Origin of the sequence: Dellaglioa algida (assembly GCF_030127605.1) — a bacterium.
In the GTDB taxonomy this organism is placed as follows: domain Bacteria; phylum Bacillota; class Bacilli; order Lactobacillales; family Lactobacillaceae; genus Dellaglioa; species Dellaglioa algida.
Genome location: NZ_JANXLE010000005.1, coordinates 1 through 115,343, shown reverse-complemented (window position 1 = coordinate 115,343; position 115,343 = coordinate 1). Strand labels below are relative to the sequence as shown.

The window sequence follows — 115,343 nt, the reverse complement described above, 5'->3', positions numbered from 1 at the left end:
CATTGTAATTTTATTTACTCGACGTTTATTTGGTACATCAACTGCGCCAATCTTAAGTGAGAACAATCTGACAACTGGCGTTAACAACGCGGAGATAAGCGCTGTTGCGAAAAATGCTACGATAATTGGAAACATTATAGTCCCTCTCCTCATGGTATTGTGTTGTAATATCCTTATAACTATACCACGTTGTTACCTGAATTCAAAAAAAACATCAATTAAAATTAATTGATGTTTTTCGGTCATTATTTTTTCAAATGGTAGTTATAAGTTGCGACAATAATATTTTCACGAGAATTTAAAACTGATCTTAATCTTAAACTCGTTTGGTTATGCAAAATATTTTGCCATGGTTTTTTAGGTAAGAATTGTGGCACCAGAACTGTTGTCGTAAAGTTACGAGCAGCAGCATTTTTAGCAATGACATCCGTAAATTTCACAACGGGCGATGCAATTGAACGATATGACGAATGTAAATCAACGAAGCGAACACCTGGGAATCGTTCTTTAAATTCGCGTTCTGTTTCGTGTTCCTTTTCAGGATTCGTATCAAATGACACGTGCATTGCAATAACATAATCACCGATTGAACGCGCATAATTAATTGCCCCGGTTGTAACATGGGTCACAGAACTAACTAAAACGATAACCGTCGAGCCATCAAAATCGTGAATTTCTGCTTCTTCTGTTAAACGTAATTGTTCGGCAACTTTATTGTAGTGATCATTAATTTTATAGAAAATAATGTACATGACCGGCATAATAATAAAGAATGGCCATACAGTTGATAAACGATATCTAAAGAGAATTAACAAGATACTTAGTGAAATAAAAGCACCTAAGAAATTGTAAAAGGCCTTCATAATCCAACCTTTTGGACGATCGTGGTACCATTTTACAATCATACCCGTTTGAGATAACGTAAACGGAATGAAAACACCAACTGCATACAATGGGATTAACAACGATGTTGTCCCATTAAAGATAAACGTTAAAATAATTGATCCGGCAGCTAACGTGATAATACCGTTAGAATAACCTAAGCGATCACCTTTATCCATGTATAAATGAGGCATAAATTTATCTTTAGCTAAATTAAAAGCTAAAATTGGAAAAGCCGAAAAACCTGTATTTGCTGCTAATACCAAAATCAAAACTGTTGAAAATTGGAAAATATAGTATAAAATACCTTGTCCAAATGTTGTTTGTGCAATTTGAGAAAGGACAGTCACTTTTTCAGTAGGTACAATTCCATACCAGTAATTCAAGAAAGTAATTCCACCAAAGAAGATTGCTAAAAGTGTTGCCATAATTGTTAACGTAGCTGCCGCATTTTTAGCATGTGGTTTTTTAAAGAAAGGTACCGCATTACTAATTGCTTCAACACCAGTTAATGAAGAAGAACCTGATGAGAATGCTTTTAATAGTAACGCCATTGTGATACCAGGAACAGCAGTACCAACGGCGGCCGTCGCATGATATGGTACCTGACCTGTCATAATATTATAACCACCAACAAGTAACATTAAAATGATCATAACCACGAAAAGGTAAACCGGAACTGTTAGAAATGATGCGGATTCACGTAAACCACGTAGATTCATCGCCATTACTAAAATAATGATAACTACCGAAATACCAACCTGATGCCCATAAAGTGATGGGACAGCGGAAATCAGCGCTTCAGTTCCGGCGGACACACTAACCGCAACGGTTAACATGTAATCAATTAGAAGTGACCCACCGGAAATCAAACCTGCATTTTTTCCCAAGTTCTTACTCGAGACGACATATGCGCCCCCACCTTTAGGATAAGCATGAATGATTTGACGATATGAAATTGTAATTGATGCCAATAAAACTAGGACTAGCAAGGCAATAGGTAATGAGTACCAAATTGCCATCGCAGAAAAACCAACCAAAACAGTAACAATCTGTTCAGTCCCATATGCCACGGATGACAATGCATCTGATGATAAGAGAGCCAATGCCTTAAATTTTGATAATTGTTGATTTCCCTCTTCAGAAGATTTTAATGGTTTCCCTATTAAAAGTCTCTTTAAATAACGCCGCATTTCATTTTTACCCCTTATGTTCTATATTTTTTTAATCGTTATACATGCTGCCAAAATGACACATGTATCTTGCCAGATAATTATTTTAAACAATATTAACTATCCACCGAATGCAGTCTATTTTACTCGTTTATATTTAAATATACAACACCATGAACGAACTTTATTTAAGAACAAAAAAAAGAGCCATCAGCCCCATAATAGCAGCGATTAATAGCTCTTCAAAATTTATTATTTTTTATGACAATTGGGTCTACATCATGCCGCCCATGCCACCAGGCATTTGTTGTGGGTCAGCTGCAGATATTGGTTCTGGTTTATCAGCAACAACTGCTTCAGTCGTTAATAATAATGCTGAGACACTAGCTGCATTTTGTAATGCTGAACGTGTCACTTTTGTTGGATCAACAATTCCAACTGCAATCATATCTTGCCATTCATTTGTTGCGGCATTGAATCCAATACCAGGTTTCTCTGATTTTAATTTTTCAACAATCACAGAACCTTCAAGACCAGCATTCTTTGCAATTTGACGTACTGGTTCTTCTAGAGCACGTTGCACAATCTTAATACCTGTTAATTCATCACCAACTGCTTCAAGTGAAGCAACTTTACCGATTACATTAACAAATGCAGTACCACCACCAGCTACGAAACCTTCTTCAACAGCGGCACGTGTTGCATTTAAAGCATCTTCGATACGGTACTTACGTTCTTTTAATTCTGTTTCAGTTGCGGCACCAACTTTAATGACGGCAACCCCACCTGACAATTTAGCTAAACGTTCTTGTAGTTTTTCACGATCAAATTCAGAAGTTGTTTCATCGATTTGTTTTTTAATTAAACCAACACGTTCGATAATTTTTTCTTTATTACCTGAACCTTCAACAATCACTGTGTTTTCTTTTGTGATATTGACTTTTCCGGCTGAACCTAATTGTTCAATTGTTGTATCCTTCAATTGCAAACCAAGTTCATCTGTAATAACTGTTGCGCCAGTTACGATGGCGATATCTTCAAGCATTGCTTTACGACGATCACCAAAACCAGGTGCTTTAACAGCAACAACATTGAATGTACCACGAATTTTATTCAAGACCAATGTTGGTAAGGCTTCACCATCAACATCATCAGCAATGATTAATAATGGACGACCTTGCTCAACGATTGATTGTAGTAATGGTAATACTTCTTGAATATTAGAAATCTTTTTATCTGTCACCAAGATGTATGGTGTTTCCAAGTTAGCTTCCATTTTATCGTTATCAGTTACCATATATTGTGATAAGTAACCACGATCAAATTGCATCCCTTCAACAACATCTAATGATGTATCAATACTTTTTGATTCTTCAATTGTAATAACGCCATCGTTACCAACTTTTTCCATAGCATCAGCAATTAAAGCACCAATTTCATCATTAGCTGAAGAAACGGAAGCAATTTGTGCAATATCTTCTTTAGTTTCAACTTTATGTGATAGTTCGTGCAATTCAGCAACAGCCGCTTTAGTTGCTGCTTCAATTCCGCGACGAATACCAACTGGGTTAGCACCGGCAGTCACATTTTTCATACCTTCGGTAACAATTGCTTGCGTTAAAACAGTAGCCGTTGTTGTTCCATCGCCAGCAATATCATTAGTTTTAGATGCAACTTCTGAAACTAATTTAGCGCCCATATTTTCGAAATGATCTTCTAATTCAATTGCGCGAGCAATTGTCACACCATCATTTGTAATGATTGGGGAACCATATGATTCTTCCAAAACAACGTTACGGCCTTTTGGTCCTAAAGTTGATTTAACGGTATTGGCTAATTGGTCAACACCTCTAAGCATTGCTGAACGAGCATCTTCAGAAAACTTTAATTCCTTTGACATAATTAATCCACCTCATCTTTAAAATTTATATTAATCTACTGTTGCAATGATATCTTTCTCATGAACAATCAAGTAGTCTTTACCTTCAAATGAAACTTCTGATCCAGCATATTTATCAAATAAAACGGTTTGTCCGACACTGACAGCAACGGCGATTTTTTCACCATTACGCATTGTACGACCATCACCCACCGCAATAATCTTACCTGTTTGTGGTTTCTCTTGCACATTACTTGCTAAGACAATTCCACCTACTGTTGTTTCTTCTTCTTTAGTTACTTCTAAAATAACACGATCTGCTAATGGTTTTAACACGTTCTATCCCTCCAACTATATTATTTAGCACTCTATCTATGTAAGTGCTAATCACAAAATTAACTATAATCAATTTTCGGGATAATTGCAAGTGTTTAAGCTCTTATTTATATGGAAATTTTGATATGAATTAAATTCGTTATTCGGTCAATTATGCTATACTTATCATACGAATTTGTTCAACAAAAACAGTCGTAACTAATTAATAGTCGTTAAAGGAGTTTTCATGTCAAAATCAACTAGTAAAAACTCAATAGCCATTTTATTGGGTTATCTTATTATTTTCATTTTACCAACAATTCTAAATCAAATCTTTTCTTTAAAATCAGTTATTTATCCCGTTATGACGGCCGATTACGTTTTAGGCGCCCTACTACTAATCTGGTTAAACCATCATTTTAGTAATAAAAATTCAATAGATGGCCAATCCAAATGGTCGCAAATTATTTTATGGGGAATTCTTGGATTTGTTTTAACCCTAGTCATCCAGATGGGAATCCAATTAATCTCATACGCCATTTTAAAAACAACCGTGGCCTCACAAAATACGAGCGAGATCATGACTATTTTTTCAAAATATCCTTATTACATGCTGGCCGTCTCACTCGGTGCCCCAATTATGGAAGAACTCGTTTTTAGAAAGGTTTTCTTTGGCAATTTAGCAAGTTTTATTCCGCCGGCCTTTGCCGCAATTACGTCTAGTCTCTTATTTAGTTTGGCACATAACGATGGCCATTTAGCTATCTACTTCTTAATTGGATTACTCTTTTGCTATCTTTACAAACGAACGGGTGATATTAAAACGTCCATGGTCGCACATATTCTCATGAACAGTTTAGTGTTAACGATTCAAGCACTACTCTAAAAGAAAGGTGGAATTATTTTGATTTTGTTACAAGTACAACAAGCAGCTCGATATTTTGGTGCAGATGTTTTATTTGAAAATGCCAATATGGATATCAAGGATGACGCCAGGATTGCCTTAGTTGGTCGAAACGGCGCCGGAAAATCTACGTTAATTAAAATGATTATTGATCAAGAAGTGACTGATGCCGGTCAAATCATTAAACATAAAGGGATGACTATTGGTTACTTGGCCCAAACAACAACTGTTTCTTCAGAACGCTCAGTCTGGGAAGAAATGAGTCACGTTTTTGACTACTTAAAGAAAATGGAAGTTCAAATTCATACACTTGAAGCTCAAATTGCCGACCCGGAAAATACAGAAGATTCTGAAAAATTCGAAAAACTATTAACAACGTACGACCAACTTTCACATGATTTTAGTGAACAAAATGGTTACGGTTATGAATCTGAAATCCGTTCCGTTTTACATGGTTTTAGATTTTTTGAAGAGGATTTTGGACGCGACATCAGAACCCTTTCCGGTGGTCAAAAAACACGTCTTGCCTTAGCCAAACTACTTCTAGAAAAACGCGATTTACTTATTTTAGATGAACCCACTAACCACTTGGATATCGAAACGTTAACTTGGTTAGAAGGTTATTTAAAAACCTATACAGGCGCCCTTCTCATTGTTTCTCATGATCGCTATTTCCTAGATAAAATTGTGACAGAGGTTTACGATATGAGCCACAATGAAACCACACATTACAACGGTAACTACTCACAGTTCATTATTAAAAAAGAAGCAAATTTGAAACAAGAATGGAAAGTTTTTGAAAAACAACAAGATAAGATTGAAAAACTTGAAGACTTTGTTAATAAAAATATTGTGCGTGCTTCAACAACTAAGCGAGCACAAAGTCGCCGTAAACAACTTGAAAAAATGGATAAAGTAGGCCGTCCTGAAGGTGATGAAAAGGCGCCGCGTTTCAGTTTCAAATCCGCAGATGAGAGTGGCAATATTGTTTTAACCGTCTCTAATGCAGCCGTTGGTTATGATAATCAAGTGTTATCCGAGCCCGTTTCGATCGACTTACATAAACATCAGGTTCAAGCTATTGTTGGACCAAATGGTGTTGGTAAATCTACCCTACTTAAGAGCGTCTTAGGCCAAATTCCCTTTATTCGTGGTGAAGCTTTTCTTGGTACTAACGTTCATATCGGTTACTATGATCAGGAACAAAACCAATTAACGGATAAAAATACTGTTTTAGACGAATTGTGGAATGACCATCCCTCAACTCCCGAAACAGATATTCGTTCATTACTAGGCAGTTTCTTGTTTTCCGGGGATGACGTTTTGAAACGTGTTTCTAACCTGAGTGGTGGTGAAAAAGCACGTTTAGCCTTAACTAAGCTTGCGATGAACAAAGATAATTTCTTAATTTTTGATGAACCAACTAACCATTTGGATATTGATAGTAAAGAAGTTCTCGAAAAAGCGATTAATAACTTTGACGGAACAGTCTTACTCGTTTCACATGATCGTTATTTTATTAATAAAGTAGCTGAAAGTATTATTGAAGTCTCTAGAGAGGGTTCAACTTACTACATGGGCGATTACGATTACTTCGTGGATAAAAAAGAAGAACTGGAAGCAATTGAAGCTGAAAAACTAGCCCTTGAACTTGCTTCAACGACCACACTTCCTGAAGCCAAAGTTACAACTAATTACCAACAAAATAAAGAGACTCAAAAAGAACAACGTAAGTTAACACGTGAAATTGATCGTTTAGAGACTGAACTGACCGCTTTGGAAACTCAGAAAACGAAACTTGAAGAAAAAATGTCACAGCCTGATATTTTCAGTAATGCTGATAAACTTCAAGAACTTCAAACTGATTTACAAACCGTTCAAATTGCAATTGAAACTGCAGAAAGCAATTGGGAAGAAGCAAGTCTAGCTCTTGAATAGACTCGCTTCTTTTTTGTTATTTGTTGACATTCAAGCAATGAAAGCCTATTCTTTTCTTGTAAACTAAAAATTTAATATAAGTACACTAGGGGTGTTCTTTAGAAGAACTGAGATAAGCTTTTGCGGCTTAATCCCTTCGAACCTGTAAGTCAAAACTTGCGTAGGAAAGTGTGAAGAAGGACCCCACTCTACGATTTTTTTGTTAAGGAGTGGGGTTTTTGTGTACTTAAGAGGAGAAACCATGCAATTAGAATTACTCGATAGAATCCGTTCAGAAAATCCGGTTATATTTAATATTTCAAATTACATCACTGTTCAAGACGTTGCCAACGGGCTTAACTCAATTGGTGCTTCGCCCATTATGCCCAGCGCAATTGAAGAAGCGAGCGAAATGCTTCAGATTTCTTCCGGTGCCGCAATTAATATGGGCTCATTCAGAAGTGATGAGCTCCCCTACATTGAAAAAGTCGGTCAACTTGCCAATGACTTAAATATCCCACTTGTACTAGATCCCGTTGCCGTGGCAATGCCTTACCGCCAAAAAGTGGTCACTAATTTATTAGACCATATCCATTTTGACTTTATTCGTGGTAATGCTGGTGAGATAGCCGCACTTGCCGGTATCAAATGGCAGGCCAAAGGAATTGATGCTGGTGATGGGTCCGCTGATTTGGCAGAAGTCGCAAAAAAAGTCGCGCAACGTTACAACTGTACGGTTGTTTTGAGCGGTCCAACCGATTATATCTCTGATGGAACGCATGACACAACGGTGACTCACGGCACGCCCCTTTTCCAGATTCACGTAGGTTCAGGTGACATGCTTTCAAGTTTAATTGCCGCATTTGCAGCAGTTTCTAAAGATAATTACTTTGAAGCAGCAAGAATGGCTTGTCTTATTTTTGCGACAACTGGTGAAATCGTCGCAAATGAATTGGTAGATGAAAAACCAGGTAGCTTTATTGTCGCCTTACTAGACAAATTACATTTGGTGACAACAAAAGAAATTGCCGACCAAATAACTATGGAGGACTAAATATAATGACTGATTTTCCACAAGCACTTTCAATTGCTGGATCAGATAGCAGCGGTGGTGCTGGTATGCAAGCTGATTTGAAAACAATGCAAGAACGCCACGTGTACGCTGCCACTGTTCTTGTCGCAATTACGGCACAAAATACAATAGGCGTTCAAGATAGCCTTCCACTACCCGCTAAGATTATTAATGAACAATTCACATCAATCGCAGATGATTTAGCTATTAAAGCGTGCAAAACAGGAATGCTAGCCGATTCAGAGCACGTTTCTATTGTCGTAGAAAACCTAAAGAAATACGACTTTGGTCCGTTAATTGTTGATCCCGTCATGGTCGCAAAAGGTGGAGCAACGCTTCTGACCGAAGATGCCGTCATCACAATTAAAGAAAATTTGGTTCCACTGGCTACAGTGGTGACGCCAAATATTCCTGAAGCTGAAGTACTCACAGGTCTAACGATTAACTCCAAGGAAGATATGATTATGGCCGGTAAAAAAATGAAGGCTTTAGGTGCAAAAAATGTCATTATTAAAGGTGGTCATCAGAATTCTGCAAACACTGCGAGTGACTTTGTCTTACTAGAAAATGGCCATTCATTTTGGTTATCTTCAAAACGCATTGATACAATCCGAACTCATGGTACCGGAGATACGCTATCAGCATGTATCGCCGCTGAGTTAGCCAAGGGAGCGGACGTTGAAACGGCTATTATAACAGCCAAAAAATATGTTGAAGCGACAATTGCCGATGGTATTATTGTTGGCCACGGTCATGGTCCCCTAAACCATTGGGCATATCGAGAGGTCGCAAAAAATGCAAAACTTTAACCAAACGTGGTTAGCAAGTTACTTTATTGCAGGAACACAAGACGTTCCCGACAATCAATTACTACCTGTATTAGAAAAAGCGTTAAAAGCCGGTATTTCTTGCTTTCAATTCAGAGAAAAAAATCCATTAAATCCGTTAAATAAAACGCAGAAAAAGGCACTTGCAATCAGCTGTCAAAATTTATGTGCAGCATACAATGTCCCATTTTTCATTGACGATGACCTTTCTCTAGCACTCGACATTCACGCAGACGGTATTCACGTTGGTCAAACAGATCAACGAATTACAGATGTCATTCAACAAGCAGCAGGTCAATTAAGTATTGGACTCTCTTGCCAGACGCTTGATCAAATTAATGTAGCAAATCAATTATCAGCTGTTGATTATATTGGCAGTGGCCCAATTTTTCCTACAAGTTCTAAACCGGATGCCACCGCCCCACTCGGAATTGCCGGACTTTCTCAATTACTGGCTATCAGTGATCACCCGATTGTTGCCATTGGCGGTATTTCAGAGACTAATTTAGCCGATTTAGCCAAGACAACTGTTTCAGGCGTTGCCGTTATCTCATTAATTTCCCAAAGTACCAATATTAAACAAACGGTGCAATCCATTAATCGTTATTTCCAATTGGGGGACGCCTAAGATGTCTGAATCTAAAGCACTACATGGCCAATTTTTAATTTGGCTGGGTGCAGCTATTTCAATCGCTGAAATTATGACTGGAATGTTGCTAGTACCACTCGGGTTTTCCAAAGGACTCCTTGCTATTTTAATGGGGCATTTAATTGGGTGCGGTCTCTTTTTATTACCTGCCGGTTATATTGGCGCTAAGAAACATCAGACGGCTATTCAATCAACAAAATCTACTTTCGGTTCAACCGGCGTTATTTTATTCTCACTGATCAACTTAGTTCAATTAATTGGTTGGACGGCAGTTATGATTGTTAACGCTATTTCCGCAATGAATGGTGTGTCAAGTTCCTTATTTAATTTTAAAAATTCAATTATTATGGGCATCATTATGGCAATTTTAATTATCATTTGGCTTTTAGTTGACATATCTCACTTATATCAGATTAATTTAGTTATTGTTAGTCTGTTAGTTATTGGCTCAATCATCATGATTTTTTTAATTTTTAAAACGCCCATTTCACATACGCCAAATCTTACTACGATGACGTTTGGTTCAGCCGTTGAACTAAATATTACTATGGCATTGTCTTGGTTACCACTGATTGGTGATTACACAAAATCAACAACTCGTCCAATCGCGATGTCCGCAATCAGTTCCATGGGCTACTTTATCGGTAGTTTTATCATGTTTACAATTGGCTTATTTTTAACAACTAGAACTGGCTATACTGATTTCACATCATTCTTAGTCACTTCTGGTTTAGGTATTATTGCCTTATTCATCATTATTTTTTCAACTGTAACGACAACTTTTTTAGATGTCCTCTCAGCCACAATTAATATTCAAAATATTCATCCATTCAAAAATATGAAATTAATTAGTCCTGTTATCGTGGTACTTGGTTTAATCATCGCATGGATAGTCCCAATTGATAACTATCAAACATTCTTATATTTTATCGCATCCGTCTTCACACCACTGTATGCAATTGTATTTGTTAGTTATTTCGTTATGAAGCAATCGTTACCTTATTGGTTAAATATTTTTTGGTGGCTAGTTGGTATTTTCGCTTACTACCAACTGCAACCATTCGATTTCATCCTGGGGACAACAATTGTACTCTTAATCGGATTGAGTTTATTTGTTTACTTGTCACAATTTATTTTACCTAAGCGATACCTTAAAAAAATACGTTAAACTGAAAGTAAAAAAATAGAGTTCTAGAATGACCCTCGATGTTAACCTCACATCAAATATCATTCTAGAACTCTATTTTCATATTGATAGTTAAGCAATCCAATCAAATTCTAAACTAGGATCCGCATTCAAATCTAAACCAGCACGTTGCCCTTTTAGAAATTCAACATAACCTGCGGCACCAATCATAGCAGCGTTATCACCACATAATTTAATGGGTGCTTTAATAAATTCAACAGTATCCATTTTTTCCATGTCAGCTTCAAGTCTAGCGCGTAGCCCTTTATTTGCGGCTACACCACCAGCTAGAATTAATTGCTTAATATCATATTCATGACATGCGCGAAGCGTCTTTTCAGCAAGCACGTCAACTACACTTTGTTGGAAACTCGTTGCTAAATCGGCACGATCCAACGTTTCACCTAGTTGATCTGCATGATGAACGGTATTGATAAAGGCACTCTTCAAGCCACTAAAGCTAAAGTCATAGTTATCATCCTTAATCATTGCACGAGGGAAATTAAAAGTATCCTTCCCTGTATGCGCAAGTTCATCAATTTCTTTTCCTGATGGATAAGTCATCCCAAGAACACGTCCTACTTTATCGTAAGCTTCACCGGCAGCGTCATCACGCGTCTCACCGATAATTTCAAATTGACCTTCTTCTGGCATATAAACGAGTTCTGTATGTCCACCCGAAACAAGTAGCGCCATTGAAGGGTAGCTTATCTCTGATTCATAACGCGCCGCAAAGATATGTCCGGCCATATGATTAACTGGTATTAATGGTAATTCATGGGCAAAAGCAATTGCCTTTGCTGCAGATACACCAACTAATAATGCACCCACTAATCCAGGTCCATAAGTAACTGCAACTGCATCTAGATCGTCATAGCTAACGTTGGCTTCCGTCATTGCATCTTGAACGCAACTCGTAATTTGCTCAATATGGTGGCGACTAGCGACTTCAGGTACCACACCGCCAAATCGTTTATGACTATTAACCTGTGTAGCAACAATGTTCGACAGTATAATATGTCCATCTTCAACCACCGCAACGCTAGTTTCATCACAACTTGATTCAAATGCTAAAATTAAATTTTTTTTCTCTGCGCTCATCGGGACTCCTTCCTACTGACTTTATATTTACTATCTTAATTTAAGTAACATATCAACGGCATCTTGGCCATCTTCAACATAATAATTCTCTTGAATACCAACTTTGTTAAATCCCAGTTGGTGATACAAGTTCAATGCGGCCTGATTATCACGACGGACTTCTAGACTAACTGTTTTAAATTTCATTAATCGAGCTCGCTTCGTGATTGCCGTAACTAGAAAATTACCCATCCCTCTACCCTGACATTCTGGCAGAACGGCAATGTTCGTAATGTGAACATCCCCAGTTAATGCATCCGTTGAGCAGCCAATAAACCCTAACATTTTATCTTCTTTACGTAGGACAAGATACAAGGTTCTCCCTTTTTGACAAATCTCGCCTTCGAATATTTTAGCACTCCATGGTGATTTACCATCATAAACTGCCTTCTCAATTTCAAGTAGTTCAGGAATATCAGGAACAACAGCACGTGTCATAAAATAAGTTTCATTTCTAATTTGAATACGATGATTTTGAAAAACTAATGTTCTCGCGGGTTCATCTATCCTAAAATCTGGGATGATTTGTTTCACTCGTGCTTTAAATTTTTTCAACATAGGTATTATGATCCTTATCTGAATGAGTTTCTAGCCACTGGGATTCTGCCTGCGTTAAACGTAGGTAATTTGGAATAAACGTTTCCTGTTCAACAGGCTCTTTATCTTTACCAATTAGCCCCAAAATAAAGGCCTGTGGGACGTTTAAAAAGGGAGCCGGGAAATGTGCCTGTTCGCCCAAAATATCGATAATTTGGGGCTTAAATAAATCAACATCAGTTCCAACAAAAATTTGTGATTGGTTACGTTCTTTTAATTCAGTAAGCCATGCCACAAGGTCTCGGTGTTGATCTGGCAACTCATTTATCAGTTCATTACTATTTCTATATAAGCCGGAAAAAACATGATTTCTGCGGGCATCAAATAACGGTACGATATCGGTTTTGTCATCTGAAATACCTGCAGCCAATAGTTCCAAACTAGAAACACCGACTAATTCACAATCTAATGTAAACGCGAGTGTTTTGGCAGTTGCAACGCCAATTCTAAGGCCTGTAAAAGACCCTGGTCCCTGCGCAACAATAATTCTATCTAATTCAGCAGGTTTTACGCCGGCTAATTTCATGACATCAGCGATTGCTGGCATCAGTGTAATGCTATGATTTTTTTTAATATTTGTTGTCATAGTTGCCAATAGCGTCTTGTCTTCTAGAACAGCGACACTGAGTGGTATGTTCGATGTATCAATTGCTAAAATTTTCATTCATATCTTCCTTTATTTCTGCTTTGTTCATATTTTAGCACAAAAATAGCTTAACACATTTTTTCTAAGAAAAAATTAACAAAAAAATAGAGCAAGTCTCTTGCTCTATCGTCGCTATATATTTATTTTGAGAAACCATTTGGATGTGACTGTTCAAAAGTCCATGCCGTTTTAATAATGTCTTCCATATTTTCATACTTAGGTGTCCAACCAAGAACTTCACGTGCTTTACCACTAGCGGCAATTAATGTTGAAGGATCACCTGCACGTCTTGGTGCAATTTCAGCAGGAATTTCTTTACCTGTTGCACGACGAGCTGCTTCTAAGATTTCTTTGTTTGAGAATCCGTTAGATGAACCTAAGTTAAAGGCGTTACTTTCGTTTCCTTCAAGCAAGTAATCTAAAGCAAGAATATGTGCATCTGCTAAATCGATAACGTGGACATAATCACGGATATTTGTACCATCTTTTGTATCGTAATCGTCACCAAAAATTTGTAATTTTTCACGTTCACCATTGGCAACTTGTAAAATAATTGGAATTAAATGTGTTTCAGGATTATGATCTTCACCGATACTACCATCTGGTTTTGAGCCTGCAACATTAAAGTAGCGTAAGGCAACAAATTTAACGCCATCTGCAACGTCAGTCCAATGCATAATTTTCTCCATGGCTAATTTGCTTTCACCATATGGATTCGTTGGAATTTGAGGATCGTCTTCATGAATTGGCACAACTTTAGGTTCTCCATACGTTGCTGCCGTTGAAGAAAAGACAATCTTCTTCACACCAACCTCAGTCATGACTTCAAGTAAATGAACCGTTCCTGCTGTATTGTTGTCAAAATATTTTAATGGTTTTTCCATTGATTCGCCAACAAGAGATGAGGCAGCAAAATGGATAACCGCTTCAATATCTTCATTTTTGAAAACATCGCGCATAAAATCTTTATCTGCAATATCGCCTTGATAAAATTTTGCTGCTTTATTAACAGCTTCTACATGTCCCGTTACTAAGTTATCAACAACAACCACATCGCGGTTATTTTCTACCAACTGATCAACAGTATGTGAACCAATGTAGCCTGCGCCACCTAAAACTAAAATTGACATTTAACATTCCTCCAAGGGGTTTTTGATAATTTCATTATAGCTTACTTCATTGAGTATATCACGAATTAAAGCCTTTTCAATAAATAAATAGATGGCAATAAACTCGCCGTCTTGTAATTTTTTTATAAGTCACCTGTTAAGAATTGCGCTTTCCCCATACCAAAGCTCCAATCTTCATCAGTGTTAATTGTTAGATTAATCACTAAATCTTCCGGTCTCAAGCCAACTTTTTGTTGTAACTGATTCATTAACCGATGATAAAAATCTTCTTTTTGCTCAGTCGTTCTTGGTCGTGTTGTTAAACTGAAAACGAGGACATCTTCGGTTCTCGTAAATCCTAGTCCGGTATCCAGAACTTGCATCTCGTTTGCCGCGTGTTGCGTAACAATTTGATACCTATCACCGACTGGCGCACCAAATGATTGAAGCATAACATCATACGCAATGTCCAAAATCTCTTTTATCTGACTTTCAGAACGGCCTTTAATCATATCAACTCTCATTACTGGCATAATCCATCCCCCCCTATAATCGTTTACCTAATCTTTGAATCTGTTTATTATTACCAACAATATACAACAACATAATTTGAATAGGAATTAAAAATAAATCTTTAATCCCACGCGCATAGATAATTGTCCAAGGCGATTGATACATGAGTACCAACCAAAATGTATTTAATAATAAATCAATCACAATGACATTGATTAATACGGCGATGATAATCCGTGGTAATGTAAATGGCTTTTTATAAAACACAAGCCCATAGAAAAACGCACCCAGAAAAGCGGATAATGTGAATCCCCAGAAAAAGGTTCCCCCTTTACTGAATAATATGGTCCCAACCAAATCGGATAAAACAGAACCGATACCACCCAGTAACGGGCCAAACCAAGCTGCCAGAAGATAAGTCACAATAAACGTAAAACTAATCCTCAACGTTAATACTTGATACGATAAAAAATTGGTTAGAATAATTTGACCGGCTATTAATAAGCCCATCACTGCTATATTCCTTGCAGTCAATCTCTTTGTTAAATTTTCCATGATTCAGACATCTCCTCGTTGGAGTTGCCACATTATAATATGCGGCGAATGCGAGAATACAACCGCAGCTATTGCTAGCCTTCGTCCAAAAGACACATTCCGTCCTTTTGGCACTTAACGCTGTACTCTCTACCCCGAAATTTTGTAGTTTACTACTTGGACAGTATAGCACGAAACTTAATTAACACTGAATGTTTCATTTTAATTTACCTTATTTTTCCGGATCATAAAAATAAAGCCCATAATTAAGCCAACCGCAGCAGGTAGCATCCAACTCAAGCCAATATTGAATAAAGGTAGATAATGATTTGCAAAATTTAACATATTTTTCGTAAATGCTAGATTTTTTACTGACATTGGCATTGCGTTTAACCCATCAAAAATAGCGCTAAAAAAGGTCAGCACGGTTAACCACTTGTATAAAATACCAACTTTTAAGTTATAGCTCTCCAAAACGGGTTCCAAACATGCTGCAATCATCAAGACAATTGCAAGCGGATAAAGCAACATTAAGACCGGCGTTGATAACGAGATTAATTGATCTAACCCAACGTTTGCAATCAAGAAACTAACCACGCAACCCAATGTAAGATACAATTCATAACTACCCCGGCCAATAATTTCAGCGCATGTTTTAGCAAAGGCGCTAGTTACGCCAATTGCCGTCTTAATGCAGGCCACTACAATAATTGCAGCGAGAAAGAGACTCCCCAAGCTTCCAAAATAACGTTCTGCTACCTGAGCCAAAACAGCTCCACCATTATCAGAACGCGCAAATGAACCTAAGCTAGTTGCCCCTAAATAGGCCAAACAGGTATAGATAATACCCATTAAAATAACGCTGATACTACCAGAATAAATAATCCCTTTTGTAATTGATTTGGAATTTGTGACGCCTAAATCTTTAATTGTATCCACAATAATAATACCAAAAGCTAGACCAGCCAGTGCATCCATTGTGTAATAACCCTGCCCAAAAGCTGACATAAATGTATTTTTTTGATAAATACTTGTTGCAGCAAAATCTGCATAGTTACCCATTGGTTGGATAAATACGAATAATAATAAAATAGCTAACGCGCATAAAAATATTGGGTTTAAATACTTACCCACATAAACTAAGATCTTAGTTGGCTTAATTGCCAACAACCAAACTACCGTAAAAAATAAAAACGAAAATAATAAAAGCCAACCAGCTTGTTGACCGGGTTTAATATGCGGCGCAATCCCAATTTCAAACGGGATTGTTGCTGATCTTGGCCCAGCAAATAACGGCCCAATCGTTAAATAAAGTAACATTGTAAAAATGATACCGTATGGTTTACTAACCTTGGATGCTAACTCAAAGACACCTCGGCTTTTGGATAATCCAATCGCAATGACGCCTAAAAAGGGTAACCCGACACCGGCGACTAAGAAGCCTAAGTTACCTAACCAAAGATTTTGTCCTGATTGCTGACCAACAAAAACAGGAAAAATTAAATTTCCTGCGCCAAAAAATAACCCAAATAACATTGAACTAATAAATAAATAATCGTTCCTACTTAATCGCTTTTCTTCCATCTTCATGACCACCTTATCTGTCATATACCGTAACAAATTCATAGTCAAAGTACAATATAATCTGTATAATCTAATTGTCAGCAAGGAGGAAACTATGAAAAAAATATTAATTTTACATACTGGTGGCACTATTGCCATGTCCGAAAATCAAGAAACGGGAGCTATTGCGCCCGGTGCAGAGAACCCTTTAAATCAAGCCGTAAACCCATTTGGTGATCGTTTTGATTTAATTACTGAGAATGTCTTTAATCTACCCTCTCCACATATCGGCCCTAAAGAAATGTTAATTATCCAAAAAAGAATTATGCTCGCTTTCAATGAAAACATTGATGGTGTCGTTATTACTCATGGCACAGATACATTGGAAGAGACCGCTTATTTCTTAGATTTAACCTTACCTAATCACTTACCAGTTGTCCTAACAGGTGCCATGCGCTCAGCAAATGAAATCGGCTCAGATGGTTTACACAATTTCCAAACAGCCATTTTAACTGCCGCAAGTGATGACGCCGTGGATAAAGGTGTTTTAGTCGTCATGAATGATGAAATTCATACTGCTCGTTATGTCACAAAAACACATACAACTAATGTCGCAACATTTAGAACGCCAACATTTGGTCCTATTGGTAGTATTGCTAAAGACAGTGTTAATTTTTTTGCCGAGTTACTTAGTCAAACTTGCCTAGCAATTGATGAAGTTGTTGATCACGTTTATCTCGTTAAGGCTTACGCCGGAATGGACGCTGAGTTACTTGGTTTTCTTGATAACGACCAAACAAACGGTGTTGTCATCGAGGCTCTTGGCGCTGGCAATTTGCCACCACAAGTTCTAGAAAATCTTCAAAAATTAATCGACCGAGATATCCCAGTCGTCATTGTTTCACGCTGTTTTAATGGTGTGGCACAAGATGTTTATGACTATGAAGGTGGTGGCGTCCAATTAAAGAAAATGGGTGGCATCTTCTGCCGTGGCTTAAACGGGCAAAAAGCACGCATTAAGTTATTAGTTGGTTTGAGTACCGGACTTCAAAAAGATGAACTCGCAATTTACGTCGCAGATGCATTGTCATAAAATCGAAAAAAGTCTCAACTTCAAATAATGAAGTTGAGACTTTTTTAATTTTAACGTTCTGTCCATTCACAATCTGCTTCACAATACACGTCATCACCAATCTTAATTTGATGATGAGTTAATAATCCCTCGTTCTTTATAACAACGATGCTATCGATTTTGTGACCATAATGAATTTCTTTTTCATACTTAATATTCATATGTTTTAAGTTATGTGACATCAGAAATTCTTCTGTCAGTGAATCCAATAACCAGTCAAAATACCTAGAATTATTAACATGTTGATTTGGATCAATATCAAAAAATCGAACATCATATGATTTTTTAAAATCTACCGTATCCTCATCTGAAATACCAACTGGATTTTCTAAGCGTTCAATTCTACGCGTATATTCGGCCCCAAAAGGTTCAATAACTTCGGGTAATACCCGAACCATTTTACGCGTTTCATGATCCATTAAGACGAGTACAGCATGAACACGTGCACACTCATTACCCTCTTCATCATGAACCCAAAAGTCTCGATAACAGAAAAAGCGATTATATGAAACTGCCTCTGTTGTTAACGTTAATTTTTCATCAATATGAGGCATTCTCTCAACATCAATCAGATATTGCGTAATAACCCAACCGAAACCCAAATCGGATAGATGCTTTTCGGTGAGACCCAGATGATCACTTTGATCCGTTGAGACCAAAATAATCATATTAATTAGCATGGCCATTGTTACACGACCACTTTTATCGCCTTCGTAATAGACGGCGCGATGCGTTTCACTAAACTTATTATCTTCCACTATGTCCGCCCCTTAAATATGATGATAGAGATTATAGATTTCCTGTTTTTTCATTTCTTGTTTTTTGGCGATTTCTTTAATTGCGTCATTCGTTTTCATACCGGTTTCAATTAAATAATCAACTTGTTCTTCAATGGTCATACCTGCCAAATGGTCAACTTCTGTTGCCTCGGGTGAATCGTTTCCTTCAACAATCACACAAAATTCTCCCCGAACCTGATCTGAACCGGCCCATTCAATAGCGTCATCTAATGTACCACGTAAAAATTCTTCATAACGTTTAGTTAATTCGCGACAAAGAACCACTTTACGTTGACCGCCAAAACTAATAGCAAGTTGTGTTAATGTCTTTTTCAAACGATGTGGTGCCTCATAGAAGATAATGGTCATTGTTTGATTTTTTAACTCTGCTAGTTCTTCTTTTTGATCCTTTGGCTTACGCGATAAAAATCCATAAAATAAGAATGGTTGTGGCGCCAATCCCGATGCGATTAACGCTGTAATTCCAGCATTTGCTCCGGGAAGTGGAACCACTGGAATTTTAGCTTCAATACATGCTTTAACCAGATCATGACCTGGATCACTGATTGAAGGCATTCCAGCATCACTTACCTGCGCAATTGACTGACCTGCTAATATTTTCTCAATGAATTGTGGTATACGTTCTTGCGTATTATGTTCATGAAAGCTCAATTGACTTGTTTCAATATCAAAGTGGTTTAATAATTTTTGTGTATTTCGTGTATCTTCAGCTGCTATGTAATCGACCTCTTTTAAAATGTCGATTGCCCTAAATGTCATATCAGATAAATTACCAATCGGTGTTGGTACTAAATATAATGACCCGGTTGTTCCTTTACCTTGGAAGCTACTCTGTGCGGCTATTTCACTCATATTTCGCGCTCCCCATAGATTAAGTCTAGGCAGAATGCACAAGGCTCATCGTCGACCCGACGTGAACCGTACATCCCTTCAATATTACAAACATGAAATCCTTGATCATATAATTTTTCTAAATTTTGGCGTGATTTTGATAGATTAGCATCAGAAGATTCGTTAAAATCTTTAGACGTTTGTCGCTCTATTTCACTTAGTCTCTCTCTTAGATGTTGGTTTTCAATCTCTAATTCAGCGTTATTTTCAAGAACGCCGGTCATATCAGATTTTATTGTTTCAAAACTCGATAACATCCGTTTCATTTCCTCTTCGATAGCTATAAAATTATCATATAGTTGACGCTTATCCACAAAATCACCTTCATTTCATATTCTATAAGTCTATTAATTTTAATGTTGTTGATTCAAGTACACTTTGAAATGCAATATTCGTTTGAAGTAAATTTTTAATTTGCAAGCAATTATCTAATATCTCAACTAATTTTTCATTACTAATTAATTGAATGACTTTATCAATTTCAGCTAGTCGGTCAGAAAAGCTAATTTGTTCTTTTCGATTATAGCGAACAAGTAAACAATCTCGCGCTAACAATATAATTAAATCAGCCATCAATAGCTGTTGGTTTTTTTCTTTTACGAGTGGTACTAATTTAGTTTGAACCAAAATAAAACTTTCAGTATCATTTTTCAATAACTTATTGAACCAATTCCAAACCTGTTTAGTCATCTCAATAAAATTCTCATCTTGCGACAATTCTTCCGCACGGCTGATGCTCTCAGTTACATGAACGAGTAAATTTGCTTGATCTTTTAAGACGCCCTTATTCAATAGACTTTGAATTAATTTATCCTGAGATAACGCCGCAAAATTGACTAGCTGGCAACGTGATTGAATCGTTGGCAGAATTTGATTTTTGTTTTCCGTTAACAAGAACGCCGTCACAGTCCCGACGGGTTCTTCCAAAAATTTCAGTAAACTATTAGCAGCGCTTGCGGTCATACTTTCAGCCTTTTCAATAATAAAGACCTTTTGATTACCCTCAACACCACTTTTAGAAAATTCTGACTTCAAAAACCGAATTTGATCAACTTTGATTGACTGCCCATCAGGTTTAACGACGACGACATCTGGATGATTACCCGATAGAATTCGGCGACATTCCGCACAAACACCACATGGCTTTAGATCCTCATCAGCGGTACAAAAAAGTCTCATTGCAATCCATTGTGACAGTTCAATCTTACCAACGCCTTCTTGTCCCGCGAATAGATACGCATGAGCCAATTGATTCATTGTTGTTAACTTTTTAAAATGTTCAATTAAGGCCGGTTGTAATTCTTGAATCGTTATATTACTGGTTTCAGTAACCATTTCCGTCATTACTATTTACCCCTAAAATTGGTGAAATTGTTCTACTGGCAAGACGAATACCGTTGCGCCACCAACTTGAACTTCTAAAGGGAATGGCACTTGCGCATCCATTGAGACATCCAAATTAACAGGAGGAGCCATGAATTGTTCACGACTCGAAGATGTTTCCTTAATAATCTGTAAAACCTCATCCACACGTTCGTCTTCAATCCCAATTAAAAAAGTTGTATTCCCAGATTTTAAAAACCCACCTGTTGACGATAACTTTGTCGCACGGACATTTGCATCAATAAATACATTACTTAATCGGTTACTATCTTTATCTTGAACAATCGCTGTAATTAATTTCATTTGAATTCCCTCATTTCATTTATTTAAAAGACTCGGGTAATTTCTTCATTAAAACCTTGATACAATCTTCAATAACTTTATCCAAAGGTTGCGCCGCATCAATAGTAACTATGCGTTCAGGATTTTCCACCGCTAGCTGTTGGTAAGCTTTACGCACCTTTTGATGAAAAGCTAATTTCTCATCATCCAATCGATTCACTTCATTTTGACGGTGTTCAAAAATACGTTTTAAGCCAATTTCGGATGGCACATCAAAATACAAAGTTAAGTCAGGTTCTGTTCCATTTGTTGCAAATAAATTCATATCAGCAACTGCCTGCCTGCCAATGTCTCTACCAGCTCCCTGATAGGCGATTGAGCTATCTACATAACGATCACACATGACTAATTTATTCGCCTCAAGCGCCGGTAAAATGGTTTCCACAATATGCTGACGTCTTGATGCCGCAAATAGCAATGCTTCTGTTCGTTTATCCATTTCGGGATAGTCTTGATTTAAGACGACATCGCGAATGGCTTCGGATATTGGATTTCCACCTGGCTCCCGCGTTACGACCAATTCTGTTGCTAAAAGCACTTTTATTTTTTCTATAATACCTTTTAAAGCACTTGTTTTACCGGACCCATCTGGTCCTTCAATCGTTACAAATTTTCCAGTCACATTAACGACCCCAATGCTTATTATTATTGTACTTGAATCTTAAAAACCTGTCTATAAGATAAACCTGTTAACAGTATACTATCTCTCGTTTAATAAATCTAATCACTCATTTACAAAAAAACGTCAAGACAAGTTATTCAACCGTCTCAACGTTCGCTCTAATTAATGTGTAATTACCGAGGCCTGCATGTGTCCCTTAACGGAACGAACACGAGCTTCATTGTAGAGGAAGAAATATCTTGCTCTCGCCATTTTTGTTTCATTGATTAATTCTGCATCAACTTCATAAATAGCCTCTTCGGTTTGTTTGGCTTGATCCCACGCTAACTTAGCACGGTCAATTGAATTTAATAATTCTGTATCATATTCTTTACGTAATTTAAGTTTTGCTTTTTTATTAAACATGTTATCAACCCATTTCTATATTTCAGTCCGTCCCTCAATAGCTTTAAATAAAGTCATTTCATCAGCGTATTCAATATCACTACCCACCGCCAATCCATGAGCTAACCTTGTGACTTTGATACCTGCAGGTTTAATCAATCGAGATAAGTACATTGACGTTGCTTCACCCTCTGGTGTTGCATTCGTCGCAATGATGACTTCCTGCATATCGGGATGTGTTTGAAGCCTTGTTAATAAACTCGTGATATTAATATCTTCGGGTCCCTTGCCTTCGATTGGTGATAGAACACCATGTAAAACATGGTATAACCCGTGATATTCCTTCATTTTTTCTAATGACATGACATCTTTAGGTTCTTCTACTACGATAACTTTCGTTTGATCGCGTGATGGATCAGAACAAATCTGACAAGGATCTTCTTCCGTGATATTACCGCAAATACTACAATAATGCAGATCACGCTTAGCAGATATCAATGATTTAGCAAAATCCGTGACATCATCTTCATCCATATCAATTGTAAAAAAAGCTAATCTTGTAGCCGTTTTGCCACCAATACCCGGTAATTTCATATAACTTTCAATCAACTTTGCGATAGGTTCAGGATATTGCATTTTCTTTAGACCTCTTTAACTTTAAGTTTATAGTCCAGGCATTCCTTGAGAGTATTTGCCTAATTTATCAGCCGTTGTTGTTTCAATTTTAGTCATTGCGTCATTAACAGCCATGATAACCAAATCTTGTAGCATATCAACATCGTCAGGATCAACTACTTCTTCTTTAATTGAAATATCAGTCATTTTTTTGTCTCCCGTAAAGGTTACTTTGACTAATCCATTTGAAGCTTCACCGACAAATTCAGTTTGATTCAAAGCATCTTGATCCTTTGTCATTTCTTTTTGTAATTTTTGCATTTGTTTCATCATACCTTGCATGTTGCCATTTCCTCGCATCATTATTAATTACACCCTTTCTAATCTTGTTTAATTTCTATATTTTCAGTTCCAAAAATTTCTTCGGCTTTTGAAACGACTTGCTCAACCACCTCGGGAACTGGTTCAATCGTTGTTTCATTTCCTTCATGACCATTTTGTTCGATATATGATTTACGTACTTCTGGCCATTGCTCAGCCGTAATACAAACCAACTTAGGCGTATTATGCAACAATCGATCTAGCCCATTACCTAAAGCATCGAGCAGTTCTGTATCACCTGATGCCTTAGCAGCTAAGAAATCGTAGTTAAAACTAACAAGTACACTATCTGGACTAGCCGCAACCGGCTCACTCGCCTGCATAATAGCTCGTTGTGTCACTGAAAGTTGTTGCAATAGTTCTGGCCAAACCTGTTTTAATTGTACCAAACTTTCTTTTGTAGCGTTATCTAAAATAGGATAAATTTGACTTAAATTTAATGTTGCCTTTTTTTGTGTAGTAACATTTTTTTTTGGTTTCGCCACCGACACAGTCTGATGTTGATTGTCATGCTTGTTTAGATTAAGTAATTGTTTTTTTAACGTATCCACCGTTTTAGTTAAGTCATTAATTTGTTTAGCAGCTTCTTGATTAAGTCCAGGCTGACTATTATCACTGGCCACTTCTATCGTACTAAACTGTGATAACCGAATCGTCAAAACTTCTAAATACACGTCTGGATGTGTTGTAAATCGCATTTGCTGTTGAACTTCATTTAAAATATTAATCATTTGGTATAAGAATTCAGCAGAAATAGTTTGTGATAACGTCTTAAATGTATCATCAACCATCCCTAATTCAAGTTGGTTAATGAGTGCTGGTGCTTGTTGATATAGCAATAAATCACGACCATATGCAATTAAATCTTCTATTAATCTAGTTGAGTCCTTACCCTCATCAATAATTTCTTGAATCGTTTCTAGTGCCTGTGTGGTTTCTTTTTGACTAACTTCTGTCACATAAGTTTGAATTTTGTCTTGTGTCACACTACCCGTTACTAATAGCGCATTATCTAGTGTCACTTTATTATCGCCAAATGAGATAACCTGATCTAAAATACTTAACGCATCTCGCATGCCACCTTCAGCTGCTTTTGCGACAACTTTAAGTGCCGGTTCTTCATATTCAATTTCTTTTTCCGTTAAAATGTACACCATTCGAGCATAACTATCAGCTGGCGTAATTCGTTTGAAATCAAACTTCTGTGTTCGAGAAATAATTGTTGCCGGAATCTTATGGGGCTCAGTTGTTGCAAGAATAAAAATAACATTTTCGGGAGGTTCTTCAAGTGTCTTCAATAACGCATTGAAAGCACCCGTAGATAACATATGAACTTCATCAATAATATAGATTTTAAAATCAGCTTGTGTGGGTGCATATTTAACTTTATCACGAATATCACGGATTTCTTCAACACCATTATTAGATGCGGCATCGATTTCAATGACATCATTTAATTGGCCATTCGTAATGGCGACACATGTTTCACATTTATTACACGGTTCACCATTTTCTTGAAAGTGGCAGTTAACCGCTTTGGCAAAAATTTTAGCCGCGGATGTTTTACCAGTTCCGCGTGGGCCGTTAAAAATGTATGCGTGACTCGTTTGATGTGTCATAATGGCATTTTTTAACGTTCGCGTAATCATGTCTTGACCCACTAAATCGCTAAACTTTTGTGGCCGCCAGACACGGTACAAAGCTTGATAACTCATCACAATCTCCCCTTTCAAAATCTATAAATAGTTTTTTAAATAAAAAAATCTCTCAGCCATTTCTGACTAAGAGTCTTAAATAATCATAATTACTTAAGGCACAAAGTGAATCAAACTTAGTGCTGCTTCCTTCCGGACCTGACACAATTCGTAAGCACACTATTGCCTTAAGGCCTTGCGGCAATTATTATAATACCTTAAATCGAACAAAAAAGCTACCCTTGTGATCGCTTTTTTTCTTTTCTTTTACGGCGAACTTCTCTAAAGAATGATTGGAGTAGATCTTTGGCTTCATCTAATAATAATCCAGATTCAACTTTTGCTTGGTGGTTAAATCGTTCGTCCGTTAATAAGTTACCAATACTACCTACAGTTCCTGCCTTAGGGTCAAACGCACCAAAATAAACTTCTGGTATTCTCGAGTTAATAATTGCACCACTACACATTGGACAAGGTTCCAAAGTAACGAACAATTGCGCGTCAACTAGACGCCAACTATGAACGGCAGCGCAAGCTTCTTGAATTGCTAAAATTTCGGCATGTAATGTTGCATCTTGAATGTGCTCACGAATATTGTGTCCACGCCCAATAATTTCGCCATTTTGTACGACGACGCAACCGATTGGGACTTCACCAATAATTTTTGCATTCCTTGCCTCATACAAAGCTTCACGCATAAAAAATTCTTTTTGTTCTTCTGTTAATTTTTCTGGCATCTACTTCACACTCATCAAGATATAGTATCCTTTATCTTTTAAAATAATCTCACAATTACCAAAAACATCAGTCATTTTCTTTTGAGCAGATCCGGCACCTTGTTTCTTTTGTAGCACGGCAAATAACTGACCACCCACTTTTAAATGATCAAATGCACCACTTAAAATATCATGGACAACATTTTTACCTGCCCTAATAGGAGGATTTGTCACAATTGTAGCGTAATCCGTCTTCGTGACATTATCATATGCAGCGGATTCAAAAATCGAGACATTAGTTATTTTATTAATTTCAGCATTTTTCTTTGCTAATTCTAATGCCAATTCATTCACATCGGTCATATCAATTTGACGTTCGGGTTGATCCTTGGCAATAGCAAGTCCTATTGGGCCGTACCCGCATCCCACATCTAAAATATTTCCCGCAATAATTTCTTGTTGAGCAAATGCATTTAATAAAACTCTTGATCCAAAATCGACCGTTTTTTTTGAAAATACACCGTTATCTGTGGTAAACTTAAATTCGTTGTTCAGCAATTCAAATGTCCATTCTTTTTCGTCGTGAATGACATCTGGATTTTTCGTAAAATAATAGTTAGTCATGTTTTTCCCTACTTTCTCAATAGTTTCTATAATACGGAGAAAATTCGATTTTCGCAATCTAAATTTAATATAAACGAGTCAAGACCTTGAACACTACATCTTGTGTGATGCAACTTAAAATCATACTAAATGTGGTGTTTTTTTAATTGATTTTTGAGTTGCGTGATGTATACTTAGCTTATTAACAAAATATTAAAGGGGGATTTATATAATGAAAAAAGTAACTGTATTTACAAAAAATAACTGTATCCAATGCAAAATGACAAAACGCTTCTTAGAGGAAAATAACGTAGACTTTGACGAACGTAACATTTCTGAAGATGACAACGCCATTGACTACTTGAAAGACCAAGGATTCCAAGCTGTTCCTGTTGTCGAAGCTACTGGATTTGATACAATTGCTGGATTCCGTCCAGATATGCTTAAAAAGTTGGCAGTCTAATGAAAATTGTTTTCTTTAGTATTACGGGTCAGACACGTCGCTTCATTAACAAGATTGGCCATCCTTCATTCGAAATTGACCCAACGAACCCATTCGTTGAATTAAATGAACCCTACATATTGGTTGTTCCAACCTATGAAATCGGGCTCACTGAATCGGTTAATGACTTCATTGAATACAAATCAAATAGAGAAAACATACTGGGTGTTGTTGGCGGTGGGAACCGAAACTTCGCCCAACTTTTTATTTTTACGGCTAAAGATATCGCGACTGACTATAAAGTTCCTTTATTGTACGAATTCGAATTCAATGGAACCGAAGAAGATGTCCTCAATATGAAGAAAGTAGTTGATGAAATTGACATTAAAAACGTTAGATAGTGATAAGGTCACTTATTATGATTTAAATAATGAAATTAATATTCCTGTAGACGGTCAAATTCCGCTTCAAAAAGATCAAGAAGCCTTGACCGCCTTCTTAAAAGAAAATGTTGCTGAAAACACAATGAAATTCGATTCGTTACAGGCTCGTTTTGATTACTTAATTGATAACAATTATATTGAAACCGGTTTTTATAATAAATATGAATTTTCATTTATTGAAGAATTGTACGCTTATTTAGCGGCTCAAAAATTCCATTTTGGAACATTTATGGCGGCCTACAAATTCTACGCTCAGTATGCACTTAAAACAGATAACAATGCTTATTACCTTGAAAATTATATTGATCGAGTTGCAATGAACGTTCTTTACTTTGCCGATGGTGATACAGATTTAGCCATGAACTTAGCTAATGAAATGATTCATCAACGTTACCAACCCGCGACACCTAGTTTCTTAAATGCGGGTCGTAAACGTCGTGGGGAATTAGTTTCTTGTTTCTTAATTCAAATTACGGATGATATGAACGGAATCGGCCGTGGTATTAACTCAGCGCTTCAATTATCTCGTATTGGTGGCGGAGTTGGAATCACGCTTAGCAATTTACGAGGTGCTGGTGCACCAATTAAGGGGATTGAAGGTGCCGCTTCTGGTGTCTTACCCGTTATGAAATTGTTAGAAGATAGTTTTTCATACTCAAACCAATTGGGTCAACGTCAAGGTGCCGGTGTTGTTTATTTAGATGTATTCCATCCAGATATCGTAGCGTTCCTATCAGCTAAGAAAGAAAATGCTGATGAAAAAATTCGTGTTAAAACTTTATCATTGGGCGTTACTGTCCCTGATAAATTTTATGAACTCATTAAAGATAATGCAACAATGTACCTCTTTGATCCATATAGCGTTGAAAGAGAATACGGCGTTCCTTACTCATATGTTGATATCACAAAAGAATATGACAATATGGTTGCCAACGAAAATATTATTAAGAAAACGATTCTTGCTCGTGAATTAGAAACTGAAATTTCTAAATTACAACAAGAGTCTGGTTATCCTTATATCGTTAACGTTGACACTGCCAATCGTGCAAACCCGATTGATGGTAAGATTATCATGAGTAATCTTTGTTCAGAAATCATGCAAGTTCAAACGCCCTCAGTTATCAATAACGAACAGGGTTTTGATGTCATGGGAACTGATATTTCATGTAACTTAGGTTCAACAAATATCGTTAATATGATGGCTTCTCCAGACTTTGGTCGTTCAGTTGATTCAATGGTTCGCGCTTTAACTTTTGTGACTGATAGCTCAGATATCAACGTTGTACCTACTATTCAAAAAGGAAACAGTTTAGCACATACGATTGGTTTAGGCGCAATGGGTCTACATGCCTACTTTGCCAAGAACCATATGCATTATGGTTCAGATGATTCAATCAATTTCACAAGTGTATACTTCATGATGCTTAACTACCATTCATTGAAAGCTTCAAATGCAATTGCGCAAGAAAAAAACGAAACATTCCATAACTTTGAAAAAAGTACTTATGCAACAGGCACTTATTTCGACAAATACATTAATGAAGATTGGGGTCCAGATTCCGATAAAGTCGCTGCTTTATTTGATGGTATCGACATTCCTAACCAAGAAGATTGGGCTGCTTTGAAGGCTGATATTCAAGCCACTGGCCTCTATCATCAAAACAGACTCGCCGTTGCACCAAATGGCTCTATTTCATACATTAACGATACGACTGCTAGTCTTCACCCAATCATTAACAGAATTGAAGAACGTCAAGAAAAGAAAATCGGTAAGATTTACTATCCAGCGCCTTACCTTTCAAATGACACTATTCCTTACTACACATCAGCCTACGATATGGATATGCGTAAAGTAATCGATGTCTATGCTGCTGCTCAAGAACATATTGACCAATCACTTAGTTTAACTTTATTCATGCGTTCAACTATTCCTGCAGGTCTCTATGAATGGAAGAATGGCCGTACAGATAAAATGACAACACGTGACTTAAACATTTTGCGTAATTATGCGTATAATAAAGGTATTAAGTCAATTTACTACATCAGAACTTTTACTGATGATCAAGAAGAAGTTGGCGCAAATGCTTGTGAGAGTTGTGTTATCTAAACTGTAACGGAGGAAAGTTAAATGAATAATGATATTTATAAAGCAATTAATTGGAATGAAATTGAAGATCAAGTTGATAAAGCAACTTGGGAAAAACTAACTGAGCAGTTTTGGTTGGATACACGTATCCCCCTTTCAAATGATTTAGACGATTGGCGGACATTAAGTCCCGCAGAGAAAACATTAGTTGGCCATGATTTCGGTGGTTTAACCTTGTTGGATACCGTTCAATCACAAGATGGGATGGAATCATTACGCCATGATACACGTACGGCTCATGAAGAAGCTGTTTTAAACAATATCCAATTCATGGAATCTGTTCATGCAAAAAGTTATTCATCAATCTTTTCGACTTTAAATACTGCTTCAGAAATTACTGAAATTTTCGAATGGACTGATAAAAACGAATTTCTACAAAAAAAGGCCCAACGAATTAATGGTATTTATCAAAATGGAACACCCTTAGAAAAGAAAGTTGCTTCTGTTTTCCTTGAAACATTCTTATTCTATTCTGGTTTCTATACGCCCCTTTATTACCTGGGCCATAATAAGTTAGCCAACGTTGCTGAAATTATTAAATTAATTTTACGTGATGAATCTGTTCATGGAACCTTTATCGGTTATAAATTCCAACTAGGCTTTAATGAACTTTCTGAAGAAGAACAAGGAAAAATGAAGACATGGATGTACGATCTTCTTTTTGAATTATATGAAAATGAAGAGAAATACACTCACGAACTTTACGATGAAGTTGGTTGGACTGAAGAAGTCTTAACTTTCCTTCGTTACAATGCAAATAAAGCATTAATGAATTTGGGTCAAGACCCTTTGTTCCCTGATACGGCTTCTGATGTTAATCCCGTTGTAATGAACGGGATTTCAACGTCAACATCTAATCATGATTTCTTCTCTCAAGTTGGTAATGGTTACCTACTTGGTAGTGTTGAGTCAATGGATGATTCAGATTATGAAATTGGCGAAAGCGGCCAAATGAAACGTCGTCCTAAACGCTAGAAAAGATATCCCATACACCTGTATGGGATTTTTTTATACCTCATAAAAAAATTGTTGTCTTCCACTGACCATATTAATTTAATCGGATATGGTTTCATTATTATAGAATTACCAATAATAACTACACATAAAAAGGCACACCCATAAATTAACTTATGGGTGTGCCTTTAGTTTCACAGTACAAAATCGTGAAGGCTAGTTTTGTTCACTTAATTCATTATGATGAGTTTTTTCACTTACTGGCAAAACGGTCACTTCAAATTCAGAAATATAAGCATTTTCATAATCTAATGCCTTTATTTTAAAGTTAGCAATCGTCATTTCATCGTTAGCGCGGAATTTAGAGTCTTTATTAAGAACAAGACCCGTCAGCGTCACCGCTTCACTTTCTTCCGTCTCTTTGAGCGTTGTATCAAAGTAACGTTCAAAATCATACAGGGTAACTTTTCCTGAGACCTTATAAATATTATTACCCATATCTACAATATTATCGTCATTGGTATCATCAAATTCTTCTCTAACAACACCAAATAACTCTTCGTAAATATCTTTATCAGTAATAATTCCTGAGGTACCACCGTACTCATTAACTACAATGACAATTGGTGTTCGTCTCGATACCATAACGTCCATAATACCATGAACTTCAGCATTTTCTTGAACAGCCGGAATATCACGCATGATAGTTGATATCAAACTTGTCTTATTAATTCTTTCCTGTCGCAATAAATCATAACTATAAACGTACCCGATAACTTTATCTTTATCATTATTAGCAATAACCGGGAATCTAGAATATCTTGTTTTCCAATACAGATTAACAACATTTTTAATTGTCGCGTCTATATCGACCGCAACCATAGATGTCCGATCAATCATGATATCAACCGCAACTTTATCATTCATATCAAATGCACGTCGCATGAAGGTTAAATCTTCTTCATCTAGTTCACCGGCGTTCGCAGATAAACGTGATAATGACAATATTTCAGTTTGCGAATAAATATCTTCTTCATTTTCTACTTCATAACCTAATAAGTGTGTAATCCAATTTGCTGATCGATCCAGTATCCATATCAAAGGATACAAAACGATATGGAAAAACAAGATAGGTCGAACAATAAATAGTAATACCGGTAACGGATCCGCAATTGCAATATTTTTAGGAACCAAATCAGTAAATACAGCATGGATAACCGTAAAAATCAGAATTGCAGCTACCGATGCAACAGCATTTGCCATGGCCGCGGGTAATATATGCGATTGAATAATCGCATCCGCAATCGTTTTTTCACCAATCCAACCAAGAATCAAACTGGTTGAGGTTATTCCGACTTGGGCCGTCGACAGGTATTCCGTTAGGTTCTCCGTCATATGGATAGCCCGTTTAACATTTTTATTAAACGGCTTTTTTTCTTGCATATCTTTTAACGCACTAACACGCACACGAACCAGCGCATACTCAGTAAGCGTAAATAACACAGACAAGAGTAATATCGCAATGATAACAATGATATTCAATAAGTAACTTTCCGGACCAGAATCCAAGGTAACACCCTACTTTCAATTTATAATAATTTTTTATTAACCCCCATTATACCAAAAATACCTCTCATAAACTAGTAAGTAGCGAGTATCATTTTTAAATATCAGATCAATGATTCAATTAATCATTGATCATCTATACGCCCTCTTTTATTAGATAATAGTTCTAGTAATAATGGATTTTTCTTATATTTCTTTGACATCCAATTTTGGTTGATCTATGATGAAAGCGTAAAAACATTATTAACCTAGGAGATGTTTCACTTTGGAAAATGATAACCTATTTAATTTAATAGACGCTGCGTACGCCGAGGATCTTTCTGATCAACCAAAACAGTATCAAGAAGGACTTTTAACCGTCGCCAAAAATCTGTCAAACGGTACAGATGAGGTTAACATTTGCGTTGCAATATACGCGCTTTACCATGATAACTACATGGTTCCGATGAGTTTTCCAAAAGATAATCGGCTTTTGTATCAATACGTTCAAGATAAATTAAAAAAACTTAATCAAGAAGACTTGCGCAACGTAAATCTTGGTTATGGATTAGTTGCGACACACTTTACTTTCAGTCCGTTTAATTAATGAAAATTATCCATTTTATATAAATTATTCAATTAAAGTTATTCATAAAATTCAGGAGGTTATTTACCATGACAAAAGATATTATTGTAGAGGCAAAAACAGATATCCAAGATTTACGTGCCCTCCTAGATGAGCACCAAGCCAAATCAACAGGAATACTTGACATTGATGATGTATTAGCTCAAGTGTACAAAAAATTAGAGTCGTCTCATAATCCTGAGGCGCTCATCAACAGACTGGTTAATTATATCCGTAGTATAGCGATAGCAGACCACCTTCATTTTCCAGAAAATCAGGAAAAATTGATTATCGGTTTAAGCGCCATTGGTCAAAAGGCTGGATTAAACGGTTTGTACATGGCTGATTTTTCCGATAAATCACAATTCTACAGTTATATTGAAGAAATGCCTCGTCGAAATTAATAACATTTAAATCATTAACATATATCCCTTAGTTTCATCCCCTATCAAACTCATACATTAGCTATCATAAATCTCAATATCCAAGGGCTTTTAAAAGACAATTATCGCCTGCTTAGGGTAAAATAACTAGTGCAGTATAATAGTCAGATGGGGGAATTCATAATGACATTTTTAAAGAAATATGGTTTTTATTTCATGGCAATTGCAGTTATCAGCGAATGGGTTTTACCATTAGTACTCGCTTCATTTGTACCAGGTTATCTACAATTCACCAACTTGATTAGTGATTTTGGGGAGGTTGAAAGTCCAACTCACATGGCATTTAAAGTTTGGGAGGTCGTAAATGGACTTCTTTTCTTACTTTCGGCACCCGCTTTTTACGCCTATTTTAAAAATACCTCAAAAAAATTATCTGGTTGGTTCACAACGATGCTTATCATCTTCAGTCTTACGGATTGCGTTTTTACTGGATTATTTGATCGTGCAACTTCATCAAATACACAAGACATCACGGGCATGATCCATAATTATTCATCTGGAATTGGCGACACCGCCCTTTTAATCAGTATGTTCGTCTTATTAAAACTATATCGTATGCAAGGAAAAACCGCGATTGCAACACTTTTGCTGGGTGCATTCATTATATCGTTAGGCATTCAGTTCTTGTTCGTTTACCCGAGGATTATGCCCGACTCCCAATTTAAAATTCCATATCGTGGTTTATGGCAGCGATTAAATTTATGGCTACTCTATATGCCATTCTTGCTCATTTCGGTTAAAGAAATATTTAAAAAAAAGCGCATTTAACAGCTACATAATTCCCTATGATATGTCATCATTTATTTTTCTAATAATCTTCTCGTTAAAAAAGCACCGAATCATGTAAATATGATTCGGTGCTTTTATTATTTACCTAGAATTTCTTAAGAAGTTTTTTAAAATGAAGATAGGTGTTTTCGCTTTTTTACTTGAAACACGCTTCTGATTAACAACCGCCAAAATTTGTAGTAACGTAAATGCAATTGAACTACGCTTTCTAAATGAAATGTATTTCGGATGCCATTCAGTTACGTACTTATCTTTGTATTTCTTTAATCCTTGGAATCCATAGAATCGGTATCCATATTCATAAATTAAATGAGCCGTTTTTTCTTCAACAAAACTAAATTTCGATGCACCAACATTTGATAATGGTGCCATACCCATATCAAAGAATTCATAACCGTCTTCCTTTGCCTGTTGGAATAAACTAATGAAAATTTTATCCATGATACCAGAAGGAGCTGTTTCCCTGTCGTATCGCATTAAATCAATCGATAAGACCTCATGATTTCCGGTTGGCATCATTGTTGCAAAAGCAACTTTTCGACCCTCAGCATCGTTAATAACAGCGATTGGTGCTTGATTAAGATAATATTCATCAAAGAATCCTAGAGAGAACCCTTTTTCGGATTGACCTTTAAGCCAACTATCTGAAATTTCTTTTAATTCCTGAATCGTTTCTTTTGAATAAGGTGGTTCAATCATCGCGAACGTGTAATGTTCTCGCTCAAATTTGTTCATTAATGCACGCTCAGAACGTCGTTTTTTACCAGCTAACTCTATCTCGGCAACTCTCACGAAACCTTCTTCACCCGTTTTAATAAAATCAAATCCAACTTCATGTAACATCATTGTCAATTGAGCATCAACTTCATAAAAGACTAATTCCATTCCTTCAACATCTGCATCAACAATAAATTTATCAATTGCAGCACGAATAAATTCAGGGTTACCGACTGGTTCACCCATAACAACTAATTTATTAGATTTTTTTTGATAAAGGAAAAAGACCTCGTCTTGACCTTCATTCTGATAGAAATACACATTTTTATCCCTTAAGTAAGCAAGGTGACTAACTTCATTACCGCCATAAGCATCAATCACATTTTTAACGCGATCAGCTGGGAATTCTTGTTCACAAAAACGTTTATCCTTACGAGATAGATAGGTAAACGTAACCCATAAGATGACTACTGCTAAAAGTAGGCCCAAGAATCCAGATAACCATATTTTCTCTGATGGAAATAAGAATACATCTGGCACCTTACCCGTGTAGTGAAATTCAGGCATATTAAAGAATCCAACAATCGTGTATAAAATAAACGTTCCGGCAAAAATACTACCATCAATTAGTAAACGACCCCATGAATATTCGAATCTTTCACGATAGAATATTTGCTTGGATAAGAGTGCACAAATTAAAATGATAGATAAGAAGATAAGTAAACTAATCGAAAAATCATGCCAAAGGGTATTAATAATTCCCATTACCACAAAAATAACCATCGGCCAGTAAGCACGTTTCACTTTAGACTCGATTCCACGCCCAATTCCAATCATTAGGAAGGCCAAGAATATATTACTCATTTGATGAATAAAATAGAACGTGTATGGATATAATTGTCTGATAATAGGATTAGCATACGTGAACTCTGGAACTGTTGAGGCCAATAAAAGAACAACTCCCGTCACATAGAAAAATAACACAAGAATAAGATGTGCAACTCGACTAAGTAGCATAACAGGTAAACCTTTTAGATATTCATTAATTCGGCTTCCCGAATCCTTAATAAATAAAGCAACTCCAACCAAGAATGGGAAAATATAGTAAAACAATCGATAGAATAACAACCAGATAACGGCAGTTCCATCATTTACTCCCAAAGTCTGAAGTCCTAATATCATAAAGACATCAAATGAACCTAATCCACCTGGAATCATTGATACGACACCAATAATTGATGCGATAATAAATAACGGAAAAACGGCAACTAAACTGGATGTATCCACATTCATCATAAATCCAATATATATGAAAAATAATCCGGCAGATCCCCACTCTAAAGATGACCCAAGGATTAAGGTTAATTCGCGTCCGAGTGTTAAGTCAGCAAAAAATTCTGAATCTTTTGTTTTGGTAATAATAAAGACAATTGGGAAATATAATCCACCTAACAATAACCATACCCAATATTGACCAAACTGAGGTCCAATATTTAGGCCAAAAATCATTCCTAAGGAAACCCAACAATACAGTGATAACCCGGCGACTAAAAATAATGCAATCTTAGATATGGCAAACAAAACTTGTTTTTTAGATGCATTCTTGCTATAAAAATTCGCTCTAAGTGATGCACCTAATAGACCACCAAATCCTGCAATGTTGGTTATCGTATTGGTTATCCAACCGCTTTGCAGAATATATCGCCACGAATATTTCTCTGGTAAAAATTTAACCATAACAAAATCGTAAACCATCATGGGAAGAACAGCGATAAATCCTATTACTAACATTAATATAATTGATTCAGTCGATTGAGATTCCAGACTTTGTCGAACCTGATTACCATTAATATCTTTAAAGATTCGACCAACTTCAATAATAACAAAAATTAAAACTGATAAAATAAATAGGAGCTTAATAGCCGTTAATCTTTTTTTTATAAATTCGTTACTTGTACTAATTATTTTCTTCATTCTTTAAATCCCCCGACTTATTATTGGTTTCGTATGCTCCCCCCGAAGTATACAAATCTATGATCCTGGTTCTTTTACATAACCTCTGTTAAAAAATACTGTCCATATCGTCAGTAAAATCAATGCGATCCATGTAAAGATAGGTATAAAGAAACTAATGATGAACCCCGATATTAAGGTACCTTCAAATATAATGAGATCCCTACCATTAAGAAACCCAATTTGCCTTAATTGGCTCGTGATTTCAGGATTAATTCTTATAAGTGTCTTAGACAATATAATATAGCTAATTGTCCACATGAATAAAATACCTAGATATAGCAATGAGGCACCTCGATAATTTGGAAATTTACCCGAAAACGATGTAGCATACGGTATAATTGATAACCAAAATAACCAGAACGCATTAGCCCAATAGGCTCGTTTATCTACACGCTTAGCTATTTTGAATAGACCATGATGATCATACCAGACTGTGAATATCAGCAAAAAACTGATTGTATAGATGGCAAAACTTTGCCACTCTTCTAGAACCAATCGAATATCTGGTTTTGAAGGTGCCTTAAATTCTAATATTAAAATAGTCACGACAATAGCGACTATCGCATCCGTAAATGCTTCTAATCTTTTTTTGTCCATAGCTTGTCTCCTTCACCTTCATTATATTTTAATCAGTTTCTTTTTTCCAGTTATAAGGTTATTTTTTTATCTATCTTACTCAAATGACCATTTAAATACTGTATCATGCTTTATTAAGATAACCAAATTATTTTACTCTACAATGATTGTCGTTAATACGTACTTTTATCGTATGTCTCTACTTTTTGATTTTAACCAAAAAGAAAAAGCCATTATTTAATAACGGCTTTTTCACTTGTAAGAGACTAAGAAACAATAAATAGTTCTTAGTCTCTTTCGATACCCTCTGAAAGATTACCTTTATGATAGACACTTTGAATATACCCATTTTTCAAACTGGTTTGAATCGGAACTAATTCAAGCCACTTCTCTTGTACCTGAAATAGTGGAATACCCCTGCCCAATATAACCGGGATGGTTGTTAAAATATATTCATCAATCAAATTGGCCGCGATGAGTGGTGTCACTACACTAGATCCACCCACAATCCAAATTGATTGTCCCGGTGCTTCACGAAGACGTTTCACTAATGCGTCAATTGGCTCATTCACAAGGTGAACATTTTCTTCCTGAACTTTTATACTTTGTGAGGTTAATACATATGATATTACATTCGAATAAGGATAGTCTTCCGGTGATAATTCCGTTACGACCTGTTGATATGTTTTATTACCCATTACAACGGTATCCACTTCGGCGTAAAAATCTTCAAAATCACTTTGTGATGTCCCATTTAACTCTGAATCGTGTAGATTCAAAAAATCAATTGACCCATCTTCATCCGCAATATAACCATCTAAACTCATTGCAATGTATAAAATAACCTTTCTCTTATTCATTATAAAGTCCTCCCCCTGAAATACTAATCAATTCCTTAATGCTTTTTACCGTACCACATTTGTACCACTTTAGGCTATTTTTTTGTGAAAAAAATAGCCTAAAGCTAACCCAAAATGGGGTAGCCTTAGGCTAAAATCTATTCAAAAATAATTAAATTATTTAAGAGTAACTACAGCATACGCTATTATCATTGCGATTAGACAACCATCTACCACAAAACTACCACTAAAATGATTTTTACTCTATTTTTGGATACTAAATATGTTTCCTAAAAAATAAACTATAATATATGCCCTATATAATAGAAGGAAAAAATATTTTAGTTTAATTAGGAAAAAAGGGACCCGCTGGTATGACAGAGTTTCTGGATATTTTAGTTTAATTGAGAAAATAAGATTTTTGATTAATGTTAACAATTATATATTATTTTAAAATGATGCTCTCTGCTATATAATGGGTCTATTAATTAAGTAAAAAGAAAGGTGGCATCCCTATGCCTAGTATAAATGATTTAACGGGAAAAATATTTGGTGAATTGACCGTTGTTAAACGGGGTAATAATATCGGTAGTCATTCCGGTTGGTTCTGCCAATGCTCATGCGGAGATACTACTGTTGTGGCCAGCAATAAATTAATTAGTGGCAATACAGTTAGTTGTGGCCACCTAAAACGTGATGTGAACCATACAGGTCTGCACAAGGGTTATGAAGATAAGCGAAAAAATGGGACTGCAGTCTTCCTATTGGATTCGAATCGAAAAATACGAAGTGATAATACTACTGGATTTACCGGTGTTAAACAAATAAAATATCGTGACGGGGCAATCCATTATGCTGCTCAAATTACAGTTAACGGTAACCGAACAAGAATCGGTACCTTTAATACTATTCAAGAAGCAGCAGCTGCGCGTGAAAAAGTAGCCGATAAATTATTAAATAATCTAAATGATCAATAGTAGTCTAACTCCCCCTTTTTGGAGCTAGACTTTTTTATTTGAAATAAATTAAATATTATTATAAAAAACGTTGACTACTACGTTATAACGTTGTATTATATGTTTATAGAAGAAAAGCAAATAAAAAGGAGATTATATATTATGAAAATTCAAAGCGAAGCAAAAAACGGTGTTATCACATTAGCATACAAAAACTACAACGAACTTACTGAAACAGAACGTGCAGTACTAATCATTCCTTCAGATTCATCACTCGGTGACTACGCTGATTTCGCGGTTCACTATAACAAGAAAAACGAACTAATCCGTGTCGTCACTCATTCATTTTCACAAGAAAAAAATGATTCAATTGATAACATTACTACAAAACCAAACCTGATTGATAGCATGAAATTGCTCTACGGTAACGCGAGTCAAAAGAGTGCAGCGCGCAAAGTTTATAGAAATGACGGTATCTCATTACCTTCTAACAAGCAAATCGCTTCAGCAATGAAAGGCTCAAAATAATGGCCGATAAACAAGCGTTAGAATTATTTTTAGAAAAGCATGAATTAACCCGTTACCGCGTCTCAAAAGTGGCCGGCATTCAACAATCAACCTTGAATGATGCTGTTTCTAGGTCTATTAATACATTTAGTGTTAAAACGATCCAGGCTTTAGCAATAGCAACTGGTCAATCTGCCGGTCAAGCACTAGATGAGTTGCTTAAATTAGAAGGTAATCCTATTATTAACTTCATTCAAGCACATCCCTGGTTGAATAAAAAACTAATTGAAGATTTTGAAGACCTGCTAATTAATGCGCATGAATCTGGCTTAAATTTAAAAACAGTCACATTTAATCGTTATTATGATGAGGGTCCAGATACAAATGAGCGCGCTGCAGTAGCTTTAGATAACTTAAAAACCCAACTAATCGATATGATTGACGATTTAAAATAGACACAAAAATAAAGCCTACCTCGATTAAGAGATAGGCTTTTAATTTACTCTATTTAAATTTTCCTAACGCTTCCCCATTATCACGACAGGCGACGTAATAGGTTAATCTTTCATTGAATGCTGGATGGTACGCAACATATAAATAACCGCCATTTCTCACGTAACCAACATATTTAACCGATTCACCCTTATAGTATTTAACGCCAGTATTACTAATACCAGGGTATTCATAAATTGATAAGGCTCTATCTGGATAGAATGTCCCAGTTTCTTTCGTGATAGTATATTGGCCATCTTTAAACGTACCATTCGTGCTTGGTTTCACAGGTGCTACCGGATTAGTAATTTCTGGTTTACTTGGTTTTTCGATTGACCCAGTACCATTCCTGATATCATTCGCGAACTTAGTTTTTGATACGCCCATACTTGCTAAATAATCGTACGGATCCATGTGGTCACCCCAAATGTTGGCAGTAACCCACGCATGTGTTTTAACGCCGGCGTACAGGTTTGAGCTATCTAGCGTTAAATCAATCCTATACTTCTTGGCCATATCACGGATTAACTCGATGTACGTTTTGTAACTCTTCGCAAAATGAGCAGGATCATATGAGTTATCAATCTCAATCTGTGCCGGACTATTTTCATTTGCCCATGAACCCGCACCCCAAGCGACATAACCAGGGGTCCCAACTTGATAAGCAGTATCGCCATCAATCACGAAATGCGTATAGGCTGAATTGAATGTTCGATTCATGTAAATTGCGTTATTTAGTCCAAGTGTGGTTGGATTACCTACGTCATGCGCAATAATAACGTTTCGCTTAGCAACACGCATATCCCCTTGATTACCTGCTAACTGATACGTTTTATTAATTTCGTATGCTTCTACCTTGTTCGTGTAAATTAGGGCAAAAGAAAAGGCCACCGCGATGGTAGCCATGATTTTTGCGTATTTAGTTTTAATCTTCATTTATAATCTCCTTTTTATTTGTGTCATATACAATCCCAAATAATCCGCCAATCGTTAACAGTGTATTAATTAAACCACCTACTTGGCTTTCAAATCCTTCTGGCAACGTTAAGCCAAATAAAGCGAATATTTGCTGGATCAATACAATGAATAGACTAGTTAATGATACCCATAGCGCCTTTGAATGCCAATTGACGTTGATATTTTCCATGTGTTTCCTCCTAATTTTTCGTAAAAAAATAAACACCTCATTGAGCTGCTCTACTTGTGATACATATCCATATGTCCATCTAATTTCTCTCCTAAAGCTTCAGTCTTATCTTCCACTTTAATGACTTTTATACTTAACGAATTAAGATCATCACGCAATGCCTTTCTATCCCTTTTACTGGCATTTAATTCTTCAGTTAAAGAATCAATTGAATTAGTTAGCGGCATAACCACAACTCGTTTGAACAATAATGTAATGCCACCGAATCCAAAACCTAGGATAGTTGTGATTGCCGCTAAGTCTCCAACATTAATCCCCCATACTTTCAATCTCATCACCTCATTTCGTTTTTAACATAAGGTAACACGATTATTTAGTTACTTCCTTTTCATCAATCAAAGCATCTTGAATTTCATACATCTTCTTTTCAAACTCATCTTTATCTTTTCGACATTCGACTCGATTAGCTGCATACAATTCTTGATTTAACACATTGGACGAAAACGTTGACCCATTTCCTTCTTGTCCAATATTTGCGTTAAATGACATGACCATATCATTACCAATTATTGATTGACCCGTTAAGCTCGTTGTTTTATCTGTTTTTAACATTAGTTATTCCCCTTTTCTAGTTCATTCATTAATAGGTCATAGACGTCTGCATCTGTTCCAGAGAGTTCTTCATCATATGCTTCTAGTGATTTTTTTACATTCTCAACATATTCAGCGTAATCAGTCGTTGTAATGGTTACTTCTTCATTAAGTAACACCACATGTTCTTTACCGAATTCTGGCTTATTTTCTTTAGCAATATCATATTGATTTTCATCAATCATCACAGCTTTACCGTCTTCGTCCTTAACCGCGTATTCTTCTAATAATGCTTTTTCATCTGTTTGTAATTCCTTTAATTTTTCGGATAACAGTTTGACTAATTTACTCCGCGACCGTGATTCCGCTGCCTTTAATTTCATGTTTTGTAAAAAATTGATTGTGAGTACTAAATGTTGATTTCTAATTTTCATTTATTTCTACCTCTTCCTTTTTTAGTGTTTTAACCTGTTTACTCAATTCTTGCACTGCAGATACTAATAATCCAACGAAATTATTTAAATCGACAGATTTATCATCGTCAGATAATACCGGGCTTGGCGTCTCTAATTTATTTTTTAAAGAACGTACTTCAGTTAAATCATCAATAACCAATCCGATATGTTTCTTTTTCAAATCAGATTCACCTTTATAGTTCCATTTCTGAATATTCATACCGTCCAGTATTTCCAATGAATCTTTTGAGAATGTTGCTTCAAAATTCTTTTTAATACTTTTCAAAGAACCCTGATGAAACGCAGCGGCGTGTATGCCAAGCGGACTTTCATTTTTTTTCAAAAAGTAAACCTCACCATCATCCATGGTTCCAAAAGTATGTCCTTTTGTCCCAAGTCTAAATTTTCCCGCGTACATACCTTGGCTAGCATTTATTGACCCACTTGCGTTAATATCACCATTCGCGTACATCATGACGCCATTAGCATGCGCACTAGCTCCCGATGCTATTTGGAAATATTCGGCTTTCATGTCTACTCGGCCAATCATGTCCGTATTTGAACTATTTGTGTATTTCCTAATTTTAAAATAATCAGGTCCAATAAAGGTTTGAACACTACCTAAATAAGCCCCCGGTTTACCACCAGCGGCCCCAACGTATTCTTGCGCATAGTATCCCAGGTAGTTTTTTGTGAATTTAACATCACCCTTCCACCACCTTGGATCAAGTGCCTGTCCGATTGTTTCACCATAGTCAAAATCTGAAAAAATACCACCGTTCGTTCCGATTGTTAGTTTATTTTCAAGGAACATATCCGTTCCCCTAAAGGTCACACCAGAAATATTTATCCCACTGATAGTCCCCGATGAAATGTTATTCGCATTCATATTAATAATGTTAACGTTAGCCGCATTAATCGTTCCAGCTGTGATTTTATCGGCTTTAATAGTCGCAATCATTGCGTCTTTTATGACCGCATTGTCGATTGTGGTTTGACCAGTTATGTGCGTCTTTTTGCCGTCGATTAAGATACCTTTTGGGCTGATGTTAATTTGATTGATGACATCGCCTTTTTGAACACGGAGATTAATGTCACTTTTGAGCAGTGTTATCTGTCCCTGCGTTGCGCTATTTCTTCGCATTACTAAATCAGTTACCATTACATATCTATCAGCTGGGTTCTTACCGTTCCAACTAACCCACGGGCGTGCGTATGCTGTATTTGCAGGCATTGTTAAAGTGCCCGATAATTTTTTCCAATCATGCGCTGATGAAGAAGAGGCAACGAACGCCGTTTGTATTATTTTTTTATCAGAATCGTATAGGATAAATCCTAGTACAATACTTCCGGTCGTTGCAGCCGACTGCCACCTAGCTTTCATTTCTCCGTAAAACTCATCACCAGCTTTGACGGGCATCATGGATGCGTATGTATCCGCATTTCCTATTACATGGCCTATTATCTGCATTACCGGTGTTCCTTTTTGGACAATAGCGTTATCGGTAGGACTTTCCACTACTGTGATGTAGTCTCTTTTACCCCACCATTCAGGCTGAGTACCTAGTTTGGTTTGAGAGAACGATCCGTCATAAATCATGTTATCTCCGCCCAAATCACCAACTACTGCCGTCCACTGACTTGCTAATTGAGTGACTTGGGACTGGTCAGCTTTACCGGCTACGGTGCTTTGTATCCCGTTTACTTTAATTTCCAAATTTGAAAACTCAATTTCCGAAGCCAGTTCTTCGGGTGCTGGTGTCCAGTCCATTCCTTTGTTTCCTAAACTCACCATTATTTTTTCATAAACTACATTTACATTTTGAGATTCTGGATAACTTGCATCTGAGTATATTATCAGTTGCGTATACTCGCTATTTTCATCTGTTTTAATCGTTGCTGAAATTCTACCTTTATTAATTGATGCAATAACTGATGCGACTATTTTATTTTCTGCTGTACTCATTCCGACAAGCACTTTTCCAGAACCACCAATTTGATTTACTTCTGCAGTGATTGTAAACTCGCTATTTTTTGGAACGGCCGATAGTTTTAGGTTTTTATATGATTTAAAACTAAATTTTGTAGAAGTTCCAAGCGCATAATTACGACCACCGATTTGAACGTTATCTAAATTATTTTGAACTTTAGAAACTGATAATTGAATATTTTCAGCCGTTGTTTTAATCTGCCCCTGCGTCCATGTTTGAGTGGCATAACTTCCAAGTGTATTAGTCAATTCATTCTTACTAACCGTTTGAGAAATCTGACCGGCTTGGACAATTAATTTACCTTCGGCCGAGGTTACTCTGCCGGTTAACGTATTAACGGTACTTTGACTGGCTTTTAAAGCAATTGATTTCGTGTTGACGTCAATGGCGCTGCCCTGTTTGTCAACAGTCCCTTTTAAAGTGTCAACTGAACTCTGATCAGCTTTCAACTTAATCGAATTAGTGTTAAGCGTTATTCCGGAACCTTGTTTGTCAACAGTCCCTTTTAAAGTGTCAACTGAACTCTGATCAGCTTTCAACTTAATCGAATTAGTGTTAAGCGTTATTCCGGAACCTTGTTTGTCAACAGTCCCTTTTAAAGTATTGAGCGCTGTTGTGTCGGCTTTTAAACTGATCTGGTTAGCCAGTTGCGTGACTTGCGACTGGTCAGCCTTATTCTGTACTGTGCCTTGAATACCATTTACTGTTACTTGCAGTTGACTAAATTGTACTTCCGAAGCCAGTTCTTCGGGTGCTGGTGTCCAGTCCATTCCTTTGTTTCCTAAACTCACCATTATTTTTTCATAAACTACATTTACATTTTGAGATTCTGGATAACTTGCATCTGAGTATATTATCAGTTGCGTATACTCGCTATTTTCATCTGTTTTAATCGTTGCTGAAATTCTACCTTTATTAATTGATGCAATAACTAATGCGACTATTTTATTTTCTGCTGTACTCATTCCGACAAGCACTTTTCCAGAACCACCAATTTGATTTACTTCTGCAGTGATTGTAAACTCGCTATTTTTTGGAACGGCCGATAGTTTTAGGTTTTTATATGATTTAAAACTAAATTTTGTAGAAGTTCCAAGCGCATAATTACGACCACCGATTTGAACGTTATCTAAATTATTTTGAACTTTAGAAACTGATAATTGAATATTTTCAGCCGTTGTTTTAATCTGCCCCTGTGTCCATGTTTGAGTGGCGTAGCCGTTGAGCATGCCCGTCACATCGTTGGCCGTGACCGTGGCGGCAATCTTATCCGCCTGCACATCAAGTTGCCCGCTGAGATTAGTTACACGACCGTCTAAGGACGATACCGTTGAGCTGTCGGCTTTAAGCTTAAGTGCGTTTGCATTAGCCGCCATTCCGGCAGTGTTACTGGTGACCGTCTTTTCGAGATTGTCCACGTTGGTCTGGGCTACCTGTAGCTCAGCCTTTGTCGCGGTCAACGCTAATTGCGTCGCCTGTTTGTTAACCGTATCATCAAGGTCATTGACGTCGTTTTGCGTTAGTGCTAAATCAGCTTTTGTGGCGGTTAAACCAAGTTGAGCACTATTTTGGGCCACCGTACTAGCCAGATCGGATATGGTTGAGCTATCAGCTTTAAGCTTTAACCCGTCTGCTGTAGCTGTGATATCTAGCACTTGACTGGCTACCGTATCGTTTAATTTATCCACGTCCGTGTTAGTCAGTGCTAGCTCGGCTTTTGTCGCCGTTTGACTGAGTGTACTCTCTGCAGTTGTGACCCGCTGATTTAAGGTGTCAACCGTGTTAGTACTAGCCTTGTTGAGCAATTCGTTTGCATTTTGTTGCGCTAGGGTCTGAGCCGTTGTTGCCGTTTTGCTGACCGTGTCCACGCTAGTTTTTGTCGCTAGTGTACTAATTGTTGACTGATTTTGCTTAGCTAGTGTGCTGACCGTATCCACTGTGCCGGCTAGCGTGTTATAAGTCGTTTGGCTAACTTTGCTTGCAAGTTCACCATCAATGTTCGTAAATTGTTGCTGCACATCTTCTGGTGCAGCCTTATAGTCGGTTGCTTTATTCCCTCGCTCAAACTGCATGTTATATACAGTAACTGTTCTTGTGGTAGCAACATTGTCCATACGAATTTGAATACCAGTAGCAGTACCGCTTGTAGTCCAATCTGACTGCCATTGAACAGTACGCACAAAGTGTCCGTTTTCCTTCATAGCGTCCCCATCTCGGAATGTCCCCCACGGTATGTTGTTGAACTGAGGCAATATAGTCCCGTACGCCCCCGTACCAACGTTTATATAATCAAAAGACACGGTCACATAATCGCCGTCATTAAACGGCGCTTGCTTGATTGTTCCAAATGTGAACAGCCACTTTATCGAGCTGCTCTGATTAGTGACGCCAGAACCTTGCATTTTCCAAGTGGCGCTTGTGTCAGCTAAATAATTTCGACCGCCAATCGCAAGATTATTAAATTTATCCAGCGCATTAGCCGCATTATTAATTGCTGTGTTAGCTTGTCCTAAAGCACTAGCCGCCTGACCTTTTGCAGTAGCTGCATCGTTGATTGCCTGTGTTGCATTTGCTTTCGCAGTGTTTGCATCGGCTTTGGCCGTTGTGGCATCTGTTACAGCTTGATTGGCTTGAGTGGCCGCATTGGCCGCTTGAATTTTAGCAGTAGCAGAATCTTTTCTCGCTTGAGCCGAGTCAGCCGTTGCGCTACTTGAATTAGTTAAGGCGTTTTTGGCGTCGGTTATAGCAGTTCCAGCGCTTGTTAAAGCGTCTTTAGCCTGTTGACCAGCTGCGGCCGCATCTGATTTAGCTTGTGTCGCCGTGTCTTTTGCAAATCCCGCTTTGGCTGCCGCGTCATTGGCAGCGGCTACTGATTCGTTAGCCTGATTCTTTGCTTCTTCAGCATCTTTTTGAGCTTCATCTACCGCATCTGATATCTCGGATGTTTTTCGTGTTGACATCACAAATTTCCAGATAGTACCATCCCAGATATATAATTCTTCAAATTCCCCATCAGGTTTATACCATAAATCGCCATTTTTTCTAGCAGTTGGCATATCAGGTCCACGGAATATAGTGTTAAACCCATTAGCCGCATTTTCTGCGGTATTTTGTGCATCGTTTGCGGCATCTTTAGCGTCACTCACATCATTGGCTATCTGGTTAAGTTGACTTGAAAGAGAGTATTTAGGCTCTCCGATTTCTAGAGACTCATAACGATCAAGTAATACATTCCACTCTGTTTTGATGACTTTTGCTTTTGTTCTAACTCCTAAAGCATCAAAATAAATAGATACCTCATCACATAAATTAACCTGCTCAATTACTCCATTTTCAAAATTTAATGTATTTGTCAAATCCTGATAAGACAATTCAATTGAAACGCTCGGAACACCAATACTATTAGATTTCATATAAGAAATTGCGGCCTTCCTTAAACTATCGACCGTTTTTATTTCCTTATCAGTAAAATCAACTGGTAAAATATTTCGTTCTGGGTAATTTTTAATATATTCAGAATCTACAAAGTATTCCGGCAAGGTAACAACTATTTCTTGTTGATTCTCGCCTTCTGGTGTATATGTCGAAAACGGCTGAATCGAAGTATATGTTGTCATGACGGTTTCTTCTTGCGTGAATTCAGTTATATTTTTACCATAAGCTAGGATAGCAGCGCTTGTTTTTCCCCTTCTATTCTTTAAGCTAATATGATAATTATCGAATATATATTCTCCGCCCCAGTTTTGGAGAATTGACCCAGCCACTCCGCCTAGTGCTTCACGTGCATTTTTTTGTGTTTTAATGCTCCACGCTGCACTATTCTTAGTTGTAATATCTGAATCGACAACAAATTCATTTTTATCAACAATTGATGATTTCCACATCCCTAACGCAATCGTTGCATCGGAATCGTTAATAGTAACAACTGGTTTTAATGTTAGCTTATTTGTTAAATAACTTACGTGTTGGGCATATACGGTAACTATTCCGGACAACGGTTTAGTTATTTTAACAATTCTAAATCGTTGGTCTTTCGTGTAAATCTCTTGACCAGAGTCAGCCTTAATAACTCTGCCATTTTTAAGATAAGAAAAAAGCCGTCCAGTAATTGGATAGCTCATCTCTAATTCAAATATCCCATTTCTTTCAGTTGTAACGTTGGCACTGATCGTATCGGTTAACACTCCAATTCCGTTATTAAAGAAATTGGTTGCGTTAGACTCATATAAAATAGGAAAACTCATACAACACGCTCCCATCTGGGCATTATTTTAACACTAGTTATTCCTGAGCCCGTCCATGATATTTTATTGTCTCCCGCTCCTAGTTCCGGAAATGGAAAGAAATAAAGCTTATCATTTTCCAGTTTATTATTAACGCTAATTCTTACCGCATTTTGAGCGAGTGAATCGACTTTAATATCAGTATCAATTCCTTTAAAACTATACTTTTTTGAGTTAATTGTTAAATCCATATCACCAGTTCCAACAATTTCAAAAATCGGTTTACTTTTACGTTGAAATGGATTTTTTAATATCTGTCCGTTAGTTAATGTTTGTGAAGTTAATCCCGTTTTTAGATATTTATATGGCATAATTTTAAAATTAAAAACGGCTTTTGAAAACTTTTTGAGAGTGATATCAAATGGAATGCCTTCACTTAAAATGGCACTATATTGATATTCTGGTTCCCACGAGAACGACAAAGGTCGCCAACCTACGTCTTTTTTTAGCCATTCATCAATTTCATCAATACTTTTTTCGATTGCACCTACTGGATAAAGAGAACACGGCAATCCTCTTTGGACTGCTTTTAATCGTTTATTATCAATGGCAATATCGCCATCAACACCAGGCACTTCGATAAACGTCACGTCTGATTCAGGCCCAGAAATATCAATGCCTGCTTGAACCCTGAGGCCGAATACATTAGACTTTTTACCGTTATATTCAAAATAACTTGTTATCATCATTCCATTCTCGCTCCTTCCGTTTGAGTTACCCATGCAATATCTTGCATCGTTTTTCTAATGTCTTCTTTGTTATTCCAGTTTAGATTTTCAACTTTAAAAATAACAGAATGATCGTTGGTGTTAGTTGTATTTCCGTTATTGTTTATCAAATTGGACGAATTCCTGTTAGAACCGCTAGAGTTATTCGATAACATTGATTCAGCTGTTATAGTTCCATTTCGGAAGCCCTCAAGCGCCGGCATAGAAGCGTTTGATAAACCGATAAATGGATCAGTATCTAATCCATCTTCCACTGTGTCATTAATCATTTCTGTCATATTCTTTACGGTTCTTTGGACAGCACTAAATTTATCAGTTAATCCACGATTCAATCCGTACACAATAGCATTACCATTTTCAATTAATAATTTTTTATCATAGGAAATGGGTCCTTTGTGGTCTTTAATCCACTGAGCCCAACCGCTAACAGTATTTTTTACCTTTTCGAATCCTTTAACTAAACCACTTAATAAACCTGACACAATAGCTCGTCCAGCATTTACCATATCTCCTATAGCGTTACTAATTCCTGAGCCAATTTTACCTACCATTTCGCCACCTTTACTGAGTAGTGAACCAAGTAGTTTACCGATACCTTTAATCAATGCCATTACAACTTGTGCGCCAGCGCTTATAATTCTAGGCATATTGTCTATCAGGGCCTTCGCTAATGCTACAATTATTCTTAATGCTGCCATTATTAATTGCGGTAGTACTTTAATTAATCCGTTTATTAATGCCATTAATAATTTAACACCCGCAGCTATAATTTTAGGCATGTTATCTATCAATGCTTTTGCTAAAGCTATAATTATTCTTAATGCTGCCATTATTAATTGAGGTAATACTTTAATTAATCCGTTTATTAATGCCATTAATAATTTAACACCCGCAGCTATAATTTTAGGCATGTTATCTATCAATGCTTTTGCTAATGCTACAATTATTCTTAATGCTGCCATTATTAATTGAGGTAATACTTTAATTAATCCGTTAATTAAAGCTAACAATAGTTTTATACCTGCATCAATAATTAATGGTAAGTTCTCTATTAAAGCATTTACTAAAGCCAATATAATTCTAAGTGCTGCTTCTATTAATTGAGGTAATATTTTAATTATCCCGTTTATCAATGCCATAAGTATCTTTACACCTGCATCTATAATCATAGGTAGACTTTTTATTAGAGCACTTACAATAGCTAATATAAGTTCAATTGCTGCTTCTATTAAGACGGGTAATATTTTAATTATCCCGCTTACTAATGCCATAAGTATCTTTACACCTGCATCTATAATCATGGGTAAACTAATTATTAACGCATTTATAATTGCCATAATAAGTTGAATTGATACACTTATTAATTGTGGCAGGATGCTAATAATTCCACTAATAAGCGCCATTAATATTTGGATACCAGCATTCATAAGCATCGGTAATAGTGAAATAAGCGTTTCTATAATTTGAGGAACAATTGTAACGAATAAAGTTATAAGTTGAGGTAAAGCTTGAACTATCCCATTTATTAACGCTATCAATATCTGTATCCCTGCGAGCAATATCATAGGTAATAGTGGCAAGATGGCGTTCAACAAAGTGTTAACAATTGTTATAACTGCATCCACTATCTGCGGTAAAGCTGTAATAATCCCATTCAAAAGCGCTACTAATATGTTAGTTCCTGCTTCTATTAAGACAGGTAGTACTAATGTAATGGCATCTATTAATTTATCTATAATGCCTATCATTGCATCAACAATCATCGGAATTGCTGTGGTAATACCTTCTACTAGCTTAACGATAATGTCCGTTCCGGTAGCAATAATTTCCGGTAAATATTTTTCTATAGCTGCAGTAACTGTTTCGATGGTTGCAGATAAATTATCGAACACTTTTGTTATTCCATCAGCTGATAAATCACCTGTTTTTATCCAAGCCATAACAAAACTGGTTACCAATCCAATCACAAGTCCCATTGGTCCACTTACACCTAAAAAAGCCAAAGCAGCAAACTTAAGTGCAGTAACGACAACGCTTAGGGCTGTACCAGCATAACCAAGTGAACCACCAAATTTTTCAAGTAATGGAGCAACAACTTCTATTGCCTTACCAAAAATACTATTAATTCCTTGACCAGCAATTCCCATTCTAATAGCAAGCTGATCCATTTTATTTTTAACTGCATCTATTATTGGGCTTAAAGAACTACTTATACTGCTTCCTAAATCTATAAATCCTTGTTTCATAATTTTCAAACCAGGCTGTATAGCAGATAATAATTGTCCGAATTTAGCTACTACAACGTTTAATGCACTTTTTACAACGGATGAAAATTGTTCAAAACCTTGTTTCATAGCATTCAAATTAGACTGTACATCAGATAATAATTGTCCAAATTTTTGAATAAATGTATCAAAAGATTTTTTAGCAACATCCATTCCATTACTAAGTACCTGCATAAATGAGGCCCATACTTCTTGACCTTTTTTTGTTTTAGTAAAGAAATACGTTAATCCACCAACTAATGCCGCTATTGCAACGATTAATACTCCGATAACCGTAGTTGTGCCAAATGCATAAGATAGCGCTCGAAATGCGCTTGTTGCTACACCAGCAGACGCGGATGATGCAATAAATTCTAACTTCAATATTTGCAGTGTTTCTATAAAAATTTTAGTAGCTGCGATTGCAGTATTTACAGCACTGTAAGCTACTATAGCTCCTTTCATAACAAAAAAAGCAGTAGCGCCTGCCATTATAGCTGCTGCTAATGTTTTAAATACATCTTGATGTTTTGATACAAAATCTAAAAGTTCTTTAATTTTAGGACCTACTACACCCAATGCGGATACTACTTTATTAAGAGCTGCCTCTGTACGTGCACCACTATTAGTAATGATAGTGGCTATATCTGTACCTAAAACAGTTTTTAACAGATTGTCAAAAGCTGTTATTAAATTAGCTAATCCACGAGTTACCGCAGTTTTCATATTAGAAATAGATGTTCCAATACCACTAGTTGCATCTTGTACAATTGTATGGAGTGACTTAAGACCACCGCCACCTTTTGTATCCAAATTAATTAATGCATCTTGGAATTTAGATACACTAATACTTCCATCTGATAATCCTGCCTTTAACTGTCCAGAAGTCATACCCATTTCTTTAGCTAAGGCATTTAATGCTGGTCCCAATCCTGAATTTATCATAGAATTCCAAGTTTCAGCATCAACTTTCCCATTTGAAAAGGATTGCGATAATTGAACAACTGCATTGTTAACTTGGTCTGTTGTTCCGCCAAAACCTAATATTCCATCATTTAAGGCAGCGAATATCTTTTGTGATTTACCTAAGTCGTTCGTAGATGAAGCTATCAATTGAACGCCTTTCACAGCACCATCTAACGGAGTAGGTAACCCTTGAATACTACCTTTCAGGTCATTCATTGTTTGTGTTATGTCTTTTGTTGTAAATCCCATATTTTTAAATACTCTATTAGAATTATTTAAAGTATCAACACGCTTTATTGCCCCATCCATCGAATCTTTCAAGGTACTAAATGCCATACTAGCAACCTTAACTAATCCTAAAGATGTGACCATGCTTTTAATTCCACCAATTGATTTCTTGGCTGAATTACCGACGCCGTCTATGCCACCTTTTAATTTATCAGGCCCACCAGTTCGGCCAATACCACTAGCTGTTTTCATTAAACCATTCAGGTTTTTTATAGCCTGTTTAACATCAGAAATAACGGATATTTTAACAGTTCCATCACTCATTTTCTTCCTCCTTTCCTTCTATTTTTTGCCCAGGTAGTGCAAACTTCTTTTTAGCTTTTAATAATTCTCGTCTTTCCTTAGCTGTACCTTTCCCCTTCGGTAATTCCTTTGTTCTAATTTCTCTAACTTGAACAAATCTAGTATTGTTAGGAAGACTATTCAATAATGCATTAAATCGAGACCAACTTAACTTTCCCTGTTGATCAATCAAATCAATCCCATAAGTCTGCATAAATGCTGAATAAATAAGGTCAGCATCAAAATCTAAGTCATAATCACTTTTATTTTTACTTATATATTTTTGCGGAAGAGGATTTCCACTTAGATCATGTTCAACAACGTCATCAACTTTAGTCAAAAAAATAAAATTATTTAGCAGTCCATTAACAAGGTCTGAATAATTTTTATTATTTTCATCCAATCGACCTAAATCAGGAACTTCATCTAACATTAATTCAAAAAATACTCTGTAAAAGAACTCATCATTATCTATTTTTTCCTTACAAAAATTAATTACTTTGATAATATTATTAAAAGAAGTATCAACATTATAAAAAATGCCATTAAATTCAATTTCATTTTCTTCTGAATTAGCAAGTGAGAGCATAATCTACACCTCGCTTATTTATTTGATTTTCTTTTTTTATCTTTCAAATATTTATCAGCCATTTCTTTTTGTGTTTTGCTTGTAATACCTAAATTATCAATTTCGTTAGTCAATCCTTCCCCGATTGAAAATACATAACTAACCATAATGACCTTACTTTTAGTTTCCTTGTAGAGTTCATCAAACGCCCCTTTTCCACACATATCATCTAACGTTTCTTTGATGACGCTCATCAGCTTAGCCTCTTGCTTTTCCGATGTTAAACCTTCTTTGTTTTTATCAATATTTTTAATTTTTTTATAACTTTCATTTAACGAATTTCTAAAATTTTCTAATTTATCATCTGTTGCATTAAATTCAAATTTATGTGTCGTCTTACCATTTTCTCCCTCAAATTCTACAGGGATCACTGTTGTTTTTTGTTTAATTACTACTGCCATTTTAAATTCCTCCTAAAAAAATAAGACTGGGTTTTCCCCAGTCTTTAGTTATGTGTTATTTAGTTGTTTCTACGGTTACGGACAATTCCGCTTTTACCGTTGGTTTACTTTTACTTGTAATATTGACTTTTACAATTCCAGCTGCGATACCCTTAATTTCTAGCTTGCCACTAATTAAAGTAGCTGTAGCAATTTTGACATCTGCACTCGTAACTGTCATTTCTTGATTTGCGCCAGTCGGTTAGATAGAAGCAGTCACGCTACTATCTGTTACACCAACTCCCAGTGTTAATGTAGTTTTGCTTAATTTAACACTTATTGGGTCAGGCTTATTTGGGTGTCACAACTGAAATAGTTGGAATTTTATTATATTTAATTGTACAACTAAAGTCCTCGTACTCCGTTGCATCCCCAGCTCCAGCAATAATATCTGTTGCCGTTGCTGGTCCTATTGTTTGCGTTTTACCATCTGACGAAATTACCTTGTGCCACAAATTACGTTCACTACCAGTTTTATATTTCATTCCAGCAATAAGTTCCTGTGCAGGATCTTCAGGATCATAATATCCTTCTGGACTATATGCCCCTGTAACCGAAGTAACCGTTGTTTCAGGGTTCCCATCACCGTCATAAAATCCAGTATCATCTGTTTCTTCATCAGTATCGTCCCCAATAGATGTAATACCACGTGCTAATTCTAACCATTTCTCTTCAGCTGGTGTTTTTGTAGCGTCTTTAGGATCCATCGGTGCTACAAAGTGTCCGCGTAATGCATTTTTTAATCTTGCCATTATTCTTCACTCTCCTAATTTTTTAATGTTGTAATTTCTGCTTGAATAACTAACCGGTAAATAAAATAGCCACTTTCATCCTTGGCAGATGGAAATGGCATCGATACTGTTTTTATATTTTCAAATAGATAACTATTATTATCACTTGGTAATTCGTCTAAATCATCAACTGCAATAGCAATCTTATTAAGCGCCAACTCTATCTTTTGAATATCTCTAGATTTGCAAGCAAACTCATAATTAAGTTGCTTATCTTTCGTTTCATCCATATACATTCTGATCGTTTTACCACCCGCAATCTCATTTAAAACAATTGAATCGTCAGATAATAGTGCCCCAAACTTACAATGAAATGAACTATCTAATGTATTAACAAAATTACAAATCTGTTGTTTTAAATCAATTCCAGCCATGTTTCAGTAACCCCTTTGTATAGACTTTCGTCCAATCATTCATATACAAACCTTTAGCTACTAAGTCCCAACGAGGACCAGTCCCTGGAGTTGTATAGTTAGTCATTTGTTGATAGAACATTTTAGAAGCATAAGGCATTGTGTAATTAATGTTTGAATCATAATCTAGATGAGATATATCACGTAAATTTCCACTTTCACGCGGAACAAATGGTTCCATATCCTTATGAATTTGATTAGCTGTAACGTAACGTGCATAGTCGATATTACCTTGGCTAAACATCTTATCAATTCTACTAAAATCAACATCTACTTTGACGTTCCCCACTACAACACCTCCAATTCATGTGACCATACTTCATTTTTAAATGGATGCGACGTTTTAACATCGTTCTTGATGATGTACTCGTTTCCATTAAATACAAGCTTAGAACGCAATGTGAAGTCATCTAAAAATGGTGTTGACGTATCGCGATAAACAAAGCAAACAGCGCTAAATTGTCTGGTTTGTTCCGTTAAATTTGAAGACGATTGAAGCGATTCATCAAATCTAACGTGTTCAACCGTGACTGGTTCAGCAAACGCCGGCTTATCATAATCATCAACGCCTAAATACTTAAAATACTGAACTACATGTGGTGTAAATGACTTAGTAACCTTAGGCAGTCCCATCATCTCCAATCAACCCCTTTATAAAGTAAACCTGTATGATATAAAACATTTCTGGCATCATTTGTTAAAAGAGATTGCTTAGAACTACCCGAATTACTAGCTGCGTTGCCACCTTTTGAAAGTGAGGTACGCCCAATAGACATAGAACCCAGTGTATTATTAAACATCTCTACACTAGTTACACCACTTTCTTTCATATAATTAATTTGGATTGCTACAGCTTTTTTGAATTGCAGTTTTCTAAACGTGAAATCATCAAATTCTAAATCATTCCATTTATAAAAAGCTGATGTTTCAAAATCAAGCGTATCTTCAGCAATCATTTCCAATTGATCATACTCATCTTCACTAACACTTTTATAACCTAATTCAGTATATTCTGTATATGTTAGATACATCTAACCACCTACTTTTTAGCCGTTGGCGTTGCGTCTGCTATTGCTACTGATTCAGTAGACGCAAATTCAACTTTAATAACCGTTGACCACTCTGAGCCATAACCGGTCGTGTTAGCATTTTCTGCTTTTTCAATTTCATCTTTACCTTCAAATGTTTCGTTGAAAGCTTGGATATAGAAATTGATAATTTTGCCTGCTAAAGCACTGCCAAATAACTCATCGTTAAATACCAACTCTGGTTTTTCGACATAGTGCATAATTGTTGCGTCTTCTGGTTTACCAGTTCCTAAATCATGATGAACAATCCAACTCTTAGCTTTTGTATCCGCAGCCCATGACAAATGCGTCCCTGTTGCAGACGTATCTTTCGAGACTGCCCCAGTTACTACCTCTGGGCGAGGATTAGGGTGTTTTGGTAACTTTAATAACCGCTTTTTTATTAGCAGGCAAGATATACTCACCAGCTTTACCAGCACCTTGTAATACTTGGCCGTCAAATTCAGTTGTTTCCATTGCGCGTGCTGTATTAATTCCGGTAAATTGCTTACCCACATTGACAATAGATGTATATGCTACTTCGCCTGTTTGAAATTTAGCATCAGGCGTTTCTTTGATCGTAAAACCTTTAAAACGTAAGATACCATTTTCATCAATATTAGCAGCGGACGATTTAGAAGTAGTTGTTAGCGGGTGGTCAACAATTGCGTTATACAATTCTGGAACTACCCAAGCCATTTTAGATCCGATAGCTTCCATATTCACATATGCGTTAGATAAATCATTGAATAATCTTAATACATTTTCATTTGAAAAATCTGCTAATTGCTTTGTTTCATTGGCAACCTTAGAGATAAATGCCCCACCTTTATTATCAAATAACTGTACTTTTGCTTGCGCTTGCAAGTCTAAACGATCAGCAACTGAACTATCAAAATTGTTATTTACAGTGTAACGGTCAACTCCTTCGTGATAGACCCATTCCCAATCGTAATCAACATCGGTATCTGTATAAATAACTTCTGTACGATTTCCAAAACGACCCGATTTTTCTGTGCCTGTCCCAAAACCGACTTCTTTATCTTTATTATATTCAGTACCTACAACTACTGGAATATCACTTGTTTTAACAGAAAATGCTGTTTTATTATTTTCTACACCGTCTAAGACTTCAACACTACCTCCGAAAAATTCAGCAAAGTAAGATTGCTTATGATATACCGCCTGTAATAATTGTTTAAATTGTTTTTGATATGATCGTACTGGTAAGTTATTATTTTCTCCTGGCATGTTAAATTCCTCTTTTCATTTAGTTGTTATTCATATTTAGCCATCTTGGCTTCAAATGGGTCTTTTTCTCCGTCACCCTGTTTTCCTGGGTTTGGATTACCACCTGTCGTCCAATTAGGATTATCTGGCCGTGTTTGTTCTGTACTTCCGAATAAATAGGCATCACTTTCTTTTAACGCTGTTAGCTGTTCAGATAAACCTAACAATTGACCTTTATCGTCAATCTTAAGTGTGTCTGTGTCTAACAATGCTCGTGCTGCTTTGATATTCTTGGCACCATTTTGTGTTAATCCTAACTCAATTGCTGAATTAAGTTGTGTTGCTGAAAGTTTAGTATTTAGATCAGCAGTATCTGAATCGTATTTACTTTGTAAATCAGCTAATGAAGTCTGCAGTTCTTCACTATCTTTCGACTTACTTTGTAAATCCTTGAGATCGGTATCACGTTGAGTCAATTGTTCTTTCAATCCATCACGTTCAGTAGTTAGTTGTGCTAGCTCGTCTTTTGATGATTGAGTTGACTTACCGTGTTCTACCATTACCTTATCCATTACTTCTTTTTCCAAACCCAAACTTTCTAAAAATTCTCTGTTCATATTACTTTCCTCCTACGTTTTATTTACGTGGCCACGACCACGAGAGTATAAAAAATAGACCTTTTAACGACATATCTAGGTCGAATAATATTTATTTTTTTGTGTAAACCTTTTCTCTTGAATAATCACGATATAAAAAATCATTATCATCAACTATTTTCCGAATGCCGCTTTGATTATTCCTGATTAATTGCGAATAACGAGCAATGCCTTGTTCATCACCTAATTCTTTAGCAACGTTCAACTTACGTTTGTATTGTCTAACTTGGCGTTCCAACTGTCTCTGTTTGGCTTGAATATCACTATTCTTAATAGCTTCATCAGAACTAGGTACATCTTCTTTATCGCGAATAATATTAATATCTGGGTCCCAAGGTGTAAATGTATGATGACAGTTAATCCCTGCAACTCCTGCTGCTTCTTTGTAGCCATGATCATAAACGCTAGGATACTTATCTCCTGATTGGCTTGGTCTCATATAGACGACTCTGCCTTGGATAGGTGCACAAGCAGGTCGTGCAGCTGAATGTGATGACATAAGACAAGTTTCTATCCCATATCTATCCATACCTTCCATTCTAATTTCATGATAAGCATTTCTAGTTGTTGAATTGACAACGGTACGAACGTAACTCTCAATGCCCCAAGTATGGCCACCCTTATCAATGAATGAACTAGGAATACCTTTATCCATCCATTTGTAAATAGTATCTGATATAGCTTTTTCTGGCGTTTTAAGCCCTGTAATAACACCCGCAGTTGTGTTTTTGATAATGTCTTCATAGATTTTCTGTGCTGTACCTTCACCGTAATTAGTTGTAATCAGTGTTTGATTAACTAAATTATCAATATCTAAAAAGGTTTGGTTAAGATAGCCTTTTAATTGTTGGTCCATGTTAGTCAACGGCGGTATTTCAGTGCCTTTAAACTTGCTAAATTCCTTATCGGTCTCATCAGCAATCTGATAGCCGTTATCAACGATTAAACTTTGTAGCTTTTTCTTAGATATCTTAGTTGTCTTGGCTAACTCTTTAATGACGTCACCATTAAACATATTAGCTTCGTTCATCTTTTCAAGTTGCCATTGAAAGACGTTATCTTTATCTAAATCATCAAAATTTGACGTTTTAAGACGTTTAACAATCATCTTAAATATTTCATCTTCAAGCGATAAGTAGACGTCGGAAAGTAGTCCAGATTCAATAGATAACTGTCGTGGTGTGATTGTCATTATTCATCACCTGACCCCAACAATGTATTTTCATTTTGTTCTTGTCGGTCAGGCTGTTTATTAATCGTTTCATCATCAATATCAGTTAACATTTTCTCAGCTTCTTCATCAGTAACGCCCAATTGTTTAGTTAAGAAGTACTTCTTACTAATTAAGCCTGATGATAACAGGCTAAGTAAATAAGTAGCTTGTGCTTGTTTATCAACAAAGATAGCATCGTCAAAATCAATCGTAATCTCTTCATCAGTTGGACCATTGTATAATTTAACACTCTTGGCCAACTCTAAAATGCTAGTAACCAACTCTTTAATGTTCTGTTCAACGTTGGTTAAGTGACTATTACGAGTTTGATAAGTCATACTATTTTCACTAGCGACTTCTGTAGCTGTCTTCAATCCATTTGAATCAAATGTAAAGGTTCCTGAAGATAATCCGACTTGCATTTCTAATAGTTTTAAATTAGTACTAATAGAGCTGATAAATGGTTCCACTCTTGGTTCAAGTGAAATATCCTTAATCGGGCTCTTATCATCAAGTCCGCCATCTAATGATAGGAATACATCCTGTTCAGAATCAAATATCTGTTTAAATCCTGCTTGATTATTCTCATCTGGAATCACTTGAATAGCATCAGCAGATACCGTTACTTTCTTCTGTGACATCTTAACTTCCCAGTTCAACTTATCAAATGAATCATCAATCTGTTTTAATGTGTTCTTAGCATTATCCGTAACAGATAGTCCAAGCAAACTGTAACGGTCTTTGTTGTTCATCCCTGCAGGTTTGAAATAAGTTGGTAACATCCGTGTTAAAACACCTTGCGAATGCGTTTCTTCTTCTAAATCAGGATAAAGTTCACTCAATGGAACTCGTTTACCTACAACATCTGCACTATCAACTGAACAGTATAGTTCATTCGTTATAACATAATCATCATCTTTCCATTCATGGAACTCTAATAACGTGTAACGATTAATAGATTTACCAATCACTTTAGTTGTAACACTAGCAATGGCCACGCCCGAAATATTATTTGAGTTACTTCTCAAAGGATAGAAAGCATCGGCTTGAATCCATGACAGTTTAATCTGCTTATCATCAACGTACGGTTTAATGGCCATACCACCCAATGCCATTCCTGACTCCAAATAACGTTCATAACTTTTGTAGAAATCATTATCTTTAAACGTTTCATTAATGAACTTCTGTGCTTCACTGTCTTCTGTCCCAACTGTGATAACAGCATGTTCATTAAAGCATATACTTGCTATTCGTTTAGCCACAACCTGTGCCATGTTTAAGCTAACGAATGGACGTGTCTTGATATCTCCATAGGTATTCTTGTATCTAACGTTATCAAAGAGACCTGCGTAGTATCTTGAATTACTTTGAATACGTTCATATTCTTCACTTGTCATATTAATTTTTGGGTGATCAATAATCTTACCCAATGAATTCACTTGCTGCACATTACCACCTCCTTTACTAAAAAATTGTTTAATCTTTTCAAACATTCAATCACCTCTGCTTCCATCTAAGGTCCTTAGCGTTATCAATCACAAAATACTTAAACATATCTGGCATATGATCGTCTTCTTTAATAACCGCTGGGTCTGCACTCTGTAACATTTTTTCATCCCAACGATAACGCTGGTGTTGGTCAATAAATATCTTGTTATTTTCAGTATCTAGATAATAAAAACGACCCTGTGCCAGTAATATCTGCACAAAGTCGACCATATCTACATTTTTCTTTTTAGCTACTGGGTGCCAGCGTTGACCGTAATCATAGAAGTATTGGTTACGAACACCACCTTCAGCACTATCTATTGTCCGATTGCGAATTTGATACGTTCTACCATTAACAGCCGATGACTTCTTTATAAACTCATAGAAGTCTTTACTAAGTTCGCTAGGCGGTTTCTTATTTGTTTGACCAGCAGGAGAGTAGTAATAAGTATCAATTAGAATGACCTTACCCTTTGACGTTAACGCAAAACAGCCAACCGCATCAGCACTCGTTTGATGACCGACATCAGCCGAATAATATAAGAATTTAATTGGATCATCAGTAAATAATTCTTTGATTTGTTTAAATAAATTCATGTTATAAACGTTATTACCTAAGCCGATTGCCTCGCCTAAATACATCCACTTATAATAATTCAAATCATTCTTCTTAACTGTTTCAATCTCATTCAAATAGTCATCAGATAGAATATTTGGCAGCGTTACGTCTTGATAAGTTGAATGGTCAATATACCAGCCATCTAATCCTGAACGTTCAGCAATCCATTTATTTATCCAATCATACGGATTCTTAGGCGGATTGTATGAGTAGTAGGTAATGACATGTTTACCAGGTGGCAATACTTTACGAGTAAATGAAGCACGAACTGTATCGACTTCTTCCCAGCTATCAAACTCAGCTAGCTCTTCAAACCACAGCCACTGAACGTATCCTTTAGCAACTAACATCGATTTCAACTTAGCTGGGTCATCTAATCCACTAAAATAAAAGGCCGTTCCTGTCGGCTTGTGCATAATCCGATATGGTGACTTCGTAAATTTAAATTGACTATCAACATGTAATTGATAAATAGCCCATTTAATTTGTTCATATACTGATAGTTCCAGCGTATTAGCAACTTTACGAATGATTAAGGCATTAGCGTTACTATCTTGCAGGAAATCAAGTACAATCCTTAGGCTAATAACTGATGACTTAGTTGAACCACGTCCACCTTTAAGCACCTTATTCAAGGCATTAGAATACAGCACATAATCAAAGTGTGGATTTATCATATTATCTAAATTAATCTTTATTTTCATCTGATAAATCCCTTCGATCCGTTTGATTGATTTCTATTGTGATACCTTCGTTATCAGTATTGTTAATCGCTTGAACTTCCGCTTCTTTGATATCCGCCTCAGCCTTAACCTTACGGATTTGAGATGTCATTTCTTCTAATTTCTTACGCCTGATATCAGATTCATCAGCTAACATAACAAATTGCTTAATCAAATTAGATAACGTCCCCATTGCCCTTGATTGTGCCGATAAGAATGAAGCCTGCTTATCCCAAGCATATTGAAACTCTCTAGTCGCTTTAGTCTGGATAGGATTACCTTCTTTGTCGGCAAATGTTGTAGAAATCTCTGCAGATGTTTGACTAGATGTTTCGTCAAATTCATCCCTAACATACATAATCTTCTGCGATCTAATGATTGCAGCGTACTGAATCATAATGTTATTCCAAATAATATCAATCGGATTGCTATCATATATCTCACTCATTAAATCTTTTGTATCATCTGGCAGCCACTTAGCAAATAATCCATGTGATACCGCATTTTTATTATCAGGTGGTGCTCCACCATGATTATTTTTTGCGTTCTCATTATCCTTCATTGAATCGTAACGCTCCGTTTCGTTTATCGGAGCGCTCCCTACGTTTTCCACTTGCCATTTATCCTGTGACTTCCATTTTCTGATACTCGAACTAGACACACCCAACTGCTCGGCAATCGTTGATAATACTATCTTACCGTCCGATTCAAGCCACAGCTTATATGCTTCATCTCGCTTAGGATTCCTTGCTCTTGGCATCCATTCTCACCACCTCGCCATCTGTGTTGTTTTGTAATCGGCTTCTATTTTGGATATTAAAAAAGACCACTCGTATGAATGGCCTTACTTTATTTAATAACGCAGTTAGGACTCGCACCTAACTATTCTGCTTTCCAGTTGCGCTTCCTAAAGGAGTGACTCTTTAAAACTTACTACTTTACCAATATAACTCATAAAAGTGTCTAATCCTTCCCGATAAATTCCCACGATTTTCCCATAAAATTCCCAAAATAAAAAACTATTAGCAAAATACTAATAGATCTTCTAATGGATATATTTCTGCGAAACAAATCAATGCAACGTCTAACTTCCTATACATGGTGCTTTCGCTAATCAATAAAGTAGATTGAACCTCATACGCCGTATCATTATGTATATAAACATTCTCAAGTAGCATACGATAATCACTACCCACAATGGATTCAATACAATGTTCTATCGTCTTTACAATCGTCTCTGCGGTTACTTTATTAACAATTTTTATCTCTTCAGTATTCTCTCCAGAACTGCTACGAGGCATTCCAGTCATTGCTGGTGATTGTAGAAATAGAATATTCCGATTAGCTATCCGTTTATACCGTTGATAACTCTTTAACACCTTAATCGCTTTTCGCTTCGTAGCAGTCTCGTCAAGCTTATCTAATAACATTTAGCCACCCCTTTTAGTATGCTATAATTAATTTATGAGATTACTTACAGCTACCTTTAAGGTGGCTTTTTTTGTATCTACTTTTTACTTTTGGCTAACTTTTGAAATTACACGTAAAATCAAAAGTAAATCTGTAACCGTTGATACTACTGACTTTTAAATTACGTTTACTTTTGATTTACTTGATTAAATTTTATTCTTTCGCTTCTTCAATCGATGTAATCTCAACGATATTGCTTAAGTTTATCCATTGCGTTTCATCAAAGTCATTTATCCAACCCGCAGACATTCTATCCGGTAAAAATCGTTTAAGTTTTTTGATACATCCTTCAAGACTTTCATCTGCTATAATAACTGACCGCCTTTTGCTATTTACATCAAACATTTTAATTTCAAACTTCTTCATCATTGTCACCCTATCCCAATCAAAGTAATCTCTCTGATTACTTCATTCTTTTCTTCAATAGTTAAATCATGTACGGCATTAATAATTACACTGCCTTTTTCGCTGAAATGATTATTGAATCGAACAATTGCGCTAACGATATCGTTATTTGATACGCATTGCAGCAGCGCGTTCCTATAAATCTTTTGGTTGTTAGTCATCTAATGCTCCTCCAGTAAACATAAATTATTAATCCCAGCGCTCCGATTGAGCAGCCTACTGCCTGAATATATGTCATATTATTTCCCATCATCTTTCGTATTTATGTTATATTTATTAAAAAAAGAGGTCTTTGCTTTGCATTCATTTTCTGAAAATCACCCTTTACTACTGTGGACAATAAAAGTTATCATTGCCGCTATTTCATTTGTTGGTATAACAACAATCTTTGAAGCATTCGTCTATTTTTCAAATCCATATTCATATGAAAAAATAAGTATTATTCAATTATCTGATGAAAACAGAGACGATTATCTTAGAAAAACACATTCAACAGAAATGATTGATCTAACAACTGGTCATGAAAATAGTTCTATAGAATATCTAATTGGTCCTGAAGAAAACGTGCTAGATAATATTTCATTACTTCGATTTTACGCAAAAAGTGGAAAAATAGATGATTTTAGAAAAGAAGATGTTCCTAGAATTCCTAAAGAACTTGCTCCACAAAATTATCTTTATCTTAAAGTCCCAGTATCTGAAGCTATCCCTCTTTATAAAATGACTTTTATGATTCACAATATGCCAGGAGAATATACTTTCAGCGAAAATTTAAAGAACGGTTTTAACAATCAAGAAACTCTTAAAGTAAAAAAGACAATAACTAGCTTTTTTGATAAGTAGATTTAATACTTATCTAAATAAATCATTAAACAGAACGCTGAAATAGTTATAAGTAAACAAGGAATAAATACCTTTAAAAATTCCGGATTTATAAATAAAGTAATAATAGTTTTCATATTCATCGCCAACCTTTTGCTCGTATGTCATAAGACTGGCCCACCTTTCATTTCAATATTGATTAGTCTAGTTAACTCATACTTTAGCTTGGTGCATTCGTCGTACGAGAGGCCTGACATATTTACAATGCGAATTAAGTCGCTAGCCTCGCTACGAATACCCGACTTGGTTAACTGAATTTTTAACTTGTCGTATTCAGCTTGATTTTTTACTTTTAGTTCTTGCTTATTCATTTTATTTTCTCCTATCAGGCAATCTCAATTCTTCCAGTTTCAATTGCCACAATTCTAGGTCGTACCCACGAATTAGAATGTCCTACCTGGTCGCATAAATCTTTCATTTTCATTTTTTCGCGCATATACCTGCGGATAAGTGTGTATTCAATCGTCGTCAATTTATAAATCGTAGGTTGATCCATTGATTTTTTAGTTAACTCTCTTATCACGGACATGGATTCTGTATCCGTTTCTGGAACATTTGCTACACTGCCGTATTTCTCTTCAACCTTTTGTACCTCAAACATCAGTTGTTTTCGTTCTAATTTATTCATGATTTCAACTCCTTAATTCTGATTTCAATCCGTGGATTAACTGAATAATATTTCTTAGCTTCTAACTCAATTACCAAGTTATCATCCGTCCAAATAACGCCGTTTAGAGCGTCTTTAATTCCTTTAACATAATTATCAATATCTGGTTTTACAATTGGCATGGATAGCTTTTTCTCGCGTCTAGCTATCTCTTTCTTACTGGTACCTTTGTTATTTTTACGGTAGACATCAATCTCAACTCTAATTGGACAATCAACCAACGGTCCCTGGTGTTGTAACTTAGCTTCATGGCCAACAAACAGTTTATAATTTTTACTTTTAATTGGATCGTGGGCCCTTTTCGTATAACTATTAAATCTAGGTCGTCCCTGAGCTACTGGGTCACCCAAAATAATTAATTCAATCATTATTTTGATGAGCTTGAGACAGTTCTGTTGAGTTATTACTAGTTTTGTTGAGCTTACTCATGCTAGTTCTCCTTTGGGGATGTTTTGTTAAACTCGTCTAACTGCTTCTGCAGCGCAACTTTATCAACCGTGCTAGTTTCTTCCGGCGGTTCATAATCGTCTTTAGCCCAGTCAGGCAATGACTCTTTCTTTGTAACTTTACCGAATGAATGAGCTTGACCTGGTGTCATATCAAACTCATCGTTCCAAGCTTCTTGACTAAAGAATGTTGCTCCAGTCTTAATGTATTGCTTATCAGTATTCTTAACCTCAATGTGCTTAGAATACTGGACAATGCCATTTTGAATCAGCTTGTTAGTCGCACCCTTTTTGATAGCTCGCTTATACGCTGCTAAGGCTGTTTTACGACCTTCTTTTCGTGGATAAAGTGACCACAACTTGTCAAAATCAGACTCGGCCGAATCATTTTCGGCGGACTTATTTACTTTAGTTTTATTTACTTTAGTTTCTTTTAATATACTTTGTGTACTTTCCACATGATTAACTTCGTTTCCAATGTGATTAACTCCATTATCAGTACTGGAAACGTCCAAAAGGTCATATTGCTCACTAATTTTACTATCTAATTTCTGATAGGCAGCTCGCTTATAACGCTCTTGAATACCATGCGATGTTAAAATTTTATAAGTATCAAAAAGATTCTTATTGAATAGGCCGACTTGAATGGCTTTAATTACAACTTCCTCTACTAACGCTTCGCTGGTACCAACATCGTCAGCCACCAGAAAACGAATATCTTCATCCCACAACATGTAATACCCTTCGTCTCCGTAGATATTACCGAGCAGGCAGACAAGTATTGTTGGAGCTGAACTCCCACAAGCCCGCATAACTTTTCGAACCTTCATATCTTTTAAAAAATCAACATCTAAAGGAAAGTAGCTAATACCCTTTTTCACAGGTCTGGCCATTAGTACCTCCTTTCGCTAGTAAAACGATCTCCTAAAATGGGAGGTCGTCGTCTGAAATATCAATTGATTGCCCGTTATTAGCGAATGGATCCGCTGAATGTCCGAAGCCACCAGCTACATTACCTTGTTGAACTTGTTGTTGATTATTTTGAGTAGCGTTATTCATATTAGCTGTATTTGTGTTAGGTACCGTTGTATTAGTTGCTGGGCGGCTAGCGTTAGTTGCTCCATCTGTGACATCGCCTTTAATTTGATTCTTACGCTCATTCTCGGCAACATCAGGAAAGTTTGTTTTTACAACATTTTTTACATGATTTTGTTCTTTTGATGGATCGTTATATTTCTCGACTCGTTCATTTTCAACTAGTAATACCTTTCCAAGTAGAGCTGTTCCAATTTGTTTCATCGTCACATCTTGCCCATCTGGTAATTGTTCAGCAGCAACTTGAGCAGCAACAATCAAAGCGTTTAAATAACCTTGTCCAATTTCACTATCATTTAATCGATGTGCAAAGTTTAATTCTGCACCTTGGTGTGGTTGTTGAATATCTCGTCTAACCTTATAGTTAACCGTTAACGCATCCGCACCATTACTATTTTTTCCTGTTTCAAATGAGTAAATAAAAACTTCATAGAATCCTGCTTCATTTAAGTAATTGCCACCTGCTGTATTTTTACGATCAATAATCATTAGTTGTTATCCCCTTTAGTTTCTTTGTTTTTTAGTTGTGGTGTCCATTCTTTTCCATTAAATAAATCTTTTGTTAAACAGTAAACTCGATTGTCTACCTGATTTTTAACTTGTGACTGTCCATTTGGTGTCAATCTGATGATATGTTCATCTTGATAAATGAACGTCTGTCCTACAACATCAAACAGCCCTTTGACACTTGCTCTAACTTTTGCGTTCATTAGGACATCATAGTAGGTCGAACTACTACCATCAGCGTTTTCAAACGTTTCAGCTGTTTCCCACGCTGTCGCATAGATGGTCATATTCCATGACCTAATTCGTCCAATCCATTTTTTAATGAGGTTCTGCATATCTCCCCATGCCTTACGTTGGTCCTTATTCATTAAACTTAGTTGACTCAATACGATATCTTGTAAATGTGATAGATTATCAAATGCAATATTGTTATAAGTTTTTAAATATTCTGATTCGATTGTGTTTAAAATTATTTCAAATTGATTAACAATGTCCGCAATATCTTCTTTATCTAATTCAACTACATCAATATCTGGCTGATTTTTCAATACTCTATCACTACCATCAATCGCTACTAGTAATGTTTTACCAGGTAAATATTGCGCTGTAGTCGTCTTTCCTGTCCCAGGATTGCCAAACACTAAGTACATCGCTTTAGTTTCATCAATATCTTTGGCTAGTATTCGTTTCATTATTGATCACTCCTAACTGGTACTCGTTCACTCGAATCAACGACTTCTATTGAACTCATGCTAATGTATTTAGCGATGTTATTTATTTCATCCCTAGTGCCTTGTAGTGTAAATGTTACTTGTTCAATCGATGGACGTTCAGGGATTATCTCGCCCGTTTCAACGTTAACCTTTGTATCATTAACTGTTTTAACTTTTAACGCTTCAATCGCCTTTTCTGACTCTTCTCGCTTACGTTGATTTTCTTTTTCCAGTTCTTCCGCTTCTTGTTTTCGCTTAACTGATTCAGTCATTTTATTCATGACATCTGGCACTAGCGAACCGTATTCGATTTGTTCAATCCAACCATCTGGATCAATATTTAACGTTGCTGCGAACTGTTTAATCGTTTCACTATCTTTATTAATCTGGTCTTTCTCTTTGAATATTTGTTCAACTGCAAAAGCAATTTCTTTTGTTCGTTGTAATTTACTTTTTGACTTATTCAGCCAAGAACTCTGTATCTCAACTATTTCAGCAGAGATGCCACACGAAAGTGCAATCTCGTTAACTTCTTCTTGAACTTCATCCCGACGTTTCTCACGTTCTGATTCTTCTAACTCTTTTAACCCTTTGTCAATTGGATCAATAACATTATTAATTACGGTGTTAATAGCTTTTACTTTCTGTTCAAATTCAGCAAGTGGCTTATTATATTCTCGTTTAATCTCTTTGCGCTTATCGTCTGTTGCTTTGACAACCTTTTTCATCTCGGCACGAATCTTTTTAACATCCTTTTCAGTCTCCGGTGAAACAACAATATCTGCATACCTACTAGCGTAAAGGTTCGCTATTTTAAGTAACTTATCTTCGTTAGCTATTGTGATTTTTGACGTTTCAAAATCAACACTAAACTGTAAATCTTCGGCACTCACTAATTCATTTACCATTGTTATTTACCACCTTTTCGTGTACCATTAACCAATAAAGTATTTTCCAATATAAGTTTCTCTAACTGTCTACGATTGCCGTCGTAAGCAGTTTTTTTATGCGCTTTTTTTCTGTGCATCCCTGCGACTTGTAAAGTGAATTTCATTTACTTTCTCCTTTCCAAATAACATTTCTCTGCTAAACTTTTCAATCCTCTTACCGTTATAAATCGCAAAAACGATTACGGCTGCGTTCGCTGCACCGAAGATGAAACTCGATAAATCTACTGTTGCCATCATATTCATCCCTCCTATCTATCTGTTTTCTGATTACTTGCGATCCATTTTTCAACTGCCTTGCGCGAATACATCCGTTTCTTACCGTTCAAGATAAATGGGAATCCAAACGCGTATCGGTAATTATCATCAAAAGATTTGGTATCACAATGTAAAACTTTTTTACAAAGCTCGCTTTTATTCATTAGCTCATCAGGCAGCTGCGTGTCTTGTATTTGTTGCGCAAGTTCTAAGGCAACCTGCTTTACAATACTTTGCATATCCGTCTTATCTAGCCTTAATTCCATGCTTAACTCCCCTTTCTGTCATATAGTTCCCAGTCGTCTATGATTGACGTTTTTAGTTCTACGTAAGCTGATATTGCTTCATCGACTTCTTTCAAATATTTAAGAACAGCAGCTTTATCCTCTGGCGTCCTTTCTTCTGGCTTGGTAACAATCACCATGCTGAATGATTCATCTAGATCCAATACCTGGCTAACTTCTTTTTTTGCTGATAGAAATCTACCCGCCGGATTCTCAATGTATTTTGACTCTTGCATAAGGACCTTTAAATCTAAAAGGTAATCTGCAACGACATATCTGAAATGGTCATTGTCTAGAAATTTAACAATCATTAATAATTTATCAACTGGTATTTCAGGCCTGCCATAACTAATCCAGTTCGTAATATTTGATTTAGCCATGAATAATTTGTCGGCCACTTCATATTGGTCCCACTTTGAATTTCTTATCGCAGTTTTTAACTCCGCTCGTATATCTATTTTGCTCATTTACTCACGTCCTATTTATATTTGTGTACCATGTACCATTCTTGTTCACACCGCTAAAAGCTATAATTAGGCTATGCCAAAGCAAGTTGATCGTTAATCTGTTGTTCAATGCAATGGGCTTCAATATCTAAAATACCTTGTAGTCCTTCAACATTCATATGTTCCAATACAGGTAGCTTCTCTTTGTATTTTGGAAAAGCCAAGATTATATCCGCGATCAATTTTTCTTTCATGTTGTCACCTCCCTTAGAACTAAGTTTCATTTCGTTACTATTTTAATTAAAAAAAATGACCCATTTAAATTTTAACGTTTTCGCAATGCCTTGAGCTACCTCAGGACTGGGTCGTCTAGTTCCGTTTTCTATGGCCGTGTAATACGCCCTTTTAATACCTGATTTATCTGCAACTTCTTGTTGCGTCATACCTTTTATTGTTCGTTTTTCTTTAAGCCACGTTCTCATTTTATCACCGCCTTAATGTTTCACTTCGTTACTCTTATTATATTACGTCACACATTGTTACTTGTCAACAAGTTATTGTAACAAAATGAAACTTTATCAAGTGTAACATAATGTTACTATATTAATTGTAGCAAATCGTTACAGTTAATCGTCGAAAGGAGCCCTTTAATGTTTTCAGAACGAATAAAAGAACTTAGAAAGAATATGAATCGTACCCAACAACAAGTTGCTGACGCTATCGGCGTCACACGTCCGGCCTATACCGCATATGAAATTGGAAACAGAGAACCTGATTTTGAATTGCTGACAAAAATAGCAGTATATTTCAACGTCTCAACTGATTACTTATTAGGCAGAGTTGACGGTCCACATGATGATTTAGTGATTGCAGCTCATATGGACGACAATTTAACGGAACAACAGATAGAAGAAATAAATAAGTTTATTGAATTTCAAAAACAAGAATATATCAAAGATAGAGATAAAAAAAACGGACTTAAAAAGGATTAGTTGCGTATGAATGAAATCGAAAAGATTATGTCTAGCTACCCTAACCTGTCATTAAAGTATGTTGATATGCCGACCGGTATTCGTGGATTGATCGTTGGGGATTGCATTTTACTTGATTGTAAATTATCAAGTAACGAAAGGTTACAGTGGCTATATGAAGAAATTGGTCACTATGAGACAACTGTTGGCAACATCACAGCCAACGATTCGATGAGTAACCGAAAACAAGAACGAAAAGCTAGAATCTGGGGAATGAAGAATCGTCTACCTGAAATTGAACTTCAAACGTTTGCCAATAAAAATGTTAATGACTTTGAAGTCGCCGATGATTTAGGCGTTAATGTAGACTATTTGCGTGAGGTTGGGGAATCTTACGGATTTAATACGAAGAATGATTAATTATTATCATTAAAAATTATTAATAGTAATCTAGATAAAAAAATTACACGTCCTACCCACGTGCAGATAGGATCCACGTTAAAAGCTGGAGTAAGTTAATATATGGAGGAAAATATATTATGAGTAAAATTATCAAAATTGATAATGAAAAACAAAAAGTAATGATTGGAAACGAGGATAGTAGTGTTTCAGAAGTCACTTTAGATAGTTTAAACTTTGTACCTGTTGTTGGGGATTTGGTTGATGTATTTAACTCAGAAACTGAAACAATTGTTACAAAAAAAGAAGCACCTGTTAAAGAAGCAACAAGTACTGATGGTATTAATATCAACATTGTAAATGATAATAATAATTCTGGTGCAAATACACTCTACGCTGCCGGAAAAGTTGTTAATAAGCTTGTTTATGTTCTTGTGGCTCTTTTCTTAGGTGGCCTAGGTGTTCATAAATTTCTTGCCGGTAAAATTGGAACAGGTATTATTTATCTTATTTTTTGTTGGACAGGTATTCCATCACTCCTTGGATTTGTAGAAGCAATTATTGCATTATTTAAAACGGCCGATTCTAATGGTAATATTATCGTTTAATTTTATCATTATTCCTTTACAGATTAAATTTTTTAACGAGTATATAGATACTAACAGTAGGTGCAATTCCTGCTGCTCGCTTATGCCCTATCGGGGTTTTTATTTCAAATTGCAATAAAAGAAAACTGCCGGTACATACGAGTTTATCTCACATAGGATTTAATTTGAATAATTAACACTTTATTGTTCGTATTCTAAACCCGTCGAATTCGACGGGTTTAGAATAGTTATACACACGCCTGTTGATAACTACTACAATCTAATTAAAAAGGAGTCCTGTTCACATGCCAAAAGAAACAATAAAACCTAATGGAACACCTGTCAATGTAATCAACAACGGTGAGTCGTTTGACTACATTAGCCTAACTGATATAGCTAAATATCGCGATGCTAATAACTCTGCGGATCTAATTAGAAATTGGATTAGAAATAGAAATACAATTGAATACTTAGGTTTATGGGAACAACTAAATAACAATAATTTTGATTCCAATAATTTTAGTACCTTTCAAAATGATGCCGGCTTAAACACTTTCGTCCTTACCCCTAAAAAGTGGATTGATGCTACAAACGCTATCGGTATTATTTCAAAGCAAGGTAGATACGGTGGCACTTACGCTCATTCAGATATTGCCTTTGAATTTGCTTCTTGGATTTCTCCAGAATTTAAGTTATATCTAATTAAAGACTATCAAAAATTAAAAAATGAAGAAAATAATAAATTAAATTTAGAATGGAATTTAAATAGAACTCTTGCAAAATTAAATTACAGAATCCATACCGATGCCATTAAAGAAAATATTGTCCCCCCTATACTTGATAAACGACAAAAAGGACTAAGTTATTCAAATGAAGCAGATAGAATCAATGTTGCCTTACTTGGGCTAACAGCCGCTGAATGGCGACATGGTAATCCCACTAAAAATGGAAACATTCGTGATCATGCAACAACAGAACAACTTCTTGTTTTAACTAACCTAGAAAGTATGAACGCAGAAATGATTAGAGATAAAATTAGTTTTGAAGAACGTACTAAGAGATTAAATAAGATGGCTATTGACCAAATGAAAACTTTTCTTAAAAATAGAAATGCATTAAAAAAAATAAAAAAAGAAAGCATCTTGCATTCGAAAAAAATAGAATAATTTTATTAATAAAATTGCCCCATCGGGGCTTTTATTTTACGCACAAAAAGAACATACGTTTGTATTTTTCTGAATAAAATACACATTTTAACTACTTATATGCCCTATTTAATTTGAATTAATTAATATTTGTGAACTAGAAAGGATTGATTACACATGAAGGATTGGAAACCGATGTTAAAGCATCAAAATTTATATAGTTACGAGACCAAGTACAAAACAAAATATGGTATCAGAAAAGCATACTATAATGATGTTCATAAAAGAGTTGAGTTTACTAAATCAGGATTCGAAACATGGCGAGAAGCTGACATCGTTCTACAGCAATTTAAAACCGATTTAGCTAGTGGTAAAATCGGTGGCTCCTCGACATCTAGAATCACATTAAACGACTATTTCAATAAGTTTAAAACTCGTGCGGTTAAACTCAATATTTGGCGTCCCGAGACAGTTAGAACGAAGGATTCTATTTGGGGTAAGAATTATAAGAATACGCTTGGAAGCTTAGAAATAGGTAAATTAAAACGTGAAAGATACCAGAATTTCATTGATGAATTAGTCCAACAAGGAAAATCAATCACTACAATAAAAGGGATAGATTCTTTGATGCAGGTGTTGATGAATGATGCAGACAGAAAAGATATTATAACGAAGAATAAACTTAAAGGAATTTCTATTAATGGCGCCAAGGCGCCAAAAAACCAGACTGTGGAAACTGTGGACTACAATTCATTTATGATCGCGGCTGAAAAGATATTAACAAAGTATCAGTTATCAATTATTTATTTAATGACAATTGGTGTTAGACGTAGTGAAGTCTGTGGATTCAGATTGCAATCATTCGAATTCTCAAAAGATAAAAACGGCATCGAAACATGTGCAATTAAAATAAACATGTCACGCACGCGATCAACACCGAATGGCGGACCATTAAAAACAAAATCTGCATATAGAACTAATTATGTGTCAGGTCCTATTTTAGATTGGATCCATTACGCCATCACTGAAAGTAAACAAATTAAATTAAGATTCGGCCACCCTTTACAGTCTACAGATTTCTTATTTATGAACGCATTGACCGGTGAAATCATTCATGCCGAATATGTGACGAGACTATTTAGCCGTGTCTCGAAAGAATCAGGCGTTAAACTTTCGCCGCACTCCTTCAGGCATTATTTTGCAACAGTGGCACAGAATGATGCAGATATTTCCGGAACGGCTGTAATGCACTGGTTGGGACATTCTAGCGTTAACATGACTAACTCATACACTCGTGGGACAAAAGAAGGTAGCTTAAAGGTAATGAACGGAATGCGCCAAGACTTATTTGATAACTTGCCTACATTTGATAAAAAAATGTAAGTTTAAACTAAATAAGAAATCTACCACAAATCTACCACACTATTATCCATTTCAATCCCCTTCTATACATTTATAGATACAAAAAAACAGCCCCGTTCTAACCTTTTGACAGGATAGAACGGGGCTGAAATGTATTAAATAAGAGATTTATTATTTAAGAGTAACTACAGCACCAACAGCTTCTAAAGTAGCTTTCATTGCTTCAGCTTCGTCTTTAGCAATTCCTTCTTTAATAACAGATGGAATGTTATCAACTAAACCTTTAGCGTCTTTAAGGCCTAAACCTGTAATTTCGCGAACGGCTTTGATAGCTTTAACTTTTTGGTCGCCAGCTTCTGTTAATTCAACAGTAAATTCTGACTTTTCACCAGCAGCTTCGCCGGCAGCAGCGCCAGCAGCAGCTACAGGAGCAGCAGCTGAAACACCGAATTCTTCTTCGATTGCTTTAACTAAGTCGTTTAAATCTAAAATGCTTGCTTCTTTTAAATCAGCAATGATTTTTTCTGTATCTAATGACATGTGTGTATCCTCCATTTTATGTGTACGATTTTGTTTGTACCGTTAGGTACCGATCATAAATGCTAAGTATTAAGCAGCAGGTTCTTCGTCCTTGCTTTCTGCAACAGCGTTAAGCGCATAAGCAACGTTGCGAACAGGTGCTTGTAATACTGAAAGTAACATTGAAAGTAAGCCATCACGACTTGGTAATGTAGCAAGAGCGTTAATTTCTTCTAACGTTGCAACTTTACCTTCGATGACGCCACCTTTAATGCTAAGTGCTTCAGCAGTTTTAGCAAAAGTAGCAATAATACGTGCAGGTGCAACAACATCTTCGCTAGAAAATGCAACTGCAGTAGGTCCAGAAAATACTTCTTCCATACCTTCATACCCTGCTTTTTCAGCAGCACGTACTAAAATCTTGTTTTTAATAACCTTCATTTCAACGCCTGCTTCGCGTAATTCCTTACGTAATGCAGTCACTTGTTCAACCGTTAAACCACGGTAATCCACAACAACTGCAGATGCAGCGTTGTTGAATTTTTCAGTTATTTCATCCACGATTAATGCTTTTTGTGCGATAAATTCTTTACTCATAATTGATTCACCTCCTGTAGTCGTGTCAGAGCTTTTTTACAATAAAAAAACTCCGTGTCCACCAAGACACAGAGAGAGTAGAACTTCACTCCTCGGCAGGAAAATTAAGGCTTACGCCACCTGAGTCTTCGGTAGAATCATAAATTAATTGACTTCCATAAATTTAACACAGTTAGATTTATGGGTCAACTAAAGAAATTTAATTATCTAATATTAGTTTTGAGCCAAGTTTAAGCTTGGACCAAATGTTGTTGCAACAGATAAATGTTTGATGTAGCCACCCTTAACTGATGATGGGCGAGCTTTAACAATAACATCGTTGATAACATCAAAGTTACCAATTAATGCAGCATCATCAAATGATACTTTACCAATTGGAACATGAACATTTCCATCTCTATCAGTACGGTAAGTTACCTTGCCGGCTTTAGATTCTGAAACTGCTTTTTCAACGTCCATTGTAACAGTACCTGTTTTAGGGTTAGGCATTAAGCCTTTAGGTCCTAAGACACGGCCTAAACGTCCAACTTGAGCCATCATATCTGGTGTTGCAATAGCAACATCAAAGTCTAACCAGCCACCAGAAATACGTTCAACCAAGTCATCATCACCAACAACGTCAGCGCCGGCTGCAAGTGCAGCTTTAGCTTTATCGCCTTTAGCGAATACAACAACTGTTTGGTCTTTACCAGTACCATTTGGAAGTACAACAGCCCCACGTAATTGTTGGTCTGCTTGTTTTGTATCTAAGTTTAAGTTGTAAGCAAGTTCGATTGTTGCATCAAACTTAGCAAAATCCATTTTCTTAGCTAATGCGATTGCATCAGCGATTGAATAGTTTTTACCTTCTTCAACTTGTTTTAGTGCGTCTTGATAGTTTTTACCTTTTTTAGCCATCTTGAATTTTCCTCCTTGCAATATGTGGTCTAACGGATAAACCTCCCACTTGATACATCTACTTTCATAGAGTATCCGACCGAGAAGCGTGTTTGTAGTGTAGGAATTAACCTTCTACAACGAATCCCATGCTTCGTGCAGTTCCTTCGATCATGCGCATTGCAGATTCAACATCTGAAGCGTTTAGATCTTGCATTTTAGTTTCAGCGATTTGTTGAACTTGAGCACTAGTTACTGTTGCAACTTTTTTAGTGTTAGGTTCGCCAGAACCACTTTCAACGCCTGCAGCTTTCTTTAAAAGAACTGCTGCGGGTGGTGTTTTTGTAACGAAATCGAATGAACGATCTTCGTAAACACTAATTACAACGGGAATCAACATACCAGCTTGGTCAGCTGTACGTGCATTGAATTCCTTTGTAAAGCCCATAATATTAATACCAGCTTGTCCTAATGCAGGACCAACCGGTGGAGCAGGAGTTGCTTTCCCTGCTGGAATTTGTAATTTAACGACGTTTGCTACTGTTTTAGCCACGTGACATACCTCCTTGTAAAGTCCGTGCGTGGTAAATGGAGATATAAATTTCTCCTCCCACTGTATGCAGAACATACTTATATAATATAACACCCAGATGGGTTCCACGCAATCTTATTTATGTTTTTTCCATAAAAATGTGTAAATTGAATCATCAACTCGTTGATTTTCATGTAATAATCTATGTGCTGCCTTTCGACCGCTCACAATAAGTTCGTGATAGTTAAGCTGATTTTGAACCAAATATCGAAGTGATAACGCACTATTAACAGAAACTGCCCCATCATTGCCATCTTTCAAATCACCTGCAATATTTAGGAATTGCAAGTTTTTTGGTAGATGACGCATCGTTTTTTCAAAATAACGATATAAGGGCGTGGTTTCTATTGGACCAGCATCCGTTAAAAGTAAATCTTCAATTTGTGGCGTCGTTTGTGCCACGTTATGGTCATTATAGGGAGCACCAATTGAAATGGCATGTGCCACTACTGGTGCATCAAGCGCATCCCTGCATTCCGTTAAGTAACGTAATATGCTGACCCCGCCCATAGAGTGGCCCACAAAATCAACTTGTTTAATGCCATATGCACCAAATAAGAATTGCATAATGTGGTACAACCATGCACTCTGCTTTTCAACAGAAGCGATATCATTTTTAAATAATATTTGAATAAATGGCTGTGCTGATCTCAATTGACCTTCAACGTGTAAACTACCATCAATATCAACAATAATTACCATGTCTTTTCGACCGTACCCATCACGTTCAAATCGGCTAATCATCGGTCCAAAGGAGAGCCGATTACCCCCATATCCGTGAATAAATAATGTTGGTATCATTTTATCACTGGGTACAATGGGATCAGATGCATCGATTGAAACGTGTCCATAACGTCTGAACTTGTTGCCAACGATGAAACTTGCGCCAGCGCCCAGACCTAATAGCCCCATCTTCAAGAGTCTCTTAGTCACTTAAGTCACCTTCTATTTTGTAAATCATTACTTTAACCTAATAATTTATCCACTTGGTCAAAGTTCAATTCAGTACTTGTTTCACGACCAAACATATCAATGTTAACTTTAAGTTTTAGTTTTTCGTTATCAATTTCAGTTACTTTACCCACAAGATTGGCAAATGCGCCTTCAACGATTGTGACAGATTCGCCAATTTCAATATCTAATTCTTGATGACGAGCACTCATACCCAAACGACGGAGAATTAATTCTACTTCTTCGGGTAATAATGGTGCTGGCTTACTTCCGGCACCGTGAGAACCAACGAAACCAGTTACGCCTGGTGTATTACGAACAACATACCATGATTCATCTGACATACCCATTTCAACCAAAACGTATCCAGGGAATGTTTTTTTCATGTCTGTTTTTTCTTTACCATTTTTGACTTCACGTTCTTCTTCTTCAGGAACAACTACGCGGAAAATAAAATCTTCCATTCCCATTGATTGTGCACGTGATTCAATATTTGTTTTAACTTTATTTTCGTAACCAGAGTAGGTATGTAGGACATACCAGCTTTTTTCGATTGATTCCATTATATATATCTCTCCTTAAATTATCGGGTTCATTTTTCTCAAACAAAAAAAACTCCGCATCAACGAAGTTTTCTCACTTGTGTCATTATATCAAAATATCAGTTAAATAGCTATTTTTCTATGAAAATAGGGTTAAGAATGCAGAAGCACCCGAGTCAACTATCCAGAAGAAAATCGCAAACATAATAGCAGTTACGACAACTGTTGTTGTGTCTCGACGTAGTTCCTTACCTGTTGGCCAAGTGGTTGCTTTGATTTCTACAATGACACTTTTAAGAAATGCATTAATTTTTCTCATGATTTATCCCCCTATTTTGTTTCGCGATGTAACGTATGTTTATTACAGTATTTACAAAATTTATTAACTTCTAAACGTTCAGTTCTGCTCGGTTTTGCGGCCACAATATAGTTACGTGAGCCACAAACAATACAAGCCAATGCTACTTTTCTTTGTGCCATAACCGTTTCTCCTTAATGTAGAGCTAACTATTGCTAGCTTCAACCAACATTTCTAAAGAATACTCTCATTTTACATTAAAAGAAAGAAAAAAGGAACCACCCCCTTTTCTTTCTTTTCAAATTATCGATTTTCTTTAAAGAATAATCCCAGTTTACTCTTACATCTTGAGATAGCTCCCGACACTTTCTTTATGTCACAATCTAAAACAAGCATAATTTCCTCCGGTGTTTTCATTTGATAATAAAGTAAAACGAAAGTACTTCTTTCAAATTCCGATAATTTCAATTCAAAAGCATTCAATTTTTCTTGAAGGATCAGCCTATCATCTGCTAACAATTCACAATAAAACGCTGGTCGTTCACATTCACCATACGTTTCTTCATAACATTCTAAAGAATGTGAGTTAACATCAGATAGTCTTTTAGCCGCAGATTCTTTACGAATTAAGCTAAAAATACAATTTGATAGACTCGTTTTAAAATATTGCCCGAACGTAATACCTTTGTCCGGTCGATAATTATTCAACGCTCTAAAACAAACCGCCCTGGCCTCTTGTAAAAAATCTTCTGTATCCCATAATTTTAAATAGTATTTGCGAATAACACAATAGACCATTGGCCGATAGCGTTCAAATAACGGTTCAAATTTATGTTCTGCCCCTAATTTGATTTGACAAATTAATTGAAAATCAGTTTCTTTTTCAGTACTCCGGTAAGTTTCATCTAACAAGTAGACTCTCCATATCCGGGTCTCCGTTTTTCAATATAACAAACATATCGCCCAATTACAACAGTCGGTTATTTACCAGACAGATCATCACGTAATTTAGCTAAATTATCCAACTGTTTAGCATTCCAGGGTGAACGTCTAACTAAAGCTTCAGTTTGGTACTGCTTTGCTTGTTGCGCCACTTCTTTTTTTGACTCATTAATATCTTTGTATAGTTCCCAAGCTGGAATTCTCAATGCACCTTGTGAAAAGATTGTCCATTGCTCTGCCTGGTCGCTGGTGGCAACAGTCACTTGCGTTAACTTTGTCTGTAACTCACCAATCATTGCTTCAATATAACTATCTGCCGTTTGGCCTTCTGCCGTCCAAATAATCTCCAGCCCATATTTTATATAGCTTTTTGATAGTCCCGGAACGTACATTGCGTCAAAAACAACGATTAGCCGTGAATCAATTTGTTTGTGGTAATTTGAAAGTTTGTGCAGCAATAAGTCACGTGCTTCATCAAGCCGTTCAGATTGTTTCAATCGATTTAATTCTGGCCAATTACCAATCATATTGTAAGCATCCACAACTAAAATTTGCTTTTTCATTATTATTTACCCCTTGAAGTAAATCCTTGATAAATAAGCAAACTGGCTGCGACACTAGCATTTAAACTTTGAACGTGTCCAATCATTGGGATAGTTAACATACCATCACATGCTTTTTTCAATAATGGTGAAATTCCCTTTCCTTCATTACCAATCACAAGCGCCGTAGGTCCTTTGGCATCCCACTCACGATAATCTTGTCCATCCATATCCGTTCCAAAAACCCATAATCCGGCTTTCTTTAATTCATTAACGGTATTTACTAGGTTAGTAACACGGGCAACTGGCATATATTCAATTGCCCCCGTTGACGTCTTAGCAACTGTTGATGTTAACCCAACAGCACGGCGTTTTGGAATAATAATCCCGTGTACCCCAGCAGCGTCGGCCGTTCTCATGATTGAACCTAAATTATGTGGGTCCTCAACATTATCTAGAATAAGGAAAAATGGTGGTTCATCTTTATCAGCAGCGCTTTTAAAAAGATCATCAATCGTCGCATATTCAAATGCAGCAACAGCAACGATAACACCTTGATGATTTTGTTGATCTGATAATAGATCTAATTTACTCTTGGGTACTAGTTGCGTAATAATACCCTTCTTCTTTGCCATTTGTTCAATTCCACTTAAAACATCTGATTTCAAACCAGATTGTATAAACAATTTATTAATTGATTGATTACTCTTTAATGCAGCTTCTACGGGGTGACGTCCGATAATAAAATCGCCAGCCTCTTCACTACTTCTTGGTTGTCCCATTTAAGTTCTCCTTTTCAACGGTGTCAATGCACCATTTTGCCAATTCGGCTAATCTATCGTTTTGATTACTTAAAAATAAGTAGCCAAATAATGCTTCAAATCCAGTCGAAATACGATACGTTATGACCGATGTATTTTTAGCTGAAGTATGACTTTTAGCATTACGACCACGTTTAAAGTAATCGACTTCTTCTTCAGTTAAAATGTCATTTTCCGTCATTTTATCGATTAAAAATGCTTGCGCCTTTGCCGATACATAATGCGTCGCTTGATGATGCAACTGTGTAGGCCTTGTTAATCCTTGGACAAGTAAGTGTTTACGTACAAAAACTTCATAGATACCATCGCCCATGTAGGCCAATGCAATTCCATTCATTTGTTGATAATCTGCATTTTTTTCCATTAGTCTTTTCTCCATCTCGTTCCTTGTGGCGTATCTTCTAAAATGATACCTTCAGCCGCAAGTTGATCCCGAATATCATCACTTTTTTGGAAGTCCTTTTGCTTCTTAGCTTCTAAACGTTGTGCAATTAATTCTTCAACTCTTGCGCCTAAATCTTCAGTTGCTTGATCAAACGAAAGACCAAAAACTGCCGTCATATTCTTAAATGTTTCTAATAAATGATTGATTGAATCAAGTTCCACCTGGCCGGCTTCAGAATAAACATTCATTTTTTTAGCCATATCATACACAACAGCAATCCCGTTTTGCGCATTGAAATCTTCATCCATGGCACTTTCAAATTTAGCTAAACTTTCAGTAATTTGAGCTTCCACTTCTTGATTCGAACCAACAACCGCATCTTTTAACCGGTAATTCAAATTATCAAAAGCCGTCTTTAACTTATTCAAGTTATTCGTTGCTTCTTCAATATTTGTTTGACTGTATTGAATAGGATGTCGGTAATGCGTCGTTGCCATAAAGAATCGAACCACTTGAGGATCAACTTCTTTAATCATATCATGAACCGTAACAAAATTACCCAACGATTTACTCATCTTTTCGTCATCTTCACCAATAGTTACAAAGCCATTATGCATCCAGTAGTTAGCAAACTTTTGACCAGTTTCAGCTTCGCTTTGAGCAATTTCATTTTCATGGTGGGGGAACATTAAATCTTGTCCGCCACCATGAATATCAATTGTTGGTCCCAAATATTTCGTTGCCATAACTGAGCATTCAATGTGCCAACCTGGACGACCTTTACCAAATGGTGACTCCCATGAAAGCTCATCATTTCTTACTGACTTCCAAAGTGCAAAATCAATCACGTCTTCTTTACGGGCCGTTTCTTCGGTGTCAACATGCTGACTTGCACCCTGCTCTAACTCATCAATATTTTGATCAGATAATTTTCCGTAATCAGGAGATTTACGAGTTCTAAAATAAACATCCCCGTCTGATTCATAGGCGTAACCCTTAGCAATTAAACTTGAAATAAATTGAATAATATCAGCAATATTTTCCGTTGCTTTTGGATTTTTAGTTGCGGGTTCAATTGCTAAAGCTTTTGTATCCTCCATAAAGGCGGCGATAAATTTATCGGCTAATTGTTGAACCGTAATATGATTTTCTTTAGCTGCTTTAATCATTTTATCGTCAACATCCGTAAAATTAGAGACATAGTTAACTTTAAACTGACGATATTCGAAGTATCGACGAATTGTATCAAATGCAATTGCACTTCGCGCGTTACCAATATGAATATAGTTATAAACAGTTGGGCCACAGACATACATGCTAACTTGTTCAGGCACCAGCGGTTTAAATACTTCTTTTTGATTCGTTAATGTATTGTATATTGAAATCATTTCATCACCCACTAGTTAATATTTTGTTAAAAAAAGACGTCTTTTATATACCTATAAAAGACGTCTTGAACGTTACCCACTCCTGCAGATACGATTAACCGTATCTCGTTAATGAGTTAACGTTCATTACACGACTATCATTACTTTGTTCATCATAGCATCTCAAAGAGGCACTTCACAACCAATGTTTGTTTTCTCACATCACCGAAAACTTTCTGAAAAACATCCAGTTGCTACTCTCTCTTATCAAAAATTATTTTGTATTCATTTCTTCTAACGTTTTATTTAAATGAGCCAACGCCTTTTCACGGCCAAGCAATTCAATAGATGCTGGTAATTCTGGTCCATGCATCTCACGTGTCGTTGCGATACGGATAGGCATGTATAATTGACGACCTTTAATCTTCGTATCTTTTTGAATTGATTTAATAGTTGCTTGAATTTCAACAGCATCAAAAATATCAATTACTTTGATGCGTTCAGCAAATTCTTTTAAAACAGTTGGTGCCGTTTCAACAGCCAATTCTGCTTTAGCTTCATCATCAAGAACAGGTGGTTCGCTCAAGAATACTTCAGCCATTTCAGTAATTTGACCTGTGTAAGACATTTGTTGTTTGTAAAGACTAATTAATTTACGAGCCCATTCAATTCTTTCGGCGCTTGGATCAGCTTCGATTTTACCATCTTGAATTAATTGACGTAAAGCTAAATCCATTACTTTATCTTCATCAGCTGTCTTAATGTATTGGTTGTTAATCCATTCCAATTTTTTACCATCAAATGAAGCTGGTGATTTGCTCAAACGTTTAGGATCAAACATCTTAACTAATTCTTGACGAGAGAAGATTTCACTTTCACCAACTGGTGACCAACCTAATAGGGTAATAAAGTTTACCATGGCTTCCGGTAAGTAACCTAATTCACGATATTGTTCAATGAACTGTAAGACGTTTTCGTCACGTTTACTTAATTTTTTACCTGTTTCTGTGTTAATAATTAACGTCATATGACCAAAGATTGGTGCATCCCAACCAAATGCTTCATAAATCATTAATTGTTTTGGTGTATTGGCAATATGATCATCCCCACGAAGAACGTGTGTGATTTCCATCAAGTGATCATCGACAACAACAGCGAAGTTATAAGTTGGCATACCATCACGTTTTTGAATCACAAAATCGCCACCGATAGTATTAGAATCGAAAGTAATATCGCCTTTAACAATATCGTTAAATTCATATTTTTTGTTTGCCGGAACACGGAAACGAATGACTGGTGTCAATCCAGCAGCTTTTGATTCAGCAATCTTAGCGGCTATCTCATCATCAGACATACCTGCATATTCATATTCATAATGAGGCATTTCGTTGCGTGCTTTTTGCGCGTCACGGTCTGATTCAAGTTCATCTTCAGTTTTATATGATTCATAAGCTAAATTTTTATCCACTAACTCTTGAATTAATGGTAAATAAATTTCTTTACGTTCTGATTGGCGATATGGACCAAAATCACCTGGTTTATCAGGACCTTCATCCCAATCCATCCCTAACCATTTCAAGTTGTCCAATTGACTGCGTTCACCGTCAGCAATATTTCTTTTTGTATCCGTATCTTCAATTCGAATAACAAAAGTTCCTTTTTGACTTCTTGCAAATAGATAATTAAATAACGCTGTACGCGCATTTCCGATGTGTAAATGTCCAGTTGGACTTGGTGCATATCTGACACGAATTTTATTTTTAGCCATGATGACGCCTCTTTCTTTTTTCTGTATTTGTCTATTACGATTGAAATCGTTTATTTAAGGCTTTATTCAACTAATCTAGTTTACAATGAATTACATAAAAAATAAAGCCAATAATCTTAGTATTGACCTTATTTCTTGTCGTTTATTTTTTTCATTGAGTGTAACGGTTTTGCAAAAATCATTCTTCCGGCATCTGTTTGTAGCGCACTTGTGACAACGACATCAATCGTTTTGTTAAGGAAATACTTTCCTTCTTCAACGACAACCATCGTTCCATCATCTAAGTAAGCAATACCTTGTTGGCGTTCAGAACCATTTTTAATGACCATTACCCGTAGTTGTTCACCAGGAATAACGCGTGGTTTCAGTGATTTAGCTAGCGCATTGACATTCAAAATTTGTACATTTTGGAATTCACTAACTTTATTTAAATTAAAATCGTTAGTTACAATAACGCCATCAATTGTTTTAGCCAATTTAATTAACTTGCTATCTACTTCATCAATTTCTTCAAAATCACCCTCGTACATTTCAATCGGCATAATTTTTTCATCTTGAAGTTTATTTAAAATGTCTAACCCACGTCGACCACGGACGCGTTTAATACTGTCTGCTGAATCAGCAATATACTGTAACTCATATAAAACGAAATTGGGTACCAACAGCGTTCCTTCGATAAAACCCGTTTTAATCAAATCATAAATACGACCATCAATTAAGATATTTGTATCTAAAATTTTATATTCGTGATAATTATCGTTAGTGTTACGTTCCAGTATATTGTTTTCAACGACGTCACTTTTCTTATTTTTTGATGTAAATAACTTACGCCAGTCTTCTAAACGATTAGTTCCGATAACAAATCCAAAGTATCCTAATAAGAAAAGTAAAAGTACAGGCACAATGGTATTTAGTAACCAAATTTCTGATCGATAGAATGGTGTTGATACCAAAACTGCAATGACCATTCCAACAATCGTTGAGACACTTGCCGTCAATAACATCATTGGACTTTGCTTTGTTAAATAACTTTCAATATTAGCTAATAATTTTTCTAGCGGTGTAATTAAGAAAAAAGATACAATAAGAGCTAAAGCAACACCTACTAAAAAGTTAACAACGCCATTATTCAACCAACCAATCGTTGAAGCTGAAACAATCTTCCAAAAAAGTGGCAATAAACTAACGCCTATTCCACCACCAATCAATGCAACTACACCTTTAATAATATTTCTACGCATTAATAAGTCCTCCTTTCTAGTTAAACACAACTTTAAGTGCTTCACTTAGAGTTGCAACACCAACTACTTCAATCCCTTTAGGTGGTGTCCATCCTGATAAATTATTTTTAGGGATAAAGATGCGCTTGAAGCCCAATTTTTGGGCTTCAGCAACGCGTTGTTCAATCCGATTTACACGTCTTATTTCGCCAGTTAGTCCAATTTCGCCCACAAAACTATCCGCAGGATCTGTTTCTTTGTCCCGATAACTTGATGCAATACTAACGGCAATGGCTAAATCAATTGCTGGTTCATCTAATTTTACACCGCCGGCCGCTTTAAGATACGCATCCTGATTTTGTAACAATAAACTCGCGCGTTTCTCTAGTACTGCCATTATTAATGAAACACGATTATGATCAAGTCCAGTCGTTGTGCGTTTGGCTGTTCCATAGACGGTTGGCGTAATTAATGCTTGAACCTCAACCAAAATTGGTCTGGTTCCTTCCATAGAGACCACAATTGCCGACCCAGTTGCACCGTCTAAGCGTTCCTCCAAGAAAATTTCTGACGGATTAGCAACTTCAAATAATCCGCCCTCACGCATATCAAAAATACCAATTTCATTTGTTGAACCAAACCGATTTTTAACTGCACGTAAAATACGGAATGTATGGTGCATATCCCCTTCAAAATAAAGCACTGTATCAACCATATGCTCTAAAATTTTAGGTCCAGCAATAGCGCCACCTTTTGTGACATGTCCTACAATAAAGATTGTAATGCCATTAGTTTTAGCAATTTGCAACAACTCAGCTGTTACTTCACGAATTTGTGAAACACTTCCAACTGCCGCGGACATTTCTGGTTCTTGCATCGTTTGAATCGAATCAATAACGACATAGTCAGGATTCAACGTTTCGATATTTTGACGAATATTACCCATATCAGTTTCAGGGTAGAGGTAAAATTTCTTACCTCCAACGCCAAGTCGTTGTGCACGCATTTTAATTTGAACAGCGCTCTCCTCACCGGACACGTATAAAACAGTCCCACCGGTTTGGCTTAACTGACCAGAAACCTGTAAAAGTAGCGTTGATTTACCAATTCCTGGATCACCACCAATTAAAACTAATGATCCAGGGACGACACCACCACCAAGAACACGATTTAACTCACCTAAATCAGTTTCAACACGTTCTTGTTCTGCCATTGAGACATCATCTAACAATTCTGGTTTAACAGAGTTTCCATTAAAACTGACGCGAGCTTTACGATCTGCCTTTTGTGATTGTTCGCGCTCTTCAACCATTGTGTTCCACTCACCACAATTAGGACAACGTCCTAAATATTTTGGTGAGGTGTAGCCGCAGTTCTGACATACAAATTGCGTTTTTATTTTTGCCATTCAGATTCCCCCACCCGTTTATTATCATTCTATTATTAATATTTTATCACATAAAATACCACTCGTGATTTTGACTGAAATTCTTAAACATTCTATAATAACTATTTACCGGATGAACCGAATCCGCCAACTCGTTTTGTTGATGTTACTTTCTCATCATCAACCGTTAAGAAGGGCATAAAAATCCCCTGTCCTACGCGATCACCTTTTTTAACAATTTGGTCTTTTAAACTAAAATTAACTATTTGAATAAAAATTTCACCTTCATTATTCTGATTATTATAGTAATCAGAATCAATTACACCAATTCCGTTTGGTAAAATTAACCCACGTTTTAATGGACTGCTCGAACGATTAGCCAATAATAAAAATTCGTTATCTTGCATATATGCTTTAATTCCCGTAGGAATCAAATAAGGTTTCAAAATCTTATTTGCCTGAGTCAATTCATCTTCATTCACAGTCTTACCATGTCGAATTAACCATAGTACTTTTAAGAAGCCGCTCTTCCAAATAGAAGGCAACACAAAATCTTCGGCCGCAGCTAAATCATACCCTGCCGAAGATTTAGTTGATCTTACGGGTAAACTAACATCATCCGCATACTTAGTAACAATTTCAAAACCTCTAGTTTTCATTTAAATGTCCTCATAATCTGTTTACCTTTTATCTTACCCCATTCATGACATAATTGGCTAGTTTTTGGGTGTTTTTTAATGGTATAATCATATTTAAAGGTGAGGTGTTTAGATGACTTTCGAACTAAATGAAAACGATTTACGTGGATATGACGACAATAAGCAGTTAATTGGCAGAATTAGTTTTACAATCATCAATGACAATCGAACAATAGTCGTTGAACATACCTGGGTAGATGACAACCATCGCCATCAAGGTATCGCAAAATCGTTAACTGAGTACTTAATTAATCAAGTTATTGAAAATAAGCAAACAATTCTACCACTATGTCCCTACACAAAATTTTATTTTAGTGATCATCCTACACTTTCTGAATTAATTTACACACCTAAACAAAAATAAGGAGCGTGGCTTAAATGAATCAAGACGATTTAAAGAAATTAGTTGGACAAAAAGCTGTTGAGTTTATTGAAGACGGCATGGTAGTTGGACTTGGTACGGGGTCTACCGTCAAATTTATGGTAGATGCATTGGGCAAACGCGTTAAAGACGAGAATCTATCTATTGTTGGTGTCTCAACATCAATTAGAACTGAAGAACAAGCAAAATCATTAGGTATCCCCGTTAAATCAGTTGATGAAGTTGATCATATTGATTTGACTATTGACGGTGCGGACGAAATTGATGACCACTTCCAAGGTATTAAAGGTGGCGGTGCTGCTCATTTATTTGAAAAAATTGTTGCCATTAATTCAACAAAAAACATGTGGATTGTTGACGAAAGTAAAATGGTTCATACTTTGGGTAAATTCCCTCTCCCTGTTGAAGTAATTCCTTATGGTAGCCACCAATTATTTAAGAAGTTAGCAGCTAAAGGACTTAATCCTGAGTTTAGAACTGTTGATGGAGAAAACGTCTTAACTGATTCTAAAAACTTTGTTATTGATTTACATTTAGGTGAAATAACTGACCCAGCTGGCCTACAAGACTACTTAGCAAAACAAGTTGGTGTTGTTGAACAAGGTTTATTCTTAGACTGCGTTAATACGGTTATCGTCGGACGTCAGGATGGTCCTGAAGTTCTGGACGCTCGTCCGGATACATTCACAATTAAATAAGTAAACTAAAAAGAGCCGATTTTATCGACTCTTTTTAAATACGCAAAACACCATTTCTGTTAAATGAGAGTTTTCTTTTCTTTTTAACATTGTTTACTAATTTAAATAAATGCATTATACTGAAATTAGTACTTAAATCTTACCTAGGAGTGTGATATTTTGACACAATCAATTAGTTCAGAACAACTTGCAAAATTTCAAAAGAACTTACATGCACGCGAAAGCCATGACGTGATTGAACGCGCCGTCACAAAAAATGGAATTTTAGCAAACAGTTACGATTTAAAAGCTCAAGCTAAAATGGAACCCGTATTCTCAATTGATCTCGATGTTGGTAACGTCTCTAATCAAAAACAGTCAGGTCGTTGTTGGATGTTCGCCGCGTTAAATACAATGCGACATGATATGAAAACGAATTTTAAAGTGACTAAAGATTTTGAATTATCACAAAATTTCACCTACTTCTGGGATAAGCTAGAAAAAGCAAATTATTTCTATCAAAATGTTCTTGAAACGGCAGATAAACCAACTGATGACCGTACAGTATCATGGTTAATGACAACGCCTCAACAAGATGGTGGTCAATGGGATATGATCGTCGCAATTATTGAAAAATATGGCGTTGTCCCTCAGTCTGTTATGCCTGAAACATACAATAGTTCTAAATCAACTGAAATTAATGCTACATTAAACTTAAAACTAAGAAAAGATGCTGTTGATTTGCGTGAACTTGTTGCAGCCGGAACAAGTGAAGCAGAAATTGAAGCCGTTAAGGAAGCAAAATTAACTGAGATATATCGTTTACTTGCTTATAGTTTCGGTGAACCACCTGCAACCTTTGACTTCGAATATCGTGATTCTGATAATGAATACCATATCGACAAAAATTTAACACCAAAAACATTCTACGATAAATTCATCGGATGGGACCTAGATGAATATGTTTCAATTATAAATGGCCCAACTGACGATAAACCTTATAATAATATGTATACCGTTGATCGTCTTGGAAACGTTGTAAATGGCCGTCCGGTTCGCCATTTGAATGTTAACATGGCAGATTTTAGAGACGTCGCTATCAAACAATTGCAATCAGGCGAAAGCGTCTGGTTCGGTTGTGACGTTGGTCAATCTTCTGAACGCCAGTTAGGAATTATGGATACAGAGCTTTACCATAAAGATGAATTATTCAATATCGATTTAGCTTTATCAAAAGCTGAACGTCTTGATTATGGCGAAAGCTTGATGACGCACGCTATGGTTTTAACGGGCGTTGACATAGTTGATGATCAAGCAACTAAATGGAAAGTTGAAAACTCATGGGGCGAAAAAGTTGGTAAAAAAGGCTTCTTCGTGATGAGTGATAATTGGATGGAAGAATATTGTTATCAAGTTGTTGTTAACAAAAAGTTCTTACCAGAAAAACTACAAACTATATTAAAAGAAGAACCTAAAGTTCTTGCTCCTTGGGATCCAATGGGCGCTTTAGCGTAATCAAAAAGAAGCAACATTTACTGTTGCTTCTTTTTTTGTACCAATATTTGCTTATTCTTAATGGTTAAATCATCATTTAATGTATATAAAATGGGTTCCCCATTTGGCACTTCAACGCCATCAATATCTGAATCCGATATAGCTTCTAAATACTTAATCAGCGCTCTCAGCGTACTACCATGCGCAACAATCAACTGATTCTTACCTTGTCGTAATTCTGGCGCAATAACGTCTTGCCAGTACGGTAAAATACGTTCAAATGCCATTTTTAAACTTTCAGCAGTTGGCAACTTATTTCCAAGTTGTTGTTTGTAACGTCTATCACTATCCGGGACATCTAACTTTGGCGGCACCGCGGTGTAACTTCTTCGCCATTGTGCCACCTGATTGCTACCATAAATACGTTTAGTATCATCTTTATTCAAGCCACGTAATGCGCCATAATGACGTTCATTTAACCGCCAGTTCTTTTGTATTGGGACCCAAAGTTGATTGGCCTCTTCCATGATGATATTACTAGTTATGATGGCACGTTTTAAGACTGACGTATGGACTTGAGAGAAACAAATACCGGTATCACGAATGATGGTCCCCGCAATTTCAGCTTCTTTCATTCCGGCAGCGGTCAAAGGAACGTCAGACCAACCCGTATACTCATTATTTTGATTTGCCAAACTTTCACCATGTCTGACCATGACCACTTCAACCATTATTCAAACCTTCTTTACTCTTCATTAGTACCCATTATAACAAAAAAGACTTAAAACAACATCGTTGTCTTAAGTCTTTCAAACTTTATTTTACTCGGCCAGCGAAATCTGGTTTCCAGTAAGCACTCATTGTGCTAATTTTAACATTTTGTCCTTCAGTTGGTGCTTCAGCAAATTGGCTTCCACCTAAGTAGATGGCAACATGATATGATGAACCTTTTGAACCCCAGAAAAGTAAGTCTCCTGGTTGTGCTTGTGAAACTGATTCATAAGAAACTTGTCCTTCTTGAGCTACAGTGTATCCACCAATTGATTTTCCAGCAGCATGTGCGTAGACATAGCTAGTAAATCCAGAACAATCAAAACCACTTAATGATTTTCCACTCCATACATATGGGATGCTCTTTGTTGTCAATGATCTTGCTAAAGCAGTAATACTACTTGTATCAAGACTTGAAGAATCTACAGAACTTGATGATGTATTTGATGTTTTCTTGCTTGATGTATCAGCGCTTGAGTTGTTGGCACTTGGAGCACTAGCAACACTTGAGTCTGATGTTTCTTTATTACTTGTTGCGTCTGAATTTGATGAACTTGCTGCTTCAGTTGCTTTTGCTGCTGCCGCATCTGCTGCTGCTGCATCATTTTTATCGTTTGCTGCTTTTGTATCAGCTGCTGCTTTTTCTGCCGCTTTTTCTGCTGCTTTTGCGTCATCAATTGAAGATTGTGCGTCTGATTTTTTTGTATCAATTTGTGCTTTTAATGTATTGGCACTTGCTTGTTTAACGGCCAATTCAGCTTGTTTATTTGTATATTCTTTAACTGTTTTTTCTTGAGCAATTGCTTTTTTATCTAATTCAACTTTATCAGCCTTAACTTCAGCCTTATCAACTTTTTGTTGTTTAGCAGCTTTTTGACCGGCACCAACTAATGTTGTAACTGTTCCGACACGTTTAAATGCGTCAACAACACTTTTTGAATCTGAAACAAATTCAACCATGCTTGATGTATTACCATTTACTTGTAAAGCACGTGTTTGATCAGATAATTGTGAATCTCTTTGTGTGATTTCAACATTTAATCGGCTGATTTTTTTACCTAATTTGTATTGATCTGATTCAAGTTTTGCGGCATCATCCTTGGCACTTTTCACTTCTGCCTTTGTTGAATCAATTTCATCATTAATTGTTGCTAATTTTGCAGTTACTTCTGTACTTTTACTATTTAACTTAGTAATTGTACTTGTTAAATCAGTGATACTATCTGAAGCGTTAGCTTGTTCTGCAACTGCAGTCATCCCGATAAGCGTTGCAGTCATCATCATTACTTTAGCGATTTTATTATTAATTTTCAAAAGACACTCTCCTAATTAATTCCCATTTAATTTTATATCTATTTATTTAATTTCAATTATCCGTTTTTCTTAACTTGAATAGAATAGCACGGTTCTTCGGTACATACCATTACGATTCCTTTACATTCGAATTCAATTGACACCATTTAATTTCAGTCATATTACATGAGTGTTACAAAACGCATTTTAATCATATTTTAACGTTTCTATTGCTTGCTACATAAGCATTCATCAATTTCGATCAAAATGACAAAATCGTAATACAATTAGTCATTTTTTACTGATACAACAACGATTTTATTTTAAAATTTCAGTTAATTATTTAATAATACCGTAAGAAAAATGCTTTTTTGTTCTTTTCTGCTCCTTTTATCGTATAATCACTTTAATTAACGAAATGAAAGGTAATAAGTGACTATGTCTAAAAATAATGATTTCGGAATGCCATCTCCGATTAATGGTAGCTCTCAAAATAAAAAAAATAAACATCCCATATTATGGGGATTATTAATCTTTCTTCTATTAGGAATTGGATCTGGTGGCGTTTACGCCTACTCCGTATTCACGCATACCGAGAAGACGGTCGCAAAAACTTATAAAGATACAAATGCAACTAAGTTACGCAATGTTTCTAGCGTTTTAAGTCAAAAGAAACCCTTTTCTATTTTACTAATGGGTACAGATACTGGCGCACTTGGCAGAAGCGATATGGGTAGGACGGATACAATGATTATCGCAACTGTTAATCCTTCGACGAAAAAAACGACTTTAACAAGTATTCCTCGTGATACTCAAGTTAAAATCGACGGTAGCGGAGAAAACTCTTCAAAAATAAATAGCGCCTACACGTATGGTGGTAAAGATGGTGCAACATTAGCAGTTAACACTGTTCAAAATTTATTAGATGTTCCGATTGATTTCTACATGCTAATTAATATGGGCGGTTTGGAACAAATTGTCGATGCCGTTGATGGCGTTGATGTCAAACCTTTACTGACATTTGATCTTGAAGGAACGCATTACAAAAAAGGTCAGAAAATTCACTTAACCGGTAAACAAGCATTAGCTTACACGAGAATGCGTCACTCAGATCCAATGGGCGATTACGGCCGCCAAAAACGTCAAAAACAAATTATTACGGCAATCGCCGGAAAAGCAACGTCAGTAAACTCACTCGCAAATTACAAACAATTATTAAAAACAATTGACGGTAATATGATAACTGATCTTAGTTTCAACGATATGATTACGGTTGAAACTAACTATGGTTCTGCTTCGGAATCAATTAAATCTGATCTTTTACAAGGAACTAGCACGGCTGTGGAAGGACTTTCCTATGAAGTCCCAACTTCAGATGAGAAAAAACGTGTTTCAAATGCGATTCGCTCCGAGTTAGGTTTAAAAGAATCCACACAAGACTTCACCAGTCTAGAACAACAACTTTCAAAATAAAAAAATAAGTTAAACCCAATTAAATCTGAGTTTAACTTATTTTTTTACCATTTTTCCAGAAAAGTTTGGTATTTCATTTCCCTTTGTTCGATTAGTTCGTCAACCGAATTAATGGCCATCTTTTCAATTAATTCATTTAAATTCTTATCCATCGACCCTATTGTCGTTGCTTGATTAGTTTCTGGCAATACAACATCAACTAGACCAATTTCAAAAAGTTCAGAAGCAGTCATCGGCAAACTTGTTTCAATTTCATTCGAATTTGATTTCTTCAAGATAGCATTAACCGCTTCCGGAGAGGCAACTGAAAACAAACTATTCTCAACCATCATAATGGCATTCGCGTTAGCTAGTGCCAATGCGCCTCCGCTCTGACCTTCGCCTAAAAAGATAGCAATATTTGGCACTTTTAAAGCACCCATTTTTAAAATCATTTCAGAAATAACATAACTCTGACCGGTTTGTTCAGATTTAACGCTAGCATCCGCGCCTGGCATATTAATTAGCGTAATTACGGGCCGTTTAAATTTTTCAGCTTCATTTAACAAACGCATTGCTTTTCGATAACCACTTGGTTTCACGGCACCAAAATTATAAATTAGGCGTTCATCAAGGGTTTCTCCACGATTAATACCAATAATAGTAACTGGTCGATTATGAAAGAGTCCGATACCGCCTGTAATAGATGCATCTTCTTCACCAACCCTATCACCATGATTTTCGAAGAATTCATCAAATAGATCGGTAATAATTAATTTGGTACTTAATCTATCATTTGATCGAACGTTTTTTAAAAAATTTGAGTCCATTTCGTCTCTCCTCATGCATGTAATGTTAGCAATTGACTAATTACCTGTTTAAGATTCTTTCGATCAATAACCTGGTCAACAAATCCATTACTATACAGACCTTCTGCCGTTTGAAAATCAACGGGCAGTCTCTCATTCGTAGTTTTTTTAATCACTCTTTCACCGGCAAAACCAATTTTAGCCTGTTTTTCTGCCAACACAATATCATTATTTAATGCAAAACTTGCACTAACCCCACCCATTGTTGGATCTGTCAATAAAGACATCACTAATAGACCCGCATCGTCCAATTTTTGTTTCATATACAAAATTGAATTCATTTGTAACAAGGAGTAGATGCCTTCTTGCATTCTTGCGCCACCAGACGCAGTAACAATCACAAACGGTAACTTTTGTTCTAACGCCACTTTCATTCCCGCTTTAATTCTAGCTCCGGCTGTCGTATTTAAAGATCCCATCATAAAGAAGCTATCCATGACGGCTAAAACTAACGTTTGTTTATTAATCGTGGCTATCCCCACCACTACTGCTTCATCAGACGTTGTTGCACTTTTAGCGCGTTCTAATTTTTCAGTGTAACCAGGAAATTCGGCTTTATTTTGGGTTTGATTTGGTACATTAATGACTTCAAAACTATACTCATCCGCTAGAATAGCGATTCTTTCCATAGCAGTCAGCCGTTTATAGGATTGGCAATTTGGACAAATAAAATAAGGAGCCCATTGACTTTCGTGTAAATGTGCACCGCATTTCCGACATTTTTGCCATTGATTTGTCTCTGGATAATGACTCATTTAACCTACCACCTTTAAATTTTGCTATCAATTGAAATCGTATTCTCCATAAATTCTTGTGAACTAACAATTGTTTTTAGTTGCATCAGATTCGTCTCAATACCGGAAACATGGATGGCTTCCAAAGCCTTTTTCATTTTTATAATAGCTAATTTTCTTGTTTCCGCGTGACAAATTATTTTTGCTAATAAGCCATCGTAATAAGCAGAGATTGCGTCCCCAACACGGTATCCCGTTTCAACTCGGATATCTGCGGGGAAATCAAACTGCGTAATTTCATTGGTTACACACGGACTCAAGGTTAATCGACATTCAATCGCATGTCCGTTCATCATTACGTCAGCATTCGTCACGTCTTTACCATCAGCTACTAGTAATTGTTGTTGCACAACATCCATCTTAACGGTCTCTTCTGTCACGCCATGTTCTACTTGTAATCGCGTATTCATTTCTAAAAAGTAAAATTTATTTTCAGCAAATAAAAATTCTATAGTCCCTAATCCAACATAGTGTTGATTTTCTATTAACTGACGTGTGTATTTATAAAGTTGACTTCGTTGTTCATCCGTCAGCACAGTTGATGGGCTTTCTTCTATTACTTTTTGTCGATGATTTTGTAGACTACAGTCTCGATCACCCAGTACCTGAACGTGTTGTCCATCGCCTAAAATTTGGACCTCAATATGTCGCGCATGTACTAATTTTTTTTCAAGATAAAAACTACCTGCGGCAAAAGAAGACTTCGCCTCTTGCTGAACAATTTCGGCACCTAATAATAAATCAGCTTCTTGTTTAATTGCTCTAATGCCTTTACCACCGCCACCGTGAGCCGCTTTGATCAACAATGGAAACCCAATTTTTTTCGCCTGCATAATCAGTTCATCATCAGAGGTAATCAAATCGGAACCAGGAATAACGGGTACCCCTTTTTCGATTGCCAACAGCCGCGATTTATCTTTATCTGCTAGTTGGCGGATTAACCCAGATTCCGGGCCAATAAAAGTAATCCCACATTCAGCACACATTTCTGCAAATTGAGCATCCTCAGATAAGAATCCATAACCTGGATGGATTGCATCAACATTTAAATTTAAAGCCGCCATTAACAAACTTTCACGGTTTAAATATGATTTTTTTGCCGGTGCCGACCCAATACAAATTTTTTCGTTAGCCAGTTCAACAAATCGACTTTGCGCGTCGACCGTTGAGTATACGGCAACCGTTTGTATCTTTAACTTCTGGCAAGCACGAATAATTCGTTCAGCAACCTCACCACGATTTGCAATTAAAATTTTTTGAAACAACTGACTCACCTATCCGTCTATTCTAATTTTAAATAATTCTTGATCAAATTCAACCAATTCACCATCATCGACTAGCTGCTCTAACACAGTACCCGTTACCGGAGATTGGATATCATTATATAATTTCATGCTTTCAATTTGAGCAATGACTTGTTTTTTTATGATTTGAGTCCCGACCGCTCCTGATTGATCAAAATGAATCAACCCAACAAGCGGACTTTTAACAACAAAAATAGCTTCATCTACATTTGATTGTTCAGTTGTCGACGCCACGATTTCTTCATTTTTTTGTCCTTGGTCCACAACTATCTCAATATCACCGTCTTTAATTTCAACATGAGAAAATGGCATCGTTGCAATTTTATCTAATAATTGACTTATCTCATTAAATTTCATAGATTCACATACCTGCCTTATATTTTTATTAGTAGACTGCCATAGGCTAACCCAGCACCAAACCCGGTTAATAGAACCGTTCCACCCGTAAATCCTTGTTCGAGTGCCTCATTTAGAGCCATGGGGATACCAGCCGAAGAAGTATTTCCGTGATGGGTGACACTCGTTGCAAATTTCTCGATTGGCATTTCTAGTTCTTCGGCAATTTTTTCTATAATCCGTAAATTAGCTTGGTGACACACAACAAAATCAATATCAGACGTTTGCAAATTATTGTCTGCCAATATTTGTTTCATTTGAACGGGAACAACTGTCGTAGCAAACTCAAAAACGTCTCGTCCTTCTTGGAAGAAGGCATCCATCGTTGGATAATTGTCGCCATTTATATCGCTTAATGGCGTAATCCGACCACTATGAATCACTTCTTTTTTAAGACCATTTGTTTCAATTTTCTCCGCAATAAAGCTTTCATCAGTTGAATCATTAGAGGCTTCGATCAAGGCCCCACCAGCACCATCTCCAAAGAATACGGCACTCGTTCGGTCCTTAAAATCCATCATTTTTGAATTAACTTCGGCACTAATCACGATTGCCCTTTGGTACTGTCCCGTGCGTAAAAACTTCTCCGCAGTGCTCATCGCAAATATAAACCCGGCACAAGCCGCGCTGATATCAAACGCAAATGCGTTTGTTGCCTTAATATTTCCTTGAACAATTGCGGCCGTTGATGGCGTTAATGCATCCGGCGAAATCGTTGAAACAATAATTAAATCAATATCTGACGCTTTATATCCAGACTTACGTAAAAGTTCATTTGCCACTTTTGTACTTAAATCTGACGTATTTTCATTAATGGCATAATGTCGCGTCTTAATACCTGTGTGTGCCACTATCCATTCGTCAGATGTAGGCATAAATGAAGCCAATTCATCATTCGTTACTAGTCGTTCTGGTACAAAATGAGCCATATTTTTTATTTTGATATACTTATTCAATTTAACTATTCTCCCAATCGTTAAGTTTAATTCCCTATATTTTATCAATAATTACAACATTAAGACACAAAATTAATTAACGCTTAATAATTCTTTAACCTCATAATACGCTACCATGGTCGTTATTCATTAAAAAAAGCACTAAACCCTATTGCAACAAGGTTAAGCGCTTTTCAATAAATCTATTATGCGAGTAAATGGATTCGAACCATCACGGGATATTATCCCACCAGATCCTTAGTCTGACGCGTCTGCCAATTCCGCCATACTCGCAAGAACAATCATAATTGTAGCAAAAATTGTCCCCTGTTACAAGTCACATTTAAAAAAAATTAGTTTTTAAGTAAAATTAACTGTCCACGACACTTTGAACAAACATAACGTGATAAGTTAATTTTTCGTTGTCGCTGGTAATCTTGTCCACAATTTGAACACTGATAGTGTATAACCTTTTTCTTTTTGATTACCTTAGGACTAGCTGGCGCAAACCGACTACCACCAACCGCTGCCAATAATTGTTTAAAATCTTGATGCCGATGTTGATAACCTTTATTTGAAAGATGCAAATGGTAATGACACAACTCATGCTTAATCACACCGATTAAAACGTCTTGCCCATGTTCTGTTAACATTTTTGGATTAATTTCAATGTTGTGATTACTCAACAAATAGCGACCACCAGTTGTCCGTAGCCTACTGTTAAAGGTTGCCTCATGTTTAAATGGTTGATTAAACAAAGCTGTGGATAAGTTTTTCACAAGTGCTGTTAACTCAAAATCAGTCATGTTACTTATCCGCTGGTCGTTTCATTGTTAGTTGTACACGATGTCGGTTTAGATCAACCTCCATTACCCAAACTGTCACAATATCGCCAACTGCAACGACTTCACTCGGTTTTTTAACAAACTTATCCGTTAATTGAGAAATGTGGACAAGTCCATCTTGCTTAACACCAATATCCACAAATGCACCAAAATCAATCACATTTCGAACAGTTCCTTGTAAGGACATCCCTGGTTTTAAATCTTCAATCGTTAAAACGTCATGACGGAGCAATGGCGCTGGCATGTCATCACGTAAATCGCGTCCCGGTTTTTGAAGACTTGTTAATATATCTGAAATAGTTTCAACACCACTGTCCACAACCTGTGCTAAACTATCCGCATTTGCATGCGCCAATTGGTCATTTGTCTCCGCTTGCCCGAGTTCCGTCACCTTTATCCCCAATTCTTTCAACAAAAGTTTCGTTAGTGGATAACTTTCGGGATGAATATCCGTATTATCTAAAATGTTATCCCCAGAAACAATACGCAAGAATCCAATAGCCTGCTCATATGCCTTAGGTCCTAAGCGAGGAACCTTTTTAAGTTGTTGACGCTTCGTAAACTTACCGTTCTCATCACGATACGTAACAACATTCTTAGCAATTGTTAAATTTAATCCAGAGATTTTTGTTAATAACTCTGAACTAGCTGTGTTTAAGTTAACGCCAACATTATTTACGGCATTTTCAATCACAACGTCTAATTGCGCATCCAATTTCTTTTCAGCAACGTCATGTTGATATTGACCAACACCAACAGATTTAGGATCTATTTTAATTAACTCAGCTAGTGGATCTTGCAGGCGCCGACCAATACTGATAGCTGAACGTTCTTCAACATGTAATTCTGGAAATTCGTCACGTGCGGCTTGACTGGCTGAATAAACCGATGCACCAGCTTCATTGACGATTACATAAAAAATAGGACGTTCAATTTCTTTTAGAATATCTGAAACAAATTGTTCAGATTCACGACTTGCCGTTCCATTACCAATCGCAATCATCTCAACTTGATATTGATCAAGGAACTTTTTAAATTGTCCAGCAGCGGCGGCACGTTTTTCACCACTTGCCGGTTTATGTGGATAAATCACCAATTTATCTAGGAACTTACCTGTTCCATCCACAATCGCTAACTTACATCCCGTTCGATAAGCTGGGTCAAAGCCTAAAACTATTTTTCCTTTAAGGGGTGCTTGCATAAGCAGGTGATATAAATTATCTCCGAACACATTAATTGCTTGTTCTTCAGCAACTTCTGTCATGCCTTTACGAATTTCACGCTCAATTGCTGGTTTAATAAATCGTTTGTAACTATCTCGATAGGCATCCTCTATGAAAGAAACGGCATCACCGGTATTTTTACCGATAATTCTAAAATGCATAAACGTCATAATTGTTGCTTCTGGTACTACTACGCTTGCCTTCAAAATACCTTCTTTTTCACCACGGTTTATTGCTAACACCCGATGCGGCACCACTGATTTCAATGACTCACTAAACTCGTAGTAGTCTCGATAAATTTCTTTTTCATCTTTTTCTTCAGACTTAACTTTAGCTTCAAAAAGACCGTCTTTTTGCGTTGCCTTTCGAATCCATTCCCGATATTCAGCACTTTCGCCAAATGCTTCGGCTAATATTTCATGGGCACCCGCAAAAACGTCTTCTTCATTCATAATTGTTTCATCAACATTAACAAAAGTTACCGCCTTTTGCTCAATTTCAGTCAACACTTGAGGGAATGTTAATAACCATTTGGCAAATGGTTCCAATCCAGCTTCCTTAGCAATTGTTGCTTTAGTCCGACGTTTTTGTTTAAAAGGTAAATAATAATCTTCAACTTGCTGTAATTTTTGTGCAGCATTTATTTTATTCTTTAAAGTATCCGTCAAATTACCTTGCTCATCGATTGTGTGGATAACTTCTGCCTTGCGTTTTTCTAAACTTTCCACATGTTTATAAGTTGATTCAATTTCACGAATTTGGACTTCATCTAAACTTTCTGTTCTTTCTTTTCGATATCGTGAAATAAATGGCACAGTATTTCCTTCATCTAACATCGCTAAAACAGCGTTAACTTGTTTTTCCTTATACTGCTTTAACTCTTTTAATACAATTGGCATAATTGCCTTTTCCATAATAATAACCTCAATTCGAGTATTTTTTGTTCATAAAAAAGAGACTAATAATAGGCGTCAGTACAACCATTCCTAAAATTAATCTCTTTAATTAATGCTAACCTAAAATTTGTTGCATAATTCTTTGCATCATATCAGTTGTTTGTGTCATTCCCTGGTCTTGTTTTTCTTCTGATGCTCTAAAAGCATCAACTTCAACTAGGTGTTTTTCTACATTAATACTATTAGTCATGTCATCACAACCTTCAACGAAAGTCCGGTAACCACTCACCAATTTTTTATGTTTCCCTAAAACGGGGATTGGAACTTGCAAATCGTCTAACTTACTTAAGTTTTCTTGATAACTTGCTGTACCTTCAACAAATTTTTCTTTGGTTGTCGTAAATTCATCATCCGAAACAATCGAAAAATCATTTGCAACAATTGCTTTTTCCATTATTTCGTAATGATCATTTAGTGAATTACCCATCTCTTCAGTTGCTTGAGCAACATCATTTAACGCATTAATATAAAAATTTACATTGATTCTTTTTTTCAAAGTATAAACTTCCTTTTATTTATTTTTTCTGAATAATCGTTGAATAAATTTCACAATTTCAACAATTACGACGATTGAAAATGAGCCCGCTAAAACAATTCCCCATTGGTAAATATCCAAATGGCTAACATGGAACATTTTATTTAATCCGGGGATTAAAATAGTTGCCGCAAGCAACGCAAATGATGCCAAGATTGACCAGTTAAATGTTACGTTTTTGAAGATATTACGGTTAAAGATTGACCCATGAATTGATTTAACGTTGAACGCATGGAATAACTGAATTAATCCTAATGTTGCAAAAGCCATTGTTAAAGCATCCGCATGAATCAATTTATCACCCATATGAACAGGATACGTTAAAGCTAACCAATAAACAAATAATGTTATGGCACCTTCTAAAATACCCTGATAGATAATACTTGGCATTACACCACCAGAGAAGAAGTTTGATTTACGTCCACGTGGCTTGTGACTCATTAATCCTTTTTCAGCGGGTTCTACACCCAATGCAATTGCGGGGAATGTATCTGTCACCAAGTTAATCCACAAAATATGCACAGGTGCCAGAATACTCCAACCCATCATCGTCATGACGAATAAAGTTAAAACCTCACCCAAGTTAGCAGAAAGTAAATATTGAATAGATTTTTGAATATTAGAAAAGACCTTACGACCTTCTTTAACAGCAAAAACAATTGTCGCAAAATTATCGTCGGCAAGAACCATATCAGAAGCACCCTTAGATACTTCTGTTCCGGTAATACCCATTCCAATTCCAATATCTGCTGATTTTAGGGCTGGCGCATCATTCACACCATCACCGGTCATAGCAACAACTTGATTCTTTTTCTGCCACGCTTTAACAATTCGAACTTTATGTTCGGGTGATACTCGCGCATAAACAGAGTATTGTTCAACCTTATTTTCAAATTCTGCGTCCGACAAATCATCTAACTCAGAACCAGAAATAATCGCTTCGTGTTGCCCTGCTTCAACAATTCCCAATCGAACGGCAATTGCTTCGGCAGTATCACGGTGATCACCGGTAATCATCAATGGACGAATTCCAGCTTTCTTTGCTTCATGAACTGCAGCGGCTGCCTCTGGTCTTTCTGGATCAATCATCCCAACCAATCCGGCAAAAATCAGATCATTTTCTACGGTTTCTGAATCTAAAGTTTCAGGAATAGCATCTATTTGACGATAGGCAAATGCTAACACACGTAATGCCTGTGTTGCCATATCATGGTTATTTGCCATAATATGGTCTAATTGTGCATCAGTCATTGCTTTAATTTCGCCATTTTCAATATAACGTGTAACACGTTTCAATAATTGATCGGGCGCACCTTTAACTGCAACAAAGAATGTATCATCAGTATTCTTTTGAATAGTTGACATTAATTTACGTTCTGAATCAAATGGCACTTCAGCGACACGAGGTTCTTTAGCTAATAGCTCCGTCACATTTAAACCATGGTCTAAATGGTACTGAATTAATGCTGTTTCCGTTGGATCACCAATTAACTCGCCCTCAGATGTCTGTTTCGTATCATTACTAAATGACATGACTTGATATAACGGATTATCTAAATTAGTCTCTACCTTATCGGCATCAACTAACTCATTATTAATAAATAGCTTTTCAACAGTCATTTGATTTAACGTTAATGTTCCCGTCTTATCTGATGCAATGATATCCGTACTACCCAATGTTTCAACTGCTGGTAATTTTCTAACAATTGCATTACGTTTAGCCATTTTTTGTGTACCAAGCGCTAAAATAATGGTCACAATCGCTGGTAATCCTTCTGGAATAGCAGCAACGGCTAATGAGATTGCAATCAGTAACATATCGATAACACTGTTATCTCCGTTTTGTAACCCAACGAAAAAGACAATAACAGCAATGATTAAAATTAAAATCGTTAACGTTTTACCTAGTTGATTTAAATTTTCTTGTAATGGTGTTTTCATTTCATCAGCGGAGTTAAGCATGCCGGCAATTCGTCCAACCTCAGTATCCATCCCCGTGCCAACAACAACTCCCTCGCCACGACCATAAGTAACATTACTGTTCATAAAGGCCATATTATGGCGATCACCAATCCCGGCATCCTCATCTTCTAACAGAAGTAAACTTTTATCAACAGGCACCGATTCACCCGTTAGTGCAGATTCTTCAATTTTAAGTGATGCAATCTGTGTTAATCGTAAATCTGCTGGAATAACATCGCCAGCTTCAAGCAACACAATGTCTCCCGGTACTAGGTGCTCACTTTTTACAATTTCGATTTGACCATTTCGTTTGACATTTGCATTAGGTGTCGACATCTCTTTTAATGCATTAATTGCCTCTTCGGCCTTTGACTCTTGGAAAACACCGAATACAGCATTCAATACCACAACTAACATGATGATAATTGCGTCTACTACTTCTCCTGATGAAGCCGCAATTAAAGCCGCAACAATCAAGACAATAATCATGAAATCTTTGAATTGATCAAAGAATTTTTGGATCATTGACTTGCTCTTGCCCTCAGATAGTTGGTTTAGTCCATACTTTTCTGTTCGTTCCGTTACTTCTTGGGTCGTTAGTCCTTCCAAATCTGTCTTTTGATCTGCCAGAACATCTTCAACTGATTGTGCATAAATCCTTTTTGCCATAGTGATCCTCCTTATAATAGTTTCGCAATATACAAAAAAAGACTTATGTATGTTGCGGAACTTTGAACATACATAAGTCTCACTATTTAAGGCAATACCAGAAAAAGAACTTTCTTGTTGGTGACATTGCCGCGGTTAAACCGCTAGTTACTCCCCTATGATTTCTTTAAGTATAACTGAAATGAAACGCGTAACGCAACTATTTACTTCCAAAAAGAATCATAAACAGTAATTGGTAAGTGGCGTTTGTGTTCCGTCTTTAAATACCAATTTTCAATCTTATTACTAACTTCTTTCGAAACAGTCTTACCCTCAAGATAATCATCAATATTATCATAAGTTACGCCCAATGCGACCTCATCAGGTAGTGCTGGACGATCTTCTTCCAAATCGGCCGTAGGTACTTTCAAATACAAATGTTCAGGTGCCTCTAGCAAGATCAGCATTGATCGACCTTGACGCTTGTTCAATCGCCAAAGTGGTGTGATATCTGCCCCACCGTCACCATATTTTGTATAAAATCCAGTAATTGCTTCGGCAGCATGATCCGTTCCAACGACGGCACCAACTTTTGCACCAGCAATTCCGTACTGGGCAATCATTCGTTGGCGAGCCTTCACGTTTCCTTTATTAAAATCAGAAACTTCAAGGTCATTTGCAATCAAGCTTTTTACCATTTCATCAGTAGCACCTTTAATGTCGACACGTGCCACTTGGTCTGCTTGCATAAATTTAATGGCGTCCAGTGCATCAGACTCATCAGCTTGATTTCCATATGGTAAGCGGACTGCAATAAATTGGTAATCTGTATTGCCAGTTTCTTCACGTAATTCCTTAACAGCCTGCTGTGCTAAATATCCGGCAAGGGTTGAATCTTGTCCACCAGAAATCCCCAAAACCAAAGATTTTAAAAATGGGTATTTCAGTAGATAAGCTTTCATAAAATCGATACTAATCCGAATTTCCTCTGCAGGATCTATGCTCGATTTTACTTTTAACGTTTCAATAATTTGTTTTTGTAAGTCAGTCAAAATTAACCCACCCTCATTTACTTAATGTTATTCATATTATTTCTAATTTCTTGAATAATAGACATTTTATTATCATAAGCTTTTTGCGATAAATCAACGGGATAGTCTTGCGGATTCAATTCGCGTTTATATTCTTCCCATAATCCTTCCAACTGAATTCTTGAGTATTCTCTAATCTCATCTAACTCAGGTTGATCATAGACCAGTTCGCCTCCAACAAAAATATCTTGTAAAATTGGACGCGCATTGTAATTTGTTACCAACTTATTGATATACGTATATTGTTGATGGAACATATAAAGTGATTCTTGTTTTTGAGGTGTTTCATCCCACAATGCGATGTAATCCCCTTCAGTCTTACCATCAGCCTTATTCGTAATGCGCCAAACTTGTTTCTTGCCGGGCGTCGATACTTTTTCAGCATTGTTACTTAATTTAATGGTATCAACCATTTTTCCGTCTCCGCCTTCAATAGCGACCATCTTATAGACGGCACCTAAGGCAGGCTGATCATAAGCCGTAATTAATTTTGTGCCAACACCCCAAACATCAATCTTAGCACCTTGCATTTTTAAGTTAGTAATTGTTTTTTCATCCAAATCGTTTGAGGCATAGATTTTAGCCTCCGTAAAACCGGCCTCATCTAATTGTTCACGAACCCGTTTAGAGATGTACGCCATATCGCCACTATCAATCCGTACGCCCATAAAGTTAATCTTATCGCCTAACTCTTTGGCAACTTTAATTGCGCTAGGAACGCCACTTTTTAAGGTGTCGTATGTATCCACTAAAAAGACACAATTACGATGCGTTGTCCCATAAGCCATAAATGCATCATAGTCATCTCTGTAAGCCTGAACTAACGAATGAGCGTGTGTTCCACTAATAGGAATACCAAAAATCTTACCAGCTCGAACGTTACTCGTCGCATCAAATCCACCGATGTACGCTGCACGTGTACCCCAGATAGCAGCGTCAAATTCTTGTGCACGTCTAGTCCCAAATTCTAATACGCCATCATTTCCAGCAACTGCTTTAATCCGGGCTGATTTTGTTGCAATCAACGTTTGATAGTTGATAATATTCAATAGCGCCGTTTCAACTAACTGACAGTCTGCTAGAGGGCCTTCAACTTGTAAAATAGGTTCCCCGTTAAAAACAACTTCACCTTCAACGGCAGCACGAATTGTACCACGAAAATGAAAATCTTTTAAATAAGCAAGAAAATCATCTGGATATTCTGCCACTTCTCTTAAGTACGCGATATCTGTCTCTGAAAATTTTAAATTTTGAATATAATTGATTGCTCGTTCTAAACCAGCAAAAATTGCGTAACCGTTGGAAAATGGTAGATTCCTAAAGAAAACCTCAAATACAGCATTTTTATTATGAATGTTTTTTTGCCAATACGTTTGAATCATATTGATTTGGTAAGCGTCCGTATGTAAAGTATAACTATCATCTGGGTAATTTTTTACCATGATGTTTCTCCTTTAAAATGAATGCATTACTAGAAAGGTTTTCCAGCACACAAATTATAATTTACATTTTACCATTTTTTCGGCAATTCGTCATATTCAGCTCTCATTTTCAATTTATCTTCTGTTATAATGAATCAAAGTCCAAAAAGTGAGGATAATTTTATGTCAAATAATTTTAAAAAAACAACTATTTTAGATGTCGAATTTATCAATACAACAAACGCTAAGTTTTTAGCACAAATCGAGTCCGATTCATTAGCTCGTAAAAATCGATTTATTGTGACTGCAAATCCAGAAATCGTTTTATTCGCGAGACAACATTTGGATTACAAAAAAATTCTCTCGCAGGCCGACTATGTTACGCCAGATGGTATTGGCATTATTAAAGGTGGCGCCATCTTAGGAACGCCGCTCCCTGAACGAATAACTGGTTTTGATACCTTAACAAGCCTACTTGAATGGGCTAATAGTCATCACAAATCAATCTATTTGGTGGGGGCAGCAGAACCCGTTATCCAAAAAGTCGTGACTAAAATGGATACGGATTACCCAAATATCAATTTAGTAGGCTTTCATAACGGCTATTTCAAGGACGATCACGAAATTGTTACCAACATCAAGACTACACGGCCCGATTTCATCTTTGTTGCAACGGGTTTTCCTAACCAAGAAACGTTTATTCAGCGAAATCGCCATATATCTGATAGCATTTGGATGGGCGTCGGCGGTAGTTTTGATGTTCTAGCTGGTAACGTCAACCGTGCGCCTCAATTTTGGCAAAATCACCATGTTGAGTGGTTGTACCGACTTTTCCAAGAACCCACCCGGTTTATTAGAATGTTAGCCATCCCGCATTATTTATTCTTAATATATAAAGAAAAATTTTCTAGACGGAAAAAAAAGAACTGAGAAATTAATTTTCTCAGTTCTTTTTTGCGTACTTTTATATTACCAAACGAAAATACCAACCATACCAGCTGATAACAATGAGACTAAGATACCTGATAATAACATGTAACCAACGTTTCTTGCGATAACATCATTTTTTTCTTTATTTACAATTCCCTTGAAACAACCGATAATCATGCCGATTGTTGAGAAGTTTGCAAACGATGTTACAAAGACAGTTAATACTGCTTTGTAATGTGGTGCGAATGAGTTAATCGTACTTGATACTTGACCCATGACAACAAATTCGTTTGTAACTAATTTTGTTCCCATGTAACGTGCTAATTCAAACGCGTCTGAAGGATTGAAGCCCATTAACCAAGCAAATGGGAACATGATAACCCCTAAAATATTTTCAAGTGATAAGTTTGGATTAGCTAATCCAAGAATGTTATCAATCAAGGCTGCTAAAGCTACGAAGGCAATAACATTTGCGGCAATAATTAAAACTAATTTACCAGCGCCCAAAATTGAATCACCTAAGAAAGCGAAGAATGGTTCTTTTTTACCATCTGATTCAGAAACTTCTAAATCATTTGAATTACTACCAGTCATTTCAGCAATAGTATCTTCTTCAGCAGTTACTTTCACTGGATTTAAGATACTCGTTATGATTATGGCATTAATAATATTGATTGGAATAGCTGTCAATATATATTGACCTGGCATCATTGTTGTATAGGCACCAATAATTGAGGCCGTCACACAACTCATTGACATCATGGCCAATGTTAAGTTTCGTTCAGATTTCATTAATTTTAATTGTAAACTTGAAACGGCAAGCGCTTCTGTATTTCCTAAAAACATCATCTCTACTGCGAAAAATGATTCAAATTTTGGTTGACCAGTTATTTTTGATAAACCGCGGCCAATCCATTTGATGATCCATGGCAAAATGCCGATGTACGTTAAAATATCAAATAACGGTACAATCATAATAACGGGCAACAAGACACTCATAAAGAACCCTAATTCAGTTACTTTAGGCATAGCTGGCACCATAAATTGAATACCCTGATATGCAGCGCTCATTAACCAGTTAAACCCATTAGCGGCACCTTCCACCATATTACGTCCTAGTGAGAATTCTGTTAAGAACCAAGCCAAAAATAAATTAATAACAACCATAATTGCAATTGAGCGCCAGTTTATTTCTCTTTTTTTCTTGGAAAACGCTAATGCAACTAAAATAAAAATGGCAACACCTAAAATATTAACTAATAAATACATATAGATTAAAACTCCTTCAAATAATTTATTTTTGCTCCTAAAATAATATAGCCTTATCTTAATTTGATGTCAATCGAACAAAATTCTCTAAAAAAAATTACTCTATCTCATCCACTGATATGGTTGAGATAGAGCAATTAATATTTTTTGAACTTTATTTTTCTAGATAAAATTCGAAACGATTCCCTACATATTGTGTCCGGACATATTCAAATGGCTCACCATTCTTTAAAAAACTAACTTGACGAAGTCTTAAAATGGCTTCACCGCGCTTGATTGAGAGGTACTCAGCTATGTTTTCAGCGGCAGACATTGCAGACACTGTCTGTTGTGCCCCACCTAACGTCAATTCAGCTTTTTCTTCCAACGTACGGTATAAAGAACTCGTGATTTCAGTTTTACTATACCCATCAACTAATTTATTGGGAACTGTTGCAACTTCAAAACAAATTGGTAACCCGTCAGCATAACGAATTCGTTCCATTCGTAAAACGAGCTCACCATCACTTAATTGTAATTTTTCAATTTCACTTAACGAAGGCGTTGTAACATGGTATGTTATGGTCTTACTTGAAGCAACCTTACCTTGTTCAGCCATTAAATCAGTAAAACTTGTAACACCAGACATTTTTTCTTGCACTTTTTTACGGGCAACGTACGTTCCATCACCTACATGACGTTCCAAAATACCCTCATCAACTAAGGTTTGAATCGCCTGCCTGAGTGTCATTCTACTGACACCAAATACAACGGCTAGCTCGCGCTCTGCCGGAATGCGATTGCCAACTTCCCATTCACCAGATTCGATTGTTTTTTTCATATCATTGTGAATTTGAATATATATGGGAGATCCCATCAGCAATTACCACCCTAAACTTTTATTAAAATTTTCGTCCTAAACTATATGTGCTTTCTAATTTCAAGTCAGCATCAAATAAATTCATATCGGCATCTTTTCCAATTTCAATTGCACCTTTTGACGTCAAATTAAATTCTCTAGCTTGATTGACAGAAGTCATTAATACAGCTTCTTCAATACCACAACCAGTGAACTTCATAATATTTCTAAATGCATCTTGGAATTGTAAAACTGATCCAGCAAGGTTACCAGATTCCAATCTTGCCTGTTTGTCTTTAACAATAACTTTTTGTCCGCCAAGTTCGCTCAAACCTTCAGGCATCCCTTTGGCACGCATCGAATCCGTAATTAATTCAATACGTTCTGGACCTTTTAAATCGTATGCTAATTTAATCATATCAGGTACGATATGGAAACCATCAGCAATAATTTCCGTATAAATATTGTCTTCTAAAAATGCATGTCCAGTTACACCTGGTTCACGATGCTTAAATTCACGCTGGGCATTGTATAGATGCGTTACATGGCTTGCACGTGAATGTTTCATTTCCTCACGCGTAGCATTACTATGACCTACTGAAGGCACGATATTATTTTCAATACAGTATTTTTCAAATTCAGGAGATGTTTTATGTTCTGGCGCATAAGTAACTAGTTTAATCATATGACCAGATAATTCATTCCATTTATCAAATAATTTTGTATCTGGTGCTTCAATGTACTCTTCAGGCTGTGCGCCCTTGAAAACAGGTGAAATAAATGGCCCTTCAAGATGAATACCTCGAATAACAGGATTCATCTCGGCCGCTTTTTTAATAGCAACCATGGCTTTAGCAATATTTTCATGTGATTGTGTCATCGTTGTCGCAAAATAAGTCGTGACACCTTCATGAATCATATCAGTAACCATTTCATTGATTTGGTTGGCATCCCCGTCCATTGCGTCAAAACTATAGCCACCATGACTATGAACATCAATAAATCCAGGAACGAGAACTTGTCCGTCAACGTCTCTCACTTCATCAGTTGCCAAAGCTCTATAATCGCTCATTGGCCCCATTGCACTAATTTGTTTATCAAATCGAATATATGCATCTTCAATTTTTTCTGAACCCGTATAGATTACAGCATGTTTTAAAACAATACTCATTTTATCCGCCATCCCTTCAATTTATACACTTAGTATAATCGGTATAGACCAAAAATACAAGGTTCTATCAAAATTTAGTTTTGATCTTTAGCTATCGTTGCATCAACTGCTTTGATAATTGAATTCATGAACCCGGCTTCTTCCATCGCAAGTAATCCGGCAACAGTGGTACCACCTGGAGACGAAACCTCATCAATCAATTTCCAAGGCACGTCATTAGTAGACAATACCTTCTTGGCACTCCCTAACACGGCTTGAGCGGCAATCTTAGTTGCCTCATCCTTTGCTAAACCATATTTAACCCCAGCTCGGGCAAGTGTATCAATAAATAAGTAGATAAAAGCAGGTGAACTCCCAGCGAGAGCAACAAACGTACTGAAATCATGTTCGGCAACTTGCATCGTTTCTCCAATGGTATCAAATAAATCAGTCCCCTGTTTCATTTGTTTTTCCGTTAAAGCATCATTTCCAACTAATGCAGTCATACTCTCGGATACGGTTGCATTAACATTTGGCATTGTTCTTAAAATGCTGACTGATTGATTATCCAGCTCTGTTTCAATTTCGGAGATTGAAACACCCGATACAATTGAAACGAGCACAGGCACATGCTGCCTTACTGAACTTTTAATTTCCGCTAAAACCTTCGCCAATACAATTGGTTTAACAGCAAGAAAAACAATATCTGCTTCGCTAACCACTTGATCATTACTATCTAAAGCTGTAAGTCCATTTTCCTTCGCGTAAGGCTCGTAACTAGTCTTTCTCGCACTATGAACTAATATTTCTTTTGCTGTCACAAAATCTGCCTTGATTAAACCCTCAATTATCGCGCGAGCCATATTACCAGCCCCAATAAATCCAATTTTCATAATTTCCCCATTTCATACACCATATTTAAATTCTGTCCCCATCATACCGCAAAAAAATTTAAAGTTACAAGTAAAACAAAAAAGCAGATACCTAAGTATCTGCTTTTTAACTAGTTGGGTTAGATGGATTCGAACCATCGCATGACAGGATCAAAACCTGTTGCCTTACCGCTTGGCTATAACCCAATATTATAAAATGGTGGAAGAGAGTGGATTCGAACCACCGAACCCGAAGGAGCGGATTTACAGTCCGCCGCGTTTAGCCTCTTCGCTACTCTTCCATATCAGCTTTATCCGACTTAATTATCATACAAAAAAATGAAACAAATATCAAGCTTTTTTTTCATTTATTTTAAATTAATTATTTGTAACGCAAATTTCCACTCTTCCATGAACGTATTTTTTGTCCATTCGTTATATTTTTTTCGGCCGTACCCCACTGGTTTCATGTAATACGTCGTCTCATGTATCTGAACTGGATTGTGTTTAACGTGCAAATGTCCAAATAAAACTTTTTCAACTTTATAACTCTCTAATAAACTTCCCATCTTCTGACTACCCAACATGCCATTTACAACATTCCAGAAGCGATTATCATCATTTACCCTAATATATGAAAGACTAGGCACAAAATGAGTCATAAATAAAATTTTCTTATTTAATTTTTTGCCCTCACTTATTAATTTATCAGTTTGCTTTAAACTTAAATTGAATCGCTCTACATCTGACATAGGTTGAACAATTTTTCTATCAATCCAATAATTCATTTTCCAACGCAGCATTTCCTCATCAGACCGTTTCAGCTGTTTTGAGTAACTATAGTCATACCATCCGTTATTTCCAACAAGTCGCCATTGCGTGCCAGGAATATCAATATATCGGTTATGAAGGTACGACTCGTTTGAAAGAGTCTCTAATGTATCAAACGTTACATTTTTTACCATATCGTGGTTACCCGCAATAAACAATACAACAACTCGGTTATTCAAGATTTTTTTTAAATCACTAATATATTTCAACGTTTCGTCGAAGTCATTGAATAAATCACCGGCTATCAAATAATAATCAACATTCATTGAGAGTAAATATGCTGCCTGTTGATCAATAATCTCATTCACATTTACTTTATTTACATCAAAATGATTATCACTACTCGTTGCAATAATTGTCATGTTTTCCTCCTCAAAAAAAGATATGTTAATTAAAATTAACATATCTTTTAAGAAAAATCTATTTAATTGACGCCTTCCATTAGCTTATGAATTTTAGGAATGAAGAAACTTAACATAATACCGAAGGCTACAGTTATACCACCGACGACTGCAAAATACATTGATTCCGTTCCGGGTGTATATAAACGAACGATTTGTGAATTTAACGCCTGAGCAACAGCATCACTTAAGAACCACACACTCATCATTTGCGACTGGAAGCTCTTAGGCGCTAGTTTAGTTGTAATCGAGAGTCCAACTGGAGAGACCAAAACCTCACCAAGCATAACCATCATCCAACTAACAACTAACCACAAAGGTCCAACTTTAGTATCTGTTCCAAAAAGAACTCCTGGTAACATCATCCAAAGGAATGAAGCGCCTGCAAACATTAAACCAATTGAAAATTTAGCAGGTGAACTAGGTTGTTTTGATCCTAATTTAACCCATAACCAAGCAAAAATTGGTACGTAGATTAAAATAAACATTGGATTCATACTTTGGAAGAAACTAGCTGGGAAAGAAATTCCAAAAGCACTTAATTCTGTTCTAGTTGAAGCAAACATTGCTAAAACGACGGATCCTTGTTCTTCAATTGACCAGAATAAGATACTGGCAATAAATAAAGGAATATATGCCGTAAGTCTTGAACGCTCAACTTTCGACGTTTTTTTACTTGTAAGCATCATAGTAAAGTAATAAACGGGAATAATAACTGCAAGAATTGTAATTAAAAGAATGACATTCGTAATGTTTAATGCTTTAAATAAAAACATAATGATTAAAATTAATGCCAAAGCAATAATACCAACTGATGCTTTTTTCATAATAGATGACAATTCATTGGGTTGAATTGGATCGTTAGGATATAAACTATCTTTAGTTAAATATTTTCTTCCATCAAAGTAGTATTGAACTAAACCGAAAAACATACCAATCGCGGCTAGAGAAAATCCAACGTGATAATTGTATTCTTGTCCAACCCATCCAACTAATAATGGTGCAATCAATGCGCCAATATTAATTCCGGATACAAAGATACTGAACCCAGAATCACGTCTTGGATCTTTGCTACTATATAGTCCACCGACCATTTCGGAAACATTAGGTTTTAATAATCCAGTTCCCAATACGATTAGCGCAATAGAAATAAATAACGCACCCGATTTATATGGTGTCGCCAAAACAATATGTCCGATCATTATAAGTATTCCGCCAAAGAATACAGTTTTTCTACTACCCCAGATACGATCACTAACAAATCCACCAATAACACCCGATAAATAAATTAATGAACCATAAATTGACATAATTGACATTGCCGTAGCTTGATCATAACCAAGACCATCTACCTTAGAAATCATATAGTATAAAAGAATTGCTCTCATTCCGTAGTAACTGAATCGTTCCCACATTTCTGTAAAGAATAGTGTTGATAAACCTCTAGGATGACCAAAAAAGGCCGTATCTGTACTTTTATTTTTCATGGACTTCCTCCGATATAAACTAGTATGTATTTTTAATGCATTACACATTATACAATTTTAATATATCAATAGTCAAATCAAATTTTTACTTTTATCTAATCAATTACTACTTGTTTTATCATTTAACACGTTATAAATAAAAAGGAGATTTGCCATTTGACAAATCTCCTTTAATAACGGTCGTAAAATTTCCGGTCCATTCATGTTT

At 36.3% G+C, this 115,343-nt stretch carries 129 protein-coding genes, 3 tRNA genes, 1 other RNA gene, 2 riboswitches and 1 other annotated feature (1 of these 136 running past the window's edge); of the genes, 28 read left to right on the top strand and 105 right to left on the bottom strand.

Annotated features, from left to right (window positions below):
• The 4 genes from N0K73_RS05700 to groES all read right to left on the bottom strand — a co-directional run.
• On the bottom strand, positions 1-135 hold the start of the coding sequence (locus N0K73_RS05700) for a glycosyltransferase family 4 protein (protein ID WP_112251096.1). 951 nt of this gene lie to the left of the window's left edge; only the first 135 of its 1,086 coding nucleotides appear in the window; its start codon is at positions 133-135; its stop codon lies beyond the left edge, outside the window.
• A 110-nt stretch (positions 136-245) separates the two neighbouring features.
• Positions 246-2,075: a potassium transporter KimA gene (locus tag N0K73_RS05695; protein WP_057974275.1), complete on the bottom strand. Its 1,830-nt coding sequence runs from the start codon at positions 2,073-2,075 to the stop codon at positions 246-248.
• Positions 2,076-2,328: 253 nt separating this feature from the next.
• Positions 2,329-3,954, bottom strand: a complete 1,626-nt coding sequence (gene groL, locus N0K73_RS05690) for a chaperonin GroEL (protein ID WP_057974274.1) — start codon at positions 3,952-3,954, stop codon at positions 2,329-2,331.
• A gap of 30 nt (positions 3,955-3,984) precedes the next feature.
• On the bottom strand, positions 3,985-4,269 hold the full coding sequence (gene groES / locus N0K73_RS05685; protein WP_112251098.1) for a co-chaperone GroES: 285 nt from the start codon (positions 4,267-4,269) through the stop codon (positions 3,985-3,987).
• A 226-nt stretch (positions 4,270-4,495) separates the two neighbouring features.
• On the opposite strand from groES, the gene N0K73_RS05680 reads away from it, so the two are divergent.
• From N0K73_RS05680 to cytX, 6 genes are all read left to right on the top strand, one after another.
• Positions 4,496-5,134: a CPBP family intramembrane glutamic endopeptidase gene (locus N0K73_RS05680; protein WP_112251100.1), complete on the top strand. Its 639-nt coding sequence runs from the start codon at positions 4,496-4,498 to the stop codon at positions 5,132-5,134.
• An 18-nt stretch (positions 5,135-5,152) separates the two neighbouring features.
• Entirely contained in the window at positions 5,153-7,090 is a 1,938-nt protein-coding gene (locus tag N0K73_RS05675; RefSeq protein WP_112251102.1) for an ABC-F family ATP-binding cassette domain-containing protein, read from the top strand.
• A 77-nt stretch (positions 7,091-7,167) separates the two neighbouring features.
• Positions 7,168-7,274, top strand: a riboswitch (TPP riboswitch).
• Positions 7,275-7,331: 57 nt separating this feature from the next.
• Positions 7,332-8,123, top strand: a complete 792-nt coding sequence (gene thiM, locus N0K73_RS05670; protein WP_112251104.1) for a hydroxyethylthiazole kinase — start codon at positions 7,332-7,334, stop codon at positions 8,121-8,123.
• A 5-nt stretch (positions 8,124-8,128) separates the two neighbouring features.
• A complete protein-coding gene (gene thiD / locus N0K73_RS05665; RefSeq protein ID WP_404825134.1) occupies positions 8,129-8,950 on the top strand; it encodes a bifunctional hydroxymethylpyrimidine kinase/phosphomethylpyrimidine kinase in 822 nt (273 codons plus the stop codon).
• Complete coding sequence (thiE, locus tag N0K73_RS05660) at positions 8,937-9,596, top strand: thiamine phosphate synthase (protein WP_112251108.1); 660 nt, start codon at positions 8,937-8,939, stop codon at positions 9,594-9,596. The genes thiD and thiE overlap by 14 nt, the downstream gene beginning before the upstream one ends.
• Before the next feature lies 1 nt (position 9,597).
• Positions 9,598-10,785, top strand: a complete 1,188-nt coding sequence (gene cytX / locus N0K73_RS05655; RefSeq protein ID WP_112251110.1) for a putative hydroxymethylpyrimidine transporter CytX — start codon at positions 9,598-9,600, stop codon at positions 10,783-10,785.
• Between the two features lie 90 nt (positions 10,786-10,875).
• Here the strand turns inward: cytX and tsaD are convergent, their stop codons facing one another.
• The 7 genes from tsaD to brnQ all read right to left on the bottom strand — a co-directional run bounded on the left by tsaD (position 10,876) and on the right by brnQ (position 16,926).
• Complete coding sequence (gene tsaD, locus N0K73_RS05650) at positions 10,876-11,904, bottom strand: tRNA (adenosine(37)-N6)-threonylcarbamoyltransferase complex transferase subunit TsaD (protein ID WP_057974266.1); 1,029 nt, start codon at positions 11,902-11,904, stop codon at positions 10,876-10,878.
• Between the two features lie 30 nt (positions 11,905-11,934).
• Positions 11,935-12,501 (bottom strand): ribosomal protein S18-alanine N-acetyltransferase, encoded by a 567-nt coding sequence (gene rimI / locus N0K73_RS05645; protein ID WP_112251112.1) that lies wholly within the window; start codon positions 12,499-12,501, stop codon positions 11,935-11,937.
• Entirely contained in the window at positions 12,485-13,204 is a 720-nt protein-coding gene (gene tsaB / locus N0K73_RS05640) for a tRNA (adenosine(37)-N6)-threonylcarbamoyltransferase complex dimerization subunit type 1 TsaB (RefSeq protein ID WP_112251114.1), read from the bottom strand. The genes rimI and tsaB overlap by 17 nt, the downstream gene beginning before the upstream one ends.
• Positions 13,205-13,326: 122 nt before the next feature.
• A complete protein-coding gene (gene galE, locus N0K73_RS05635) occupies positions 13,327-14,316 on the bottom strand; it encodes a UDP-glucose 4-epimerase GalE (protein WP_057974263.1) in 990 nt (329 codons plus the stop codon).
• Positions 14,317-14,438: 122 nt separating this feature from the next.
• Positions 14,439-14,828 (bottom strand): tautomerase family protein, encoded by a 390-nt coding sequence (locus N0K73_RS05630; RefSeq protein WP_112251116.1) that lies wholly within the window; start codon positions 14,826-14,828, stop codon positions 14,439-14,441.
• 13 nt (positions 14,829-14,841) lie between these two features.
• On the bottom strand, positions 14,842-15,363 hold the full coding sequence (locus N0K73_RS05625) for a folate family ECF transporter S component (protein WP_112251118.1): 522 nt from the start codon (positions 15,361-15,363) through the stop codon (positions 14,842-14,844).
• A gap of 40 nt (positions 15,364-15,403) precedes the next feature.
• Positions 15,404-15,502: riboswitch (THF riboswitch) on the bottom strand.
• A 62-nt stretch (positions 15,503-15,564) separates the two neighbouring features.
• The gene (gene brnQ / locus N0K73_RS05620; RefSeq protein ID WP_112251120.1) at positions 15,565-16,926 is read right to left on the bottom strand and encodes a branched-chain amino acid transport system II carrier protein; all 1,362 of its coding nucleotides are present in this window, start codon (positions 16,924-16,926) and stop codon (positions 15,565-15,567) included.
• Positions 16,927-17,020: 94 nt separating this feature from the next.
• Between brnQ and N0K73_RS05615 the strand changes: the two genes are divergently transcribed.
• Positions 17,021-17,998 carry an asparaginase gene (locus tag N0K73_RS05615; protein WP_112251122.1) on the top strand — a complete coding sequence of 326 codons (978 nt, stop codon included), beginning with the start codon at positions 17,021-17,023 and terminating at the stop codon, positions 17,996-17,998.
• A 50-nt stretch (positions 17,999-18,048) separates the two neighbouring features.
• On the opposite strand, the gene N0K73_RS05610 is transcribed toward N0K73_RS05615, so the two are convergent.
• From N0K73_RS05610 to N0K73_RS05550, 13 genes are all read right to left on the bottom strand, one after another.
• Positions 18,049-18,795: an acyl-[acyl-carrier-protein] thioesterase gene (locus tag N0K73_RS05610; RefSeq protein WP_083478967.1), complete on the bottom strand. Its 747-nt coding sequence runs from the start codon at positions 18,793-18,795 to the stop codon at positions 18,049-18,051.
• A gap of 12 nt (positions 18,796-18,807) precedes the next feature.
• Positions 18,808-19,689, bottom strand: coding sequence for a 16S rRNA (cytidine(1402)-2'-O)-methyltransferase (gene rsmI / locus N0K73_RS05605; RefSeq protein WP_112251124.1), 882 nt, complete (start codon positions 19,687-19,689; stop codon positions 18,808-18,810).
• The gene (locus N0K73_RS05600) at positions 19,686-20,042 is read right to left on the bottom strand and encodes a DNA replication initiation control protein YabA (protein WP_057974257.1); all 357 of its coding nucleotides are present in this window, start codon (positions 20,040-20,042) and stop codon (positions 19,686-19,688) included. Before N0K73_RS05600 ends, rsmI begins: the two co-directional genes overlap by 4 nt.
• 22 nt (positions 20,043-20,064) lie before the next feature.
• A complete protein-coding gene (gene holB / locus N0K73_RS05595; RefSeq protein WP_225416503.1) occupies positions 20,065-21,072 on the bottom strand; it encodes a DNA polymerase III subunit delta' in 1,008 nt (335 codons plus the stop codon).
• A gap of 12 nt (positions 21,073-21,084) precedes the next feature.
• A complete protein-coding gene (locus N0K73_RS05590; RefSeq protein ID WP_057974256.1) occupies positions 21,085-21,414 on the bottom strand; it encodes a cyclic di-AMP receptor DarA in 330 nt (109 codons plus the stop codon).
• 19 nt (positions 21,415-21,433) lie between these two features.
• A complete protein-coding gene (gene tmk, locus N0K73_RS05585) occupies positions 21,434-22,075 on the bottom strand; it encodes a dTMP kinase (RefSeq protein ID WP_112251126.1) in 642 nt (213 codons plus the stop codon).
• 162 nt (positions 22,076-22,237) lie between these two features.
• Positions 22,238-22,480, bottom strand: coding sequence for a YaaL family protein (locus N0K73_RS05580; protein WP_057974254.1), 243 nt, complete (start codon positions 22,478-22,480; stop codon positions 22,238-22,240).
• Between the two features lie 15 nt (positions 22,481-22,495).
• Entirely contained in the window at positions 22,496-23,095 is a 600-nt protein-coding gene (recR, locus tag N0K73_RS05575) for a recombination mediator RecR (RefSeq protein ID WP_057974253.1), read from the bottom strand.
• 27 nt (positions 23,096-23,122) lie between these two features.
• Positions 23,123-23,437 (bottom strand): YbaB/EbfC family nucleoid-associated protein, encoded by a 315-nt coding sequence (locus N0K73_RS05570; protein WP_057974252.1) that lies wholly within the window; start codon positions 23,435-23,437, stop codon positions 23,123-23,125.
• A gap of 17 nt (positions 23,438-23,454) precedes the next feature.
• Positions 23,455-25,170: a DNA polymerase III subunit gamma/tau gene (dnaX, locus tag N0K73_RS05565; protein ID WP_112251128.1), complete on the bottom strand. Its 1,716-nt coding sequence runs from the start codon at positions 25,168-25,170 to the stop codon at positions 23,455-23,457.
• A gap of 87 nt (positions 25,171-25,257) precedes the next feature.
• An RNA gene (gene ffs, locus N0K73_RS05560) (signal recognition particle sRNA small type) lies at positions 25,258-25,344 on the bottom strand.
• Between the two features lie 41 nt (positions 25,345-25,385).
• The gene (gene tadA / locus N0K73_RS05555) at positions 25,386-25,886 is read right to left on the bottom strand and encodes a tRNA adenosine(34) deaminase TadA (RefSeq protein WP_181647427.1); all 501 of its coding nucleotides are present in this window, start codon (positions 25,884-25,886) and stop codon (positions 25,386-25,388) included.
• Complete coding sequence (locus N0K73_RS05550) at positions 25,887-26,489, bottom strand: class I SAM-dependent methyltransferase (RefSeq protein ID WP_181647429.1); 603 nt, start codon at positions 26,487-26,489, stop codon at positions 25,887-25,889.
• A 211-nt stretch (positions 26,490-26,700) separates the two neighbouring features.
• Here N0K73_RS05550 and nrdH point away from each other — a divergent pair, with 211 nt between their 5' ends.
• From nrdH to nrdF, 4 genes are read left to right on the top strand one after another with little or no spacing between them, the layout of a single operon-like run.
• Positions 26,701-26,931, top strand: a complete 231-nt coding sequence (gene nrdH, locus N0K73_RS05545) for a glutaredoxin-like protein NrdH (protein ID WP_057974248.1) — start codon at positions 26,701-26,703, stop codon at positions 26,929-26,931.
• Positions 26,931-27,311 (top strand): class Ib ribonucleoside-diphosphate reductase assembly flavoprotein NrdI, encoded by a 381-nt coding sequence (gene nrdI, locus N0K73_RS05540; protein ID WP_057974247.1) that lies wholly within the window; start codon positions 26,931-26,933, stop codon positions 27,309-27,311. The genes nrdH and nrdI overlap by 1 nt, the downstream gene beginning before the upstream one ends.
• On the top strand, positions 27,289-29,460 hold the full coding sequence (gene nrdE, locus N0K73_RS05535) for a class 1b ribonucleoside-diphosphate reductase subunit alpha (protein WP_057974289.1): 2,172 nt from the start codon (positions 27,289-27,291) through the stop codon (positions 29,458-29,460). Before nrdI ends, nrdE begins: the two co-directional genes overlap by 23 nt.
• A gap of 21 nt (positions 29,461-29,481) precedes the next feature.
• Positions 29,482-30,474 carry a class 1b ribonucleoside-diphosphate reductase subunit beta gene (nrdF, locus tag N0K73_RS05530; RefSeq protein WP_057974246.1) on the top strand — a complete coding sequence of 331 codons (993 nt, stop codon included), beginning with the start codon at positions 29,482-29,484 and terminating at the stop codon, positions 30,472-30,474.
• 195 nt (positions 30,475-30,669) lie between these two features.
• Here nrdF and N0K73_RS05525 read toward each other — a convergent pair whose 3' ends face one another.
• On the bottom strand, positions 30,670-32,022 hold the full coding sequence (locus tag N0K73_RS05525; RefSeq protein WP_057974245.1) for a hemolysin family protein: 1,353 nt from the start codon (positions 32,020-32,022) through the stop codon (positions 30,670-30,672).
• 262 nt (positions 32,023-32,284) lie between these two features.
• Between N0K73_RS05525 and N0K73_RS05520 the strand changes: the two genes are divergently transcribed.
• From N0K73_RS05520 to N0K73_RS05510, 3 genes are all read left to right on the top strand, one after another.
• Positions 32,285-32,605, top strand: a complete 321-nt coding sequence (locus N0K73_RS05520) for a bacteriocin immunity family protein (protein WP_112251130.1) — start codon at positions 32,285-32,287, stop codon at positions 32,603-32,605.
• A gap of 68 nt (positions 32,606-32,673) precedes the next feature.
• Positions 32,674-33,027: a bacteriocin immunity protein gene (locus N0K73_RS05515; RefSeq protein WP_112251132.1), complete on the top strand. Its 354-nt coding sequence runs from the start codon at positions 32,674-32,676 to the stop codon at positions 33,025-33,027.
• Between the two features lie 162 nt (positions 33,028-33,189).
• On the top strand, positions 33,190-33,834 hold the full coding sequence (locus N0K73_RS05510; protein WP_181647431.1) for a DUF998 domain-containing protein: 645 nt from the start codon (positions 33,190-33,192) through the stop codon (positions 33,832-33,834).
• A 102-nt stretch (positions 33,835-33,936) separates the two neighbouring features.
• On the opposite strand, the gene mprF is transcribed toward N0K73_RS05510, so the two are convergent.
• From mprF to N0K73_RS05495, 3 genes are all read right to left on the bottom strand, one after another.
• Complete coding sequence (mprF, locus tag N0K73_RS05505) at positions 33,937-36,546, bottom strand: bifunctional lysylphosphatidylglycerol flippase/synthetase MprF (RefSeq protein ID WP_284063899.1); 2,610 nt, start codon at positions 36,544-36,546, stop codon at positions 33,937-33,939.
• 57 nt (positions 36,547-36,603) lie between these two features.
• Positions 36,604-37,185 (bottom strand): TMEM175 family protein, encoded by a 582-nt coding sequence (locus tag N0K73_RS05500; protein ID WP_057974240.1) that lies wholly within the window; start codon positions 37,183-37,185, stop codon positions 36,604-36,606.
• Positions 37,186-37,451: 266 nt separating this feature from the next.
• Positions 37,452-38,024, bottom strand: coding sequence for a dihydrofolate reductase family protein (locus tag N0K73_RS05495; protein ID WP_112251141.1), 573 nt, complete (start codon positions 38,022-38,024; stop codon positions 37,452-37,454).
• Between the two features lie 494 nt (positions 38,025-38,518).
• Between N0K73_RS05495 and N0K73_RS05490 the strand changes: the two genes are divergently transcribed.
• The 3 genes from N0K73_RS05490 (at position 38,519) to N0K73_RS05480 (ending at position 39,921) form a co-directional block, all read left to right on the top strand.
• Complete coding sequence (locus N0K73_RS05490) at positions 38,519-38,980, top strand: AP2/ERF family transcription factor (protein WP_284068653.1); 462 nt, start codon at positions 38,519-38,521, stop codon at positions 38,978-38,980.
• 141 nt (positions 38,981-39,121) lie between these two features.
• The gene (locus N0K73_RS05485; protein ID WP_284068652.1) at positions 39,122-39,487 is read left to right on the top strand and encodes a hypothetical protein; all 366 of its coding nucleotides are present in this window, start codon (positions 39,122-39,124) and stop codon (positions 39,485-39,487) included.
• Positions 39,487-39,921, top strand: a complete 435-nt coding sequence (locus tag N0K73_RS05480; protein WP_284068651.1) for a hypothetical protein — start codon at positions 39,487-39,489, stop codon at positions 39,919-39,921. Before N0K73_RS05485 ends, N0K73_RS05480 begins: the two co-directional genes overlap by 1 nt.
• A 49-nt stretch (positions 39,922-39,970) precedes the next feature.
• Here the strand turns inward: N0K73_RS05480 and N0K73_RS05475 are convergent, their stop codons facing one another.
• The 26 genes from N0K73_RS05475 to N0K73_RS05350 form a co-directional block, all read right to left on the bottom strand.
• A complete protein-coding gene (locus tag N0K73_RS05475) occupies positions 39,971-40,894 on the bottom strand; it encodes a peptidoglycan recognition protein family protein (protein WP_284068650.1) in 924 nt (307 codons plus the stop codon).
• Entirely contained in the window at positions 40,884-41,105 is a 222-nt protein-coding gene (locus N0K73_RS05470; RefSeq protein ID WP_284060752.1) for a phage holin, read from the bottom strand. The genes N0K73_RS05475 and N0K73_RS05470 overlap by 11 nt, the downstream gene beginning before the upstream one ends.
• A gap of 50 nt (positions 41,106-41,155) precedes the next feature.
• Positions 41,156-41,434: a hypothetical protein gene (locus tag N0K73_RS05465; protein WP_284064968.1), complete on the bottom strand. Its 279-nt coding sequence runs from the start codon at positions 41,432-41,434 to the stop codon at positions 41,156-41,158.
• A 40-nt stretch (positions 41,435-41,474) separates the two neighbouring features.
• On the bottom strand, positions 41,475-41,717 hold the full coding sequence (locus tag N0K73_RS05460; RefSeq protein ID WP_284064967.1) for a hypothetical protein: 243 nt from the start codon (positions 41,715-41,717) through the stop codon (positions 41,475-41,477).
• Positions 41,717-42,130 (bottom strand): DUF1617 family protein, encoded by a 414-nt coding sequence (locus tag N0K73_RS05455; protein WP_146303452.1) that lies wholly within the window; start codon positions 42,128-42,130, stop codon positions 41,717-41,719. Before N0K73_RS05455 ends, N0K73_RS05460 begins: the two co-directional genes overlap by 1 nt.
• On the bottom strand, positions 42,120-48,386 hold the full coding sequence (locus N0K73_RS05450; RefSeq protein ID WP_284068649.1) for a phage tail spike protein: 6,267 nt from the start codon (positions 48,384-48,386) through the stop codon (positions 42,120-42,122). Before N0K73_RS05450 ends, N0K73_RS05455 begins: the two co-directional genes overlap by 11 nt.
• Positions 48,383-49,114, bottom strand: a complete 732-nt coding sequence (locus N0K73_RS05445) for a phage tail protein (protein WP_284068648.1) — start codon at positions 49,112-49,114, stop codon at positions 48,383-48,385. Before N0K73_RS05445 ends, N0K73_RS05450 begins: the two co-directional genes overlap by 4 nt.
• Positions 49,111-52,935, bottom strand: coding sequence for a tape measure protein (locus N0K73_RS05440; RefSeq protein ID WP_284068647.1), 3,825 nt, complete (start codon positions 52,933-52,935; stop codon positions 49,111-49,113). Before N0K73_RS05440 ends, N0K73_RS05445 begins: the two co-directional genes overlap by 4 nt.
• Positions 52,928-53,542: a Gp15 family bacteriophage protein gene (locus tag N0K73_RS05435; RefSeq protein WP_284068646.1), complete on the bottom strand. Its 615-nt coding sequence runs from the start codon at positions 53,540-53,542 to the stop codon at positions 52,928-52,930. Before N0K73_RS05435 ends, N0K73_RS05440 begins: the two co-directional genes overlap by 8 nt.
• Before the next feature lie 14 nt (positions 53,543-53,556).
• Positions 53,557-53,982: a hypothetical protein gene (locus N0K73_RS05430; RefSeq protein ID WP_284068645.1), complete on the bottom strand. Its 426-nt coding sequence runs from the start codon at positions 53,980-53,982 to the stop codon at positions 53,557-53,559.
• 55 nt (positions 53,983-54,037) lie between these two features.
• Positions 54,038-54,202, bottom strand: coding sequence for a hypothetical protein (locus N0K73_RS05425; protein WP_284068644.1), 165 nt, complete (start codon positions 54,200-54,202; stop codon positions 54,038-54,040).
• A gap of 109 nt (positions 54,203-54,311) precedes the next feature.
• Positions 54,312-54,773, bottom strand: a complete 462-nt coding sequence (locus tag N0K73_RS05420; RefSeq protein WP_284068643.1) for a phage tail tube protein — start codon at positions 54,771-54,773, stop codon at positions 54,312-54,314.
• A 14-nt stretch (positions 54,774-54,787) separates the two neighbouring features.
• Positions 54,788-55,186, bottom strand: coding sequence for a phage tail terminator protein (locus N0K73_RS05415; RefSeq protein WP_284068642.1), 399 nt, complete (start codon positions 55,184-55,186; stop codon positions 54,788-54,790).
• Positions 55,173-55,514 (bottom strand): minor capsid protein, encoded by a 342-nt coding sequence (locus N0K73_RS05410; RefSeq protein ID WP_284068641.1) that lies wholly within the window; start codon positions 55,512-55,514, stop codon positions 55,173-55,175. The genes N0K73_RS05415 and N0K73_RS05410 overlap by 14 nt, the downstream gene beginning before the upstream one ends.
• The gene (locus N0K73_RS05405) at positions 55,514-55,861 is read right to left on the bottom strand and encodes a putative minor capsid protein (protein WP_284068640.1); all 348 of its coding nucleotides are present in this window, start codon (positions 55,859-55,861) and stop codon (positions 55,514-55,516) included. The genes N0K73_RS05410 and N0K73_RS05405 overlap by 1 nt, the downstream gene beginning before the upstream one ends.
• Entirely contained in the window at positions 55,858-56,256 is a 399-nt protein-coding gene (locus tag N0K73_RS05400) for a head-tail connector protein (RefSeq protein ID WP_284068639.1), read from the bottom strand. Before N0K73_RS05400 ends, N0K73_RS05405 begins: the two co-directional genes overlap by 4 nt.
• A gap of 8 nt (positions 56,257-56,264) precedes the next feature.
• Positions 56,265-56,597, bottom strand: a complete 333-nt coding sequence (locus tag N0K73_RS05395; RefSeq protein ID WP_284068638.1) for a hypothetical protein — start codon at positions 56,595-56,597, stop codon at positions 56,265-56,267.
• 61 nt (positions 56,598-56,658) lie between these two features.
• Positions 56,659-57,543 carry a phage capsid protein gene (locus N0K73_RS05390; protein ID WP_284068637.1) on the bottom strand — a complete coding sequence of 295 codons (885 nt, stop codon included), beginning with the start codon at positions 57,541-57,543 and terminating at the stop codon, positions 56,659-56,661.
• Positions 57,544-57,569: 26 nt separating this feature from the next.
• Positions 57,570-58,139 (bottom strand): phage scaffolding protein, encoded by a 570-nt coding sequence (locus N0K73_RS05385; protein ID WP_284068636.1) that lies wholly within the window; start codon positions 58,137-58,139, stop codon positions 57,570-57,572.
• 91 nt (positions 58,140-58,230) lie between these two features.
• Positions 58,231-59,370 carry a phage minor capsid protein gene (locus N0K73_RS05380; protein WP_284068635.1) on the bottom strand — a complete coding sequence of 380 codons (1,140 nt, stop codon included), beginning with the start codon at positions 59,368-59,370 and terminating at the stop codon, positions 58,231-58,233.
• Positions 59,370-60,839 carry a phage portal protein gene (locus N0K73_RS05375; protein WP_284068634.1) on the bottom strand — a complete coding sequence of 490 codons (1,470 nt, stop codon included), beginning with the start codon at positions 60,837-60,839 and terminating at the stop codon, positions 59,370-59,372. Before N0K73_RS05375 ends, N0K73_RS05380 begins: the two co-directional genes overlap by 1 nt.
• A 49-nt stretch (positions 60,840-60,888) precedes the next feature.
• Complete coding sequence (locus tag N0K73_RS05370) at positions 60,889-62,202, bottom strand: PBSX family phage terminase large subunit (protein ID WP_284068633.1); 1,314 nt, start codon at positions 62,200-62,202, stop codon at positions 60,889-60,891.
• A complete protein-coding gene (gene terS / locus N0K73_RS05365) occupies positions 62,186-62,980 on the bottom strand; it encodes a phage terminase small subunit (RefSeq protein WP_284068632.1) in 795 nt (264 codons plus the stop codon). The genes N0K73_RS05370 and terS overlap by 17 nt, the downstream gene beginning before the upstream one ends.
• Positions 62,981-63,242: 262 nt before the next feature.
• Positions 63,243-63,650 (bottom strand): ArpU family phage packaging/lysis transcriptional regulator, encoded by a 408-nt coding sequence (locus N0K73_RS05360; RefSeq protein WP_284060719.1) that lies wholly within the window; start codon positions 63,648-63,650, stop codon positions 63,243-63,245.
• A 193-nt stretch (positions 63,651-63,843) separates the two neighbouring features.
• A complete protein-coding gene (locus N0K73_RS05355; RefSeq protein ID WP_284068631.1) occupies positions 63,844-64,059 on the bottom strand; it encodes a hypothetical protein in 216 nt (71 codons plus the stop codon).
• Positions 64,060-64,061: 2 nt separating this feature from the next.
• Positions 64,062-64,256 carry a hypothetical protein gene (locus tag N0K73_RS05350; protein ID WP_284064955.1) on the bottom strand — a complete coding sequence of 65 codons (195 nt, stop codon included), beginning with the start codon at positions 64,254-64,256 and terminating at the stop codon, positions 64,062-64,064.
• A 136-nt stretch (positions 64,257-64,392) separates the two neighbouring features.
• Here N0K73_RS05350 and N0K73_RS05345 point away from each other — a divergent pair, with 136 nt between their 5' ends.
• Positions 64,393-64,938, top strand: a complete 546-nt coding sequence (locus N0K73_RS05345) for a hypothetical protein (RefSeq protein WP_284064954.1) — start codon at positions 64,393-64,395, stop codon at positions 64,936-64,938.
• A gap of 143 nt (positions 64,939-65,081) precedes the next feature.
• On the opposite strand, the gene N0K73_RS05340 is transcribed toward N0K73_RS05345, so the two are convergent.
• The 12 genes from N0K73_RS05340 to N0K73_RS05285 form a co-directional block, all read right to left on the bottom strand.
• Positions 65,082-65,288 (bottom strand): hypothetical protein, encoded by a 207-nt coding sequence (locus tag N0K73_RS05340; protein ID WP_284060716.1) that lies wholly within the window; start codon positions 65,286-65,288, stop codon positions 65,082-65,084.
• Between the two features lie 14 nt (positions 65,289-65,302).
• Entirely contained in the window at positions 65,303-65,605 is a 303-nt protein-coding gene (locus tag N0K73_RS05335; RefSeq protein WP_284068630.1) for a hypothetical protein, read from the bottom strand.
• A complete protein-coding gene (locus N0K73_RS05330) occupies positions 65,602-66,012 on the bottom strand; it encodes a RusA family crossover junction endodeoxyribonuclease (protein WP_284068629.1) in 411 nt (136 codons plus the stop codon). Before N0K73_RS05330 ends, N0K73_RS05335 begins: the two co-directional genes overlap by 4 nt.
• Before the next feature lie 62 nt (positions 66,013-66,074).
• Positions 66,075-66,983, bottom strand: a complete 909-nt coding sequence (locus N0K73_RS05325) for a DUF4373 domain-containing protein (protein ID WP_284068628.1) — start codon at positions 66,981-66,983, stop codon at positions 66,075-66,077.
• Between the two features lie 31 nt (positions 66,984-67,014).
• Positions 67,015-67,674: a DUF669 domain-containing protein gene (locus tag N0K73_RS05320; protein WP_284068627.1), complete on the bottom strand. Its 660-nt coding sequence runs from the start codon at positions 67,672-67,674 to the stop codon at positions 67,015-67,017.
• The gene (locus tag N0K73_RS05315; RefSeq protein ID WP_284068626.1) at positions 67,674-68,384 is read right to left on the bottom strand and encodes an AAA family ATPase; all 711 of its coding nucleotides are present in this window, start codon (positions 68,382-68,384) and stop codon (positions 67,674-67,676) included. Before N0K73_RS05315 ends, N0K73_RS05320 begins: the two co-directional genes overlap by 1 nt.
• Positions 68,384-69,313, bottom strand: a complete 930-nt coding sequence (locus N0K73_RS05310) for a DUF1351 domain-containing protein (RefSeq protein ID WP_284068625.1) — start codon at positions 69,311-69,313, stop codon at positions 68,384-68,386. Before N0K73_RS05310 ends, N0K73_RS05315 begins: the two co-directional genes overlap by 1 nt.
• Positions 69,314-69,409: 96 nt before the next feature.
• Complete coding sequence (locus tag N0K73_RS05305; RefSeq protein ID WP_284068624.1) at positions 69,410-69,592, bottom strand: hypothetical protein; 183 nt, start codon at positions 69,590-69,592, stop codon at positions 69,410-69,412.
• Between the two features lie 11 nt (positions 69,593-69,603).
• A complete protein-coding gene (locus N0K73_RS05300) occupies positions 69,604-69,876 on the bottom strand; it encodes a hypothetical protein (RefSeq protein WP_284068623.1) in 273 nt (90 codons plus the stop codon).
• Between the two features lie 2 nt (positions 69,877-69,878).
• Positions 69,879-70,361, bottom strand: coding sequence for a hypothetical protein (locus N0K73_RS05295; RefSeq protein WP_146342461.1), 483 nt, complete (start codon positions 70,359-70,361; stop codon positions 69,879-69,881).
• Positions 70,362-70,432: 71 nt separating this feature from the next.
• Complete coding sequence (locus tag N0K73_RS05290) at positions 70,433-70,594, bottom strand: hypothetical protein (RefSeq protein WP_284068622.1); 162 nt, start codon at positions 70,592-70,594, stop codon at positions 70,433-70,435.
• 42 nt (positions 70,595-70,636) lie between these two features.
• A complete protein-coding gene (locus tag N0K73_RS05285) occupies positions 70,637-70,822 on the bottom strand; it encodes a helix-turn-helix transcriptional regulator (RefSeq protein ID WP_284068621.1) in 186 nt (61 codons plus the stop codon).
• Between the two features lie 168 nt (positions 70,823-70,990).
• Between N0K73_RS05285 and N0K73_RS05280 the strand changes: the two genes are divergently transcribed.
• From N0K73_RS05280 to N0K73_RS05260, 5 genes are all read left to right on the top strand, one after another.
• Positions 70,991-71,332, top strand: a complete 342-nt coding sequence (locus N0K73_RS05280; RefSeq protein WP_284068620.1) for a helix-turn-helix domain-containing protein — start codon at positions 70,991-70,993, stop codon at positions 71,330-71,332.
• Between the two features lie 6 nt (positions 71,333-71,338).
• On the top strand, positions 71,339-71,731 hold the full coding sequence (locus N0K73_RS05275) for an ImmA/IrrE family metallo-endopeptidase (RefSeq protein WP_284068619.1): 393 nt from the start codon (positions 71,339-71,341) through the stop codon (positions 71,729-71,731).
• A 119-nt stretch (positions 71,732-71,850) separates the two neighbouring features.
• Positions 71,851-72,318 carry a TM2 domain-containing protein gene (locus tag N0K73_RS05270; RefSeq protein ID WP_284068618.1) on the top strand — a complete coding sequence of 156 codons (468 nt, stop codon included), beginning with the start codon at positions 71,851-71,853 and terminating at the stop codon, positions 72,316-72,318.
• Between the two features lie 284 nt (positions 72,319-72,602).
• Complete coding sequence (locus N0K73_RS05265) at positions 72,603-73,463, top strand: KilA-N domain-containing protein (RefSeq protein ID WP_284068617.1); 861 nt, start codon at positions 72,603-72,605, stop codon at positions 73,461-73,463.
• Positions 73,464-73,619: 156 nt separating this feature from the next.
• Positions 73,620-74,825: a tyrosine-type recombinase/integrase gene (locus tag N0K73_RS05260; RefSeq protein ID WP_284068616.1), complete on the top strand. Its 1,206-nt coding sequence runs from the start codon at positions 73,620-73,622 to the stop codon at positions 74,823-74,825.
• Positions 74,826-74,975: 150 nt separating this feature from the next.
• On the opposite strand, the gene rplL is transcribed toward N0K73_RS05260, so the two are convergent.
• The 17 genes from rplL to N0K73_RS05175 all read right to left on the bottom strand — a co-directional run bounded on the left by rplL (position 74,976) and on the right by N0K73_RS05175 (position 88,270).
• A complete protein-coding gene (gene rplL / locus N0K73_RS05255) occupies positions 74,976-75,344 on the bottom strand; it encodes a 50S ribosomal protein L7/L12 (protein WP_057974238.1) in 369 nt (122 codons plus the stop codon).
• Between the two features lie 69 nt (positions 75,345-75,413).
• The gene (rplJ, locus tag N0K73_RS05250) at positions 75,414-75,920 is read right to left on the bottom strand and encodes a 50S ribosomal protein L10 (protein ID WP_057974237.1); all 507 of its coding nucleotides are present in this window, start codon (positions 75,918-75,920) and stop codon (positions 75,414-75,416) included.
• 34 nt (positions 75,921-75,954) lie between these two features.
• Positions 75,955-76,070 (bottom strand) — a sequence feature (ribosomal protein L10 leader region).
• Between the two features lie 63 nt (positions 76,071-76,133).
• Positions 76,134-76,817: a 50S ribosomal protein L1 gene (gene rplA, locus N0K73_RS05245; protein WP_057974236.1), complete on the bottom strand. Its 684-nt coding sequence runs from the start codon at positions 76,815-76,817 to the stop codon at positions 76,134-76,136.
• Between the two features lie 106 nt (positions 76,818-76,923).
• Positions 76,924-77,349: a 50S ribosomal protein L11 gene (gene rplK / locus N0K73_RS05240; protein ID WP_057974235.1), complete on the bottom strand. Its 426-nt coding sequence runs from the start codon at positions 77,347-77,349 to the stop codon at positions 76,924-76,926.
• A gap of 114 nt (positions 77,350-77,463) precedes the next feature.
• Positions 77,464-78,321, bottom strand: coding sequence for an alpha/beta hydrolase (locus tag N0K73_RS05235; RefSeq protein WP_146744986.1), 858 nt, complete (start codon positions 78,319-78,321; stop codon positions 77,464-77,466).
• 32 nt (positions 78,322-78,353) lie between these two features.
• Positions 78,354-78,905: a transcription termination/antitermination protein NusG gene (gene nusG, locus N0K73_RS05230; RefSeq protein WP_057974233.1), complete on the bottom strand. Its 552-nt coding sequence runs from the start codon at positions 78,903-78,905 to the stop codon at positions 78,354-78,356.
• Positions 78,906-79,020: 115 nt separating this feature from the next.
• The gene (secE, locus tag N0K73_RS05225; protein ID WP_057974232.1) at positions 79,021-79,200 is read right to left on the bottom strand and encodes a preprotein translocase subunit SecE; all 180 of its coding nucleotides are present in this window, start codon (positions 79,198-79,200) and stop codon (positions 79,021-79,023) included.
• 11 nt (positions 79,201-79,211) lie between these two features.
• The gene (gene rpmG / locus N0K73_RS05220; RefSeq protein WP_057974231.1) at positions 79,212-79,361 is read right to left on the bottom strand and encodes a 50S ribosomal protein L33; all 150 of its coding nucleotides are present in this window, start codon (positions 79,359-79,361) and stop codon (positions 79,212-79,214) included.
• Between the two features lie 121 nt (positions 79,362-79,482).
• The gene (locus N0K73_RS05215; RefSeq protein WP_057974230.1) at positions 79,483-80,091 is read right to left on the bottom strand and encodes an RNA polymerase sigma factor; all 609 of its coding nucleotides are present in this window, start codon (positions 80,089-80,091) and stop codon (positions 79,483-79,485) included.
• 68 nt (positions 80,092-80,159) lie between these two features.
• Positions 80,160-80,684: an NYN domain-containing protein gene (locus N0K73_RS05210; protein ID WP_112251143.1), complete on the bottom strand. Its 525-nt coding sequence runs from the start codon at positions 80,682-80,684 to the stop codon at positions 80,160-80,162.
• Between the two features lie 2 nt (positions 80,685-80,686).
• Positions 80,687-81,445 (bottom strand): 23S rRNA (guanosine(2251)-2'-O)-methyltransferase RlmB, encoded by a 759-nt coding sequence (gene rlmB, locus N0K73_RS05205; RefSeq protein ID WP_057974228.1) that lies wholly within the window; start codon positions 81,443-81,445, stop codon positions 80,687-80,689.
• Positions 81,426-81,848, bottom strand: a complete 423-nt coding sequence (locus N0K73_RS05200) for a Mini-ribonuclease 3 (RefSeq protein ID WP_083478966.1) — start codon at positions 81,846-81,848, stop codon at positions 81,426-81,428. Before N0K73_RS05200 ends, rlmB begins: the two co-directional genes overlap by 20 nt.
• Positions 81,848-83,257, bottom strand: a complete 1,410-nt coding sequence (gene cysS / locus N0K73_RS05195; RefSeq protein WP_057974226.1) for a cysteine--tRNA ligase — start codon at positions 83,255-83,257, stop codon at positions 81,848-81,850. Before cysS ends, N0K73_RS05200 begins: the two co-directional genes overlap by 1 nt.
• Positions 83,258-83,510: 253 nt before the next feature.
• Positions 83,511-85,004: a glutamate--tRNA ligase gene (gene gltX / locus N0K73_RS05190; protein ID WP_112251145.1), complete on the bottom strand. Its 1,494-nt coding sequence runs from the start codon at positions 85,002-85,004 to the stop codon at positions 83,511-83,513.
• Positions 85,005-85,132: 128 nt separating this feature from the next.
• Positions 85,133-86,245, bottom strand: a complete 1,113-nt coding sequence (locus N0K73_RS05185; protein WP_057974224.1) for a PIN/TRAM domain-containing protein — start codon at positions 86,243-86,245, stop codon at positions 85,133-85,135.
• A gap of 16 nt (positions 86,246-86,261) precedes the next feature.
• Positions 86,262-87,632: a DNA repair protein RadA gene (radA, locus tag N0K73_RS05180; RefSeq protein ID WP_057974223.1), complete on the bottom strand. Its 1,371-nt coding sequence runs from the start codon at positions 87,630-87,632 to the stop codon at positions 86,262-86,264.
• A gap of 101 nt (positions 87,633-87,733) precedes the next feature.
• Complete coding sequence (locus N0K73_RS05175; RefSeq protein WP_112251146.1) at positions 87,734-88,270, bottom strand: dCTP deaminase/dUTPase family protein; 537 nt, start codon at positions 88,268-88,270, stop codon at positions 87,734-87,736.
• 112 nt (positions 88,271-88,382) lie between these two features.
• Here N0K73_RS05175 and N0K73_RS05170 point away from each other — a divergent pair, with 112 nt between their 5' ends.
• From N0K73_RS05170 to N0K73_RS05160, 3 genes are all read left to right on the top strand, one after another.
• On the top strand, positions 88,383-88,673 hold the full coding sequence (locus tag N0K73_RS05170; RefSeq protein ID WP_112251147.1) for a GNAT family N-acetyltransferase: 291 nt from the start codon (positions 88,383-88,385) through the stop codon (positions 88,671-88,673).
• A gap of 14 nt (positions 88,674-88,687) precedes the next feature.
• The gene (gene rpiA / locus N0K73_RS05165) at positions 88,688-89,389 is read left to right on the top strand and encodes a ribose-5-phosphate isomerase RpiA (protein WP_112251149.1); all 702 of its coding nucleotides are present in this window, start codon (positions 88,688-88,690) and stop codon (positions 89,387-89,389) included.
• Positions 89,390-89,548: 159 nt separating this feature from the next.
• On the top strand, positions 89,549-90,883 hold the full coding sequence (locus tag N0K73_RS05160) for a C1 family peptidase (RefSeq protein ID WP_057974219.1): 1,335 nt from the start codon (positions 89,549-89,551) through the stop codon (positions 90,881-90,883).
• Between the two features lie 17 nt (positions 90,884-90,900).
• Here N0K73_RS05160 and N0K73_RS05155 read toward each other — a convergent pair whose 3' ends face one another.
• Together N0K73_RS05155 and N0K73_RS05150 are read right to left on the bottom strand one after the other, a co-directional pair.
• Entirely contained in the window at positions 90,901-91,593 is a 693-nt protein-coding gene (locus N0K73_RS05155; protein WP_112251151.1) for a 2,3-bisphosphoglycerate-dependent phosphoglycerate mutase, read from the bottom strand.
• Between the two features lie 85 nt (positions 91,594-91,678).
• Positions 91,679-92,947, bottom strand: a complete 1,269-nt coding sequence (locus N0K73_RS05150) for a C40 family peptidase (protein WP_284068615.1) — start codon at positions 92,945-92,947, stop codon at positions 91,679-91,681.
• A gap of 417 nt (positions 92,948-93,364) precedes the next feature.
• On the opposite strand from N0K73_RS05150, the gene N0K73_RS05145 reads away from it, so the two are divergent.
• The gene (locus tag N0K73_RS05145; protein WP_112251154.1) at positions 93,365-94,399 is read left to right on the top strand and encodes an LCP family glycopolymer transferase; all 1,035 of its coding nucleotides are present in this window, start codon (positions 93,365-93,367) and stop codon (positions 94,397-94,399) included.
• 44 nt (positions 94,400-94,443) lie between these two features.
• Here the strand turns inward: N0K73_RS05145 and accA are convergent, their stop codons facing one another.
• The 12 genes from accA to N0K73_RS05085 form a co-directional block, all read right to left on the bottom strand.
• Positions 94,444-95,208, bottom strand: coding sequence for a carboxyltransferase subunit alpha (gene accA, locus N0K73_RS05140; protein ID WP_112251156.1), 765 nt, complete (start codon positions 95,206-95,208; stop codon positions 94,444-94,446).
• 11 nt (positions 95,209-95,219) lie between these two features.
• Positions 95,220-96,002, bottom strand: a complete 783-nt coding sequence (locus N0K73_RS05135) for an acetyl-CoA carboxylase carboxyltransferase subunit beta (RefSeq protein ID WP_112251158.1) — start codon at positions 96,000-96,002, stop codon at positions 95,220-95,222.
• Positions 96,003-96,016: 14 nt separating this feature from the next.
• Positions 96,017-97,306 (bottom strand): acetyl-CoA carboxylase biotin carboxylase subunit, encoded by a 1,290-nt coding sequence (locus N0K73_RS05130; protein WP_112251160.1) that lies wholly within the window; start codon positions 97,304-97,306, stop codon positions 96,017-96,019.
• A 9-nt stretch (positions 97,307-97,315) separates the two neighbouring features.
• Complete coding sequence (locus N0K73_RS05125; protein WP_057974213.1) at positions 97,316-97,702, bottom strand: acetyl-CoA carboxylase biotin carboxyl carrier protein; 387 nt, start codon at positions 97,700-97,702, stop codon at positions 97,316-97,318.
• Positions 97,703-97,719: 17 nt separating this feature from the next.
• The gene (locus N0K73_RS05120) at positions 97,720-98,697 is read right to left on the bottom strand and encodes a beta-ketoacyl-ACP synthase III (RefSeq protein ID WP_112251162.1); all 978 of its coding nucleotides are present in this window, start codon (positions 98,695-98,697) and stop codon (positions 97,720-97,722) included.
• A gap of 188 nt (positions 98,698-98,885) precedes the next feature.
• Positions 98,886-98,970, bottom strand: a tRNA-Leu gene (locus tag N0K73_RS05115).
• A 59-nt stretch (positions 98,971-99,029) separates the two neighbouring features.
• Positions 99,030-99,482, bottom strand: a complete 453-nt coding sequence (locus N0K73_RS05110; RefSeq protein ID WP_057974212.1) for a SprT family protein — start codon at positions 99,480-99,482, stop codon at positions 99,030-99,032.
• A 1-nt stretch (position 99,483) separates the two neighbouring features.
• Positions 99,484-101,658, bottom strand: coding sequence for a Tex family protein (locus tag N0K73_RS05105; RefSeq protein ID WP_112251164.1), 2,175 nt, complete (start codon positions 101,656-101,658; stop codon positions 99,484-99,486).
• A gap of 97 nt (positions 101,659-101,755) precedes the next feature.
• Positions 101,756-102,196: a hypothetical protein gene (locus N0K73_RS05100; protein ID WP_112251166.1), complete on the bottom strand. Its 441-nt coding sequence runs from the start codon at positions 102,194-102,196 to the stop codon at positions 101,756-101,758.
• Positions 102,197-102,211: 15 nt separating this feature from the next.
• On the bottom strand, positions 102,212-104,866 hold the full coding sequence (locus tag N0K73_RS05095) for a cation-translocating P-type ATPase (protein WP_112251168.1): 2,655 nt from the start codon (positions 104,864-104,866) through the stop codon (positions 102,212-102,214).
• A gap of 203 nt (positions 104,867-105,069) precedes the next feature.
• Positions 105,070-105,897 (bottom strand): NAD(+) synthase, encoded by an 828-nt coding sequence (gene nadE, locus N0K73_RS05090; RefSeq protein ID WP_112251170.1) that lies wholly within the window; start codon positions 105,895-105,897, stop codon positions 105,070-105,072.
• Positions 105,898-105,914: 17 nt separating this feature from the next.
• The gene (locus tag N0K73_RS05085) at positions 105,915-107,378 is read right to left on the bottom strand and encodes a nicotinate phosphoribosyltransferase (RefSeq protein ID WP_057974207.1); all 1,464 of its coding nucleotides are present in this window, start codon (positions 107,376-107,378) and stop codon (positions 105,915-105,917) included.
• 162 nt (positions 107,379-107,540) lie between these two features.
• On the opposite strand from N0K73_RS05085, the gene N0K73_RS05080 reads away from it, so the two are divergent.
• Positions 107,541-108,287, top strand: coding sequence for a WecB/TagA/CpsF family glycosyltransferase (locus tag N0K73_RS05080; protein WP_112251172.1), 747 nt, complete (start codon positions 107,541-107,543; stop codon positions 108,285-108,287).
• A 39-nt stretch (positions 108,288-108,326) separates the two neighbouring features.
• Here the strand turns inward: N0K73_RS05080 and N0K73_RS05075 are convergent, their stop codons facing one another.
• The 8 genes from N0K73_RS05075 to N0K73_RS05040 all read right to left on the bottom strand — a co-directional run bounded on the left by N0K73_RS05075 (position 108,327) and on the right by N0K73_RS05040 (position 115,135).
• Positions 108,327-109,556 (bottom strand): NupC/NupG family nucleoside CNT transporter, encoded by a 1,230-nt coding sequence (locus N0K73_RS05075; protein ID WP_057974205.1) that lies wholly within the window; start codon positions 109,554-109,556, stop codon positions 108,327-108,329.
• A gap of 154 nt (positions 109,557-109,710) precedes the next feature.
• Complete coding sequence (locus tag N0K73_RS05070; protein ID WP_057974204.1) at positions 109,711-110,412, bottom strand: GntR family transcriptional regulator; 702 nt, start codon at positions 110,410-110,412, stop codon at positions 109,711-109,713.
• 25 nt (positions 110,413-110,437) lie between these two features.
• Positions 110,438-111,565 (bottom strand): N-acetylglucosamine-6-phosphate deacetylase, encoded by a 1,128-nt coding sequence (gene nagA / locus N0K73_RS05065; protein ID WP_057974203.1) that lies wholly within the window; start codon positions 111,563-111,565, stop codon positions 110,438-110,440.
• A gap of 74 nt (positions 111,566-111,639) precedes the next feature.
• On the bottom strand, positions 111,640-112,437 hold the full coding sequence (gene proC / locus N0K73_RS05060) for a pyrroline-5-carboxylate reductase (protein ID WP_112251174.1): 798 nt from the start codon (positions 112,435-112,437) through the stop codon (positions 111,640-111,642).
• A gap of 114 nt (positions 112,438-112,551) precedes the next feature.
• A tRNA-Gln gene (locus N0K73_RS05055) sits at positions 112,552-112,623 on the bottom strand.
• Positions 112,624-112,634: 11 nt separating this feature from the next.
• Positions 112,635-112,718, bottom strand: a tRNA-Tyr gene (locus tag N0K73_RS05050).
• Between the two features lie 66 nt (positions 112,719-112,784).
• On the bottom strand, positions 112,785-113,609 hold the full coding sequence (locus N0K73_RS05045) for a metallophosphoesterase (RefSeq protein ID WP_112251176.1): 825 nt from the start codon (positions 113,607-113,609) through the stop codon (positions 112,785-112,787).
• A 62-nt stretch (positions 113,610-113,671) separates the two neighbouring features.
• The gene (locus tag N0K73_RS05040; protein ID WP_112251178.1) at positions 113,672-115,135 is read right to left on the bottom strand and encodes a peptide MFS transporter; all 1,464 of its coding nucleotides are present in this window, start codon (positions 115,133-115,135) and stop codon (positions 113,672-113,674) included.
• Positions 115,136-115,343: the final 208 nt, after the last annotated feature.

What these genes read in the sequence shown, in the direction of transcription:
- N0K73_RS05695 (WP_057974275.1), bottom strand. Translation starts at nt 2,075, where the DNA reads ATGCGGCGTTATTTAAAGAGACTTTTAATAGGGAAACCATTAAAATCT.
- groL (WP_057974274.1), bottom strand. Translation starts at nt 3,954, where the DNA reads ATGTCAAAGGAATTAAAGTTTTCTGAAGATGCTCGTTCAGCAATGCTT.
- N0K73_RS05680 (WP_112251100.1), top strand. Translation starts at nt 4,496, where the DNA reads ATGTCAAAATCAACTAGTAAAAACTCAATAGCCATTTTATTGGGTTAT.
- thiM (WP_112251104.1), top strand. Translation starts at nt 7,332, where the DNA reads ATGCAATTAGAATTACTCGATAGAATCCGTTCAGAAAATCCGGTTATA.
- thiD (WP_404825134.1), top strand. Translation starts at nt 8,129, where the DNA reads ATGACTGATTTTCCACAAGCACTTTCAATTGCTGGATCAGATAGCAGC.
- thiE (WP_112251108.1), top strand. Translation starts at nt 8,937, where the DNA reads ATGCAAAACTTTAACCAAACGTGGTTAGCAAGTTACTTTATTGCAGGA.
- cytX (WP_112251110.1), top strand. Translation starts at nt 9,598, where the DNA reads ATGTCTGAATCTAAAGCACTACATGGCCAATTTTTAATTTGGCTGGGT.
- tsaD (WP_057974266.1), bottom strand. Translation starts at nt 11,904, where the DNA reads ATGAGCGCAGAGAAAAAAAATTTAATTTTAGCATTTGAATCAAGTTGT.
- rimI (WP_112251112.1), bottom strand. Translation starts at nt 12,501, where the DNA reads ATGTTGAAAAAATTTAAAGCACGAGTGAAACAAATCATCCCAGATTTT.
- tsaB (WP_112251114.1), bottom strand. Translation starts at nt 13,204, where the DNA reads ATGAAAATTTTAGCAATTGATACATCGAACATACCACTCAGTGTCGCT.
- galE (WP_057974263.1), bottom strand. Translation starts at nt 14,316, where the DNA reads ATGTCAATTTTAGTTTTAGGTGGCGCAGGCTACATTGGTTCACATACT.
- N0K73_RS05630 (WP_112251116.1), bottom strand. Translation starts at nt 14,828, where the DNA reads ATGCCAGTAATGAGAGTTGATATGATTAAAGGCCGTTCTGAAAGTCAG.
- N0K73_RS05625 (WP_112251118.1), bottom strand. Translation starts at nt 15,363, where the DNA reads ATGGAAAATTTAACAAAGAGATTGACTGCAAGGAATATAGCAGTGATG.
- brnQ (WP_112251120.1), bottom strand. Translation starts at nt 16,926, where the DNA reads ATGGAAGAAAAGCGATTAAGTAGGAACGATTATTTATTTATTAGTTCA.
- N0K73_RS05615 (WP_112251122.1), top strand. Translation starts at nt 17,021, where the DNA reads ATGAAAAAAATATTAATTTTACATACTGGTGGCACTATTGCCATGTCC.
- rsmI (WP_112251124.1), bottom strand. Translation starts at nt 19,689, where the DNA reads ATGAGTGAAATAGCCGCACAGAGTAGCTTCCAAGGTAAAGGAACAACC.
- holB (WP_225416503.1), bottom strand. Translation starts at nt 21,072, where the DNA reads ATGACGGAAATGGTTACTGAAACCAGTAATATAACGATTCAAGAATTA.
- N0K73_RS05590 (WP_057974256.1), bottom strand. Translation starts at nt 21,414, where the DNA reads ATGAAATTAATTACAGCGATTGTTCAAGATAAAGATAGTAACCGATTA.
- N0K73_RS05580 (WP_057974254.1), bottom strand. Translation starts at nt 22,480, where the DNA reads ATGTTTAATAAAAAAGCAAAACTTAAATTACGTAAAGAATATGATACA.
- recR (WP_057974253.1), bottom strand. Translation starts at nt 23,095, where the DNA reads ATGCAATATCCTGAACCTATCGCAAAGTTGATTGAAAGTTATATGAAA.
- N0K73_RS05570 (WP_057974252.1), bottom strand. Translation starts at nt 23,437, where the DNA reads ATGATGCGAGGAAATGGCAACATGCAAGGTATGATGAAACAAATGCAA.
- dnaX (WP_112251128.1), bottom strand. Translation starts at nt 25,170, where the DNA reads ATGAGTTATCAAGCTTTGTACCGTGTCTGGCGGCCACAAAAGTTTAGC.
- tadA (WP_181647427.1), bottom strand. Translation starts at nt 25,886, where the DNA reads ATGCCAGAAAAATTAACAGAAGAACAAAAAGAATTTTTTATGCGTGAA.
- N0K73_RS05550 (WP_181647429.1), bottom strand. Translation starts at nt 26,489, where the DNA reads ATGACTAACTATTATTTTACGAAAAATCCAGATGTCATTCACGACGAA.
- nrdH (WP_057974248.1), top strand. Translation starts at nt 26,701, where the DNA reads ATGAAAAAAGTAACTGTATTTACAAAAAATAACTGTATCCAATGCAAA.
- nrdI (WP_057974247.1), top strand. Translation starts at nt 26,931, where the DNA reads ATGAAAATTGTTTTCTTTAGTATTACGGGTCAGACACGTCGCTTCATT.
- nrdF (WP_057974246.1), top strand. Translation starts at nt 29,482, where the DNA reads ATGAATAATGATATTTATAAAGCAATTAATTGGAATGAAATTGAAGAT.
- N0K73_RS05515 (WP_112251132.1), top strand. Translation starts at nt 32,674, where the DNA reads ATGACAAAAGATATTATTGTAGAGGCAAAAACAGATATCCAAGATTTA.
- N0K73_RS05510 (WP_181647431.1), top strand. Translation starts at nt 33,190, where the DNA reads ATGACATTTTTAAAGAAATATGGTTTTTATTTCATGGCAATTGCAGTT.
- mprF (WP_284063899.1), bottom strand. Translation starts at nt 36,546, where the DNA reads ATGAAGAAAATAATTAGTACAAGTAACGAATTTATAAAAAAAAGATTA.
- N0K73_RS05500 (WP_057974240.1), bottom strand. Translation starts at nt 37,185, where the DNA reads ATGGACAAAAAAAGATTAGAAGCATTTACGGATGCGATAGTCGCTATT.
- N0K73_RS05495 (WP_112251141.1), bottom strand. Translation starts at nt 38,024, where the DNA reads ATGAATAAGAGAAAGGTTATTTTATACATTGCAATGAGTTTAGATGGT.
- N0K73_RS05490 (WP_284068653.1), top strand. Translation starts at nt 38,519, where the DNA reads ATGCCTAGTATAAATGATTTAACGGGAAAAATATTTGGTGAATTGACC.
- N0K73_RS05485 (WP_284068652.1), top strand. Translation starts at nt 39,122, where the DNA reads ATGAAAATTCAAAGCGAAGCAAAAAACGGTGTTATCACATTAGCATAC.
- N0K73_RS05480 (WP_284068651.1), top strand. Translation starts at nt 39,487, where the DNA reads ATGGCCGATAAACAAGCGTTAGAATTATTTTTAGAAAAGCATGAATTA.
- N0K73_RS05475 (WP_284068650.1), bottom strand. Translation starts at nt 40,894, where the DNA reads ATGAAGATTAAAACTAAATACGCAAAAATCATGGCTACCATCGCGGTG.
- N0K73_RS05470 (WP_284060752.1), bottom strand. Translation starts at nt 41,105, where the DNA reads ATGGAAAATATCAACGTCAATTGGCATTCAAAGGCGCTATGGGTATCA.
- N0K73_RS05460 (WP_284064967.1), bottom strand. Translation starts at nt 41,717, where the DNA reads ATGTTAAAAACAGATAAAACAACGAGCTTAACGGGTCAATCAATAATT.
- N0K73_RS05455 (WP_146303452.1), bottom strand. Translation starts at nt 42,130, where the DNA reads ATGAAAATTAGAAATCAACATTTAGTACTCACAATCAATTTTTTACAA.
- N0K73_RS05450 (WP_284068649.1), bottom strand. Translation starts at nt 48,386, where the DNA reads ATGAGTTTTCCTATTTTATATGAGTCTAACGCAACCAATTTCTTTAAT.
- N0K73_RS05445 (WP_284068648.1), bottom strand. Translation starts at nt 49,114, where the DNA reads ATGATGATAACAAGTTATTTTGAATATAACGGTAAAAAGTCTAATGTA.
- N0K73_RS05440 (WP_284068647.1), bottom strand. Translation starts at nt 52,935, where the DNA reads ATGAGTGATGGAACTGTTAAAATATCCGTTATTTCTGATGTTAAACAG.
- N0K73_RS05435 (WP_284068646.1), bottom strand. Translation starts at nt 53,542, where the DNA reads ATGCTCTCACTTGCTAATTCAGAAGAAAATGAAATTGAATTTAATGGC.
- N0K73_RS05430 (WP_284068645.1), bottom strand. Translation starts at nt 53,982, where the DNA reads ATGGCAGTAGTAATTAAACAAAAAACAACAGTGATCCCTGTAGAATTT.
- N0K73_RS05425 (WP_284068644.1), bottom strand. Translation starts at nt 54,202, where the DNA reads ATGACAGTTACGAGTGCAGATGTCAAAATTGCTACAGCTACTTTAATT.
- N0K73_RS05420 (WP_284068643.1), bottom strand. Translation starts at nt 54,773, where the DNA reads ATGGCAAGATTAAAAAATGCATTACGCGGACACTTTGTAGCACCGATG.
- N0K73_RS05415 (WP_284068642.1), bottom strand. Translation starts at nt 55,186, where the DNA reads ATGGCTGGAATTGATTTAAAACAACAGATTTGTAATTTTGTTAATACA.
- N0K73_RS05405 (WP_284068640.1), bottom strand. Translation starts at nt 55,861, where the DNA reads ATGATGGGACTGCCTAAGGTTACTAAGTCATTTACACCACATGTAGTT.
- N0K73_RS05400 (WP_284068639.1), bottom strand. Translation starts at nt 56,256, where the DNA reads ATGTATCTAACATATACAGAATATACTGAATTAGGTTATAAAAGTGTT.
- N0K73_RS05390 (WP_284068637.1), bottom strand. Translation starts at nt 57,543, where the DNA reads ATGCCAGGAGAAAATAATAACTTACCAGTACGATCATATCAAAAACAA.
- N0K73_RS05385 (WP_284068636.1), bottom strand. Translation starts at nt 58,139, where the DNA reads ATGAACAGAGAATTTTTAGAAAGTTTGGGTTTGGAAAAAGAAGTAATG.
- N0K73_RS05380 (WP_284068635.1), bottom strand. Translation starts at nt 59,370, where the DNA reads ATGACAATCACACCACGACAGTTATCTATTGAATCTGGACTACTTTCC.
- N0K73_RS05370 (WP_284068633.1), bottom strand. Translation starts at nt 62,202, where the DNA reads ATGAAAATAAAGATTAATTTAGATAATATGATAAATCCACACTTTGAT.
- terS (WP_284068632.1), bottom strand. Translation starts at nt 62,980, where the DNA reads ATGCCAAGAGCAAGGAATCCTAAGCGAGATGAAGCATATAAGCTGTGG.
- N0K73_RS05360 (WP_284060719.1), bottom strand. Translation starts at nt 63,650, where the DNA reads ATGTTATTAGATAAGCTTGACGAGACTGCTACGAAGCGAAAAGCGATT.
- N0K73_RS05355 (WP_284068631.1), bottom strand. Translation starts at nt 64,059, where the DNA reads ATGATGAAGAAGTTTGAAATTAAAATGTTTGATGTAAATAGCAAAAGG.
- N0K73_RS05350 (WP_284064955.1), bottom strand. Translation starts at nt 64,256, where the DNA reads ATGACTAACAACCAAAAGATTTATAGGAACGCGCTGCTGCAATGCGTA.
- N0K73_RS05340 (WP_284060716.1), bottom strand. Translation starts at nt 65,288, where the DNA reads ATGAATAAGCAAGAACTAAAAGTAAAAAATCAAGCTGAATACGACAAG.
- N0K73_RS05335 (WP_284068630.1), bottom strand. Translation starts at nt 65,605, where the DNA reads ATGAATAAATTAGAACGAAAACAACTGATGTTTGAGGTACAAAAGGTT.
- N0K73_RS05330 (WP_284068629.1), bottom strand. Translation starts at nt 66,012, where the DNA reads ATGATTGAATTAATTATTTTGGGTGACCCAGTAGCTCAGGGACGACCT.
- N0K73_RS05325 (WP_284068628.1), bottom strand. Translation starts at nt 66,983, where the DNA reads ATGGCCAGACCTGTGAAAAAGGGTATTAGCTACTTTCCTTTAGATGTT.
- N0K73_RS05320 (WP_284068627.1), bottom strand. Translation starts at nt 67,674, where the DNA reads ATGATTATTGATCGTAAAAATACAGCAGGTGGCAATTACTTAAATGAA.
- N0K73_RS05315 (WP_284068626.1), bottom strand. Translation starts at nt 68,384, where the DNA reads ATGAAACGAATACTAGCCAAAGATATTGATGAAACTAAAGCGATGTAC.
- N0K73_RS05310 (WP_284068625.1), bottom strand. Translation starts at nt 69,313, where the DNA reads ATGGTAAATGAATTAGTGAGTGCCGAAGATTTACAGTTTAGTGTTGAT.
- N0K73_RS05305 (WP_284068624.1), bottom strand. Translation starts at nt 69,592, where the DNA reads ATGATGGCAACAGTAGATTTATCGAGTTTCATCTTCGGTGCAGCGAAC.
- N0K73_RS05300 (WP_284068623.1), bottom strand. Translation starts at nt 69,876, where the DNA reads ATGGAATTAAGGCTAGATAAGACGGATATGCAAAGTATTGTAAAGCAG.
- N0K73_RS05295 (WP_146342461.1), bottom strand. Translation starts at nt 70,361, where the DNA reads ATGAGCAAAATAGATATACGAGCGGAGTTAAAAACTGCGATAAGAAAT.
- N0K73_RS05290 (WP_284068622.1), bottom strand. Translation starts at nt 70,594, where the DNA reads ATGAAAGAAAAATTGATCGCGGATATAATCTTGGCTTTTCCAAAATAC.
- N0K73_RS05285 (WP_284068621.1), bottom strand. Translation starts at nt 70,822, where the DNA reads ATGAGAACGTGGCTTAAAGAAAAACGAACAATAAAAGGTATGACGCAA.
- N0K73_RS05280 (WP_284068620.1), top strand. Translation starts at nt 70,991, where the DNA reads ATGTTTTCAGAACGAATAAAAGAACTTAGAAAGAATATGAATCGTACC.
- N0K73_RS05275 (WP_284068619.1), top strand. Translation starts at nt 71,339, where the DNA reads ATGAATGAAATCGAAAAGATTATGTCTAGCTACCCTAACCTGTCATTA.
- N0K73_RS05270 (WP_284068618.1), top strand. Translation starts at nt 71,851, where the DNA reads ATGAGTAAAATTATCAAAATTGATAATGAAAAACAAAAAGTAATGATT.
- N0K73_RS05265 (WP_284068617.1), top strand. Translation starts at nt 72,603, where the DNA reads ATGCCAAAAGAAACAATAAAACCTAATGGAACACCTGTCAATGTAATC.
- N0K73_RS05260 (WP_284068616.1), top strand. Translation starts at nt 73,620, where the DNA reads ATGAAGGATTGGAAACCGATGTTAAAGCATCAAAATTTATATAGTTAC.
- rplL (WP_057974238.1), bottom strand. Translation starts at nt 75,344, where the DNA reads ATGTCATTAGATACAGAAAAAATCATTGCTGATTTAAAAGAAGCAAGC.
- rplJ (WP_057974237.1), bottom strand. Translation starts at nt 75,920, where the DNA reads ATGAGTAAAGAATTTATCGCACAAAAAGCATTAATCGTGGATGAAATA.
- rplA (WP_057974236.1), bottom strand. Translation starts at nt 76,817, where the DNA reads ATGGCTAAAAAAGGTAAAAACTATCAAGACGCACTAAAACAAGTTGAA.
- secE (WP_057974232.1), bottom strand. Translation starts at nt 79,200, where the DNA reads ATGAGAAAAATTAATGCATTTCTTAAAAGTGTCATTGTAGAAATCAAA.
- rpmG (WP_057974231.1), bottom strand. Translation starts at nt 79,361, where the DNA reads ATGGCACAAAGAAAAGTAGCATTGGCTTGTATTGTTTGTGGCTCACGT.
- N0K73_RS05210 (WP_112251143.1), bottom strand. Translation starts at nt 80,684, where the DNA reads ATGAAAAAGCAAATTTTAGTTGTGGATGCTTACAATATGATTGGTAAT.
- rlmB (WP_057974228.1), bottom strand. Translation starts at nt 81,445, where the DNA reads ATGGGACAACCAAGAAGTAGTGAAGAGGCTGGCGATTTTATTATCGGA.
- N0K73_RS05200 (WP_083478966.1), bottom strand. Translation starts at nt 81,848, where the DNA reads ATGGAAAAAAATGCAGATTATCAACAAATGAATGGAATTGCATTGGCC.
- cysS (WP_057974226.1), bottom strand. Translation starts at nt 83,257, where the DNA reads ATGATTTCAATATACAATACATTAACGAATCAAAAAGAAGTATTTAAA.
- gltX (WP_112251145.1), bottom strand. Translation starts at nt 85,004, where the DNA reads ATGGCTAAAAATAAAATTCGTGTCAGATATGCACCAAGTCCAACTGGA.
- N0K73_RS05185 (WP_057974224.1), bottom strand. Translation starts at nt 86,245, where the DNA reads ATGCGTAGAAATATTATTAAAGGTGTAGTTGCATTGATTGGTGGTGGA.
- radA (WP_057974223.1), bottom strand. Translation starts at nt 87,632, where the DNA reads ATGGCAAAAATAAAAACGCAATTTGTATGTCAGAACTGCGGCTACACC.
- N0K73_RS05175 (WP_112251146.1), bottom strand. Translation starts at nt 88,270, where the DNA reads ATGAAAACTAGAGGTTTTGAAATTGTTACTAAGTATGCGGATGATGTT.
- N0K73_RS05170 (WP_112251147.1), top strand. Translation starts at nt 88,383, where the DNA reads ATGACTTTCGAACTAAATGAAAACGATTTACGTGGATATGACGACAAT.
- rpiA (WP_112251149.1), top strand. Translation starts at nt 88,688, where the DNA reads ATGAATCAAGACGATTTAAAGAAATTAGTTGGACAAAAAGCTGTTGAG.
- N0K73_RS05155 (WP_112251151.1), bottom strand. Translation starts at nt 91,593, where the DNA reads ATGGTTGAAGTGGTCATGGTCAGACATGGTGAAAGTTTGGCAAATCAA.
- N0K73_RS05145 (WP_112251154.1), top strand. Translation starts at nt 93,365, where the DNA reads ATGTCTAAAAATAATGATTTCGGAATGCCATCTCCGATTAATGGTAGC.
- accA (WP_112251156.1), bottom strand. Translation starts at nt 95,208, where the DNA reads ATGGACTCAAATTTTTTAAAAAACGTTCGATCAAATGATAGATTAAGT.
- N0K73_RS05135 (WP_112251158.1), bottom strand. Translation starts at nt 96,002, where the DNA reads ATGAGTCATTATCCAGAGACAAATCAATGGCAAAAATGTCGGAAATGC.
- N0K73_RS05125 (WP_057974213.1), bottom strand. Translation starts at nt 97,702, where the DNA reads ATGAAATTTAATGAGATAAGTCAATTATTAGATAAAATTGCAACGATG.
- N0K73_RS05110 (WP_057974212.1), bottom strand. Translation starts at nt 99,482, where the DNA reads ATGACTGATTTTGAGTTAACAGCACTTGTGAAAAACTTATCCACAGCT.
- N0K73_RS05105 (WP_112251164.1), bottom strand. Translation starts at nt 101,658, where the DNA reads ATGGAAAAGGCAATTATGCCAATTGTATTAAAAGAGTTAAAGCAGTAT.
- N0K73_RS05095 (WP_112251168.1), bottom strand. Translation starts at nt 104,866, where the DNA reads ATGGCAAAAAGGATTTATGCACAATCAGTTGAAGATGTTCTGGCAGAT.
- N0K73_RS05085 (WP_057974207.1), bottom strand. Translation starts at nt 107,378, where the DNA reads ATGGTAAAAAATTACCCAGATGATAGTTATACTTTACATACGGACGCT.
- N0K73_RS05080 (WP_112251172.1), top strand. Translation starts at nt 107,541, where the DNA reads ATGTCAAATAATTTTAAAAAAACAACTATTTTAGATGTCGAATTTATC.
- N0K73_RS05075 (WP_057974205.1), bottom strand. Translation starts at nt 109,556, where the DNA reads ATGTATTTATTAGTTAATATTTTAGGTGTTGCCATTTTTATTTTAGTT.
- N0K73_RS05070 (WP_057974204.1), bottom strand. Translation starts at nt 110,412, where the DNA reads ATGGGATCTCCCATATATATTCAAATTCACAATGATATGAAAAAAACA.
- nagA (WP_057974203.1), bottom strand. Translation starts at nt 111,565, where the DNA reads ATGAGTATTGTTTTAAAACATGCTGTAATCTATACGGGTTCAGAAAAA.
- proC (WP_112251174.1), bottom strand. Translation starts at nt 112,437, where the DNA reads ATGAAAATTGGATTTATTGGGGCTGGTAATATGGCTCGCGCGATAATT.
- N0K73_RS05045 (WP_112251176.1), bottom strand. Translation starts at nt 113,609, where the DNA reads ATGACAATTATTGCAACGAGTAGTGATAATCATTTTGATGTAAATAAA.
- N0K73_RS05040 (WP_112251178.1), bottom strand. Translation starts at nt 115,135, where the DNA reads ATGAAAAATAAAAGTACAGATACGGCCTTTTTTGGTCATCCTAGAGGT.